Below are 84,817 nucleotides of genomic sequence, written 5' to 3'. Positions count from 1 at the left end.
TTAAGAGAGAATATGAACAGTTAAGATTTAGTTGCTGAATTACGGAAGTAGAGATATACGAGCTGAAGAGCCCGGTGCGAGAAATCCGCACGCCGGGATCTGCGCCAGGGGCGTTGGGTGACTGATGGCTCTATGGTGACGGTGTCATAGCAAATATGAGCAAGGAATTAGGGTTAATTAATAAGGAGTTAAAGATGAATATATTATTTGTGTTTTTAGTAGGATATATATTATGTGGAATTATTTATGGATTAGTTTTGAGAATTTCAAAAGGTGAAATACCGGATATTTGGAGAATATATATTGAGAAAGGATTAATTATTGTTGGATATATAATAGTATTAATTTATTTGATAGAAAAAGCAGAAACAATGATAGACGTGGTGCTAGTAGTAGTGTATTTCAATGTAACCGGTATAATTTTGTGGGGTGGAGAGAAGTACTCTAGAAATAACGCTTTATTATCATTTGTTTTCTATATTATATGTTATCCAGTAATGGTAATAGCTATGATGATGATAAACAAACATATATTAGAACCAGTAAGTTATTTGTTTATTGTTCTTATGGCAATTTCTAATTTTAAAATAGCATGGAGTAGAGAAGATTTTAATAACCTTAAAAAAGCAAATGTTATCGGAATTCTCTTAGTAATAGGTATTTGTTGGTTATTATCAGAACCATATGCAGGATTAAGTAAACAAGAACATAGAGTAATTAGCTATATTATTAATGAAAAAGGTAATAAGAGAAATGATATTGATGAAATAGGTAGACTCACAAATTTAAATGGAGAAGAATTAGAGAAAGTATATATACGAGTAAAAGGAAAATTTTATATATATCATTATATCAATGAAGAGATAGTTGAAATCGAATCTTATGATTAATATGAGATATTACAATGACTCATAACACAGTAGTTCCCTACATAAACTTTTGTCATCGATTTTGCTGAGTGAGGAATAAATCTTCTGTGAGCAAAATCAATCCCAAACCTGTTAGGACGTTAGATAAAATTGTCAACTCATTTCGGGGTATTCTATAGAGTCTTTTGAATATATGTTTGTAGGTATGTACAATAGTTATTTAAAATCCAATTATAAGATGATAGTAATAATAAAATAAAAGAATTAGGGGGGAAGAACTATGTTTGTTGTGGGTTCTATAATTTTTATTGTTGTAGTATTTATTTCAATATTATTTAGTACAAGTGTTAGGTGCTTTGTTGATTTATCAACGCTTTTAATGATAATTGGATTTAATATTTCAGTGGTAATTGGAACAAGAAGTTTTGGAGATTTGATGTATGCTTTTAAAGTTATAATAAAAGGAAGTGGAAAGCAGGATAATGATAAATTTAAAAAAGGAATTAGTATTTTGAATTTATTATATAAAGTAACTATAGCGGCAGGATTTTTAGGGTCTATTATAGGATTAATGATAATGATGAGAACTCTTGATAGCCCATCAACAATAGGGCCTTATGGATCAGTGATGCTATTATCTATTTTATATAGTTTTATTATTGCATTTTTCTTTATTCTTCCCGCTAAATATATATTGGAGAAACAAAAAATTGATGAATAAATTTAATATTTATTAAATTTAATATTTGTTGATACACAATAAAAATCAGGGTATATTTTAAAATTCAATTCAATCGTGGATAAAAAATAGTACTATATGAATCAAATGTTAAACACTATAGCTTGGATAGACCGTTTGAGGTGAGTTGATAACTACATCTAACAATATGTTTTCGCAAGAGTGCGGGAGGGTCAAGGACAAGATGTATTCCTTAAAGGTCAGCTACGAAGAAAGCCGCACCACATCTGTTTACTGGGTGTAAGCACCGCCGAGAGGTATTCCTTAAGGGTCCAGCTCAAGGACGTTGTAAACACAAACCGCTATATAAAATATTATTTCATCTTATTATGAAATACACAGAAGATCTTTGTGAGTAAATAAACATTAGTGGTATAATATAGATATTAAAAAAATAGGTGGTGATGTCTATGAAATGGCAAGATGTAAGAAAAGCATATCCTAATCAATTCGTTAAAATTGAAATTTTAAAATCACATATAGAAGATGATAAACAGATAATTGAAGATGTAGCTGTAATTGATATCATAGATGAGAAAGAGGCCACAAAAGAACTTTTGACTTCAAAGGGAAATATGCTTGTATATCATACTTCAAAACCGAATTTATTAGTAAAGATTAGAAATAGAATTGGTTTAAGGAGATCGTGATAAATGAAATTAGAATATAGGAATGGATTATTGTTTACTAATATAGAGATTATTGTAAACGATAATAGAAAAATCATAGACAACATAGTAGTAGACACAGGAGCAGCACAAACAGTAATTTCTCAAGAATGTGTAGATGATATAGGAATCAGATTTACAGGAAAAGAAGAAATAGTTACTACTTATGGAATTGGTGGAGAAGAGCATGCTTTTGTAAAAGAAGTTGATGAAATAGTTATAGGAGATTTCAAATTAAAGAATTATAATATAGACTTTGCTGGTTTTATTTATGACGATATAAATGGTTTATTGGGATTAGACATATTAATGGACGGAGGATTTATAATTGACTTAAAAGACTTGACTACCAAGAAGAAATAATGGTAGCCATTTTTTTGTTTTAAAAAAGGTTAGGAAATAATACTTTACATAACAATAACTTGCGGATTGGTGCGTGAAATAAGTTTCTAGGGCAAGCACAGCACACGCCTTCACCGGGAGCAAGCTCCGCTAATGAGGGATTCCTTACAGGCGCGTCGGCAAGGCGAAACGCTATAAAAAATTTCCTGCAAAGACCGCGCGTATGTTTAGCCCCGTAAATCGTGTAGGGCTTGATTACCTACATACTATGATATACATATATTGAGGCATACAAGGAGAAATCCAGACACAGACTACGATGGAATCTAAGGTAAGTAGACAAAGAGCTATCAAAGCAGATGATGACGTATTTAACGTTGCAGAAGTCAATACAAAGGAATGGGAAAGGCGAGATTTTGGAAGATCCGTCGGGGTCAGAGAACGCGGTATGTATAAAAAGTAATTTCATGAACTTGGGTTGAATATTGGTGTAGTAATAACAGGGTATACAAAAGGAAAATTAAGACCAAGAAATACTGCTATAGTTATTGATAAAATAGGGGATATTCTTATTAAATATAGTAAAGTACATACTTGTGATTTTACAGATGAAAGAATGTTAGAAGGCAGTTTTCACATATTTCGGAGACTGTTTAAAGGGTTTTAGAAACTTTTGGGAGATGATATTCTTTGAAGAGGTTATGTATTATGTTGCTATTATTATTTATTTTTACTGGCTGTACAGATAAGGAAGAATTAAATAAGAATCAAGCTAATGTAAGTCCAAGTAGTTTTATTGAAGGGAATAAAGAAAGTATCAATATGAAATACGAGTTATGTAAACAAGATAATTATGAAATTATAAGATTCAGTGCAGATAAAAAGAAATATAAACCTAAATTTTTAAAAGGTGGATCTGGGGATCACCAATATATAGATTATGATGAGATAAATATACCAATAGGTAAATCTAGAGTTGGAGGGCCGGTAGTAGATTTACCTGAGGATATTGAGTACCCAGAGGATATGTATTTCGCAGCACAATTTAACCTTCAAGAGTTTAGTAAATACGATAAAAATGATCTATTGCCAGATACAGGATTTCTTTATATCTTTGTAGATGATTCATTAGAAGGAAAAGTAGTATATTCAAATTGTGATATTAACCAATTAAGAAGAGTTATAAAAGAACATAGTGGACAATTTTCGGAGGGGTGTTTAATAGAACATTTTGATATGGATATAGAAAATATCAAAGATAAGTATGATGAAGAGTGGGCTAGAGATGGTGAAGAGTTAGGATGGAATTGTTTTGAAGGCTTTGATAAATCCAAATTTTTTGGGTTGTATAATAATTGTCAACTTGGCGAGGCAGAAATGCTTGAAATTATAAATGGAACAAAAGTGCTGCTTGTTCAAATAGGAGAGAATTTTACAGGGGAAGGTATACTTAGTGTTCTAATAGAGGAAGAAGATCTGAATAAAAAGGAATTTGAAAACTGTGTTGTAGAATGGAGTCAATCTTAATAGTGATAATTGGGAATGCGTGTCAACCATCTTCTAACAATATGGTTGACTTAAAGGTACCCTAAGCCATGTTTTTTGATTAAGTCAATTGCATCACATCCATTCACTGGGAGCAAAGCTCCACCAAGGATATGGGGGGAGAGGGCTCAATTTATGGGTGTCACAAACATGGGCGTTATATAAAATACATACCAAGATACAGTATTAATTTAGTTGTATAGAAAGAAGTGATCCTATGGTTTTAATAAGTCAGAATTCATCTTATGCTACAAGAAATAATAATTCTATTTATTATATAGAGCGTGAATGGAATAATATTGATAAATATTTCAAGCTAAGTAATAAAGTTAAACAGGAAATAGATTCTGATAGCTTTTATAGAGAAATATATGGAATAGGCTATAAAAAAGTTTTGGCAAAGTTTGGATTTAAACCATTGAGTGTTGACTATGATGCAAAAGGTAATATATATGTATGTTTTTTTCAAGAGAGCTTAGTATATAAACTTAACAAGGAAGGTAATATACTTAAAATCTATGAGGAAATGGGTAAAATTGATACTATTTATGATATTGCAATAGAAGGTGAAATGATCTGGTGCGTTTATCCAACATCCCATACCATTAAGAAATTTGCTTTACAAGATGGCAGCTTACTTAAGACTATATCTGAAGGTAATATAGGTGATGAATTTGGCAGTATATTTACATATCCAGAGGATATAACAATAAAAGATAACTATCTTTATGTGTCAGATATGGGAAATAAAAGAATATGTTCAGTTAACCTAATCACAAATGAAGTGAAAGAGTACCTTAAATTAAAATCAAATGTATTTGGATTTGAGAAAACAGATGATATGGAATGTATTTGGTTAGGAAATGGCTGTAATATGTATTTAATAGATGGTTTATAGGGGCGTGTACTTCGTATAAAAATGGATTAGCAGACATCTCTTCACTGGGAGCTAAGCTCCACTAAGGAGAATTTCTATTGGGATGGGCTTAGAGATATCAATAAGCCCAAACGTTAGAAGAAACTTGATCACATTTTTTTATTATATTGGGGTGACCTTGTAGGATATAATTCTTAATATTTATTGGAGTTGAAGGAGTAAGATCATATGAGTAATTATAGGAATAATGAAGTAATTTCAACAGGTAGTTGGATAGTGTTACTAATTTTATTAGCAATACCGAAGAATTATTATGAAAATCATCTTTAACATAACAAACTAACTTATAAATAATACCTTGACACAATATGTTTATCTGATTTATAATATATGAAAACTCTAAATTGTATTGCTAAGAAGAGGAAGAGTAGCTATAATGATGATCACAGTGAGTTAGGGATGGTGGAAGCCTGACATCTTAGTTTTAGTGAAGACACCTCAGAGCATGTTATCGAAGGTTTAAAGATAGCACGTATACAGGCGTTAACTGTTTTTATAAGTGGGTTTAACCAATTAGGGTGGCACCGCGGGAATACAAACTCTCGTCCCTATGATTATTAATCATAGGAACGAGAGTTATTTTAGTTTGACCATAAAATTTTGGACTTGAAACTTGGAACCTGTAACTTTTAACTAACTAAAGAGGAGGTAATAAAATGCTTACTAAAGCTCCAAGAGGGACTAAGGATGTTTTACCATCAAATGTTTATAAATGGGATTATGTAGAAAAGATGTTTAGTGATATTTGTGAAAGATTCGGATATAAGGCAATAAGAACCCCTATATTTGAACATACTGAGCTATTTAAAAGGGGCGTTGGAGAAACAACGGATATAGTTCAAAAAGAGATGTATACCTTTACCGATAATGGGGGAAGGGACATTACATTAAAGCCCGAGGGGACATCCCCTGTTGTAAGGGCATTTGTAGAAAATAAATTATATGCAGATAGTCAACCGACTAAGCTTTTTTACATAACCCCTTGCTTTAGGTACGAAAGACCCCAGGCAGGTAGATTAAGAGCGTTTCATCAATTTGGTGTAGAGGTTTTCGGTGCTGATAAGCCGTCTGTAGATGCTGAGGTAATAAGTATAGCAATGACATTTTTTGAAAAATTAGGACTTAATGATCTAGAGCTAAGAATAAATAGTATAGGCTGTACTGAGTGTAGAAAGAAATATAATGAGGCCCTAAGAGAATTCTTAAAACAAAAGCTAGATACTTTATGTAAGACCTGTGTAGATAGATATGAAAGAAATCCTATGAGAATTATAGATTGTAAAAAAGAAGACTGTCAAAATGAGCTTAAGGATGTTCCGCTGATTCTTGATCATATATGCGATGATTGTAGGGACCATTTTGAAAAGCTTCAAAAATATCTTAATATAATGGGATTACAGTTTGAGATAGATCCAAGAATAGTAAGGGGACTGGATTATTATAATAGAACGGCCTTCGAAATAATATCAAAGAAAATTGGTTCCCAAAGTACAGTATGTGGTGGAGGAAGATACGATGGATTAGTAGAAGAAGTCGGTGGACCTTCTACACCTGGAGTTGGATTTGGATTAGGTATTGAAAGATTACTTCTTACTTTAGAGAACAATAATATAGAGATACCAAGGCCAAAGGGACTTGATGTTTTCATAGTTACAATGGGAGATAGAGCCTATGAAAAGGCAGTTGAAATATCATATAATCTAAGGGATAATATGATTTCAGCGGATATTGACCACTTGAGCAGAAGCATGAAGGCTCAGTTTAAGTATTCTGATAAAGTAAATAGCTCATATACAATTGTTATTGGCGATAATGAATTGGATAATAATGTAGTATCCCTAAAGAATATGAATACTGGAGAGCAGGAAGAGGTTAGCTTGGATACTATAATAGATGAAATTATAAAAAGAGTGAAATAGGAGGTAGTATTATGGCTGAATTATTACGTGGAATGAAGAGAACCCATATGTGTGGAGTATTAGGGACTGAAGATATAGGCAAAGAAGTAATTTTAATGGGATGGATTCAAAGAAGAAGAAATTTAGGTGGATTAGTATTTGTTGACTTAAGAGACAGAGATGGATTAGTACAGATAGTTTTCGATAACGATGTATCTGAAGAAGCCTTTAATAAAGCGGAAGGTATTAGAGGAGAATTTGTTATAGCTGTTAGAGGTAAAGTAAGAAAGAGACAGTCTATAAACCCAGACCTAAAAACAGGAGAAATAGAAGTTTTTGCTGAGGAGCTTAAGATTTTGTCTGAAGCAGAAATTCCACCTATCCATGTAAATGATGAAGATGATGCGGGAGAAAGATTAAGGTTAAAGTACAGATACCTAGATTTAAGAAAACCAAAAATGCAAAATCTTCTGAGAACTAGGAGTAAGATTGCTTCTACTATTAGATCCTTCCTTGATGAAAATGGATTTTTAGATTTAGAGACACCTGTACTTACAAAGCCTACTCCTGAGGGAGCAAGGGACTATCTAGTGCCTTCTAGGGTGAATCCCGGTAAATTTTATGCTTTGCCCCAATCACCTCAAATATTCAAACAGCTTTTGATGGTATCTGGCTTTGACAAGTACTATCAGATAGTAAAATGTTTTAGGGATGAAGATTTGAGAGCCGATAGACAACCGGAATTCACACAGGTAGACATTGAGATGTCCTTTGTAGATGAAGAGGATGTAATTTCTATCAATGAAAAGCTAGTAAAGAAATTATTTAAAGAAATTAAGGGAATGGATATAAGTACTCCATTCATGAGAATGACGTATAAAGAGGCTATGGAAAGATATGGAAGCGACAAGCCAGATTTACGCTTTGGATATGAACTTAAAAACCTAAATGAAACCGTTAAAGAATGCGGATTTGGTGTTTTTGCAAACACAGTAAAGGATGGTAATGATGTAAAGGCTATTAATATCAATGGTGGCGCTGAAAAGTTCAGTAAAAAGGGTATGAAGAATCTTGAGAAATTTGCTAAAACCTATGGGGCTAAGGGGCTTGCATGGATGAAATTAACGGATGAAGGTGTGGATTCTCCCATAGCAAAATTCCTTAGTGAGGAAGATATAAAGGCTATATCAGATAAGATGGAGGCTAAAGAAGGAGATTTGATACTATTTGTTGCGGATAAACCTTCTGTTGTATATGCGACTCTTGGTGCTTTAAGATGTGAAATTGCTAGGAAGCTTGAAGTAATAGATGAATCAGATTATAAGATATTATGGGTTACAGAGTTTCCTTTATTTGAGTATGACGAAGAGGATAACCGATATTATGCTAAACACCATCCATTCACTTCACCTGCCGACGATGATTTGGATATAATTGAGACTAAGCCTGATGAGGCAAGAGCTAAAGCCTATGATTTAGTTATAAACGGATCAGAAATTGGTGGGGGAAGCATAAGAATCCATGATTCAAGCCTTCAGCAAAGAATGTTTAAGGCCCTAGGATTTACCGATGAAGAAGCCCACGAGAAATTTGGTTTCTTAATAGATGCCTTTAAATATGGTACTCCTCCCCACGGTGGAATTGCATACGGTCTTGATAGACTTACTATGACGCTAACAAATACAGAGAATATTAGAGACGTAATAGCATTTCCTAAGACTCAAGATGCAAAATGCCTTTTAACGGAAGCACCATCTATTGCCGATGAGACACAATTAGAAGAACTTAAAATTAAATTGATTGAAGAGTAAAAATTTCCCCATATTTATAGGATTTTATGGTAACCTATAAATATGGGGTTTACCATAGAAAATAGTAAGAAAAGATTTTAATTCTGAAATTTATTCTATTAGGGTCAGACTAAGCAAACTCTGGGCTGGAGAAGCCACATGTATTTTCTGCTTTCAAGCAAGCTTACTAAGAATCTAGAGGCTATTTCAGTTTCTAAGTTTTGTGGTTTAATATCTATTTTGACTTAAAAGAATGATCTATGAACTTGGAATATGGAACTTGTAACTTGGAACTACCCTAAAGAATGACCTATAAGGAAAAAGAGGTGATGTAATGAACTCGTATTCCCATGAAAAAGAAGCTTTATTAAAGAGACTAAAGAGGGTTGAAGGACAGGTAAAGGGAATTCAAAAGATGATAGAAGAAGATAGGTACTGTAACGATATCTTGATTCAAATAGCCGCAGTTAGATCGGCAATAAATAAAGTGGGTGGCTTGATTTTAGAAAATCATCTTAAGGGTTGTATAAAGACTTCCCTAGCCAATAATCCTGAAGAAGAAGTGATAGATGAATTAATTAATACAATGGTTAAATTTATAAAATAATTTTTGGAGGACATTATGAAAAGAGAAGGGAAAGTAATAGGTGTAAATAAAGAAAATGCAACTGTTAAGCTAATGAGACATGCTGCATGTGGAGATTGTGGTGCCTGCCACATGGGTGAAGAGAAAATGAACATGCAGATAGAAGCCATAAATACAGCAGGAGCTGATATAGGAGATAAAGTAGTCGTTGATATGGAAACCCAAGATGTACTTACAGCTGCGTTTATAGCATATGGTATGCCCCTAATTATGTTGGTTATTGGTATAGCTGGAGGGAAATTTATATTTGAGATGATGAAGATTCAAAAAAACATAGAACTGCTTTCATTTGGTATGGGTTTAGTACTCATGGGCATCACATTTTTTAGAATTAGAAAAAATGAAAATAAGTTTAAGGAAAGCAAAAAATATATATCTAAAATAATTGATATCATTGAATAAAGGAAAATACATTGGAGTGATTATCTTTGAAAAGAAAATTATTTCAGTATATAGTGCAAAATATTTTGCCCCATATCGAAGAGGGTATTCATGTAATAGACGAAAATGGAAAAACAATAATATATAATGGAGCTATGGCTGATATCGAAGGATTAGAAGCAAGTCAGGTAATAGGGAATCACCTCCTTAAGGTGTTTCCAAGCCTTAATGAAGATACCAGTACACTATTGAAGGCTCTGAGTACCGGTAGAACATTAAAGGAATATAAGCAAAGCTATTTAAACCTAAAGGGTAAAAAAATCTCTACAATCAATACAACTCTTCCAATTATTGAAGGGGAAAAGATTATTGGTGCAATAGAAATAGCTAAAAATATTACTAAGGTAAGTCATCTTTCTGAACAAATTATCAAGCTTCGGCAAAGGCTTATTGAGCCAGATGAAGGACAGAACAAGATTAAAAGCTTTTATACCTTTGATAATATTATTGGAAAGGATAAGGAGTTACTTAAGGCCATTGGCTTTGCAAAAAGGGCCTGTAAAACTACCTCAAGTGTATTGATATATGGGGAAACGGGAACTGGAAAAGAGTTATTTGCCCAAAGTATACACTATGGAAGTGGAAGAAGGGACAAGCCCTTTATTGCACAAAATTGTGCTGCACTGCCAGAAACCCTACTTGAGGGAATTCTTTTTGGAACTAGCAAGGGGGGCTTTACGGGAGCTATAGATAGACCTGGGTTATTTGAGCAAGCAAACGGAGGAACGCTGTTTTTGGATGAGACTAATTCAATGAGTCTGCCCCTACAGGCAAAGCTCCTAAGGGTTCTTCAAGAGAGCTATATTAGAAGAGTGGGTGGAACCAAGGACATACCCGTGGATGTAAGGATAATTGCTGCCATAAATGAAGACCCTATAAGGGCCATTGAGCGAAACCATATTAGAAAAGACCTGTACTATAGAATAAATGTAATAAGTGTAAAAATACCGCCATTGAATAAAAGAAAAGAAGATATACCAGTACTTATAGATCATTTCATTAGGTATTATAATGAGAAGTTAAATAAGGATGTGTGGATGATATCCGAGGATTTGCTTGAATTTTTTTTGAATTACTCTTGGCCTGGAAATGTTAGGGAATTACAAAATTTTATTGAGTCAGCCATGAACATGGTTATGGATGAGCATGTAATAAAGAAGGAACATATCCCATCCTATGTTGAAGAATTAATGTTGCAAAATTCATCTCTAAATATGGAGGATGAACATAGTAATAGGGTTAAGGATATAAGCAATCTTAATGATTATCTGGAAGATGTAGAAAAAAATATAATCCAGAGCTATCTAAATAAAAATAAATATAATATTACTAGGGCCGCCAAGGCACTTGGAATATCTAGACAAAATTTACAGTACAAGATAAAGAAATTTGGACTAGAACCATAGGGCAAAATATTTTGCAGAACATGCAAAGTATTTTGCTCTTATTTTTTTAGAAAAGATTATAAAGCAAAGGATTTTTATAATAATATTATAAATATTCAGAAAAACCGATGATGAGCTTATAATTATACAAAAATTTTTAAAAAATCATATTCTAATTTGGCATAATAATTGCTAATAATAAAAGTGTGGAAAACTTATATACGATGTAATAAATCCATTATATTTTGTTCCAAAAATTTTTAAAAAATTAGTGTGTTTTTGTGGATACATTGTATAAAGAAAAATTCGGAGGTGCATTTAAATGGAAAATGTTAAAGTGGTAATCTGGGGATTTGGTGCAATGGGTAGCGGAATGGCTAGAATGTTGCTTAATAAAAAAGGCGTAGAAATCGTTGGCATATGTGATAGAAACAAAGCTAGAGTTGGGAAGGATATGTATGAGTATTTAGGTGTAGAAAGAGGGGATAGAAAGCCTGTTATAATCAATTCAAATATCGAAGAAGTAGTAACTAAAGGATGTTGTGATGTTTGCTTGACTGCAACTGACTCCTTTACTAAAAAGGCTTTTCCTAGATTAAAATATTGTCTAGAGCAAAAAGTGAATGTTATTTCAACAGCTGAAGAAATGGCCTATCCACAGGCTCAAGAACCTGAATTAGCTGCTGAGTTAGATAGAATAGCCAAGGAAAATGGAGTGACTATATTAGGTACGGGAATCAATCCGGGACTAATAATGGATTTACTGGTTATTTGCTTGACAGGTTGTATGACTGATGTAGAACATATTGAAGCTAAAAGAGTAAATAGCTTATCCCCATTTGGCCATACTGTTATGGAAGAGCAAGGTGTGGGGATGAAGGTTGATGAGTTCAATAGACGCTGTGAAGATGGAACTATGGCAGGTCACGTTGGATTTTCTGAGTCCGTACAGATGATTGGAGATGCAATTGGTTGGAGGGTTGAAAAGTTTGAGCAGCAAATGAAGCCCATAGTTACTTCTGTAGATAGAAAGTCACCCCATGGATTTGCAGCTGCTGGAGATGTTGCAGGGGTCAACATGACTGGACAAGGCTATGTAGATGGCGAAGTTAAGATTGATATGATCCATCCTCAACAAATTGAACCAGAGATGGAGGGAACTTTTACTGGAGACTATATCACTATAAAGGGAACTCCAGAGGTAAACATGTCAATTAAACCCGAAGTAGAGGGTGGCCTTGGCACAATAGCAATGTGTGTCAACATGATTCCCCATGTGATAAATGCATCTAAAGGGCTTAAGACGATGATAGACCTACCTGTACCAAGGGCAATAATGGGAGATATGAGAGAGCTTATAGAAAAATAAATGAGAGGTGATAACCATGAAAGCAAAAAAAGGCGATTGGGTCAATATATATAATATAGTCTTGGGGCCTGAGCAAAGAGCCCCTCAAGTTCCTGATGATACTAAGAAAGTACCCCTAGAGACATGGGTAAAGGGATTTATAGAGCATGATGGTGAGATCGGTGATAGGGTAGAAATCAAAACTATGACGGGTAGAAAAGTTACTGGAGAGCTTGTGGAAATTAACCCATCCTATACCCATTCCTTCGGTAATACTGTACCAGAAGTCTTTAAGATAGGCCTTCAATTAAAGGAAATACTATTTGGAGGTGAAGACCATGAATAAGGATATGAGCTATAAGGGAGTTATGTCCCGTAAAAATGAGATAATGAAAAAGGCCGTAGGTATTGATTATGATAGATTTGAAGGTGAAGGAATAGCCTTTGATTATGAAAAAATCATGAGAGAAACGGGATACACCCTTGAGGAAATGAAGCAAATCCAAGGGGCGACTGGGGTAGGAAATACTCCATTATTGGAGCTAAGGAATTTAACTAACCTTGCTAGAAAACTTGCCGGTAAAGGAAAGGGAGCAAGGATATTTATTAAGGACGAAGCAGCCAATCCCTCCGGCAGCTTTAAGGCTAGAAGAGCTGCTAATGCTGTTTATCATGCCAAGAAAAATGGTTATAAAGGTGTTATAGCGGCAACAAGTGGTAATTATGGTGCTGCTGTAGCAAGTCAAGCCGCAATTCATGGCCTTAAGTGTATTATAGTTCAAGAATGCTATGACAGTACAGGGAAAGGGCAGCCAGAAATCATTGAAAAGGCAAGAAAATGTGAGTCCTATGGGGCAGAAGTGGTACAGCTTACAGTTGGGCCAGAGCTATTTTATACTTTTTTGAGGTTGCTTGAGGAAACTGGTTATTTTAATGCCTCACTATATACTCCCTTTGGAATAGCCGGTGTAGAAACCCTAGGATATGAATTATCTATGCAAATGAGGGAGATGGAAGGTAGGGACCCCGATGTGGTAGTTTGTACAAATGCCGGTGGAGGAAATCTAACGGGGACTGCAAGGGGACTTATTAAGGCGGGAGCAGATGCTACCTTAGTGGTTGGGGCCAGTGTAAATCTAAAGGGTTTACATATGGCAAGCGATGAACAGTTCAATAAAAAATCCTTTACTACAGGGCATACGGGCTTTGGCATACCCTTTGCTACATGGCCCGACAGATCAGATGTACCTAGATCAGCTGCTAGACCAATTAGATATATGGATAGATATGTGACAGTTAATCAAGGTGAAGTATTTTATATGACCGAGGCTTTAGCACAGATAGAAGGACTTGAGAGAGGGCCAGCAGGAAATACATCCTTGGCGGCTGCATTTAGCTTGGCCCAGGAATTAGATGAAGATAAAATAATCATTGCCCAAGAAACTGAATATACAGGGGCTGGAAAGCATATTCAGCCTCAATTGTCCTTTGCCAGGGAAAACGGAATAGAAATCAAGTTTGGTGATCCAGGGGAAGAAGTCCCCGGTGATAGTATAATATTCCCAGAGCATCCAAGCTTAATAAAAACGGTGGATTTAGATTTAAATAAAATCAGAAGATCATATATAAAGAATTGTTTGGAAATGAATAATATTAGTGAAGTAAGTGACGAAGACCTAGAGTTTCTAGCTTTGGATACTAAGACAGATATAGGGTTTGTAAAGGAAATTCTTAGAGAACTGAAATACCTATAGGTAGTGGAAAACAAGGAGGAGAAATATGAAAGGGTATATTAAGAGAGAAGATGATTTTACACAGAGGAGAAAGCATCTAGCTAATCTTTCTGATGAAGAATTAAAGCAAAGATTTTGGGAATTGGCAGAAAAGAGTGTGGAGCCATTACTAGAGCTTGCTAGAACACATACTACTCCATCTATAGAGCGTTCGGTACTATTGAGAATGGGTTTTTCAAGCTTGGAAGCAAAGCCCTTAGTTGAAGGGGCCATAGATAGGGGATTAATTAGTAAAGGTGTAGGTCATGTGGTATATAGAATTTCAAAGGAAAAAAGTATCCCTCTTAGACAAGTAGGACTTGAGATGATTGAAGGAAAGCATTGGGACGATGCAGTTGCAATCTTCAAAGGAGGGAATGCATAATGAAAAAGGTAGATATAAATGAAAAAATGGATATAAGAGATATATTAAGTGATTTAGAAAACTACAGACCAAAGAGAAGAGGATGGACTTGGAGAAAAAAAGTTGATGAGCTTAAAGTTGGACCTCACACTTACACTGATTGTTCAGAGCCTTTGGAGAACTCTATTGGTATACCCGCTGCTGTTCGTTACTTCGAGAATTTAGATCCTCAGCCACAGGAAACAATTACTACAGAAATTGCATCGGGAAGATTTGAAGATGATATCAGAAGGATGAGAATGGCTGCATGGCATGGTGCAGATCATATAATGGTTATTAGAACCGCCGGTCAATCCCATTATGATGGGCTTATAGAAGGTTCACCTCAGGGTATAGGAGGTATACCAGTAACAAGAAAACAAGTTAGATCCCAAAGGAAGGCTTTAGACCTTATTGAAGAAGAAGTAGGAAGACCAATAAACTACCATTCATATGTATCCGGTGTAGCTGGGCCCGATATAGCTGTTATGTTCGCAGAAGAAGGCGTTAATGGGGCTCACCAAGATCCTCAGTACAACATTCTTTACAGAAATATTAATATGGTAAGATCATTTGTTGATGCTGCAGAGTCTAAAAGGTTAATGTCCTGGGCAGACATGGCCCAAATAGATGGGGCCCATAATGCAAATGCCACCGCAAGGGATGCTTGGAAGGTTATGCCAGAGCTTATAGTTCAACATGGTATTAACTCGATATTTTCCCATAAGGTTGGTATGAAGAAAGAGAACATTTGTCTTTCAACTGTGCCACCATCAGCCGCTCCAGTACCTTGTACAAAATACGATCTACCATATGCAGTTGCCCTTAGGGATATATTCTCAGAGTATAAGATGAGGGCACAACAAAATACAAAATATATAACTTCATCATCGAGGGAAGCCACTGTAACCCATGTTATGAACATGATGATTTCTAAGCTGACCAGTGCCGATATTCAATCTACAATCACCCCCGATGAAGGAAGAAATGTGCCCTGGCATATGTTCAATATAGAAGCTTGTGATACCGCTAAGCAAACCCTAGTAGGATTAGATGGATTACTTGACATGGTTGAGCTAAGGAAAGATGGATTTTTACCTGAAAAGGTAAGGGAGCTAAAGGAAAGAGCAGTACTTTACTTGGAAGAGCTTCTTGAGGTAGGCGGATACTTTGAAGGGGTAGAAAAAGGATTCTTTGTTGATTCAGGAATGTATCCCGAGAGAAATGGTGATGGTATCGGTAGAAAAATCAACGATGGTATTGGCGTAGGCACAGTGTTTGAAAGAGATCAAGACTATATGGCACCTGTAACTGCTCACTATGGATATAATAATGTAGCTCAATACGATGAAAATGCAATAGATGATCCCGCAAGCTTAATTGGAGGATCAACACTGGAAAAGCCAGAAAAAATAATTTATATAGATGAGCTGGATGAGAACGACAATGTATATACTCGTTTAGATGAATCTGAAAAATATAGGAATTCTAATATGGTTAAGCCGGAAGTAGAGTGGCTTGCCGATGGAACTGTTCAAGTTGAGATATTTCTTCCAACGAGTAAGCGGGTTGCTGAATTTGCAGCAATAGAATTTGCTAAGAAAATGAATCTTGTAGACCCTGAGGTTATTCATACAGAAGTACTACATCCTTCTGAAGGAACTAGAGTACAGGTAAAGGGTAAAGTGGAATTTGATTTAGATATAAGCACATTGGAGATTCCTCCGGAGCCAGAAATAATGAGTGATGAAGAGCTTTGGGAAGAGATTGAGAAAAGACCGCTTAAGGTCGTGGCGGCAACCGTAGGAGAAGATGAACACTCCGTTGGACTTCGTGAAGTGATAGATATAAAGCATGGTGGTATAGAAAAATGGGGCATAGAGGTTGAATATCTAGGAACATCTTGCCCTGTGGAAAAGCTTGTGGATGCTGCCATCGAGCTTAATGCCGATGCTATACTGGCATCTACAATCATAAGCCATGACGATATTCACTATAAAAACATGAGAAGAATACATGAATATGCTGTGGAAAAGGGTATTAGGGATAGGGTTATGATAGCTTGTGGAGGCACGCAGGTTACACCTGAAATAGCGTTACAGCAAGGGATAGATGCGGGATTTGGTAAGACATCTAAGGGCGTACATGTTGCTACATTCTTAGTTAAGAGAAGAAGGGAAATGGAAAAAGATGAAAATTGATGTCTTGGTCGCTGAGATCGGCAGCACAACCACGGTGGTAAATGCATTTAGTGATATAGATACTACCTGTCCCAGATTTCTGGGACAGGGTCAAGCTCCTACATCGGTTGCACAGGGAGACGTAAATATAGGGCTAAACAATGCTATGGACAGCTTGAAACAAAATCTAGGCTTGGGTGAGCTACAATATGATGAGATGCTTGCTACCAGTAGTGCAGCCGGTGGATTAAAGATGACTGTTCATGGCTTAGTTTATGATATGACAGTTAGAGCAGCCAGAGAAGCAGCCCTTGGTGCAGGAGCAAACATACACTTGGTAACTGCAGGCAAGCTAAGAAGATCTGACATTAAAAAGATAAAGAATACAACCCCAAATATAATCTTAGTTGCCGGTGGAGTTGACTATGGTGAAAGGGATACCGCCCTTTATAATGCAGAAATTATTGCAGGCTTAGAGATGGATGTTCCTGTAATCTATGCCGGAAATCTTCAAAATCACGAAGAGGTAAAGGAGATATTTAAGGAGCAGGGTAAATCCCATCTACTATATATTGTGGATAATGTGTATCCTAAGATAGATATGCTAAATGTAGAACCAACAAGAAAAGTTATTCAAGACGCCTTTGAGGAGCATATAATTCATGCACCGGGTATGACTAAAGTCAGAGAGCTTGTAAATGGCCCCATTATACCCACTCCTGGAGCCGTTATGGAGGCATCAAAGCTTTTAAAGGAATACTTAGGAGATTTAGTGACCCTGGATGTTGGGGGGGCTACAACCGATGTTCATTCGGTAACTGAGGGTAGTGAAGAGGTTAATAGAATACTTATCAGCCCTGAACCCGTTGCCAAGAGAACAGTGGAAGGTGATTTAGGGGTATATGTTAATATGAAAAATATTGTTGAAATGATTGGCATAGAAAGATTATCAAAGGGGCTAGGCTTTGATGAGGAAAAGGTTAGAGAGCTTATAGATAATCATAGACCCATACCGGTTACAAATGAAGAAAAAGCATTTGTTGAGAGGCTTACCCTAGAGGCTGTTGTTACCTCGGTTCATCGTCATGCAGGGGGCTTTAGAGATTTATATGGAAGCAGTGGCAAAAAGACATTAGCGGAAGGTAAGGATCTTACAAATGCAAAGTGGATAATTGGTACTGGTGGGGCTTTAACAAGACTACCCAATAGGGTGGATATCATAAAGAAAATTGCACTTAGCAATAAAGGAGATAAGCTACTGCCCAATAGAGAGGCTAAAATATTAATCGACAATGATTATATAATGGCTTCACTGGGGGTATTATCCAAGAGGTATAAGGAAGCCGCATTGTATTTGTTAAAGCAAAGTCTGGGTATAGATTGAATAAAAGCCTATGGAGTGATATGCATGTCTATTTGTCCAAGATTAGAGATCAATATAAAAAAGGTTCAGCACAATACCAAGGTATTAGCTGATAAATTAAAGAAACACCATATTGAAATAGCTGGTGTAACAAAGGTTTTTTGTGGGCTTCCTGAGGTTGTGGAGGCCATGATTGAAGGTGGAGTTAAATATTTAGCTGATTCAAGGATAGAAAATTTAGTTAAGCTAAGGGATAAGCAAGTAAAAAAATGGCTTTTAAGATTACCTATGCAAAGTCAGGTAAGGGAAGTTGTAAAATATGCCGATGTTAGTTTGAATTCTGAGATAACAACCATCAGAAAGCTTTCAGAGGAAGCTGTAAAAGCAAATAGGGTTCATGGAATAATACTAATGGTTGATCTAGGAGATCTGAGGGAAGGACTATGGCAGGATAAAGTAGAGGAAGCAGTTCAAGAAATCCTTAAGCTTGAGGGTGTAAAATTAATAGGAGTGGGGACTAACCTTACTTGTTATGGTGGAGTTATACCCAATAGGGATAATCTAGGAAAGCTTGTTGAAATAGCTGAAAAACTAGAAAAAAGGTTTGATATTAAGCTTAGTATCATATCAGGAGGAAATTCAAGTAGTTTAGATTTATTAGAAAAAAAGGGAGTACCTAAAAGAATTAACAACTTAAGATTAGGAGAAGCAATAGTATTAGGTAGAGAAACAGCCTATGGAAATCCAATCGAAGATACCTACCAGGATGCCTTTCAGCTTATAGCGGAAATAGTTGAGCTTAAAGAAAAACCAAGCTTACCAATAGGTGAGATCGGAATGGATGCCTTTGGAAACAAGCCAATCTTTGAGGACATAGGGATTAGGAAAAGAGCTATTTTAGCAGTGGGTAGACAGGATGTAAATCCCGATAGTATTACTCCAACCGATGATAAAATCAGGATTTTTGGAGCAAGTAGCGATCATCTTATTATAGATGTGACAGATACTGATAGGGATTATAAAGTTGGAGATGAAATAAGCTTCAACATAGAATATGGATCGTTGCTTAGATTAGCTACTTCAGAATACATCTATAAAAAATTAAATAAATAGAATGAAGCAGGATACTGATATCCTGCTTTATTCTATTTATTTATGAAAGTTTTTAAATACCAAAATAGAAATCCTACCAATGATGTAAGACCCATCATCACTAATGCCTTTATCCAAGTCATTAGACTATCAATTTTTTCTATTAAACATTCAAGCTTTTCATTGATTCTTGCTTCATTAAGTTCAAGACTTCTTATTCTATTTTCATGATCATCAATAATTTTTATTATTGACTCATGCTCTTCATGGGACCTTGGCATTTCCACACCTACCTTTTTGAAAGCTTGTATTAATAACCTCCTTTCAACTTATATATATTCAGATTTGATAATTTAGTGCAATTCAATATAAAAATTGAGATATAGAGTGTGGTATAAAGCTCAATTTGTATGTAGTAATTTTCTATGAAGCTTGGAACACTTTTTAAATTATGGAATAGGATATAGTGCAAGAGGACAGGAAGGACAGCTATTTACTGGGCTAGAATGAATGATAGAAATAATTTCTGGTATCTTGCTTCTAGGTACTAAATTTTTTGAAAAGGAGGATTAACAATGACATCGGATTATTGTGATTACAAGGGTAAGGATTGTGTACAATGTAAAAAGCCAGGGCATCCACTACCAAAACCAATATTGATGGAATGTGGACAGGGAAATGGATTCACCTTTGCGGATAATGGTGAAAGTATTTCTTTGACCAGTGCTTGTCAAGCCTGTAGACCTAAGACTTTAGCAAATGTAACAATAGATACAACTTGTTTATGCAAACCAGCAGTAAAAATTGAATTTGCTAGTAATGTTCATTTTGTTCCATTTAGAAGGGGCCAGGACGGAACAATAAAATTTGAATTTGAGTTAGTTAGAAGATGTGACAATGGTTATGAAACATCATTAAATTCTTGGTTGTTTGAAATAACAGACGAAAGGGATAACTTTGCTCAAACATTTAGTTTTATGTATTGCGAATGTAATACTTGTCCTGGATGCTGTGAGTATTTTGTGAGATGTGTCCCAATGGAATTAGATGAATGCAGCTTCTGTGTTACAAACTGTCATATCACAGCATTTGCCCAAGGAAAGGGCTATTATTAAGAATATAGCGTAGCTTAAAATATATATTTTAGAAAAACTTAAGCTCTTTGTTATCAATCAAAGGGCTTAAGTAATACACCTCTTATTTAAAGTAAGCCATTAATCTAAAAGCCCTATATAGAGAACAAATTAGTTAACATAGGAGGTATTTAAAGTGAGTAAAGAGATTTTTGGAATGGAGGTTAGTGAACTTGTCTTTCTCGGAAAAGGAGTAGAAGGAAGGGTGTTTCTTACTCCGAATGGAGATGCTTTAAAGGCATATTCAAAAACCGGATTGTGTAGAAGAGAATACAAAGTTTTGAAGAAACTAGAAGGAAATAAATATTTTCCAAGGATATTAAAATGCAAGGGACGATTTATGCTGAGAGAACACATTAAAGGGATTCCTATTAAGGAGTATATTCAGCAAAATGGGATTTCTAAGAAGCTAGCATTAAACTTAATTGAATTTGCCGAAGAATTTGAAAGACTGGAAATAAGATTAGATGGATTAGGAAGACATGTTTTTATTCAGGCAGATGAAAGCATAAAGGTTGTGGATCCTAGAAGGAAAAGGAACTGTATGTATAAGTCATTATTGATAACCTTGAAAAGGGAGGATGTTTTAGAACAATTCTTAAAGATTTTAGAGGAAGAAAGACCTGATTTGAAAATAAAATGGAGTAAGTTTATTGCACAGTTAGCTAAGTACTATTAATTTGGAACCATGAAATACAGGGAGATTAAAGGTTTAATTAATATATAAAGCTTGTAACAATTTTCTTTTTACTGAATAGCATGTAGTGCAAGTAGAGAGGTGCTGGGAACAGTATAAACTTAATTATGTATTGTTGTCGAAGCTATTTGCTTGTAAAAAAATATGTATTAGGGGGCACAATAATGTCAAGAGATTATTATGAGTGGAGAGAAGATGATTATAGGGAATATGATGGGAAAAGGATTCCCATTAAAAGGGATTGTGTGCAATGTAAAAAGCCAGGTCATCCATTACCAAGACCAATAATCATGGAATGTGGTCAAGGCAATGGATTCACCTTTGCTGATAATGGTGAAAGTATTTCTCTAACCAGTCCAAGTCAAGCTGGCAGACCAAAGACACTTGCAACTGTTACAATAGATACAACATGTTTATGCAAACCAGCAGTAAAAATCGAATTTGCTAGCAATGTTCATTTTGTTCCCTTTAGAAGAGGACATGACGGAACAATTAAATTTGAATTTGAACTAGTTAGAAAATGTAATAATGGCTATGAAACATCATTAAATTCTTGGTTATTTGAAATAACAGACGAAAGAGATAACTTTGCTCAATCCTTCACCTTCGTATACTGTGATTGCAACACATGTCCCGGCTGCTGTGAATATTTTGTAAGATGTGTTCCAATGGAATTGGATGAGTGCAGCTTCTGTGTCACAAATTGCCATATCACAGCATTTGCTCAAGCAACGGGAGATTATTATTAGAAAGATACTATAAATCAAACCTAGCTTTTTAAAGAGAAAAATTATGATATAGCCCTATGATTTATGTCCTAGGGCTATATTTATATAATTAAATAACTTAAACTTAGTTGAGGAAATTGCATAACTCTTACTTGGCAGAATCACATATGCGAATATCATCCTATATTTAATTGCTTAAGATATAAGCATATTTGATGGTATAGCTATTGGGATTTTAGAACTACATGTGTTAGATGGTTTTTATAGAAAGTAATTATGCAATTTGCTCAGTTAATTTTAACTAGCCTTTTTTGTAGAATTATGAGAACAAGGTTTATGACCATTTTTTCTTCAAGTTTTCTAAAAACCCCTTCTTCCAATGGGCCATCCTTTATTATTTTTCGATTTAGGTATTCGTTAACATCAATGATCTTACTTTGTACTAATTCACAGTAGGGTAGGTCGTTATAGTACTCTGTACTTGTTTGATTAAATTCAGAGGTATCCATTGATAGAAGTTCATCCCCTTCAGCATAATCATTTGGTAAGTCTTGTTTTTTAAAATACTCAAACTTTTTTGAAGTTGTGGGAATAATTTTAGCCGGGGGTAGACCATTGAACTTAACAGGGGTAGTACATACAAAGGGAATATCCACAGTACAGTGACGTATATCCCCACATATTTCTTCTGTGGTTGGGCGTCTTTCTATTGTGGAATAGTTTATATTTTTACGAACAAGGCCCTTTATAAATAATGTATTTGTCTCTTGTATCAGTCTGCATTGAGTTATCATAAGTCTTTGTGTAATGTCCTTTATTTCCAAGGCTATTTCTGGGAAATCTATTTTAGCTGAAACATTAAGCTGTACATTTAATTGTGCTAAAACAACGGGTATTTTACCTATTACACCCTTTGTGATTCCATCTATCTCCACGGGTACATTTTTGCAGGATTCAATTATGTTAGAGGATATATCTATACAATCCTGCTTAACAACTATTTCATTTGCCTTTAAAGATTCTTCTACCAAATTGAACACCTCGATTTAGAAATATGAAAATACATCCTATTATACTCTATGAAAGTAATCATATTTGGTGAAGGTTTTTTTGTATATTTGAAATAAGGGACATCTCCAAAATAAAGGAATATACAATTAGTAACTCCGTGAAGTCCATGGGAATATACTAAAGTAAGACTTTGTAAAAGGATGATTATATGACAGAAAAAAAGAGAATTATTGTTGTATTCAACTCAAAAACCCATGCTTTTCGTTTAGAAAGTTTACTTGATGATGAAGGATATCATTCAATTTTGTATAATGCACCTGGATATCTTGCTAAAAGTTGTAGTATGGCTATCAGAATAGACGAAAGGGCATATCAATTTGTACTTGAAAAAATCCGTAAAAGTAAGCTGGATGTTTTCAAGATATATAAATTATGTTATGAAAATAATGAAAAAATATATAGGGTTTTAAAGAAATACTAGGTGGTGCATCATTTTATATTCTTAAATCCTAGGAAGGACATTATTGGATAACTTGTTCCAAATATATTATTGAGATTGAAATTTCTTAGGTCTTGATGATTATTTGAAAGAAAACGATACCTAATGAATATAGAATTTTCACTTTTTGTATCAATCCTTGGATCAGACCAAGTATTGCCACAATCCAGGGAATAGCAACTATATAATTTATCCATTTGTGTCCATACGGACCATAAAGCATCTCCTGTCTTTACAAAGGTGGGAAATGAGCAATTAGCAGGCTCTGAAAGAGAAATTATATCATTGGCAAAGAAATTATTTTCTTTAAGGGAAACCTTAAGATATCTAACAACTAAATTTTGCTTTAAAAATTCTGACCAGGTTATATGATAAATACCTGATTTATCTTTTAAAACATTTAAATAGAGTTTCTGGTTATTTGAATTTGTAAGTTGTATAGGCATTTCCCATGCTTTAAGATTATTAGAAAATTGTCTAATAAAAATTTCTTCTTTGCCATTTACAAGATCGAAATAAAATATATTTGTATATTTATCGTCAATTAAAACTAGGAAGGGATTAATAATAGGAAAAGCTTTAATTGAATATATATGCTTATGAGACCACTTAATACCATCAAAATAATGAAAGGCGATCATCCATTCCCTTTTATGTTTAATTTCATGTAAGTAATAGGCAATAGTAATGGTATTGTTAAATTTTTCTATATAAGGGTACTTTACAGAATATTTATTGATGTCATATTTAAATAATGTATCCAAGTGTATTGAATTATTGTTTGAGAATAAATATAGTATTTCTCCTTTTATATTACTAGCAATACCATATATAAAATCATTATTATCGATCTTTATATCTAATTGGCTATGTTTTAAGTCCTCTATAATGGAAATAGGCTTATCCCAGCCGGTTTTATAAAAAAATTCTCTGTTAAATAGACACCCTTCTTTAACATAGAAATTTAGTATATCACCATTAGACTTTCTGATAATAGTTTGATTTTTATTTAAAAAAGTCATATTTATCACCCTAATAAGTTTTGACTTGAAAAATTATATGATTAGAGTCCCATAATTATTCCTTAAATTCCTATAAAAAATATATTTATTACTTTCAAAATATATAACTCAATTTGTAACAAATAAAATGAGTGATTCATATACTAAAGTAGACATATAGACTATGTTGCTTTATTGATAAGCGATCGATCTTGTTGCAATGTTCGAAGGATGAAATTAAAAAATCAAAAATTTAGTAAGGAGGGTATATTAAGATTATGGGCGAAAGGACATACAATGAATCTGGTATTAGCAATGACAACAGAAGAAATTGCTGTGCCGCCAATACGGGATGTATAACACCTGCAGAATATGATCCAGATATCATAACCAATGAATGTATATTTGTTGAAAAAGTATATGATGCTACTATACTAAGAGATGAAGTAGATAGAGTGTTGGAAGTGCTGGAAATACCCGATTTCCCAATCCCAGGAAGAGATGTTCAGAAATTTCTCAATGTAAGAATAACATGTAACAGCACTGGACTTATAGTAACTGACAGGGTATTGTCCATAAATGGACAACAAACACCTTGTGATCCTACCTTTGTACCAGGGCCTGCAGGAAGACAGATAAACTTAGCATGTATAGATACTTCAGAATGTGATGCAAAGGGTAAAGGCACACCGATAGTAGTAGATCAGAGAATAAGAGTTACAGGTGAAGTAGAAGTCAAAATCAGTGGTACAGTTTTAACTACAAGTGGAGATAGAAAAAGGTTCTCAGTTAGTACTACCATTTCTGATTCAACATTTGATCCTATAAGTCTTAGAAAGTTTGCAAGATTATGTATACCGTCAACAGCTGCGGCTATGAAGCCATCTTTAGCAGTTTTCTGTGGAGTGCTATGTGACTTAATACTTCCATTTGGACTTGATAGTTTAGAAGTTCAAGGTAGAAAACTAGTAATTACTGGGCCTATACTAGTATTCTGTATTACATGTGAAAAGAAAGTTAAAGTTCCTGTACAGCTTTGTGTATTATCCACTGGCTTCTGTGATTATGAAGAGCAAGGTGGATTATGTGTAGAATTCCCTAAGCTGTTCCCAGATCAAGTTAATGTAAAGATAATTGAAGAAGAAGAGGAAGAATAAGAAAGAGAAAAAGGAGGCTGAAGATAATCAGCCTTCTTTTAGGTTGCCTAAAAACCCGAATTTCTTCGTTGTTGCTTCAACCAAGAACCCTTACGTATGTCTGTATACGCTACGGTCTCTCGGTTTCAGCACGCCTCCAACTCCGAATTATTAGGCAGCCTAACATCTTGTTGACTTCGTCAACAATCTGAAAGGAGGCTGAAAATAACCAGCCTTCTTTTATGTTTTATTTAGCTTCTATAAACATTACTGAGATTTTATACATACCATTCTTTTCCTTTTCTATACCTATACCTACATGGGTAAAATGATCAGCTAGGATGGCTCTTTTATGCATATATGAGTGCATAAAGTTATTATGAGCGCTATCAACACTAAATGCCTTTGCTATGTTTTCGCCTGCATTATTATACTTTATACCGGCACTTTTTATCATGGTATAAATACTTCCATAGGTTGGGGAGGTATGGGATAAGTAGTTATTCGCTACCATATCCTTAGCCTTAAGTCTCGCTACAGAGGTCAATTTCTCATCAAGAATAAGTTCTTCAAGCCCATTTTTTCTTCGTTCATTATTAATAAGGGTGAACATTTTTTCCGTTAATGCGTCTGCCTTAAATGAAATATCATCACTTATTGTGGAGGAAGAACTACTATTATCTAGGGATGTACTAGTACTTAAGTTATCACTTTGAGTATTTAAAGAATTAGTTACATCATGGGATTGAGTATCTCTAGAATAATACCTTGTTACAGAGCCCGATGATGAAGTATTATTATTTCTAGAGTAATATCTATTAATCGAATTGCTTGAAGAAGAGTTATATGAATGTGAACCATAGTATGTGGCACCATAGGAGGTTATAGTAATAAAGGATATTAGAGTGGTGGAAAGAATAGCCATAGAAGTAAGTCTCAAAATAGTCTTTTTCATATTCATTTTATCACCTATCTATTATTTTTTTGTACTCATAAATATGATATCAAAAAAATATACAATATTCTACAAAATTTTACATCCAATTTATGGTACAAAACAACAACCCTACTTGATTAATCCAAATAGGGTTAAAAAATCATTCCTTTAATGTAAGATAGTTGGTTATTTTTTTCCATAGGGATTGTTCCTTTTTTTCTGTTTCCCTTGTATCCAAGGGAGTAGATTTTGAGCCATTTTCTTTGAGGGTTGAATGTAAATCATTATTATCATTTATGGTGGGGGTTATATCTTCATCAACTTTGGCATCTAGGGTTACTATATTTGATAATTTATTATTAGTTCTATCTGCTTTTACAACATTATTATGGGATTTGGGGATATCATTGATTCCTAGTATAAATACCCCATTATTTTCTAAGTAGCCAAAGGAAGAAATGGCTTTAGGTGATGTTTTTTTCCTATCTAGATTTATATATTTTAATTCCTTTAGCTTTGATAAAGGATGCTTTGAGATATCAGTCCATGTTTTTCCTAGATCATGGGATAAGATATATGATATAGAGTCTTCAGATATCCAACTTACACATAGCTTTCTATTATATTCTAATATTTTAAAATCATATGTATCTTTACTAGAAGTAATTAAGCTATATTTATTATTTTTATCCGATGAATTGTTATCTATAGAATAATGATAAACTTGCTCAGTATTCATGTCCTTGAAAATAAAATGAATTTTATTACTTGTATCTATTAAAACCTGTAGTAGTTCAGTATTGAGAATACTTAGTTTAATACTTTTTGGTTCAAACCATTTCATTATCTTTTTATTAAATACTAAGGTATTAATAGAGGCAGATTTTCGATTTTGACTTAAATAAAAATAATGTAAATTTTGTTCTGAGTCAAATTCAATAAAGTATTTTGGATTATTAGGTTTATGAAATGTGCCAATATATGATTGAACCCATTCATATTCAGTTTTGTAACCATGCATTATAAAGGATTTATAATTATAGAATTTAATATTAGGAGCTATAAATCTAAAGTTATAGAATATATGAATAATATCATTTATTGTTATGATATTTACTTCGTCAATACCATTTGAATCCCTAGGGAAAGTATGTAGAGTATTCTTATACCATTGATCATCTTTAAATACAAGATAAACCAGCTCACCAGAATGTATAACACATAGAATATGAATCCTTTGATGGTTATCGATACACAAATCATAGGTTTTCACATCATCGATTATTTTTATATCATCTTTAAAAGTATCTTTATTGTTTTGATAGTAAAGGCCGCCATTATATAGATAAAAGCACCATAAATTTTTATCTGAATTATTATCAATGATATAGAAATTATTTTTTCTATCCATACTTATCACCTTCAAAAGTATTATTAGGCACATGAAAAAATAAACAAGTCAGATGGGGAAACAATTTCAAGTATTCTCTAGGCACTTTATCTTAAGTATACCCACTATAGGCAGGGGATGTAGTAATGAGGAAAGGAATTAAAGGAACGAGTAAGATTATCATTTCATTTTGTGAATGTGCCTTAATATATACATATGAATATTTTGATTGGAAAAGAAGTAAAAGATAGGGAGAACGAAATAATTTTGAGAACATAATATGGTATTAAATGCCTTAGGGGGTGGTACTTATTGTGAAGATAAGTGTTATAATTCCTACTTATAATTATGGAGAATTTATATGTGATAGCATTGAGAGTGTGATTAACCAAACCTATAAAGACTTTGAGATCATAGTAGTGGATGACGGTTCAACTGATAATACGCCGGAGGTAGTAAAAAAATATAAGGATAGGGTTTCATATATTTACAAGGAAAACGAAGGTCCATCTTCCGCTAGAAATTATGGTATCAAAAATGCAAAGGGTGAATATTTATGTTTCCTAGATTCAGATGATATTTTTCTTCCAGAAAAACTAGAGCTTCAAGCTAAATATATGGAGGATCATAGGGATGATAATATTGGATTAATATATTCAGATTATTATTGTGTATCTAGGAAACTTAAAATAATCGATTATTATGAAAGTATAGGTTTCTCAAGTCAGATTGAAGCTATAAAATATTTGTTTAATTATAATTACATTAATACATCTACTGTTATGATACCTAAGACTTGTATTGATAGGATTGGGATATTTAATGAAAAATACAGATATCTTGAGGATTATGACCTTTGGCTTAGGTTAGGGTGCAATTATAAATTTTTGTATATAAATGAACCCCTAGTTAAAACCAGAAGTCATTATAAGAATCATAGGAACAAAGTTGGTGATGTGGAGATGATAAACAATGCTAAAAAAATAAAGGAGGATATTAGGAGTCAGTTATCTTTAATGGTTAAAGAGGATTCATGATAATCATTAATGATTTCTTCCATTTTTTTATATAGCTTATTATTACTTTTTCTTATCTCCAAAATTGAGTTTAGAAGGGTAAGCTCTTTATTTTTCACATTTTCCATTTCCTTGTGCAATTTATTAAGTTTCTCTATAAATACATTTAGATCATCAGATTCCTGTGTGCTATGAACCATGGAGCATATATCATTTACAATGGAGCTTTTTTCAATATTGAGACCTATATCATTTAAGTATTTTAAAGATTTTGCATCTGATTTGTCTTGGGTGTCATGATTGATATTGTTAGTATTTGTAGATTTAAATGTTTTGTTTATTTCTGCTTGTATGTCTTCCAGTTTATCTATACCTAATATTTTTTTATTGTTATCCGATAGGTATAGGTAAGTATAAGGAGCTTTGAAGGTGGACATATTCTTGTGATCATTCCTGATAATGGTAATTGGTATTAATGGGCTATTTAGATCTAATTTTGTTGAGGATACTTTTTTCCAATCATCCTTCTCTAGGTTTGTCTCAGTAAAATTATAGCAGCTATTTTGTTTCCAACCAAATTGAATATTCTTACCACTTTGGATCAATACTGGATTCGTTAGATTGGTTATGTTAGAGGGAAGGGTTTTGAAAGCCTTCCATTTCATTTTTTTATATAAATCAATTTTTCCTTTGATAAAGTGTATCCTAATGCTTTTATCTAAAAGTGCAGACCATGCTATATTAATATTATTAGTGGTATCGCATAAAATTAATGTGTTAAATAAATCACTTGTACTTTCAGTAATCTTTTCGGGAAGTCCCCATTTATTGTACTTTACATTGTATAGCCTATAATATAATTTGTATTTATCATTTTCCTTTGTCTTAAATATTATATGTAGATTTCCAGAATTATCAATATCCGATTTAAATATGGGATTGTAATTATCATAATGAAAATCTATCACCTTAGTTATATCACAATTTGTATTTTTAATGGAATAGGAAAAAATACTGTATGCATTTTCATTTCTAGTATCATTGACCAGCAAAAAAATACTTCTGATGTTTTCATTGTTTAAGTTAGAGTAAAATCTCATGGACTTTACTTCATAGAAGCTTTGTATTTTTGTAATGATTTTTTTATCCCATTGTTTCTTATTTTTTGCTAGATAGAGTAATCTTTGATTATCATCGATGCAAACTATATTAATCAGTCCTGACTTATCGATATCAAGGGAAAAGGCTATAATGTCTTTTATTATTACTTTTTTATTTTTTATTACATCAAAACTATTCTCTTCATATAAGCATTTATTAATCAAAAAATAATGATTTAACTTTTTCTCATCGGCGAGATATTGTTTAGTTTGAATGTTTTTCATATAGACACCACCCTAATCTCTATATTATCTATCAACATATTCTATATAACTATTTATATTTCTTTTAACAATTTCTGAATATCTTAAAAGATTGATATCACTAATTTTCCATGTATGTTCCTTTATTGGATCATAATGCCTATGTACTACATAATTATATCTGTCAGTGGAATATATTTTATAGCCCCTTTTCAAGCACATGATTTGAAATAGTGTTTCCGGTTGTATATCATCTTCAAAGCTTATATCTTTGAATATTTTACGTTTAATTACTAGGCTTGAGTCCATCACATAACTGGCATATATATTTTCATTATTAGGGTTAAAAAGTGCTAGGGTATTTCTTTTTTCAAAATATATGAAACATGTGGCTTTTCCAACTACATCACATTTATTATCATCAAATGCATTTATTGATTGACACAAGTAGTTTTTACCATAATAATCATCATCGTCAAAAAAAGCAATGTATTCAAGACTTGTATGATTAATTGCAAAGTTTTTACATGTACCCAATGTTTTGTCCTCATGGCATTGGTATATTCTTACATCCCTATAATTTTCTGATTTTTTCCTCCACTTCTTTAGGTTCATATCATTACTATTTAAGATTATTATTAATTCCGTCTTGTCAAATAACTGTCTGGCGTAATTAGAAAATATAAAATCAATATTTTTACATCGATTTGTACATGTGATTATTGAAACTCCCTTCATATTTCTATAATTCATATAAGTATTTGCCCCTTTTAAAATATAGCTTATTTATATTCTTTATATTAATAATATGCACTAAATAAAAATTAAGAATAGAATAAAAAAGATTGAAAATAGTGGATTAACACTTAGTATTCTAGAAGCATATTATTTATAGTAGAAAAATGGATATAGAGATTCCAGTCAAAACTTTAATTTATATATGGACAAATATGCGATGGTTCTGGGCATTTTGGACTTGTATAAGTTAAAGTCTATACTAAAATCTCTATAGCAGATATGAATCTAAAAATTTGAATTGTTTTTATGGTAGATCATTGCTCCATATTTACACAATTTATGGAATGGGGTTTTATGAATATGAAAGGCATAGTATTAGCAGCAGGATTAGGAACAAGATTATATCCAATTACTAAATCTATATCAAAACAGCTTTTACCAATATATGATAAGCCAATGATATATTACCCATTATCTGTTTTGCTGCTTTCTGGAATAAGGGAAATACTGATTATTTCCAGCCCAAGAGATGTATATAGATTTGAAGCTTTATTAGGAGATGGTAGTCAATTGGGGGTTTCTTTTTCCTATGGAGTTCAAGTGAAACCAAGGGGAATCGCCGATGCATTTATTATAGGTGAAAAATTTATAGGAGAGGATAATGTAGCATTGGTCTTAGGCGATAATATTTTTTTTGGTCATAAGCTTACTGAAATTCTTCAAAAATCTGCTTTATTGGAAGTGGGAGCATTAATATTTGGATATTATGTAAAAAATCCGAAGGAGCTAGGCGTAGTGGAATTCGATAATGAAAATAATGTTATATCCATTGAAGAAAAACCATCAATCCCTAAATCTAACTATGCAGTACCTGGACTATATTTTTATGATAACAATGTGATTGACATTGCTAAAAATGTGAATCCGTCGGCAAGGGGAGAACTTGAAATAACTTCAGTAAATGAAGAATATTTAAGAAGGGGTAAATTAAAGGTACAGTTATTTGAACAAGGTATGGCATGGCTAGACACCGGAACATATGATGGACTTATGGAAGCTGCAAATTTTGTTGAAGTAATCCAAAAAAGACAGGGATACAACATAGGGTGTATTGAAGAAATTGCCTATAGAATGGGATATATGGATAGGGAAAGACTGTTGGAACTATCTAAGCCTCTTTTAAAAACAGATTATGGAAAATATTTGGCTTCCATAGCTAAGGAGTCATAAAAAGAGGAGATTTATAATATAGGGATTGTCTTATCATAACTTTATTGTGCGAGGAGGAAGTGTATGAAAAAAATTCTTGTAACAGGAGGGGCTGGATATATAGGATGTATATTAGTAAGATCGCTATTAGAGAGGGGATATGAAGTAAGAGTTTTAGACAGGCTTTTTTTTGGAAAAAATGCCCTTGAAGATATAGAAAACAAAATAGAATTAGTTAAGGGTGATATAAGGGATATTGGTGGAGAAATATTTAAAGATATAGATACGGTAATGGATTTAGCTGCATTATCAAATGATCCATCGGGAGAATTAAATCCACAAAAGACCCTCGACATAAATTATCTTGGGAGGTCAAGAATCGCACATCTTGCTAAAAAAGAAGGGGTAAAAAGATATATACTTGCTAGTTCCTGTAGTGTGTATGGATTTCAGAAAGAAATCTTAACTGAAGAATCATCAGTAAATCCATTAACTACCTATGCTGAAGCAAATTACTTAGCTGAAAATGCTGTATTGTCCTTAGCTAATACCAATTTTACCGTTACAGCATTAAGACAGGCAACAGTATTTGGGTTTTCCTATAGAATGAGATTTGATCTTGCTGTAAATGGAATGATAGGGGCATATAATCATCTTGGGAAATTAAAAATGCTAAGGGATGGAACACAATGGAGACCATTTATACATGTAAAGGATACAGCTAGAGCCTTTGTAATGGTAATGGAGTCAGATATGGAGAAGATTAATGGAGAGATATTTAATGTAGGGACCAATGATCTAAATGTTCAAATATTGGAATTAGGGAAAAGAGTATGTAGGGGAATTAGTAAATCATTTGAATTTGACTGGTATGGAGATCCCGATAAGAGATCCTATAGGGTGAGTTTTGACAAAATAAAAGATGAATTAGGTTATGAGACTAAATATGAAATTGAAGACGGTGCAAGAGAAATATGGAACGCCATGGAAAAGGGAGTAATAAGCTGGGATGATCCTAAAACCAGGACTGTAAATTGGTATAAGATGCTTATAGAGCGGAATAAACATATAAAAGAAGTTTGTAGAAATGGAGAGATTTTATAATTGATGCTAAGAGGTGTTTATCATGAAAATAGCTTTAATAGGGGCTCAGGGTCAGCTAGGAAGTGACATTATAAGAGCAAATAATGAATTCTGCTATGAAATAATATCTTTAAACCACAGGGATATAGAGATTACTGATTTTGAAAACTCCTATAGTGCCTTAAAAGTAATAAAACCAGAAGTAATAATAAACACAGCCGCTTTTCATAATGTAGAAGTTTGTGAAAAAGAAGTAGAAAGGGCATATAGGGTAAATTCAATAGGGGCAAGAAATTTGGGAGTTATCGCAAATGAACTGAATTCAAAGCTTGTCCATATATCAACGGACTATGTGTTTGATGGTATAAAAAAGGATACTACTACTGGTTATATGGAATTTCATAATCCAAATCCAATAAATATATATGGTAAAAGCAAACTTTTTGGAGAGGAATTGCTAAAGAGCGTAACAAATAAATATTATATTTTAAGGACTGCATGGCTTTATGGAGATGGGGGGAGCAAATCAAAGGGGGGTAATTTTGTAAGGAAAATGCTAGAACTTTCAAAGGGACAACAGGAGCTAAAGGTGGTAGATGATCAGATTGGGACTCCAACAAACACATATTACTTAGCAAAACAGATATTAGAGTTGATAAAGTATCCATATTATGGAACATATCATGCAACTTGTGAGGGTAATGGCACTTGGTATGAATTTGCCCTGGAAATATTTAAGGCTGCTAAAATAAAAATTATAGTTAATCCCGTTGGAACAAAAGAGTTTCAAACAATTGCTCAAAGACCAAAAAATTCTGTTCTTGAAAATCATATGCTAAAGATTCAAGACTTGAATATTATGCCCGATTGGAGAGAAGCTTTAAAAGAATATATGGATAAATTGCTCAATTAAGGGGGGATAAAATGGGCAAGTTTAATTTTATTGAAACGAGAATACCTGATTTGTTTGTGGTTGAGCCAGCTACTTTTGGTGATAGCAGAGGATTTTTTATGGAAAGCTACAATTCAAAGGATTTTATTGAAGCGGGACTTAATATGAAATTTGTGCAAGATAATCATTCAAAATCAGCAAAGGGGGTATTAAGAGGACTTCATTTTCAAAAAAAACATCCACAAGGGAAATTAGTTAGAGTAATAATGGGAAGTGTATACGATGTAGCAGTTGATTTAAGGAAGAATTCACCTACATTTGGATTGTATTATGGGATAATCCTATCTGAAACAAATAAAAAGATGCTTTATGTTCCAGAGGGTTTTGCCCATGGCTTTTTAACATTAGAAGATGGTACAGAATTTCTATACAAGGTTACAGACCACTGGTATCAAGAAGATGAAGGTGGTTTGATTTGGAATGATAATGATATAGGAATTGCTTGGCCCTTTGAAAAATATGGAATTAACAGGGATGGACTGCTTCTTTCTGAGAAGGACAGGGAATGGACGACATTGAGGGAGCTAGATTTTTATTTTAGTTGCTAAATTCTATAAAGTGGGCCTTGCAACGGGAAAGCAATTGTGATTAGAGGTGGAGGTAAATTATTTTATGAGACAATTAGAACCCATAAAAAAGAAAAAGATCGTTATAAAAGTACCTATACCAAATTGGAATGTGGCCCACCAATGGGGGGAATATCACTTTGCTTTAGCCCTTATAAAACAATTTCGCAGGAAAAATTGGAAAGCTTCAATTCAGATTCTACCCAAGTGGAATTCAAAGGAAGATGGAGACTGTGATGTGGTTATGGTATTAAGGGGGAATAGTAGATACATTCCAAGAAAAAATCAATTCAATATTATGTGGAATATATGCCATCCTGATATGGTAACGATTAGTGAATATAATAGATATGATTATGTTTTTGTAGCTTCAAAAATTTGGGCACAATATTTATCTCCCCTTTGTGATGTACAAGTAGAAGCATTATTACAATGTACTGACCCAGAACTTTTTTATTCAAGGGAAAATGTGAGATTTAATCATGAACTACTGTTTGTAGGTAATTCTAGATTTGTATATCGTAAAATAATTAAGGATATTTTGCCAACCCAAAGGGATTTAGCAGTATATGGAGATAATTGGGATTGGTTTATAGATAGGAAATATATCAAAGGAATATATATTTCAAATAAGGATTTAAGTGAAGCCTATTCCTCATGTAAAATATTACTTAATGATCATTGGGAGGATATGAGGGAAAAAGGCTTTTTGTCAAATAGATTATTTGACGGATTTGCATCGGGAGCTTTTATGATTTCTGATAATGTTAATGGAAGTGAAGAAGTATTTGGTGATGCACTAATTACCTATGAAACTAAAGAAGAGTTAGAGGGCTTGATAGATAAATATTTAGAGGATGGGGTTTCAAGAACAGAAAAGGCTCGTAAGGGATATGAAATAGTAACTAATAATCATACCTTTGAAAGGAGAGTGGAACGGATTATAGAGGTCATTGAAAAAAGAATAGATATGTAGTCATTTAATATACGTAATAACAGATTTAAAAGTATATATATAGATTCTGTAGATGGTAATTATGCAAATTTCAATGCCCAATGACAAAAATATGGGCATTTTAGTTTTTTAGCACATTAAGTCAATGTAGACGTATTATGTTACTAGAAAAAGTAGAAGTAATGGGACTCTCCATAAAGGCTGGCAAGATTAGAAGAGTCGGTGAACATTAAATTATAAAAAGGTTTGTTGATCTGGAGGGAAAATCATGAATAGATTCAACTTGGAAATGGGAAACGAAGATAAATTAAATAAAAAGGAAAATATGAATAAAAGAAAAAATGATAAATATAATAGAATTCTCATAAAAAACAAACAAATTTTAGATGATACACTACCCTCTAATCCACCTATGGTTTCAATTGTAATCCTAAATAGAAATGGAGCCATGTTTTTAAATGATTTCTTTAATAGTTTTAAAGAAAATACCATTTATAAGAACTATGAAATCATAATTGTAGATAATGGGTCTACGGATAAATCAATTTCCATATTAAGAAGTGAGTCAAATATATTACCCCTACAAATTATTAGGAATAAGGAAAATAAAAATTTTTCACAGGGATGTAACCAGGGGGCAAAGCATGCAAAGGGAGATTATATCCTATTAATTAATAATGATACACAGCCTACCTATGGATGGTTAAATGAAATGGTGAAATGTGCTTTAAGGACATCTAAAGCAGGGGCTATCTGTCCTAAAATACTTTATCCCAATAATAATAAGAAAAATAAAGCTCTTTTGGTTCAGCAGATAGGAATGACCTTTAAAAAAGACGGTAAGCTTTTTAAACCTCAGTTTGTAGGCGATGGTTACAAACCATATGATGATAGGGTAAACAAAGAGGAAGGAAGACTCGCGGTTAGTGCAGCCGTGCTGCTAGTAAAAAAACATATATATTTTGAGGTTGGAGGATTAGATGAGAATTATAACTATGGATATGAAGATGTGGATTTTTCATTGGAGCTAAGCAAAAGAGGTTATGTGAACATGTACTGTCCAACAGCATTGATTTTCCATCATCTATGGGGAACACAGAAAAAAGTGGATTGGGATGTAATATTAAAAAGGCGAGAAAAAAATATTAAGATTTTTCATAATAAATGGGCTAAATGGCTAAAGGAGAATATAAATATAGAGAGTTTAGGGTGAATCCTAATTTATGCATGTCAAAATACTCGACATTTATAAGAGTTTTTGACGTGTATAAATTGAAGTTTTAACTGGAGTCTCTATGCCTGAAAATAGAAATTAAATATACTGATTAAAAGGATTGTTATATTTAATATGGGGAGGTAGGTCATATATTAGCATATATAAGACGCAGAACGGAAGATATGATGTACCGGAAGTATCAACTGTTCTATTAAATTGGAATCGTATGCATCTATTAAAAAAGACTATTCATTCATATATAGACACGATTTCCGTTCCCTTTGAGTTAATAATTATAGATAATGGATCAACTGATGGATCTAAGGGGATCATCAAAAAGCTTTGTAAAAATAACCCTAATTGCAATTCTATTTTTTTACCAGGGAATAGGGGAGGAAGAGCGTTAAATCTTGGGCTAAAGATGGCAAAGGCTAAATTATTGCATGTTTCTGAAAATGATCTTACCTATAAATCTGGATGGGACCAAAAAATGTTGAGAGCTTTTAGAAAAATTCCTAAATTAGGTCAGCTATCCTTATTTGCACCATTCAAGAAAGAGAATACAACTAAGGTGGTAGAAGGGGACTGTGTAATCTATATTATGAATAGTAATGTGGGTACAAGTTCTATGTTTCGGCGAGAGATATGGGACAAAGGAATTAGATGGGACAATATAGGCTCAGGATATAAATTTCCTAATGATTATGCTTTTTCTAAAGCTGTAAAGGAAGTAGGATATCTTGTTGCTAGACCCGATGAGACTGTAGTAATAAATCACGGTCATCAAATAGATGAATATAAAAGGAATATTTCTTACTACATTGAAAACTACAGGTCTAAGCCCTGGCTAGGAATTCAGTGTCTGAGGAATCGTCTTCAAAGGGCAGGTTATAAACTAGTGAAAAATAATTCTACACAATCTGGATATGATATTGTTCCCATTAAAAAAAACAAATGATAAATATCACTAATTGAGTAAACTATGATAGGCTTTTACAAAAAAGTGAGGCAAAGTTCCTTTGCCTCACACCCATAATTATTGGAGGTGCTTTATGGAAGATGGTACCTTAAACGCTGTGATTTGTTGTGTTGGAGAAAATAGATCAGACTATTTTATGAAATTACAAAATCTTTTTTTAAGCATTGATAAGTTTGGTGGAGAAGTTAATAGATTTGGGAAAGTTGTTTTTTTTATGGAAGACCCAAAGGAAGAATATAAAAGAAAACTTCATAAAATGGATGTAAGTATTATTAGTAGTACTCCTATAAATCCCAGATATCCTCATAACAATAAGGTGCGTATGCTGGAAATGGATTTAGGATACGATTATTATGTCTTGCTAGACCATGATACCATAGTGTGTAAAAATTTCATGAATTTTTTGAAAAAGAAGGAATTTAGGGCTAAGCCAGTGGATTGGGCTGGGCCAAGTATGGAGTTTTGGAGAAAAATATTTAGAAGATTTAATCTTGAATTACCTTCTATAAGATATACTACAACATCCGATGCAAAAAAAATAATTCCATATTTTAATAGTGGAGTATTACTTGTACCAAGGGGATATCGTAAAAAGCTCTATGACGAATGGACATATTATATACAGGAGCTGATTTCCTTCAAAGAGAAATTAAATAATTATATATTTTTTATTGATCAGATAGCACTAACACTGGCTTTGCAGAAAGCTAATGTCCAAGTTAATCCATTACCCATTGAAATGAATTTTCACATACACATACCGGTGAATAGTAAGCTTTGTCCCAAAAAAGTTGATCCATACATTATTCATTATCATAACTGCATTGATGAATTTGGTAATTTAACTTCTTGTACATATCCATGGGTTCAGAAGAGGATAGAGGAATTCAATAAATTACTGACATAAATAAGTTTGAGGACAAGTAAAATATTAAGGCATATAGAAGAAAATAAATAATCAATAGATACATTATACAATGAAGGGGTGAAAAAGTGGAACAACAAGAAATAAAAACAGTGGTAATCTTAGGAATGCATAGAAGTGGTACTTCTATGGTGACTGGAATTTTAAGTAAGCTCGGCGTTGATGTAGGGAAAAGATTGCTTTATCCAAATGCAGCAAATCCCTTAGGCTACTTTGAAGATGTTGATTTTTTTGAATTGAATAAGCAAATTCTAAGGGCAGCTGGTGGTAGTTGGAAAGCACCACCAGATATAAAAGACATTTTGGCTCAAAGGGATGAGTTTAGCAGACCAATCCGTAATTTAATTAAAAGAAAAGAATCGAAGCTTTGGGGATGGAAGGATCCAAGAACCAGCTTAACTATAGAATTATATTTACCGTTTCTAACCAATGCCCATTTCATTGTGTGCCATCGTGATTCAAAGGAAGTAGCTAGATCACTTGCACAAAGGGAGAATTGGAAAATTCAAAGGGGTATCAGATTAAAAAAAGCTTATGATGAGAGAATTAATAGTTTTTTTGAAAAGTGCAATAGACTGAATAGGTTTGATATTAATTATGAAAATATAATATCAAATTCTGAAGAAGCAATTGATGATATCATCGGATTTCTTGGTATTGAAGTTGATAACGATAAATATGAAAAAACTCTTAAAATGATTTTAACTCCAAAGGATATACAAAAGTTAAGGAATAAAACTAAAAAACAATTAAAATCCGACTATAATTTATATTGGGGAAATGATTCATAGTATTTTAAGGAATAAAACCATTCCTAAGAATGTGGGAATGGTTTTATATATATATAATTATTCCAGTTGGGATTCTATCAACTTGTTTTTGAGGAAGCGTCTTGATATTTTTATTATTTAGATTGAGACGATCTATGATACTTTTATTTGGTATCAGATGTTTCTCACCTCCATGTACAAGATATATTTCAGGTTTTTCTCCCTTAATTAATTTTGAACTTTTTAATACCTTAGGAGAGATTAATCTCTTTTTTTCCAACAATATATTACTGCTCCTTTGATGAATTTTACGTCGTTCATCATCATTAATTGGTGATCCTTCAACAAAATGAGTTATAGTTACGGGACAATATACCACTCTAAATCCCAAAAGTCTAGCCCGAAAGGTATAGTCTGTTTCTTCTGCATACATAAAATATTGTTCGTCAAAGTAGCCAATAATAGGGATATTCTCTCTTTTGATTAATAGACAGGCTCCCCACACTGTTACACAATCACAAATTTTATTAAATTTATTGGGTGAATTTTTTTGCCCAAAGCCTCGGTTTATTCGCCTCCCATTCTTTTCTAAAATTCCCCCATGAACAATGCGACCTTTTTCATTAATTTGTTTAGTACCCACAACTGCTATTTTCTTATCGCTTTCTACACAATGGACAATTTTTGTTAGCCAGTTTGGAGAAACTAGTGTATCGGGATTTAAAAAAAGAATATATTTACCTTTACCCTTTTTAATACCTTGATTCCAGGCTTTAGAAACTCCTAAGTTTTTTTTGTTATAGACAAGGGTCATATCTTTTTTCCTTAATCTATTAAGATATTTCTTACTTTCATCTTGACTGTTATTGTCAATAATAATTAAGCGGTAGGAAAATTTAGTATGTTTTTCAATGCTTTTAATACAATTTTTCAACATAGGTTGTGTGTTGTAATTTAATAGTATGATATCGACGCTGGTCTCCACTTTTATCTCTCACTTTCTATAAAATAATATTACATATACTACTATCTATGGGAAAATCGATTTTAGAGCTGTTGCAACTGTTTATCTAATAGTATATTGGCGAATTGATAGAGTTTCATATCTTTTTGGTTCTTGTTTCTTATTATTTTGATGACATCCTTAGGTATTTCTTCTACAGTTGGTCTATTCTGTGTTACTTTTCTTTTTTTATAGTTATCAATTTTCCAGTCTAGCTTCTTACCCATAACATATAGAGTTTCTTCGTACCGCTTAGTGATTCCAACTACAGAAAAATATTTTTTCAAATTGTTTTTAGCTTCCTGTAAGTCGGCATCCTTTTTTCCTGCTAACATGTGGGTCTGTTTATTAAGTGTTTGATGGTCAAATCTTTTATTAGTTACGAATTCATAAAGGGTGATATTTTTAACTATGTTATGCAGTTTATGGGGTTTTGATCTTCGTATATAGTAAAAAGCGGATATTACTCGTTCAATGGGATCCCTGAGTATAGTGATATAAGTATGTTTGTCCTGGGGCAAAAGCCTATGGATACCAAAACTAAAATGGCCTCTTATAACCTCTAGTCTTTTTGTGTCATCTTTTTTAAGGTATTGTGAAAGAGGAATTTTTAATTGTGCTATGTCATAGTAGTCCTTATATTGTTTTTCTATGATTGAGCATAGGGTAGTGCCTCCAGTTTTAGGTATGTGAACAAATATAATAACGTTATCCGTGGCTCTTTCTTTATTTGAAATGGCTAGCATGAAAAACCTCCTATGATTGTCTCTTTTTTTTTCAATATATACTATTCAATGTCCAATTTTTATGTGCAAATTTTTTGTGATTCTGTAAAGTGTGTATAGTGACACCGGTATTATGATACTGTCAGTGTCTTTTTCTTTTGCAGTATATAGTATGAAGACAATAGTATTTATGTGTTGATGGGCAGATTAAGACTATTATCTTAGAAAATAACATAATTAAAGGTGATGAATACAATAATATAGGGAAAAAAGGGGGAGGAATATGTATCATTTAGATAGACTAGAATCTAAAAGCATTTATATTTTGAGGGAAGCCTATAGTGAATTCACAAATCTATGTATGTTATGGTCAATTGGAAAGGACAGTACAGTATTATTATGGCTTGCTAGAAAGGCCTTTTTTGGGCATGTACCCTTTCCACTTATCCATATAGATACAAACTATAAAATTCCAGAAATGATTGAACATAGAGATAAATTAGCTATGGAATGGAAATTAGATATGATATATGGACAGAATAGGGATGCATTAGAAAAAAAACAGACATTTCCCGATGGTAATGCAACGAGAATAGAGTGCTGCAAAAACTTGAAAACTGAAGCTCTAGTTAACACACTTAATGGTAAATGGCCCAGATATAGAATTAATCACGAAACAGGGAGATATGAAGAGGATAGAAATACAACGCCTTTTAAGGGTGTAATCGTTGGAATAAGAGCTGATGAGGAGGGGAGCCGCTCAAAGGAAAGATATTTTTCACCAAGGGATAAAAAAAGCAGCTGGGATATAGGAGATCAGCCTCCTGAGTTTTGGAATCAGTTTAATACTGATTTTGCACCTGGGACCCATGTTAGAATACATCCCCTATTGGACTGGACGGAATTAGATATATGGGAATATATAAAAAGAGAAAATATACCTATGGTATCATTATATTTTGATCAAGGTGATGGTAAAAGATATAGGTCCTTAGGATGTTATCCTTGTACAAAACCAATAGAGTCAAATGCTAAGAATGTTGATGAGATAATAGAAGAATTAAAAACAGGAAAGTTTTCAAATATAGCGGAAAGAGCAGGAAGGGAGCAGGATAAGGAAGATGGTGGAGGACTAGAGGAGTTGAGAACAGGTGGATATATGTAAGGGAAAAATCAAGGAATCTCAAGATCATAGAGAAGATATGAATATAGTGATAGTTGGGCATGTAGACCATGGAAAAAGTACAATTATTGGCAGACTTTTGGCGGATACAGATTCATTACCAGAAGGTAAGCTTGAGCAGGTAAAAGAAATGTGCAGAAGGAATTCCAAACCCTTTGAATATGCATTTCTATTAGATGCACTAAAGGACGAACAAGCTCAAGGCATAACCATAGATACGGCTAGATGTTTTTTTAAGACAATAAAAAGGAATTATCTAATATTGGATTCGCCGGGGCATATAGAATTCTTAAAAAATATGATAACCGGTGCCTCTAGGGCAGAAGCAGCTTTATTAGTTATAGATGCAGATGAAGGGATAAAGGAAAATTCACGAAGACATGGATATATGCTATCTATGCTTGGGATTAAGCAGGTATCCGTCTTAATAAATAAGATGGATTTAGTGAAATATGATGAAGAAGTGTATAAAAATATTGTTAAGGAGCTTAATAACTTTTTTAAAAAGATAAATATATCTGCAAAATCATTTGTACCGGTGAGTGGAATGAAGGGAGATAATGTAGTAAGTTTCTCCAAAGAAATGAACTGGTATGATGGTGAAACGGTTTTAGAAACCCTGGATAGCTTTAGAAAAGAAAAAAAGCATGAAGATCGACCATTTAGGATGCCTGTACAGGCAGTGTACAAATTTACAAAGGATGGGGATTCAAGGAGAATTGTATCTGGGACTGTGACGTCGGGGAAATTGAGCGTAGGCGATGAAGTAATATTTTATCCATCTGGGAAAAAAAGTAGAGTGAAATCCATAGAAGGATTTAATAAGGAGAAGCAATTAAGTGTAGCTACTGGATATGCTACAGGATTCACCCTGGAACAACAGATATATATAACAAGAGGGGAAATAGCCACGTGCTTAAATCAGTACAAACCAAGTGTTACAAGTAGAATAAAAGTAAATTTGTTTTGGCTTGGCAAATTTCCTATGGCAAAGGATAAGAAGTATATATTAAAACTAGGAACTACTAAGGTAGATGTGAGTTTAGAAAAAATAAATATGATAATAGATGCATCCAACTTAGAAAAACAAAAAAAAGATATAGTGGAAAAACATGATGTGGCAGAATGCATACTCAAACTAGATAAAGCAATAGCCTTTGATCTTACCCATGTAATACAAGAAACAAGTAGATTTGTGATAGTAGATAACTATCAAATCACCGGTGGAGGAATTATTGGGACAGCATTAGAGGATGAACAAACATGGATAAGAGAAAAGATATTTATTAGGGATAATAAATGGGAAAAAAGCTGGATAACTAAAGAAATAAGGGCTGAAAAATATAATCAAAAACCAATCATGATATTGATAACCGGTGAAAAGGATGCACAAAAAAAGAAAATAGGTAAGGCATTGGAAAAAAAATTGGTGGACGATGGGAAAATTGCTTATTTTTTAGGTATAGGAAATGTGCTGTATGGAGTTGATGCAGATATTAAGTCCCAGGTAAAGGATAACAAAGAAGAGTGTTTAAGAAGATTGGCAGAGGTAGCAAATATTATGCTTGATGCCGGTGTGATATTAATAGTAACGGCAACAGAGCTATTCCAAAATGATCTAGATATCGTAAAAACTACTATAAACTCGGATAAAATAGAGACTATTTGGATAGGTGAAAATGTAACAACAGATATTAAATATGACCTACTTATTCCATCCCATGATTCAATAGAAAAAGTGGTAGCCAAAATAAAGGTGATTTTACAAGAGGAAGGGATAATATTTAAGCCGTGGTAATAGTAAATTATTAACTATAGATAAACATCATTAAGACTTAAAATATATTTCCGAGAAAATAATGAACGGTTCTACATTTTTTCTTTGAAATATACTAAACCTTGAAGTTGTTTATTTTTAATAAGGGTGAGTGTATTCAAGTGAGTGATAGATATGTAAAAAAAAGTACCAATATAGTATGGAGTAGGGGAAAAGTAACCTACAAAGACCGATGTCATAGGCTTGGGCAAAAGGGCTTAGTAGTTTGGTTTACAGGTTTATCAGGAGCAGGGAAATCCACTATAGCAATAGAAGTGGAAAAAGAATTGATGAAACTTGGAAGAGTAGTCTATAGGCTGGATGGAGACAATATAAGGCATGGATTATGTTCAAATCTGGGCTTTTCAGTAGAAGATAGAAATGAAAATGTGAGAAGAATAGCTGAAGCAGCGGCGTTATTCAAAGATTCTGGATTAATAATCTTGGTATCATGTATATCACCTATTAAAGAAATGAGAGAGTTTGCAAGACAAAAAGTCAATAATGGAGACTTCATAGAAGTATATGTAAAAGCAGATATAGAAACCTGTATAAAACGGGATACTAAGGGACTATATAAAAGGGCTCAAGAAGGAGAAATTATAGACTTTACGGGTATATCCTCTGCCTATGAAGAAGGGGAAAGTGTAGATTTGATAATTGATACGGATATATTAACTGTAAAAGAATCCGTTGCAAAGGTATTAGATTTTATTGTAAAAGAGGTATGTATTTCATGTCAATAAAGAAAAAACTGTTAAAGACTTTAACTTGGAGAATAACGGCCTCTTTAACAACTCTTTTTATAGTTTATATAGTAAGTGGTGAAATAAAAACTGCAGGAATAGTTACTTTACTGGAAGGGACTATAAAAATGATTATCTATTATTTCCATGAAACAATTTGGGAAAAAATACAATTATTTAAAAAAGATAACAAGGATAATTCTTCTTTAAAATAAAAGGGTCAAGTGAAATATTTCCAGAAAATTTTAAAACTATATATAGTAAATAATTTTTGTAGTAAGTAATTATGCAATTTGTTCAGATATAAAAAATTAGAGAAAGGGGGCAAGTTAATGCAGCTTTCTTTAGACTCCAAAGTCAAAAAACATAATAAAAAAGCAAACAAAAAGAAAGTAAATAATAGAAAAGTGAATAAAATAAAGGATAATAATAGACTAAAAGTAGCTTTTTTGATATTAGCCCATAAAAATCCTTCTCAAATAGTTACCTTTATAAATGCGTTAGATTGTGAGAACACTACTTTTTTTATTCATATCAACAAGGAAAGCCATATTATAGATCATAGTTTGTTACAAAATATAAATAAGAAAGATAATGTTTTCTTTATAGAGAAAAGACAAAAAGTAACTAAGGGAGGATATAGCATGGTGGCTGCCACCTTGCTTTTACTTAAGGAGTGTCTTAAAAAAGATAAATATGATTATATAAGCTTGCATAGTGGCCAGGATTTACCAATTAAAAATAAATATGAAATTTTAGATTTTTTAAAGAAAAATAGGGGTAAAGAATTTCTTCGATTCACTAAAGTGCCAAGAAAAGGTTGGGGAATTGGGGATGGATTACACAGAATTGAATATTATTGGTTCATTGATGAATTTGGATTTGATAGGTCATATAAGCTATACGAAAAACAAAAGGAATTAAACATAAAAAGAAAATATTTTGAAGATATTCAACTCTATGGAGGTTCATTATGGAACACAATAACAGGAGAATGTGCCCAGTTTATCATTGATTATGTTAGTAAAAACAAAAGCTTTTGCGATTATTATAAATATACCCTATATCCCGATGAAGAAATTTTCCATACAATTATTTTAAATTCCCATTTTAAGGATAGAGTAATAAATAATAATCTAAGGTATATAGACTGGCGTTCTGGGCCACAAAAACCTAGAATACTAACAAAAAACGACTATAAGAAATTAATCATTAGTGATAAGCTATTTGCTAGGAAATTTGATATTAATGTGGATAATAAAATTATCCAAAAGATCACAAATAGAATTATGGGAAATTAATATAGGGAGTACTCAAAACTTTAACTTATACATGGACAAATATGGGATGGTTATGGGCATTTTGGACTTATATGAGTTAAAGTCTATGCTAAAATCCCTATACATGTTATGTATATAAAAAGCATTAAGATGTATATATATCTTTTTATTAAAGAGAGTCCAAATTATTTGGGCGCTCCTTTTTGCATGTATTAATATTTGAGCAAATTGCATAATTACCTTCTACAAAAACTATCTACCATATGTAGTCTAAAATTCTTCAAAGCCATACCATATGTATTATGCAATTCTGCCAAGTAAGAGTTATGCAATTTTCTCATTTGATTTTTCATGTGGCAAAAGAGTTAAGTTAAACGTAGTATGAAGTAGGAAATTGGAAATTCTAATAATAAAAGCCATTACAAATAAATTTGATTATAGAGCAAATTGCATAATTACCTTCTACAAAAACTATCTACCATATGTAGTTCTAAAATCCCAATAGCTATACCATCAAATATGCTTATATCTTAAGCAATTAAATATAGGATGATATTCGCATATTAGGTTTAGCCAAGTAAGAGTTATGCAATTCCTCTATAGATTTTTTTGTTTTTAATTCATAAAAATTTTCTTTAAATACTTCTAACATAAATGAGGGATATCTATGAAACTGGTTATTTTAGCAGGTGGTTATGGAACAAGGCTTGGTGAAAGGACTGCGTTTATTCCAAAACCTATGATTAAAATAGGAGAAAAACCAATAATTTGGCATATAATGAAAATCTATTCTTCATATGGAATTAAAGATTTCATAATCTGTTTAGGTTATAAAGGTGATGTAATAAAGGATTATTTTTTACATTATAAATCAAAAAACAATGACTTTACCGTCGATCTTAAGGATTTAAGTATCACATTTCACAATGAGCATGATGAAAAAGATTGGAAGGTTACTTTAGTAGATACTGGACTAAATACCCTAAAAGGCGGAAGATTGAAAAGAATAGAAAACCATCTGGATGATGATATAAATTTATTAACCTATGGTGATGGTATTGCAGATATAAATATAAAGGATGTCATGGGTTTTCATGAAAAATCAGGTAAAACAGTCACTATTACAGGGGTTCATCCCCCGGCTAGGTTTGGAGAACTAATTGCTGATGGGGATATTTTGACATCTTTTAAAGAAAAATCACAAACATCGCAGGGGCTTATTAATGGTGGATTTATGGTGTTTAACAAAGAACTTCTAGATTATTTATCCCATGATGAAGATTGTGATTTAGAAAGTGGTATATTTGAAAATTTAGCACTGCAAGGGGAAATTGCTATATATAAGCATGAGGGATTATGGGCGTGCATGGATCACGAAAGGGATGTTAAATATTTAAATGATTTGTGGAAGGGAAATAAGGCATTTTGGAAGATTTGGTAAGATAGAAGATCAAATAATAAAATCTAAGAAAATCAATTTAGAAAGATTTTGATTAGATTGAGGTGATAAATTGAAAATATTGATAACCGGTAATTTAGGATATATAGGGCCTGTGGTGGTTAGACAGCTAAGGACTTGTTTTCCAGAAGCCACAATCATTGGGTATGATATTGGTTTTTTTGCTACGAATTTAATTAATACTAACTATTTGCCAGAGTGTGCAGTCGATATTCAATATTTTGGTGATGTAAGAAATTTCCCCGAGGAAGTGCTTAATGGAGTAGATGCTATAGTTGCTTTAGCTGCAATATCAAATGATCCAATGGGAAATAAATTTGAAGAAGTTACTATGGAGATAAACTATAAATCAAATATTGAATTGGCCAATAAAGCGAAAAAAATGGGCGTAAAAAGATTTGTTTTTGCATCTAGTTGTAGTGTATATGGGAGCGCAGAGGATGGATTTAGAACTGAAAAATCCAAGGTTAATCCCCTTACCACCTATGCAAAGTCAAAATTATACACTGAAGAAGCCCTTAGAAATATGGCCGAGGATAATTTTATAATAACATGTCTTAGATTTGCTACTGCTTGTGGGATAAGTGAGAGACTAAGGCTAGACCTAGTATTAAATGATTTTGTAGCTGGAGCTATAACATCGAAAACAATTAGAATATTAAGTGATGGAACCCCTAATAGACCATTAATAAATGTTAAAGATATGGCAAAAGCAATAGAATGGGCGATCACAAGAAAGCCTGAACAGGGGGGAAACCATCTAGTTATTAATACAGGGTCAAATGAGTGGAACTATCAAATTAAGGAGCTAGCATTTGCCGTAGGTAAAATAGTGAGTGATACACAAATTGAAATCAATAAAAATGCTCGGGCGGATAAAAGATCATATAAAGTAAGTTTTGACTTGTTTAAAAAGTTAGCTCCAAAATATCAACCATGCTATGACCTTATTTCCACCGTAAAGGACTTGAAAAATGGTCTTGAAGAAGCAAATTTCAATATAAAAAATTACAGAAAATCAAATTTTATTAGGTTGAAAACTTTAGAAAAGCTAGTAGCAAATAAATTATTAGATAAGGAATTGAGATGGACTTTTAGGAGCTGGGATAAATGAAAGCACTAATTACTGGGGCAACTGGCTATATTGGTTCTAATTTAGCAAGACGTTTAGTAGATGAGGATTGGGATGTTCACATAATAGTAAGGTCAAATTCAAATTTATATCTTATAAATGATATTTTAAATAAAATCAGTATCCATATACATGATGGGACAACTGAGGGAATGATTGATATATGTAAAAAAGCTGACCCAAAAATAGTTTTTCATTTAGCTGCATCATGCATACCCAAACATGAACCGAAGGATATATGCTCACTGTTTAGTAGTAATATTTTATTTGGGACTCAGTTATTAGAGGGAATGTCTAAAAACAATATTAGGTATTTAATAAATACAGGGACATCTTGGCAGCATTATAAGAATAATGAATATAATCCAATGTGCTTATATGCCGCCACCAAGCAGGGGTTTGAAGATATTTTAGAATATTATATTCAAGGAGAAGGTTTGAGAGCCATTACATTAAAACTCTTTGACACCTATGGGCCAAACGATCCTAGAAGTAAAATAATTAATCTACTTAAAGATGTCTCTATAAGTGGAACAGAATTATCCATGTCTCCCGGTGAACAATATATTGATTTGGTCTATATAGATGACGTTATTGAGGCCTTTTCTCAAGCTGCAATAGCAATAAGAAGTAATTTTTATATGAAACATGAATGCTATGCAGTTTCATCGGGTAAGCCAATGAAATTAAGGGATTTAGTCAAAATATTTGAAAAAGTGTACGGCAATAGATTAAAGATAACTTGGGGAGGAAGAGCTTACAGGAAAAGGGAAGTAATGATTCCTTGGAATACTGGGAAATTATTAGTTGGATGGATACCTAAAGTGAGTATAGAAGAAGGAATATATATAATATTAAAAAATAAAAAAGATAAATGTGAGGCGAGAATTGAATAATGAAAATAGTGACTACTAAAATTGATGGCGTTGTCATGATTAAAAATAGGGTGTTTAATGATAACCGAGGAATTTTTTGTAAAACATATAACAAAGATATTTTTGAGAAATATAACCTATGTACTGAATTTAAGGAAAGCTATTATTCAATTTCTAGAAAAAATGTAATTAGAGGTATGCATTTTCAATTGCCACCATTTGACCATGATAAATTAGTATGTGTTCCCAAGGGAAAAATATTGGATGTTATATTAGATTTAAGGAAAAAATCAAGAACATTTGGACAGTATATAAGTGCAGAATTATCGGAATACAATAGATTTAGTATATATATACCTAGGGGATGTGCCCACGGTTTTAAATCCTATGAAGACAATACCATATTAATAAATAGTACTACAACAGTATATAATCCAGAGTATGATACAGGTATTAGGTGGGATTCCTTTGGTATGGATTGGAAAATAAAGAATCCAATTATTTCAGATAAAGATAATAGTTTGCAATATTTTTCAGAGTTTGAAAATCCTTTTTGATAAAGGGGATGAAAGAAAAACAGAGGGGGGATAGTATTGGTTGAAAAAGTCATCCTGGGAGCAGGTATAGCGGGGATTTCAGCAGCCTATCATGCTAATAAATATGGATATAAGACAACCATATATGAGGCTAGGGATAGCTGGGGTGGATTACTAGATAACTTCTTCATTGATAGATTTAGATTTGATACTACTGTCCATCTATCCTTTGCCAAAGATAAATATGTCAGATCTATTTTTGATCAAACAGATTATTACGAATATATCCCTGTTCCATATAATTATGAAAATGGAGTATGGTTAAAGCATCCAGTACAAAATAATCTATACCCCATATCAGCAAGTGAAAAAGTAGAAGCAATAAAGGGTTTTATAGAAAGACCCAATCTAGATAAAGTCTCAAATTATTATGAATGGCTGCTTCGGCAATATGGAGGCTATATAGCAGATCGATATCCAGTTAAGTATACACAAAAATATTGGACTGTGCATCCTAAAGAATTAAGTGTTGATTGGGTTGGCATAAGAATGTATCGACCTAATATAGATGAAGTATTAATTGGTGCCTTGACTGATGAAACACCTAATTTGTATTATGCAAAGGAAATGCGTTATCCTCAAAAAGGTGGATTTAAAGCTTTTCTTAATCCCATGGTTGATTTTTGTGATATAAAAACTAAAAAAAGGGCAATCAGAATAAATCCAAAACATAAATATGTAGAATTTGCTGATGGTGAAAAGGTTTATTATGAAACTTTAATAAGCAGCATTCCTTTACCTAATTTAGTTAGCATGATAGATGAAGTCCCTTTAAATATCATTGAAGCTGCAAAAGAATTATGGGCAACTTCAGTTGCTATAGTGTCTATAGGCTTTAACAGACCTGATGTAGCAAAACATCTTTGGTTCTATATATATGATGAATCTATTTTGGCATCAAGGGTGTATTCTCCGAATTTAAAATCGCCGGACAATGTTCCAGATGATTGCAGTTCATTACAGTTTGAAATATATTTTTCTAAACATCGGCCTTTAAAAATACAATGTAATAATTTAATTGAACATATTGCTAATTCAATAGAGAAAATGGATTTAGCTAGTAAAAATGATATTATTGTGACTGATTGTCGCATTGTCCCCTTTGGGAATGTAGTATTTGATCATGGCATGATTTCGAGAAGAGAAGCGGTGAAAAAATTCTTAAAGACAATTAATATTCATACTATAGGGCGTTTTGGTGAATGGGCTTATTTATGGAGTGATCAAAGCTTATTAAGTGGTAAAAGAGTAATTGATGGTCTATTTAATAAAGGGGTTAAATAATGAAGAACATTTAGAAAAGTTATATAGATGTTCCAGTTAAACAGTTAATTTATACCCATCAAAAATCCCTAGAAACATCGGATATTTTGAGATGTATAAATTAAGTTTAACTTGGGATATCTATATTTATAGATCAACCAAAATATAATAAAAATATACAAAAAAGTAATTACCCCAGGATGTAATTACTTTTTTGCATTTGGAAAAATATGTTAAAGGCGTATAGAACCCCATCCAGATTCTTTTTCTGACTTTTTTGGGGTAGCTTTATTTTTATTGTTTTGGCTCCTATTATTTTGTTTGTTTTTATTTATATTTCTCTTTTTCTTGTTTTCCTTATTGGCATTTTCCTTTTTTCTATTTTCATTCTTTTTTTTGCTTTTATTACTACAATCTGTATTATTTTTTACAGCAATATAGTCGGTATAGTCGGTTATGTTTCTAGCAACAATTCTATAATCTTCTAAAAAGTCTTCCCTATCTATTTTGAAGTCAGAATCATGGGTTATATGCTTCACATAATTACATCTACCTGTAGAATATATTTTAAATCCATAATTCAAACAATAAATTTGAAATTTATTTTCAGCAAAGCTTGTATTGGGAAAAATTAATTTATCAAGTAACTTTTTCTTGAATACCATGGTTGAATTAACTACTCCAGGTGAATATTCATTTTCATAGCTATAATTACGATTATTTACAGCTAAAAATTTTCTTTCTTCGAAGTATACATATGTTTTTAATTTACCCACTATATCACAATCAATTTTCTCAAAAGTCCCCATGGCTTCATTTAAGTAATCAGAAGCATAAAAATCCTCATCAAAAAAAGCTATATAATCAAAATTAATATGATTGAATGCAAAATTTTTACATTCTCCACTATTTAATTTTTGATTAAGTTTAAAAACCCTAATGTGATTATATTGTTCTGCTCTTTTTTGATATTTCTCAAAATCCATATCGCTACTATTTAGTATAATAATTAATTCCCTTTTTTTATAATTTTGTTTCAAGTAATTGTCAAATGTTTTGTCAATACTATTTGGACGATTAATAATAGAGATAACAGAAACCCCTGAGTTAACAAGCATATCTTTTTTTGTATCAATATTTTGTATATTATCTTCAATAGAGTTCGATTTCAAATTATTTCCCCCTTGTACAGAGAGTTCCAAGTAAATCCTAATTTATACATATGGAAATATAGGATGTTTCTATGGAGTTTTGATATGTATAAATTAAAGTTTTGACCGGAATCTCTATATTAATATAAATAATTAATTATTGTCCTTAGTATATTAATATGATTGATTGTAGATTATAGTGTGAATTATTTACCCTTTTCTAAGTTAGTAAATAGGGTATATTCTTTGCCAAACTAAGTTCATAGCTTGATAGACGAACCTATAGAGTATATTGACATATTATAGGTAGTGAAGAGAGGGTACCAAATATATGGGGTGATGTTTTTTGTATCTTGTAGTTGGATGTGGCTTAAGTGGTGTTGTAATAGCGGAAAGAATAGCAAGTATATTAAAAGAAAAAGTACTTATAATAGATAGGCGTAATCATATTGGAGGGAATGTATATGATTATCAAGACAAAAATGGAATTTTAATTCATAAGTATGGACCCCATACCTTCCACACAAATAATAGGAAATTAAAGAAATATCTAAGTAATTTTACGGATTGGCATATTTATTTTCATAAAGTTAAAGCAAAGGTAGATGGATTAGAAATTCCGATTCCATTTAACCTTAATTCATTATATAAAGTTTTTTCAAAGTCCTATGCCGCTAAACTAGAAAATAAATTAATTGAAGTATATGGAATGAATGCTAAAATAGCTATTTTAGATTTATTAAATGATGAAAATGTAGATATAAAAAATCTATCCCAATATATATATGAAAAAATATTTTTGGGTTATACAAAAAAACAATGGGGTGTTTTACCCGAGGAATTAGATAAAGCCGTTACTTCTAGGGTGCCTATATATATAAGCAGGGACAATAGATATTTTCAAGATAAATATCAAGCTGTACCTAAAAAAGGATATACAGAAATGATTAAAAACATGATTTCTAATCCCTTAATAGAAATACAATTAAATACTGATTTTAGGGAGGTCAGTAAATTTACAAAATATAAAAAAATATTTTATACAGGGTCAATTGATGAATACTTCGATTATAATTTTGGAGAACTACCCTATAGAAGTTTAAGGTTTGATTTCAAGACATTTAACCAAGAATACTTTCAATCAGCTTGTCAAATCAATTATCCCCTTAGTCGGGATTTTACTAGAATTACTGAGTATAAGTACTTCTTAAATCAAGCTACAAAAAAAACAACAGTATCCTTTGAATATCCACAAGAATATATTTATAGAAAAAATGAACCATTTTATCCAATTCCTAAAATGGAAAATAAAAATATTTATGAAAAATATGTTGATTTATCAAAAAAGGAAAAGAAAACAATTTTTCTGGGGCGGTTAGGAGAATACAAATATTATAATATGGATCAAGTTGTTGAAAATGCAATTAACATTTTTAGGGGGATAGTTTGATGGGGAAAAAAGTATGTATAGTGACACCGGATTTGGTAGGGCCCATAAAAAATGGTGGAGTGGGAACTTATGCCTATTACTTAGCTTTAGAGCTTACAAAAAATAATTATATCACTACAATTCTTTTTACTGGGCCTTGTTTTAACCATAATAATAAATATTGGACTAAATACTATGAGAAATTAAACATAGAGTACTTGCATATTAATGAACTTCAGAAGCCCGAATATGATATGAATAATGATTGGTTTCTTGTAAAATCATATGTTATTTATGAGTATTTAAAAAAGAAGGATTATGATTTTGTCCACTTTCAGGAGTGGAAAGCAAATGGGTTTCACACTATACAAGGGAAAAAAAATCATGATAATTTTCAAAATACACAACTAACTGTAACAATGCATTCATCTACCCAATGGATAAATCAAGGAATGCATTGGTGGAATAATAGACCTACTTCCGATACAAAACTAGAATGGTGCGAAAGATATTGCTGTAAAAATTGTGACTTGTTGATTAGTCCTTCAAAGCATATGTTTGATTGGGCGAAAGTAAATGGTTGGGAATTAAATGAAAATAGAAGCATAATCCCCTACTGCTTCCAAAATCATCTTAGAACCAGTTTAGATAAAAATTTAGACTTAAAACACTTAATATTTTTTGGCAGACTAGAAACAAGAAAGGGTTTAGAAATCTTCTGTGATTCTGTAGTATATCTGAAAGAAGTGCAACCTAATTTATTTAGTGAAATATCATTTATTGGGAAAAATCATGAATGTAATGGAATACCATCCAACCAATTTATAGGGGATAAATTCAAAAATATTGAAATAAATTACAATATATATTCAAATTTTAACTCCTTTGAAGCCATACAATACTTAAAGGAGCAAAATGGTATAGCTGTAATCCCTTCAAAGCTAGATAACTATCCATTCACAGTAATTGAATGTATAGAAAACAAGATATCCTTTATTGCATCCAATGTGGGAGGCATACCAGAGATGGTTAATAAAGATATTCTATTTGAACCCACTGTAGATTCTTTGTCAAATAAGTTATTAGATTTAGATAAAGTATTTGATGAGAAAATCATTCATAGGTACTCAAAGGAAAAGGCGAGCCAATATTGGTTAGAATTACACAGAAAAAATAAGGAATTAGTAAAAGATCATATAAAAGAAAAACTTTTACATGATAACCCCTTAGTTTCGATTTGTATCCCATATTATAATTATGGTCAATATCTTCCACAATTATTAAAGTCAATTTCAATGAATACCTATAAAAACCATGAGGTTATTGTTGTGGATGATGGAAGTACTGAGGAAGAATCCATAGAGGTTTTTGCAAATATGAGAAATACTTATGATAAACCCAACTGGACTTTTTTGCACAAAGAAAATGGTGGAATAGGAAATACAAGGAATTTTGCAGCTGAAAATGCAAAGGGAGATTATATTATTTTTATGGATGCAGATAACATTGCATTTTCAAACATGATTTACGATTTTATATATGGTATTTATAAATCCAAAGCAGATTGCTTAACATGTCATTATAATGTATTTAAGAAATATGATATAGAAAATAATAATCCTAGAGTTGAGTATAGAAATATGCCTATAGGAGCGGCTCTGGAATCAGGTATTTTACAAAATGTTTTTGGGGATGCCAACTTCATAATTAGAAAGAAAGTATTTTTTCAAATAGGAGGCTTTACAGAAGAAAGAACAACATCCTGGGAAGACTATGACTTTCTAATAAGATTAAATCTCTTAGGTTATAAGCAGGATGTAATACCCGAATCTCTTTTTTGGTATAGATTAACGGAGGATGGCTTTAGTCGAAATACAAACCTATACGATAATCAGCAGCGAGTTCTTAAAGCATACCATGACAACTCACCGAATTATGTTAGATTTTTACTAAATTCTTTAATACTACCTTTACACTATAAATATAAGGAAAGTCATAGGAAATAAATGTAGAGAGTTCCAAGTAAATCTTAATTTATACATAGACAAATATACGATGCTTCTGGGGATTTTTGATGTGTATAAGTTAAAATCTACTTTAAACCCTCTATACGATATTTCTCACAAAATACCTACAAGTGCGTAATATGAACTAGAAAAAATTCTAATATAAGGTTGGGTGGGTAAAAATGAGAGTATCAATTATTGGAACCGGTTATGTAGGTTTAGTAACTGGTGCTTGTTTTGCTGATGTGGGAAACAACGTAATATGCGTTGATAATAATATAAACAAAATCGCTGATCTTAGAAAAGGTATTTTACCTATATATGAACCGGGGCTTGAAGCATTGGTTAATAAAAATTATGAAAGTGGCAACTTAATATTTACAGTAGAAATAAGAGAGGCTTTAGTTCACAGTAATATATGTTTTATTGCTGTTGGAACACCCATGGATGAAGATGGAAGTGCTGACTTACGGTATGTACTATCCGTTGCCAAGACTATTGGAGAAAATATGCAGCATCATATGTATATTGTGGATAAGTCAACTGTTCCCGTAGGTACTGCCGATATGGTAAGAAAAACTATTCAAGATGAGCTTAATAAAAGAAGATGTGATCTCACCTTTGATGTAATATCAAATCCAGAATTTTTAAAGGAGGGTACAGCAATAGAGGATTTTATGAAACCAGATAGAGTAGTTGTTGGAACGGATAATGAGGATTCAAAGGAAGCCATGAGAAGGTTGTACAGTCCTATTGTCAACAATAATAATAACTTTATTTCTATGGATATAAGGAGTGCAGAAATGACAAAATATGCTGCGAATTCAATGCTTGCCACTAAAATCTCATTCATAAATGAAATAGCTAATATATGTGAAAAAGTAGGAGCAGATGTAAATAAAGTACGTATAGGGATTGGAAGTGATAATAGAATTGGTTACAGTTTTATTAATCCTGGATGTGGATATGGAGGTAGTTGTTTTCCAAAGGATGTAAAGGCCCTAATAAAAACCGCAAAGGAAATAGAGTATAAACCTAAGATCATTCAAGCTGTAGAAGACGTAAATAATGCACAAAAGAAAGTATTAGTCGAGAAAGTGACACGAAGATTTGGAGAAGATTTATCGGGAAAAACCTTTGCTGTATGGGGGCTATCCTTTAAACCGGAAACCGATGATATGAGGGAAGCCAGTTCCTTAACAATTATAAACGAATTAACAAAAAAAGGAGCGAAGATCAAGGCTTATGATCCCGAGGCCACAAAAAATGCAAAAAATTACTTTTTGAAGGATAATACTAGTGTTGAATATGTTAGTAATAAGTATTCCGCCTTAATTGAATCAGATGCACTCATATTGATAACAGAATGGAAGGAGTTCAAAAACCCAAACTTCCATGAAATATCAAAGCTACTTAAAGAAAAGATAATCTTTGATGGAAGAAATCAATATGGTGATGAATACTTAAAGGATATGGAATTTGAATATTATCAGATAGGTGTTGCAAAATGAAAAAGAAAATTTTAGTGACAGGGGGAGCCGGGTTTTTAGGTTCACATTTATGTGAGAGGATTCTGAATGATGGAAATAAAGTGTTGTGTGTAGATAATTTATTTACTGGTACCAGAGATAATATTAAACATTTACTAGAAAATAAAGATTTTGAATTTATAAAGCACGATATAATTTATCCCCTATATCTAGAGGTGGATGAAATATATAATCTTGCTTGTCCAGCAAGTCCACCCTACTATCAAATAGACCCCATTCAAACTATTAAGACGAATGTTATTGGATCAATGAATATGCTAGAGCTTGGGAGGAAGCTTGGTATTAAAATTCTCCAAGCCAGTACAAGTGAAGTTTATGGGGATCCAGAAATCCATCCTCAGCCTGAAAATTATAGAGGATGTGTTAATCCAATTGGCCCAAGAGCTTGTTATGATGAGGGTAAAAGATGTGCTGAAACCCTATTTTTTGATTATTACAGGCAGTATAATTTAAAAATAAAGGTCATTAGAATATTTAATACCTATGGGCCTAGAATGAATCCAAATGATGGCAGGGTAGTTTCAAATTTTATCGTTCAAGCACTACAGGGCAAGGACATTACTGTCTATGGCGATGGAAGTCAGACCAGGAGTTTTTGTTATGTTGATAATTTGATTGATGGAATAATAAAAACAATGAATTCAATGGAATATATTATTGGCCCTGTTAATTTAGGTAATCCAGAGGAATATACTATTTTAGAGCTTGCACATAAAATAATTGATTTAACCAAATCTAAATCTGGAATTGTGTATAAACCATTACCTCAAGATGATCCAATAAGAAGGCAACCTGATATTAGATTAGCAAAAACAGAGTTGCAATGGAGGCCTACAACTAAACTAGATGAAGGGCTTAAAAAAACTATAATGTACTTTGATGAATTATTGAAGGTGAGGCAAGGATGATCCTCATAGTGGGTGGTGCTGGATATATAGGAAGTCACGTAAATAAGGAGCTAAATAAAAGGGGATATAAAACTGTAGTTTTCGATAATCTAATATATGGTCATAAAGAGTTTGTTAAATGGGGAGAGTTTGTTCTAGGTGATCTAAATAATAAAGAGCATATAAGACTAGTTTTTGAAAAATATCCAATTGATGCAGTGATGCACTTTGCAGCCTTTGCATATGTGGGAGAATCTGTAATCCATCCTGAAAAATATTATATAAATAATGTATTAAACACTTTAAATTTACTAAGTATCATGAAAGAGTATAATGTCAATAAATTTATTTTTTCATCCACATGTGCAACATATGGTATACCAGAAGAACTACCAATAACTGAGAATCATACCCAAAATCCAATAAATCCCTATGGACAAAGTAAACTAATGATAGAAAGAATAATAAATGACTATGATAAAGCATATGGTTTTAAATATATAACCCTACGCTATTTTAATGCTGCGGGAGCAGATATAGATGTAGAGATAGGAGAACTGCATAATCCGGAAACCCATTTAATTCCACTTGTTTTGGACGTTGCGATGGGGAAAAGGGAAAATATAAAAATATACGGAACGGATTATAATACATCTGACGGTACATGTATTAGGGACTATATTCATGTATTGGATTTAGCAGATGCACATATTTTAAGCTTGGAATATCTTCTTAAAGGAGGAAAATCAGATATTTTCAACCTAGGAAATGGAAAGGGGTATTCTGTTAAAGAGGTTATTCAAGCCGCCAGAAAAATTACCTGTAGAGATATTAAGGTCGTAGAAACTACTAGAAGAATTGGTGATGCAGATGTTCTAATAGGGAGTTCAAAAAAAGCTGAAAATGTTCTTTGGTGGAAGCCAAAATTTTTTGATGTGGATACTATTATTAGAACTGCATGGAATTGGCACCAAAAAATAAATTGTAGCAAAATATAAGTCGATCTGTAAAAATGTACGTACATTTTGGAGGATAATTTTATGGGGAAAAAAATATGTATCGTTACATCTGATATAAAACAATCTAAAAAAAATAGTGAGTTCAGTAATCATGTTTATTCTCTATGCAAAGAACTTGCTAAAGCCAATTATGATATGACAATTTTATATATTGGGAACCAAAACAAGATGAAAAATATATATCAGTCAAAATATCATAAAGTACCAAATATAAAATTTGTTTACCTTGATGAATTAGAACAACCAAATTATTATTTATATAAAGAATGGTTCATTGTAAGAGCCAATATTATATATAAATATTTAAAAAAGAAAAGCTTTGATTATATTCATTTTAAAGATTTACAAGCTAATGCACTTCATACTATTCAAGCTAAAAGAAATAGTAAAGAGTTTGAAAATACATTTATAACCGTGACCATGCATTCCCCTACCCAATGGTTAAATGAAGGAATGGTAAAAAGGAATGAGTGGGACTTTTCTAATTCTATGCTTGAATGGTGTGAAAGATATTGCTGTGAAAATTGTGACTTGCTCATTAGTCCTAGTGATTACATGTTTAATTGGGCAATAAAAAGGGGATGGCATCTTTCAAAAAATAGAATGGTTATTCCTTATTGTATTGAAAGTGAAAAAGGAACAAGGGGAAAATGGTTAAAGTTACACGATCAAAATATTAAATATAGTGACATAAAAGTAATAAATAAAATAGAGAATGAGGAAATACAGGTATCTATTTGTATCGCATATTACAACTATGGGAAATACTTACCCCAACTCCTAAAGTCAATATCAAAGAGCAAATATAAAAATTATCAAGTTATAGTAGTAAACGATGGAAGCACAGAAGAAGAATCAAATAGAGTATTTGGTGAAATGAAAAAAGTATACAATAAATGCAATTGGCATTTTATAGAAAAAGAAAATGGTGGAACAGGAGAAGCTAGAAATTTTGGGGCTAAATATTCCAGTGGTGAGTATATAATTTTTATGGATGCAGATAATATTGCAACTCCAAATATGATAAAAGATTTTCTATATGGTATATGCAAATCAAAAGCTGATTGTTTGACTTGTCATTTAAATGCATTTATGGGAGATGAAACAGTTCATGGTGGGACAAAAATTGCCTATAAATATATGCCAATTGGACCAGCTCTTGAAGTAGGGTTTATACAAAATATCTTTGGAGATGCAAACTTTATTGTCAAAAGGGATGTGTTTTTCCATATAGGAGGTTTTATCGAGGATAGAAATGCTACCTGGGAAGATTGGGTTTTTTTAGTTAGACTTAATTTGCTTGGATATAAGCAAGAAGTATTACCAGAACCACTTTTTTGGTATAGGCACCATAATGAGAGCTTTTCTAGAAATTCAAACTACTTTAAAAACCTAGATAATGTAATTAAGGAATATCGCAATAATAACTCATTTTTTGTTGGGAATTTGATTACTTCATTGGCAATACCCTTTAGTAATAAATATAATGAAATACTTAATGATAATCATTTGAAAAGAAACAGAATAAAAAAACTTATGAAGTAAATATAAGCTGAGGAAATTGCATAACTCTCACTTGACCAAGTTCCGTATGGACATATCATCCTTGATGTAATCACTTAATCTATATGGTTTTTTAAGAAAGAAATTATGCAATCTGCTCAGTCATAAGAGACTCTCTTAGGTTCTAAGAAGTAAATTTATAATCTTCATATAATGTATAGATTTAAGTGGGAAATTTATTTTATATCCTTTGCTTTAGAATAAAAACCACTAATTTCTATTTGTTTGCTTAATAGTTTATTGGCAAATTTATAAAGCTTTATATCTTTTTGATTTTTATTCTCAATGATTTCTATAATTTCATTTGAAATTTTATTTAATGGGGGTTTGTTTTTGGTAATATTTTGGTTTTGGTATTTATCAATTTTCCAACCATATTTCTTTTCAATAATAAATAAAGATTCAGAGAAACGTTCAGTGATACCAACTACAGAAAAATATTTTTTTAAGTTATCTTTAGCAATTTTCAGATTTCCATCCTTAATTCCTGATATTAAATGGGTTTGCATATTTAGGGTTTGATGATTAAAGAATTCATCTGTTACAAACTCATATAATGACATGTTTTTTACAATATGATGTAGATTGTCTTTGTCACAATCTCTCATATAATAGTATGCAGAAATTACTCTTTCAACTGGATTTCTAAGGAATGTAATATAGGTATATTTTTTTTGTGGTATATGTTTGTGAATACCGAATATAATATGACCCGTTAAAACTTCAATTTTCTCTATCCCTATTTCATGAAGGTATTTCAACAAACTATTTGTGTCTTCAGGGGCACTCCACCAAAATGGCGTTTTTATATCATATTTATTTCCATATTGTTTATTAATAATTGAATGGAGTGTACATCCTGCGGTTTTTGGTATATGAAGAAAAATAATAACATTATCAGTTTCTTTTTCTCTATTTAAAATCATATATATTCTCCTATCCATAGAGATTTTATGGTAAATCTTAATTTATACATAGCAGAATACCCGATGTTTCTGGGAAGCTTCGATATGTATAAATTGAAGCTTTGACTGGAATCTCTCTATATATTTTTTTTCAATATATAGTATGATGACAAAATACTTTTGTGTCCTAAAATGACTTAACTATATATTTTAAATAGTAGATATAATCTATAGAATGATATATTTAAAAGGCCTATTATGCAAGCTTCTCAATTTCGTAAAACTTTATTTTAAATTTTAAAAGTAAATTATGGGGTAGTAAAGGGGATATTTTGTATGAAAAAAAAAGTATGTATAGTGACGGCAGAAATTGTGGGACCACATAAAAATGGAGGGGTAGGTACCCATGCTTATCATTTAGCCCAAGTATTAGTAGAAAATAACTATGAAACAACGGTTTTATATACGGGGGTCTGTGAGAATAAGAGTAATGAATATTGGATTGAATACTTTAGGAAAATAAATGTCGAGTATGTACAGCTAGATAGATCACTGAATAAGGATTTTAAGGTTTATAGCGGAAATTGGTTTATGGAAAGATCACAGTTTGTATATGAGTTTTTAGTAAAAAATAATTATGACTATATCCACTTTCAAGAAATATTGGCCAATGGGTTTAAAACTATATATTCCAAAAAAAACAATAATGAATTTCAGAATACTTTAATAACTGTAACTATGCATGGCTCAATTGAATGGGTGAAGCAGGCTATGAAATGGGTTAATAGTGGCCCAGTTTTCCATCCAAAACATGAATCGTGTGAAAGATATTGTTGTGAAAATTGTGATCTTTTGATAAGCCCATCTAACTATATGTTTAAATGGGCCATGGAAAATGGTTGGAAACTTGCCGATAATAGAATGGTAATTCCATATTGCTTTAATAATTTACTTAAAACAAATGTGGATAAAAATATAGATTTAGAACATCTAATATTTTATGGAAGATTAGAAACTAGGAAAGGGTTAGAAATCTTTTGCAAGGGGATACTTAAAGTAATACAAAACCACAAGCATTTAATTAATAAGGTATCCTTTGTTGGTAAAAAAGGAATTATGAATGATATAAGTGGTGATAATTATATTAAAAGCATACTAGAAGGAAAAGATATATATTATCATATTTATGATGACTTTGATTCCTTTGAAGCAATAGAATATTTAAAACAACAAAATGGTGTAGTTGTGATACCTTCATTAATGGAAAATTATCCTTATACAATAATCGAAAGTATAGAAAATAATATAGCCTTTATTGCTTCAGATGTAGGTGGTATTCCCGAATTAGTTGATGAATCCATTCTATTTAAGCCCAATCCAGAATGCCTAAAGGATAAAATATTGTATCTAAATGAAGTTTCCTTTGAAAAGGTTAAACACAAGTACTCAAACAAATATGCAAAAGAAAAGTGGTTAAAGATACACACATAAAATATAAAGAGAGTGTAATATTTACATTTACACTCTCAGGCTGTTGACAAATCCGAATTTCTTCGTTGTTGCTTCAACCAAGAACCCTTACGTATGTCTGTATACGCTACGGCCTCTCGGTTTCAGCACGCCTCGAACTTCGAATTTCTCAACAGCCTAACATCTTGTTGACTTTGTCAACAATCTGAGAGTGTAATATTTACATTTACACTCTCTTTATTATTTCAGGTCATTATATGGAGAGAAATCTGACCCCAGATTAAGGAGATCCATAGGTCTAAGCTTTTATTGTATTTTTTAAAAATTATGAACTGAAGATTTGAGCATAGACTTGAACATTAATTCTTGAGATTGGGATATTGACAATTTAGAGGTTCTCTTTTTAGGCAAAAGAAGCGCTAATGAGAAGCCTCCCCACATTTCTTTATAGAAATTCTCTATTTGATGAAAAGTACCATGGACAAAGTCCACCTCTACAAAATGCACATAGGGGGATTTATTCCAATTTGCTTCCAATATTCCAGACCTACAATTTGGGTGAAAGCTATCATGCATCAGAATATATAAAGGTTTTTTTGGCTTGTATTCAAGAATATTCTCAATATCTTTTTTGACACCAGGCTTACTATGATCACCATCTATTAATACAAATTCTAAGGCTTTAATACTCTTATTAAGCTCTTTAATTATTTTAGGTAAAGATTTTTTAGAATTTCCAGTTATAAATTCAACATTATCGTAATCTAATTTACTAATATAATTATGATCAAGGTCAAATGAATAAACTTTTTGTGAAAAATCAGATATTGGCCTTAGGCTCCCACCATGGGATGTTCCAATTTCAATAGATATTTCAGAGTTAATATTATTCAAAATATATAGCATTGCAGCTTTTTCTCCGGGCTCCATCTGCCAATTACTATTTATATATTTTTTGTTAAAAAAATATTGTTCAAATTCCATGTTTTTTCTTGCCTCCTAAGAATTAGTTTACAAATAAATATTTTGATAGTAAAAACTAAGATTTACCCTAAACTCTCTATAGTATATTCATCTTAAAATTATATGTGAAATCTAGAATTATGTATTTATATTTGAGTATTATCAAATTATTAAGTACTCGAGCAAATTGCATAATTACCTTCTACAAAAACTATCTACCATATGTAGCCTAAAATTCTTCAAAGCCATACCATCAAATATGCTTATATCTTAAGCAATTAAATCAAGGATGATATTCGCATATTAGGTTTAGCCAAGTAAGAGTTATGCAATTTCCTCACTCATCTATAACATGGTGATTCTATAGAGTGTGTATTTAATTTATAGAATTCACTTAAACCCTATTTAATTCATATTATATAGCAGAAAATGATTACTAAGACAAAGATAAATTTTTAAAACTATTAAATTATAGTCTTATAATCCCCAGGAGGAATAGAATAATGAAAAAAAAAGTGTGCTTAGTGACAAGCGAAATCATTGGGCCCCATAAAAATGGAGGTATAGGAGCCCATGCATATTATTTAGCTCAAGTACTAGCAGAGAAAAATTATGAAGTGACTGTTCTTTATACAGGTGTTTGCGAGAATAAAACCAGCTCATATTGGATTGAATATTTTAAGAAAATCCATATTAGATATATACAGCTGGACGAACTTGTAAAGCAAAATTTTGCAATATATGAAGGACGTTGGTTTATAGATAGGTCTCAGTTTGTATATGAGTTTTTGCAAAAGAATGATTTCGATTACATCCACTTTCAAGAAATGTTAGCAAATGGTTTCAAAACTATACGGGCAAAAAAATTATTCAACGAATTCAGTAATACTTTACTAACTGTGACTATGCATTCATCAATTGAATGGATAAAACAAGCTATGAATTGGGTAAAAAGTGGACCGATTTTTGATCCAAAACTTGAATGGTGTGAAAGATATTGTTGTGAGAACTGTGACATCTTAATAAGTCCATCAAAATATATGATTGATTGGGCTATAGATAATGGGTGGAAGTTAGCAGATAATAGAAAAGTGATACCCTATTGTTTTGAAGAGTCGGTTAAGATTGCTGTTAATAGAGATATAGATTTAAAACACTTAATTTTTTTTGGAAGGTTGGAAACTAGAAAAGGATTGGAAATATTTTGTGATGCAGTGTTACAAGCTAGGCATAAATACCCGGACTTAATAGACAAAGTATCCTTTTTGGGTAAGATATGGTTTATAAATGATACAAAGGGCGATCAATATATAATTAATAAATTAGGAAAAAAGGGAATAAATTATGAAATATTTTCAGACTTTAGTTCTTTTGATGCATTAGAATATCTAAAACAGCAAAATGGAGTTGCTGTAATGCCTTCTTTGATGGAAAATTTTCCTTATACAGTGATTGAAAGCATAGAAAACAATATATTTTTTATTGCTTCAACTGCGGGGGGAATCCCAGAATTAGCTAATGATGATATCTTATTTGAACCGAATGTAAATGCTCTCATTGATAAAATAATTCATTTGGATGATATATTTAATAATAAAATTATCCATAAGTACTCAAAGGAAAAGGCGAAAAAAAAGTGGCTGGAATTGCATAACTAAAGAAATGGATTCATTATAGGAGGGAAATATCAATATGAAAAATGAAGTATGTATAGTATCTCCAGAAATAATAGGTCCCCATAAAAACGGAGGAATAGGAACCCAAACCTATTATTTAGCACAGGTTTTGGGGGAGAGTGATTATAAAACAACAGTTTTATTTACTGGAGTATGTGAGAATAAAAATGCCTCATATTGGTATGAATATTTTAGAAAATTAAATATAGAATATGTTCAAATAGATAATTTGAAAAAAAATAATTTATCAATATATGGTGAAAATTGGTTTGAAGATAGATCGAAATTAGTATATAGTTTTTTGAAAAAGAGGAACTTCGATTATATTCATTTTCAAGATTGGGAAGCCAATGGTTTTCATACTATACAAGCAAAATATAGATCTAATGAGTTCGATAATACATTAATTACTGTAACAATGCATTCATCAATGGAATGGGTGAAACAGGCTATGAATTGGGTTGATGGGGGACCTGTTATTGATCCAAAACTCGAATGGTGTGAAAGATATTGTTGTAAATATTGCGATCTTTTGATTAGTCCATCGCAATACATGTTTAAATGGGCAATAGAAAATGGCTGGGAACTTGCAGAAAATAAAAAAGTCATCTCCAATTGTTTTGAGAAGCTAATAAAAATCACATCAAATGAGAATAGAGACCTAAAGCACTTAATATTCTTCGGGAGATTAGAGACTAGAAAGGGTCTAGAATTGTTATGTGATGCAATATTAGAGGTCATTCAAGATCATCCCAAATCCATAAAGAGAGTATCCTTTGTGGGGAAAAATGGTGTTGTAAATGATGTAAGTGGCGATAGGTATATAAGTAATAAATTTAGGGGGAAAGGGTTAAATTATAATATATACTCAGACTTTGATTCCTTTCAAGCCTTGGAATATTTAAAACAACAAAATGGCGTTATTATAATGCCTTCTTTAATGGAGAATTATCCATATACGGTGGTGGAAAGTATTGAAAATGATATGCTTTTTATTGCTTCAAATGTGGGAGGTATTCCAGAGCTAGTAGATGAAAATGTTTTGTTTGAGGTTAATGTTAAGTCCCTTGTAGATAAAATTTTACATCTAGAGGAGATTTTTAATAGGAAAATTAATCATAAGTATTCAAAGGTAATTGCTAGGGAAGGATGGTTAGCAATACACAGATAAAAGATGTTTACGTAAATTTCATATAACCAAGAAAAGAAAGGGAAACGGAGTATAAGAGATTCTTATACTCCGATAATATTTTTTGGCCCATAATATCCTTTACATAATTTCATTAAAAATAAAAGCAAGGGAATGTTGACAAATTTACTTGGGTATAATATACTTAGAATGAATTCCAACCAAATCACTTGGGATTATGGAGGGAGTGGGATAATGAAACTTTCAACAAAGGGTAGATACGGTTTAAAAGCGATGTTTGAGTTAGCCTTAAGTTACGGAGAGGGCCCAACACCTTTAAATAATATAGCTCAAAAACAAAATCTATCATTGCATTATCTAGAGCAGCTTTTTGCTACTTTAAGGAAAGCTGGCTTAGTTAAAAGTATCAGAGGCGCTCAAGGCGGATATATTTTAGCGGATAAGCCTGAAAATATTACCGTTGGTAATGTACTCAGAACCTTAGAAGGGCCTATTGCTCCTTCGGATTGTGTTATTGAGGATGAGGAGAGTGAATGCTCTAGATTAGGACATTGTGTTACAAGAACTATTTGGGGAAGAATCAAAGATAGCATAGATGAAGTAATTGACTCCATAACCTTACAGGATATGGTGGATGATCATAAAAAACTTAATAATTCAGATTCACTTATGTATTATATTTAACTGAGAAACTTGCATAATTGACATTACTAATACATTTTGTATTGAAAAATTCTTTAAATGTATTATGCAATTTCTTCAACTATTATCGAGGTGGTGAGCTTATGAAAAAAAATATTTATTTAGATTACGCAGCTACAACTCCTATGAAGAAGGAAGTCATAGATGAGATGATGCCTTACTTTAGTGAACAATATGGAAATCCTTCCAGTATACATTCATTTGGTAGACAAGCTAAAAAGGCTCTTGATGTATCAAGGGATAGAATTGCCAAAGCCATAGGAGCTACATCTAAGGAGATATATTTTACTGGTGGAGGTTCAGAAGCAGATAACTGGGCTATAAAAGGAGTTGCCTTTGCCAATAAACACAAGGGGAATCATATAATAACTTCTAAAATAGAACATCATGCCGTATTACATGTATGTCAGTACCTTGAGAAGCATGGATTTGAGGTGACCTACCTCGATGTAGATGAGTATGGAATGATAAATTTAGACCAGCTTAAGGAAGCTATTACAGATAAAACAATACTTATATCTATAATGTATGTAAACAATGAAATTGGAACAATTCAGCCTATTAAGGAAATAGGGGAGATAGCTAGGGAGAGGGGAGTATATTTTCACACTGATGCTGTACAGGCACTTGGAAATGTACCAATAGATGTTAAGGAGCTTAATATAGACCTTATGAACTTTTCTTCCCATAAAATATATGGGCCAAAGGGCATTGGCGGTATGTATGTGAGAAAAGGTGTTAGGATTGATCCTTTGATTCACGGGGGGGCACAGGAAAAAAGGAAAAGGGCTGGAACGGAAAATATCCCAGGGATAGTTGGATTTGGAAAGGCAGCAGAAATTGCCGTAGAAAATCTTGATTCCCACGTAGCTCATATAAAAAAGCTTAGAGACAAACTGATTAAGGATATTAGGGAAAATATAGATTATGTAAGATTGAATGGACATCCAACTGAAAGACACCCGGGAAATGTTAACTTTTGTTTTGAATTTATCGAAGGGGAATCCCTACTACTTAGCTTAGATATGGTTGGTATTGCAGGGTCAAGTGGGTCAGCCTGCACATCTGGATCATTAGACCCATCCCATGTTCTTATGGCCATAGGGCTTACCCATGAAATAGCCCACGGATCTTTAAGACTTACAATTGGTGATTTGACTAAGGAAGAAGATATTGACTATGTTGTAGAAAATTTAGTAAAAATTGTTGATAGATTGAGACAGATGTCTCCATTATATGAAAAGGTAAAGGGAGGACAATAATAATGTATTCAGAAAAAGTAATGGATCATTTTATGAATCCTAGAAATGTCGGTGAAATTGAAAATGCCGATGGAGTTGGTCAAGTAGGAAACGCAAAATGCGGAGATATAATGAAGATATATCTAAAGGTTGATGAAGGTATTATAACCGATGTGAAATTTAAAACCTTTGGATGTGGTTCAGCTATAGCTACATCAAGTATATCTACTGAAATGATAATTGGTAAAAGTATAGAAGAGGCCGTTAATTTAACGAATAAGGCTGTGGTAGAAGCCCTAGATGGTCTGCCAAAGCCAAAAATTCATTGTTCAGTTCTTGCTGAGCAAGCGGTTAAGGCTGCATTATATGATTATGCACAGAAAAACAATATTGTGATACCGGGTTTAGAGAATTATGTACCTGTAGAAGATGTACATGACCATGATGATCACGACGAAGATGACGAAGAGTAGCTGTTGAGCCTGGGTTATATCCTAGGCTTAATTTTTTAGATGATCATAAAAAATACAGGGTAAATCCTATATAGTAGGTGAAAAAATGAATGGGTTAGATAGGAACAAGGTTGTAATAGGTATGAGTGGAGGAGTAGATAGTTCTGTTGCCGCCTATATATTAAAAAAGCAGGGATACGAAGTCATCGGAGTTACAATGAAGGTTTGGCAGGATGAAGATGAGAATGATCATGGAAATGAAAATGAGGATGGTTGTTGTGGTCTATCTGCGGTAGAGGATGCTAGACGGGTTGCCAATAAGCTTGATATTCCCTTTTATGTTATGAACTTCAAATCGATTTTTAAAGAAACTGTTATTGATAATTTTATAGATGAATATATGAATGGTAGAACACCTAATCCCTGTATCGTATGTAATAAGCGGGTGAAATTTGGAGAACTCTTAAAGAAAGCCCATTCTCTAGGGGCTTATTATGTAGCTACAGGACACTATGCCAAAATAGAAAAAGATGAAAAGACTGATAGATATTTGATTAAAAAGTCATCAGCCAAGGCAAAGGATCAAACTTATATGTTTTATAATCTTTCTCAAGAACAAATTAGCCATATACTTATGCCCCTTGGGGAATATGCTTCAAAGGAAGATATAAGGGAAATCGCAAAGGAATTAGGGCTTGATATAGCAAATAAGCCCGATAGTCAAGAAATTTGTTTTATACCTGACAACGATTATGGTAAGTTTATTTTAGAAAAAAATGACAAAAACATTATTCCAGGTGATTTTGTGGATACCGAAGGTAATGTCTTAGGAAAACATAAAGGTATTATTCATTATACTATTGGACAAAGAAAGGGTCTAGGGATTTCCTTTGGAAAGCCAGTTTATGTAGTGGATATCAGACCTGATAAAAATCAAGTTGTTCTAGGGGATAATGAAGATGTTTTTAATGACAAGCTCATCGCAAGGGATGTAAACTTTATACCCTTTAAAAAACTGGAATCACCAGTAAAGGTGAAAGCCAAAATAAGGTATTCAGCAAGACCGGCGGATGCAATTATTTATCCTTTAGAAGAAGAGAGGATAAAGGTTGAATTTGAAAAGCCCCAAAGAGCCATCACACCTGGACAGGCCATAGTTTTCTATGACGATGATATACTTGTGGGTGGGGGAATAATAGTAAAGACTGAAGAATAAACAGCTTAAGATAATAAACAATAGGATAGTGTCTGGAAATGAAGAATTCCATTTGTTTTGAAACACATGGGGCTGAATTAAAGGGATTGTCCCTTGGCACAGCCCCAATATTTATGATGGGGAAAAAGAAATATATTTGCTATTAGATATTCTAAGTGCCATTTAGTTTTATACAGATTATATAATTGATTCATATACTCTGACATGTTCTTTTATAAACCTTTCTGGATTATATTCCTTTATGTCCAACAATCTATTTTTAAAGCAATTGTTATGTTTTTTATCCATGGTTTCTATTAAAGCATTTTTCAATCCATAAAAATCATTATTATTTATATAAGCTAGACCATGACCAGGAACTTCTTTGAAAGAAGAGGAATGGCTGCAAATAACAGGAGTATTACAAGCAAGGGATTCCAGTGAAGAGATAGGGAATCCTTCGTAATCAGAAATGTTTATTGTACATAAAGCACCATTGTAAAAATATGGCATATCCCTATATTCTACGGAACCTGTAAATATAACCTTGTCATCGATATTCAGATTTTGTGCATATTCTTTAAGCTCTAAATAATAGGGCCTTCTCTTACCACTATAATTACCTACTATGACTAGGTTTATATTACTATAGTATCCTAATATTTCCTTAAAAGCCCTTAATAATAGCATCAAATGTTTTCTAATATGTATACTTCCAGAGAAAAGTAAAAAATCTTGTTCAATCATATATCTGCTTTTCAAAATGGCCTTGCAGCGTGGTTCATTTAAAGGTCTAAACATATGTGAAATACAGGGATATATAACATGGATTTTTTTTTCATCTATATTGAAATAGTTGATTAGTTCATCCTTTATAAATTTAGATACGACAATTATTTTATGGGAGTTTTCTAAAGCCCTTGGTACTACATTTAGAAATTTAGCCGAAAATTTTTTGTCTGCAAATTGAGGGTAGGTGATTGGTAAAAGTGTATCTATAGTTAATACATATTTACAGACTTTATTCTGAGGTATACTAAATCCATTATTAAGGGAATGATATATATTTATTCCGTTAGTGGTAATGTATTTTTCTAATAAGCTATAATCATTTTCCCTTCTATTTAAGTCAATTTGAATCAAGTCGATTTTTTTATTTCTAAAGGGATTAGAAGTAATTGCCTTATTAGAAATCACCCTATACTGTGATTGTGGATATAAAGTAGAAAGTTCATTTAATAATTCAAAGGTGTAGGTATATAGACCAGTGTTTTTAAAATGGCTAAGACCTATACCATCGAAGCATATTTTCATGGAATATCACCTCACAGAATTTCTTCATCTATATCTATTAAGCTATTAGAAGGTTGGGATTCATAATGTTCCTCGGATATAGAAATCTCATCTAGCCTATTATTCACATAAATTTCATGGGATAATATTTTTTTTTCTTTGTTCATGGGTAGGTTCGATAAAGGACTGCTATTATTATAATTCCTGTTATATATAACATCAATAAGGTATATAAAATGACCATATATAGTTTTTCGATCCAATAAGTTAAAATATGCATCGATAATATGGACTTTTATATTTGAAGTGCAATAATTTCCCTTGGGCAATTCTGTAAATGCGTTAAATGGTATATCTAGGTCTAGGATAGATGCATTTTGCGAATCCGTATTTTTAGTAAATAATATCTTAAACTTTTTGATTCCATCTAAAACCATAATTCTTCCAATAGGAGTGGATATAAGCCTTTGGGAAATTACATCGATATCTATTGAGATTTCATATATATTCTTAATTTCCTGTTCAGAATTTGGAATGTTGATGTACTCAATATCTGAGTAGATGATCATATGACCATTATCATTCTTTTCTAAATTTTCTTCCGGTGTTATTCCTTCAATGTTGATAAAATTTCTTATTATACCCAATAAAGCCACCTCCCCACTAATTTATTTATATTATTACTTGGACAACTTTATTAATACTTTTTCTAGTAAGCTATGGAGAGTTTGGGGCAAATCTTTAACTTATACTATGAAAACCCTATATTTGTAATAATAAAACCTTTGAAACATATAATGTAATGATAAAAAAATAATCTTTGACAATATAAAAATAGAGGGGGATGTTAATGGGACATAGATTGATAAGCTTTGATTTTGTTCCCGATAAGAACGAACAAATTGAAGCTGTTATAAAGGTTCCACAGGAACCTAGAAGTGTGATTCATGGTATTGTAAAAAATCATAAGAACCAGGTTGTAAAGGATGCAGTTGTAAAATTATTTAAGGCAAAGGGTTGTGATCCATGTGATTTAGAGCCTATAACTCATGCCTTCACTGATGAATGCGGACAATTTCTATTTGGACCACTACCACCAAAACAAAAGTATGTCATTAAAGTTTGGATAGGTGATGTGAAAATTCGTCAAATTATAATTAGACCTGACAAATGTGAAGGATGTAACGATGAAAAGAATGTACATGATTGCAATTGTGAAAGTGATTTTGAAGAAGATGAGATATAGGGATATCCATAGATTAAGATTTTAAATCTTTGGCCAAATTATAGATATTCATAAAACAAAAATTTGTTTTTAGAGAATCCTAAATTGTTAAAGGGGCTCTCTAAATTTTTATATAAATAATTTACATGTTACAATACTTTCCTGGGATAATCATGGGAATAGGGGCTATGGAGGATTTTATATGACTAGTATTATAAAGAATGCAATACAGTATACGGGGTTATCAAATAAAGAAGATTTTTGTTTAATAAAGGAAAGCTTTAATCATATATTTATACAGGAAGACCTAATAGTACTGTATCCTAAACCCAATATTAAGAAAGTGATTAAAGTCATGACCGATATAAGTATAACCGATGAAAGGGTAATCTCAACAGCTGTAGGGACTTCCCTTGAAGGGCAAGTATTGACAGGTAAAAAAATAATAATTGAAGGAGAACTAGTCGAGCAAATTGAATATGCATGTGACGATATAAAACAATCAATTTATACGGCATGCTTTAAAATCCCTTTCTGCAGCTATATTGTAGTGCCTAATAATGTTACCCAGAATAGTGTTATTGAGATAAGAGCTTATATTGAGGATATATTTATTCAGAAAATTGATGAAAGAAAATTATTTTTGAATGGAATTTTGCTACTAGAAGCGGTGGTAAAGGAATAATTATTTGCAAGGTATTAAAATGAAGTTTGCATGGATAGATTTAGGAGGAAGGGCAATGGAGTATCAATATAATAAAATGCTTGAAATAATGGGGACTTCAATAGAGGATATGTCTAATCTAAAAAATTTTAAACAGATTCAAGTTCAAGGGATATCAAGATTGATAGACAAAAAAACTGATATTGGATTTCTTCTACGGGTTAATGCTATGGTAAAAATAAATGAAAAAAGATTAATAAATTCACCTAAATCCATTTCTTTAGGAGGCCAGAGATTAACTGGGAAAATATTAGTTGTCGATGGAGAGGTTATTCATACTATTGAGTATGTGGACTGTGATACTTGTCAGGCAGTTCATTCAGCTAATCTTGGTCTGCATTTCTCTACTTATATAGTTTTAGATAGTACATTTGAAACGGAATCCAGGGTAGATATAGTGGCTTATAATGAAGACATATTTATAAAACAGATAAATAAACGAAAAATTTATTTTAGTGATATGATTCTATTAAATGTTGTCAATTTAGATTCCATTTAGCTTGATTACTATATAAAAAATGATTTTAACAGTGGGGGATATGGTAATGGGTAAGGCCTCTATCAAAAAAAATGGTATATCAAAATTTAATAAAGAGAAGATAAAATATTTTTCTCAAATCGGCTTCAGGGAAATAATAACCCTATGTGATAATATGCCAGATATTCAACAGATAATTTCAGTTATAGCTGATCCTCAGATACTATCTATGAAGATAATTGAGACTATGGAGGGGAAGTCACAAGAAGGGCAATACATATCGGGATGTAAGCTTATTGCTGAAATTGAATTAAAACAAAAAATTCTTTATTCCACTGACTCCACGACGCAGAGCATCCATGTTATAGAAAACACATTTATACAGAGTGCTTATATAGTAGTACCTAAATCCATAAAGGGAACAGATATAAAATGGCTCTTAAAGGAAAATCGTTATTATTGTAAGCTTTACATAGAGGATATAGTGATAAAGAAAATTAATGAAAGGAATATATTTACAAATGTATTTTCACTTCTACTAGGAACTTTTAGACCAACATTTGAAATTTGCTATTCAAATGTTAATTCCAACCAAAAGAGTGATGTTTTCATCTGCTATGATAATGGTATAAATCCAACAAATTTGACCATAAAGGAAAAGGACAAAAACATATGTCCAAAATGGTCTCCCACAGGAAATGAAATTTCATATTTAGCTAAGGAAGAAGGAAAATTTTCATTATATATTTATAATTTGAATTCCCAGAGAACTAGAAAAATTACTGAGCATAATAGGCATGGGGGTATAACCAGTTATTGCTGGAATAATAAAGGGGATAAAATATATCTTACAGGCAATATTAGAAACACTAAAGACATTTTTTCAATAAATATAAAGAACTTAAGCTCTAAGCAATTGACATTTGGAGACGACCTTGTGAAAAGCTATAATCCAAAATGTTCCTATGATGGGGAAAAAATAGGTTATCTCAAAATCCATTATAATACAAAAAATTTATATATGATGGATAGCTTGGGAGCATATTCTCAACAAATCACAAATTGTGGTCATATAAAGGATTTCAATTGGAGTAAAGAAAATGATATAGTTTACATCCATGATAACCATTTAGGAAAACCATGTATATGTGTTATCAATATAAAAAATCTTGATGAAAAGCATGTGGCAGTCCCAAATAATATCTTTAATTTGAAAAAATTAAAGTTCTCGCCAATGGGTAAATACATAACATATATTGCTAACAATTGTTCAACGGAAGACATATATTTACATCATGTTAATAAGAATAAAACCTTTAATCTGACAAAAAATATTAGCAATATCTCAATTAGTGATTATGATTGGGGGGTGAATGAAGAGACAATATTTTATGGGGCTAATAATTCAGGATATTATAACATATATGGTTTAGATTTAAATACTAATCATACCATGCAAATTACTAGTTTAGATGCTTCCTATATACAAGTGGAATATAGACCAAGAATTATTTGATCCCATCCATAGGGACTTTCATGGAAGAAAATTAATAAAAAGAAAAGAGAATGACTTCAAGAATTTAGTAAGAAAACTATCTGAAGGATTTGTGAAAAATTCGTAGAACTGACAGGACGTCAGTTCTTAGGCCATGAGGCATGGACGCTGAACGGGAGCGTTACAAAGCTTGAAGATAAAGTTTTCTCTAAATTCTTGTCGGGTTGAACGTTTTTTTATTAATTTTCAAAATCCCACATCTATAGATATTCCAGTTAAACAGTTAATTCATACACATCAAAAATCCCTAGAGACATTGGATATTTTGATATGTATAAATTAAGTTTAACTTTAGGAAATCTATATAGATGATTTTTATAGAAAGTAATTATGCAATTTGATTAATTATCTAGAGCTTTATTAAGAAATTGACATGTGTATGAATATTGTTTATAAAAATCTTGATAGCATATGATGCTGTTATTGCATATGCCTTCAAGCAATTTTTGACAGATGTTCCTATCAAGTATCACTCTCCCATATCTTATTAATTGTAAATTAATAATGTCGTCATAACTATGGGATTTATTATTCCAATTCTTTATATATTGTATTAGATTTTCATCTAAAATCATTTCATATCTTAAAAAATATATTAGGCTCCTTAGTATACATAGTGTTGGCAAGGGATTCTTATCTAGTATTATCATTAATTTTTTATCCTTTATTCCCTTTAAAAAAACATTGGAGTACATTAAATTACAGTCCCTCTTATTATATATAATCGAGTTTATATTGAAAAAAACCGTATATGGTATATTTTTAAACTCCGGGTCCAAATTTGAATTTTTAAAACCCCATGTATTCTTAATATTCCATAGATCAACCTGCAGTGATTTGATGTTCAGACTATAACCATGAAATATATTTTTGTATTTTATATATTTTGAGAAACTCCTTTCTATAGCTTTCAAATCTACATCTGTTATTATATCTATATCCTTTGGGGTTTTGTCCATTAAATAATCCCTCAAAGCACCACCAAAATAGTATACATTACCCTTGTTTTCAAGTAATAAAATCAAATTATAAAATTCTTCATAGGAATTATATAAGTAATCGATATTCCTATTTAAAACATGTATTATATCGTTATTAACCATTTTATTCTCCACTTATGGATATTAATTTTAGAAAAGTATCATTTTTTTCCAAATACTTTATTACATCATCTAATTTTGAAATTATTTCATCTGTTTTTTCTGTATGATTTTTGAGCATCTCTATGTTTTTATCGAAGCTTTTGTATAGATTTAAAAGGAGGTCAAGAAAATAACTCAGCCATGTACCTAAATCATGCTTACCTTGATACCATCCCTTATGGGAGCTGATCAATGCTTTTACATAATTGTAACGGGTTTTATAAATATAGCTATCAAAATTTAGATGTTTAGTGTTCTCAAATCCATTTTTGTATAGAAGTAGCCTCAAGAGTAATCGAGCCATTCTTCCATTACCATCAATAAATGGATGAATATGCATAAAGTCAAAAATAAATGCTGCTATCAATATTAATTCCTCCATATTTCCCTTCATAGAATAATCATTGTAGCAGGAACAAAGATTGACAATATATTCTTCAATATGGGTTGGTGGAACGCAATACCATACAATATCCAATTTGTTTTCCCTTTGATGGCCGGCTATGGTATTATCAACTGTTCTCCAGCAACCTTTTTTTTGATTTGGAGCATTAAAGTAATCATTTAGAATTCTGTGGATTTTTAAGATGGTATCAGGACACAGCTCGAGGCTTTTATAATGTTCTCTTATAAATTTTAGACTATTCCTATATCCTAGAATTTCTCCCGAGGTAACAAGCTTGTTATTAAAATAAAATGAAATAATAGGGGCTATATGGTTATTGGGCCATAATCTATCCAATACTTGGGGGCCCCTTCTAAAGCTTTGAATTATCATAAGTTCTTCCATGATCCTATAGGGGCATGGAAAATATTGTTTTATGTATTTATGTTCTAATTCTATGTTTTGAATCTCCATTATTTTATGTAAAGTATTATTATCTATAATTATATTTTCTAAGGTGGATTTTCTGAATGACATCATAATAATATCCTCGTTATTGTTTTTTATATAGCAAAAGGTGTGGGGTGTCAGATGCTTTCTGAAATAAAGCATAATCAAAGCTAAGCTTTAAAGTATCTTGCAGTTTTATTCCCCTTCTGTGGTCATAATAATCTATCCAATCTGGCTTTGAATTTGGGATTATACGAATTTCTCCGCTGTCAACCCCTTGATTATATATGTCCGCATTGTAATCGCCAGTTGATAGATTAATTAATATACAATCCACATTAAATCTTGCGGCTTTATGGATATTATCTAATAAATCATAACAATTAAAGATATCAAAGCGAAGCATTTTATAAGACACTCTGTTACCATTGAAGTAGTTTCTTTTAATATCTAGTTTTTCACTACCCCTTAATCGAATTGGGGTGTCTACAGATGAGTCTATTACTAGGTCAATATCCTTAGGTTTTTTATTGAAAAAGGCAATATCCTTTATGCAACCACCGATAAGATATAAATCACCATATTCCATGCATTCCTTGAATAAGTTTTTTACTGTGGCATCATTTTGGATATCCCTAATATACTCCAAGACCCTGTCACAATGGGTTTTTGAAAAATAGAAATTTCCCATAAGATATATCTTCCTTTAACTTAGATTTAAGATTTTTGAAAGTATTCGATCATGTATAAAGCATGATCGAATACTCATAATTTTAATTTATATAATTAACAGTTATCATCTATTTCGGTGGGAGCATTTACAATGGCAACAATTGCCAGTGTAATATTTTTAAATAATGATCTTGGGCCACATTGTGATACAAATCCATTTTCAATAACAGCTTCTAATTGTACAGCGCTATTTGGATCATAGTTTTCAGGTAATACTATATAAGTACAGAAAGGAACATTAAAATGGGCTGCATGTATGGGTTGATCCGGTAAATCAGCAATATATTCAACCTTTTGTTTTAATATACCCTTTACAAATAGCTTTGTACCAGTAAGAATTTTTCCGTCGGGACCGGTGCCAGAAGGAGTATTAACTAAGCTTGAGCAAAGGCCATCTACCTCTAAGGAAACATTTGTGATGCTTTCAATATTTGGTTTTGCATCTGGGATTGTTAGATTTTCTTCTATTTCAAATTGTTGGAAGGGTACTTCACCATCAAACCCAGGGACTTCCTTAGCTATACCGCTTATTTGAATCATGTCCTTGAAATTACAATCGAAGCTATCTGAATCCATGCCGCATGAGGAACAACAGGGTGCGGGAGTACAGCAGGGTTCAAATTTAGGTATAGTGGTATTAAATTGATTGAGATTTACATTTAATAATATGGTTATATTTTTAAAGATACATCTTCTATTAATCTGTCTTACAAATATATCTAGGACAAATGGAGTTACAGTAACAAAGCCCTGTTCGATGGCATCTATCCAAGTGGTAATTCCCGGTGGAAATAAACCGGCCCTAGTAGTGAATGAATTTGATGGTAAAGCAATAAATGCACTAAAATTCTTTTCAGTGTGTATTGCATGGACACTTTGTTCCGGTTCATCGGCTACATATTGGATTTTTTGCTTTAAAACCCCTTCTATAGCTAGTTTGCTTCCAGAATTAGAAAATGGTTGCTGATCTTGCCTATCAAAGGGGACTACAAAGCCTTCAAAGTTTCCAGGAGTAACAGCATACATATGACTTATCTTTTCTATACATACTTCTACCGATACCGAAAGCAGCTGTTCTATATCAAGCTTTTGGGGTGGAACTTTTACAATTTCCTCAACAGTAATTTGGTTTAGAGCAACTATATCATCTTCATTGGGAAGAGTGTCAGCTATACCGCAGAGTTTAATTAAATCTTTAACTATACATGCCATATTTTTCACCTCCTACTATTCAAGTTAATGTTTGTATTCCAGTTGCATTGATCAAAATTAATTCACATTTAAACATTCTTCTGCAGTCGATCTGTTCAATGCATATATTCTCTATGAATGGGGTTACAGTAATAGTACTTGTTGGATCAAAGTCCGATGGTAAAGCCAGTATTGTACTAAATGGTTTAACAAAATGTGCCGAATGAAGACTTTGAGTTGGATCATCGGCGACATAGGTTATCACTTCACAAATTGCTCCTTCGACAGTCAGAACCCATCCTGTAGTTAAAAAGCCTGGAACAGAGGAGCCAAAAGGACCAGCAGAGTTGCTTACATTCTTAACTGCATTTGTACTAACTATTTTTACATTTGATGAAACCCTTGTGATTTGTTCTATATTAGGCTTTTGCTTTGGTATTATTAAAATTTCTTCATTAACAAATTCTGAAAAATTAGTTACCGTATCTGGAAGATTATTAGCAACACCAACATATTCAATTAAATTATTAGAAGGGCACGCAGACATTTTTTTCCTCCTTCATTACATTATTTAGGTTAGTTCAGAATACTAAAATCCCTATATAGAGAGTTTAAGGCAAATCTTAATTTATATATAGCAAAATATCCGATATTTCTGGGGAGTTTTGATATTTATAAATTAAAGTTTTGACCGCAATCTCTATAGTAGATGCCATGTTTTAAAAAAGGTTGCTTAAGACAGTAGACCTTTTTCAATTTATATTATTCTCTGATTCAAATATTGTTACATAAATGGTTCCAAGGCTTTATATTTGAATTCTATTAAAGAAAAATAGAAATTATTCTTAATTATAGGGATTTAGGTATTGGCATAACCAAGAAATAATCACTTCTGTTTTATCAATACATAAAATAGTATTGATAAGGGACAGAAAAGGAAGGTGGGTGGTGGAATGATTATGGTTGGAGAGCATAATAGATATGAATGCTATGGTAGATATGAGATTACTAAAAGGGACAGCGAATTTATAATTGGTAATGTATCAAAGGATATTGAACTCAGTGAAGATATAGAAGCAAATGAAATAAGGGCTGATATTGAAGTGCAGAGGGGAAAAAATGTAAGACTCTGGGGACTAGTAAAGGATTGCAATAAAGAACCAGTACCCTTTGCTATGGTAAAGCTAGCAAGGGAGATGAAAAAGGATTCAAAAGTGTTTTTAAAAACCATTGCTCAAAGTATATGTGATCATATAGGTTTTTTTCAATTTGATATTTGTGTTACCAATGGAGACATTCCATTAGTTGTAATTATTTTTGTAGATAAAAACAAAGATGGTTCAGAATCCTATGATTATGGAGAAGAATATAATTTGTGTCTAAAGAATTCAGAAAAGATAATATGGCTAAAGCACTAGCTTAAAACAAAAGATATTTTTAGGGTTGTCACTTTTGTAACAAGTTGTCATACTATATTATTGGAAAAGCAGAAGATCAAAGTAAAAGTTTGATTGGCTTTCCAAAAATAAAAAAAGGAGTGTAGTTTTAATGGCAAATTATAGTGAAATAAGGTGCGATATTGAATGTCCTCCAGTTAATGATACATGTGAATCCGTAGTGGGTAATGTTACAAAGGCTATAGAAATAGATAAGAACACCAAGGTATGTGAAATAAGGGCAGATTTAGAAGTGAAAAAAATTAGAACAATTAGATTGTGGGGACAGGTTAGAGACTGTGATGGTGATCCAGTAAAATGTGCATTGGTTAAGCTAGTGAAGCTAAGCAAGGGCGATTGTAAAGGTAAGGAATATGAAGGGGTAGCCCATGGTGTTACAGATTGTATGGGATTTTATCAATTTGATATTTGCGTACCAAAATCAGGGAAACCTAGTAGGTTTAGGGTCATCGTCAGCAAGCAAGCTGTGGGAACTGAAATAAAAATAAAAAAAGCCGCTTGTGACCCATGCAATGGAGACTCCTGTGATTGTGTTAAATGTTAAATCATTATATTAATATTTGTATGCCACCTATTTTATATAGGTGGTTCATCTTGTAGACAAAGTCTACAAGATGTCAGGCTGCCTAAAAATCTGAAGTTTTATGCACGCTAAAACCCAGAGTATGAAGTATATATAGATATATGTAAGGGTTCTAGATTTCAGCAACAACCAAGAAATTCGGATTCTTAGGCAGCTTGGAACACTTATTTTATATGGGTGGTCTTATTTAAAGAAGAAAGTGGAAAAGATAAGGAGGTCTTTATGAAGGATAGTAAAAATGGGGCAATTTGCTGCATTGGTGAAAACAAGCCCGAATATTTTATCAAATTAAGAAATCTATTTTTAAGTATCGATAGACAAAATGGAGAGATTTCTAAATTAGACCGGTTAGCTTTTTTTATGGCCAAACCCAAGGAAGAATATAAAAGGGAGCTTGAGAAATTAGGAGTCAAAATCATCAACAGTACACCTGTACATCCCAAATTTCCACATAATAATAAAGTACGTATGCTAGAAAGGGATTTAGGATATGATTGGTATATATTACTTGATCATGATACCATTGTATGCAGGAATTTTACAAGATTTTTAGATGACGGAGGATTTAAAGCGAGCCTAGTAGGTTTTAAAGGGCCTCCCCTAGAATTCTGGGAAAAAATTTATAGAAAATTCAATTTAGAAATCCCTTCTATACAGTATATATCAAGATATGATAGAAAAAAAATACTGCCCTATTTTAACAGTGGCGTATTAATTGTACCAGGTTATTATCGTAAAGTCCTATATGATACATGGATCTACCATATACATGAATTAATTTCTATTAATGAACAACTAGATAAGTTTGCCTTCTTTATTGATCAAATAGCACTGGCATTGGCATTGCAAAAAACAAAGATGAAAGTTACTATACTACCTATTGAAATGAATTTTTCTATTGTAACACCTATAAATAATAGTTATTTTCATAAAAAGTTAAATCCATATATTATTCATTATCATAATCATATTAATAAAAAAGGTTATTTAAATTTAAAGGTATGTAAACATCCAGGAGCAAAGAAAGGAATAAAGGAATTTAATAAACTACTCCAAGTATATAAGGGTGACGATCCCGAGCCCTTTGCTATATTAAAATTTTAGGATAATGGATATATATAAACTCTTTTTCTTGATTATCTGGGAGGTATTTGATGAAAAATAATATAATCAAAGGACCAATTGTCATTGGTGGTGTTGGTGGAAGTGGTACAAGGATTGTTGCCGAACTAATAAAAGAAATTGGTTTTTATTTAGGCTGTGACTTAAATCATGCAAATGACAACCTGTTATTTACCTTTTTATTTAAAAGACCAAGATGGTATCTATCTAACTGTAATAATTGGGGAGAAATAAAGAAGGGATTGACAGTATTTGAAGGGATAATGACAACAAGATTTGATTCATCCATAAAAGACATGGATTTTATAAATCGGATTATGATAAAAGACTTTTATTCTGATAACAAAAACAAAGCATGGGTAGATAAAAGACTGTCTAATATTCCAAAATATAAAGAGATTGATTTAAACCAATATTTAGGATGGGGATTTAAAGAACCCAACTCCCATATATACCTAGAGAATTTAAGCAAATATTTTAAGGAAATGAAGTATATACATGTAATTAGGCATGGATTAGATATGGCGTTTAGTGAAAATCAATATCAGCTTCATAATTGGGGAAGCTTATTTGGAATAAACATACCAAATGATGGGGCAAGATTGCCGAAGGCTTCATTAAATTATTGGATAAAATCTAATAAAGAAGCAATCAGAAAAGGAAGAGAACTTCTAGGGAATAACTTTATCTTGTTAAAATTTGATGAATTATATTTAGAACCTAAGAAGCAAATAGATAGAATGATTGACTTTTTAGAAGTAAAAAAACCCATTGTTAGAAAAAAATTTCTATATACTTTACCTCAAAAGCCTAGAACGTCAGGAAGATATAGGAAAAATGATTTAAGCATATTTACAGAAAATCAAATTAATGAAGTGATAAATTTAGGTTTTACTGTGGAGGGATTAAATAGATAATGAAAAGAGCAAATATAAAATAATATCTTTATTATTAGGGCTATAAATAATGTACTTTTTGGTGCATTATTTTTTTGCCTATAAGAGAAAATAATAATATTAGCAAATTGCATAATTACTTTCTATAAAAACCATCTACTACATGCAGTTTAAAAATCTTCAAAGCTATACCATCAAATATGCTTATATCTTAAGCAATTAAATATAGGATGATATTCGCATATGCAATTGTGCCAAGTAAGAGTTATGCAATTTCCTCATATCTAAAACATACTTTTAAACTTTAAAAATGATTTCAGAGATGCTTAAAAGAATGGCTTAAGTACTTGCAACCTGGCACGTGGAACTTGTAACTAAAAAGACTGGTCCATAAGAAAAAAGCGTGGTGATAAAATGTTAAAAG

At 32.1% G+C, this 84,817-nt stretch carries 85 protein-coding genes and 1 other annotated feature (1 of these 86 only partly in view); of the genes, 66 read left to right on the top strand and 19 right to left on the bottom strand.

The window, feature by feature from the left end:
* Nucleotides 1–155 precede the first annotated feature (155 nt).
* The 19 genes from N4A68_14295 to orr all read left to right on the top strand — a co-directional run bounded on the left by N4A68_14295 (nt 156) and on the right by orr (nt 19,439).
* A complete protein-coding gene (locus N4A68_14295) occupies nt 156–890 on the top strand; it encodes a hypothetical protein (protein MCT4565469.1) in 735 nt (244 codons plus the stop codon).
* A gap of 259 nt (nt 891–1,149) precedes the next feature.
* Entirely contained in the window at nt 1,150–1,590 is a 441-nt protein-coding gene (locus tag N4A68_14290) for a MotA/TolQ/ExbB proton channel family protein (protein MCT4565468.1), read from the top strand.
* Nucleotides 1,591–2,018: 428 nt separating this feature from the next.
* Nucleotides 2,019–2,258 (top strand): hypothetical protein, encoded by a 240-nt coding sequence (locus N4A68_14285; GenBank protein MCT4565467.1) that lies wholly within the window; start codon nt 2,019–2,021, stop codon nt 2,256–2,258.
* A 3-nt stretch (nt 2,259–2,261) separates the two neighbouring features.
* The gene (locus N4A68_14280) at nt 2,262–2,639 is read left to right on the top strand and encodes a retroviral-like aspartic protease family protein (GenBank protein MCT4565466.1); all 378 of its coding nucleotides are present in this window, start codon (nt 2,262–2,264) and stop codon (nt 2,637–2,639) included.
* 298 nt (nt 2,640–2,937) lie between these two features.
* Entirely contained in the window at nt 2,938–3,081 is a 144-nt protein-coding gene (locus tag N4A68_14275; GenBank protein ID MCT4565465.1) for a hypothetical protein, read from the top strand.
* 245 nt (nt 3,082–3,326) lie between these two features.
* Nucleotides 3,327–4,145 (top strand): YwqG family protein, encoded by an 819-nt coding sequence (locus tag N4A68_14270; GenBank protein ID MCT4565464.1) that lies wholly within the window; start codon nt 3,327–3,329, stop codon nt 4,143–4,145.
* A gap of 235 nt (nt 4,146–4,380) precedes the next feature.
* Nucleotides 4,381–5,061 carry a hypothetical protein gene (locus N4A68_14265; protein MCT4565463.1) on the top strand — a complete coding sequence of 227 codons (681 nt, stop codon included), beginning with the start codon at nt 4,381–4,383 and terminating at the stop codon, nt 5,059–5,061.
* Nucleotides 5,062–5,445: 384 nt separating this feature from the next.
* Nucleotides 5,446–5,653 (top strand) — a binding site (T-box leader).
* A 103-nt stretch (nt 5,654–5,756) separates the two neighbouring features.
* Nucleotides 5,757–7,019: a histidine--tRNA ligase gene (hisS, locus tag N4A68_14260; protein MCT4565462.1), complete on the top strand. Its 1,263-nt coding sequence runs from the start codon at nt 5,757–5,759 to the stop codon at nt 7,017–7,019.
* A gap of 11 nt (nt 7,020–7,030) precedes the next feature.
* Nucleotides 7,031–8,809: an aspartate--tRNA ligase gene (gene aspS / locus N4A68_14255; GenBank protein MCT4565461.1), complete on the top strand. Its 1,779-nt coding sequence runs from the start codon at nt 7,031–7,033 to the stop codon at nt 8,807–8,809.
* 313 nt (nt 8,810–9,122) lie between these two features.
* Nucleotides 9,123–9,395 carry a metal-sensitive transcriptional regulator gene (locus N4A68_14250; GenBank protein MCT4565460.1) on the top strand — a complete coding sequence of 91 codons (273 nt, stop codon included), beginning with the start codon at nt 9,123–9,125 and terminating at the stop codon, nt 9,393–9,395.
* Nucleotides 9,396–9,410: 15 nt separating this feature from the next.
* A complete protein-coding gene (locus N4A68_14245; protein MCT4565459.1) occupies nt 9,411–9,836 on the top strand; it encodes a SoxR reducing system RseC family protein in 426 nt (141 codons plus the stop codon).
* 26 nt (nt 9,837–9,862) lie between these two features.
* Nucleotides 9,863–11,281 carry a sigma 54-interacting transcriptional regulator gene (locus N4A68_14240; protein ID MCT4565458.1) on the top strand — a complete coding sequence of 473 codons (1,419 nt, stop codon included), beginning with the start codon at nt 9,863–9,865 and terminating at the stop codon, nt 11,279–11,281.
* A 301-nt stretch (nt 11,282–11,582) separates the two neighbouring features.
* Nucleotides 11,583–12,629: a 2,4-diaminopentanoate dehydrogenase gene (ord, locus tag N4A68_14235; GenBank protein MCT4565457.1), complete on the top strand. Its 1,047-nt coding sequence runs from the start codon at nt 11,583–11,585 to the stop codon at nt 12,627–12,629.
* A 16-nt stretch (nt 12,630–12,645) separates the two neighbouring features.
* A complete protein-coding gene (gene ortA, locus N4A68_14230; protein ID MCT4565456.1) occupies nt 12,646–12,954 on the top strand; it encodes a 2-amino-4-oxopentanoate thiolase subunit OrtA in 309 nt (102 codons plus the stop codon).
* Entirely contained in the window at nt 12,947–14,362 is a 1,416-nt protein-coding gene (gene ortB / locus N4A68_14225) for a 2-amino-4-oxopentanoate thiolase subunit OrtB (protein MCT4565455.1), read from the top strand. Before ortA ends, ortB begins: the two co-directional genes overlap by 8 nt.
* 25 nt (nt 14,363–14,387) lie before the next feature.
* Nucleotides 14,388–14,765, top strand: a complete 378-nt coding sequence (locus tag N4A68_14220; GenBank protein MCT4565454.1) for an ornithine aminomutase subunit alpha — start codon at nt 14,388–14,390, stop codon at nt 14,763–14,765.
* Nucleotides 14,765–16,984: a D-ornithine 4,5-aminomutase subunit OraE gene (gene oraE / locus N4A68_14215; GenBank protein MCT4565453.1), complete on the top strand. Its 2,220-nt coding sequence runs from the start codon at nt 14,765–14,767 to the stop codon at nt 16,982–16,984. The genes N4A68_14220 and oraE overlap by 1 nt, the downstream gene beginning before the upstream one ends.
* The gene (locus tag N4A68_14210) at nt 16,974–18,347 is read left to right on the top strand and encodes a GlmL-related ornithine degradation protein (GenBank protein ID MCT4565452.1); all 1,374 of its coding nucleotides are present in this window, start codon (nt 16,974–16,976) and stop codon (nt 18,345–18,347) included. Before oraE ends, N4A68_14210 begins: the two co-directional genes overlap by 11 nt.
* Before the next feature lie 24 nt (nt 18,348–18,371).
* On the top strand, nt 18,372–19,439 hold the full coding sequence (orr, locus tag N4A68_14205) for an ornithine racemase Orr (GenBank protein ID MCT4565451.1): 1,068 nt from the start codon (nt 18,372–18,374) through the stop codon (nt 19,437–19,439).
* Between the two features lie 32 nt (nt 19,440–19,471).
* Here the strand turns inward: orr and N4A68_14200 are convergent, their stop codons facing one another.
* The gene (locus N4A68_14200; GenBank protein ID MCT4565450.1) at nt 19,472–19,699 is read right to left on the bottom strand and encodes a hypothetical protein; all 228 of its coding nucleotides are present in this window, start codon (nt 19,697–19,699) and stop codon (nt 19,472–19,474) included.
* A 294-nt stretch (nt 19,700–19,993) separates the two neighbouring features.
* Between N4A68_14200 and N4A68_14195 the strand changes: the two genes are divergently transcribed.
* From N4A68_14195 to N4A68_14185, 3 genes are all read left to right on the top strand, one after another.
* Nucleotides 19,994–20,533, top strand: coding sequence for a DUF4489 domain-containing protein (locus tag N4A68_14195; protein MCT4565449.1), 540 nt, complete (start codon nt 19,994–19,996; stop codon nt 20,531–20,533).
* Nucleotides 20,534–20,687: 154 nt separating this feature from the next.
* Complete coding sequence (locus tag N4A68_14190; protein MCT4565448.1) at nt 20,688–21,230, top strand: serine/threonine protein kinase; 543 nt, start codon at nt 20,688–20,690, stop codon at nt 21,228–21,230.
* Nucleotides 21,231–21,412: 182 nt separating this feature from the next.
* The gene (locus N4A68_14185; GenBank protein MCT4565447.1) at nt 21,413–21,997 is read left to right on the top strand and encodes a DUF4489 domain-containing protein; all 585 of its coding nucleotides are present in this window, start codon (nt 21,413–21,415) and stop codon (nt 21,995–21,997) included.
* 266 nt (nt 21,998–22,263) lie between these two features.
* Here N4A68_14185 and N4A68_14180 read toward each other — a convergent pair whose 3' ends face one another.
* Nucleotides 22,264–23,007, bottom strand: coding sequence for a hypothetical protein (locus N4A68_14180; GenBank protein MCT4565446.1), 744 nt, complete (start codon nt 23,005–23,007; stop codon nt 22,264–22,266).
* Nucleotides 23,008–23,195: 188 nt separating this feature from the next.
* On the opposite strand from N4A68_14180, the gene N4A68_14175 reads away from it, so the two are divergent.
* Nucleotides 23,196–23,468 (top strand): DUF3343 domain-containing protein, encoded by a 273-nt coding sequence (locus tag N4A68_14175; GenBank protein MCT4565445.1) that lies wholly within the window; start codon nt 23,196–23,198, stop codon nt 23,466–23,468.
* A gap of 8 nt (nt 23,469–23,476) precedes the next feature.
* Here the strand turns inward: N4A68_14175 and N4A68_14170 are convergent, their stop codons facing one another.
* Entirely contained in the window at nt 23,477–24,508 is a 1,032-nt protein-coding gene (locus tag N4A68_14170; GenBank protein MCT4565444.1) for a hypothetical protein, read from the bottom strand.
* A gap of 257 nt (nt 24,509–24,765) precedes the next feature.
* Here N4A68_14170 and N4A68_14165 point away from each other — a divergent pair, with 257 nt between their 5' ends.
* Nucleotides 24,766–25,644 (top strand): hypothetical protein, encoded by an 879-nt coding sequence (locus N4A68_14165; GenBank protein MCT4565443.1) that lies wholly within the window; start codon nt 24,766–24,768, stop codon nt 25,642–25,644.
* A 226-nt stretch (nt 25,645–25,870) separates the two neighbouring features.
* Here the strand turns inward: N4A68_14165 and N4A68_14160 are convergent, their stop codons facing one another.
* Together N4A68_14160 and N4A68_14155 are read right to left on the bottom strand one after the other, a co-directional pair.
* The gene (locus N4A68_14160; protein MCT4565442.1) at nt 25,871–26,578 is read right to left on the bottom strand and encodes a CAP domain-containing protein; all 708 of its coding nucleotides are present in this window, start codon (nt 26,576–26,578) and stop codon (nt 25,871–25,873) included.
* Nucleotides 26,579–26,720: 142 nt separating this feature from the next.
* On the bottom strand, nt 26,721–27,971 hold the full coding sequence (locus N4A68_14155; GenBank protein ID MCT4565441.1) for a hypothetical protein: 1,251 nt from the start codon (nt 27,969–27,971) through the stop codon (nt 26,721–26,723).
* 293 nt (nt 27,972–28,264) lie between these two features.
* Here N4A68_14155 and N4A68_14150 point away from each other — a divergent pair, with 293 nt between their 5' ends.
* Complete coding sequence (locus N4A68_14150) at nt 28,265–28,987, top strand: glycosyltransferase (protein MCT4565440.1); 723 nt, start codon at nt 28,265–28,267, stop codon at nt 28,985–28,987.
* On the opposite strand, the gene N4A68_14145 is transcribed toward N4A68_14150, so the two are convergent.
* A complete protein-coding gene (locus N4A68_14145; GenBank protein MCT4565439.1) occupies nt 28,954–30,351 on the bottom strand; it encodes a hypothetical protein in 1,398 nt (465 codons plus the stop codon). The two genes, N4A68_14150 and N4A68_14145, sit on opposite strands and share 34 nt — an antisense overlap.
* A gap of 24 nt (nt 30,352–30,375) precedes the next feature.
* On the bottom strand, nt 30,376–31,083 hold the full coding sequence (locus tag N4A68_14140) for a glycosyltransferase family 2 protein (protein MCT4565438.1): 708 nt from the start codon (nt 31,081–31,083) through the stop codon (nt 30,376–30,378).
* A gap of 345 nt (nt 31,084–31,428) precedes the next feature.
* Here N4A68_14140 and rfbA point away from each other — a divergent pair, with 345 nt between their 5' ends.
* The 9 genes from rfbA (at nt 31,429) to N4A68_14095 (ending at nt 39,744) form a co-directional block, all read left to right on the top strand.
* The gene (rfbA, locus tag N4A68_14135; GenBank protein MCT4565437.1) at nt 31,429–32,298 is read left to right on the top strand and encodes a glucose-1-phosphate thymidylyltransferase RfbA; all 870 of its coding nucleotides are present in this window, start codon (nt 31,429–31,431) and stop codon (nt 32,296–32,298) included.
* A gap of 63 nt (nt 32,299–32,361) precedes the next feature.
* A complete protein-coding gene (locus tag N4A68_14130; protein MCT4565436.1) occupies nt 32,362–33,381 on the top strand; it encodes an SDR family oxidoreductase in 1,020 nt (339 codons plus the stop codon).
* Between the two features lie 22 nt (nt 33,382–33,403).
* Nucleotides 33,404–34,273, top strand: a complete 870-nt coding sequence (gene rfbD, locus N4A68_14125; protein MCT4565435.1) for a dTDP-4-dehydrorhamnose reductase — start codon at nt 33,404–33,406, stop codon at nt 34,271–34,273.
* A gap of 11 nt (nt 34,274–34,284) precedes the next feature.
* Nucleotides 34,285–34,860, top strand: coding sequence for a dTDP-4-dehydrorhamnose 3,5-epimerase (gene rfbC, locus N4A68_14120; GenBank protein MCT4565434.1), 576 nt, complete (start codon nt 34,285–34,287; stop codon nt 34,858–34,860).
* A 64-nt stretch (nt 34,861–34,924) separates the two neighbouring features.
* A complete protein-coding gene (locus tag N4A68_14115) occupies nt 34,925–35,854 on the top strand; it encodes a glycosyltransferase (GenBank protein ID MCT4565433.1) in 930 nt (309 codons plus the stop codon).
* Nucleotides 35,855–36,101: 247 nt separating this feature from the next.
* Complete coding sequence (locus tag N4A68_14110) at nt 36,102–37,046, top strand: glycosyltransferase family 2 protein (GenBank protein ID MCT4565432.1); 945 nt, start codon at nt 36,102–36,104, stop codon at nt 37,044–37,046.
* Between the two features lie 229 nt (nt 37,047–37,275).
* Entirely contained in the window at nt 37,276–38,007 is a 732-nt protein-coding gene (locus N4A68_14105; GenBank protein MCT4565431.1) for a glycosyltransferase, read from the top strand.
* 94 nt (nt 38,008–38,101) lie between these two features.
* Nucleotides 38,102–38,935 carry a hypothetical protein gene (locus N4A68_14100; protein ID MCT4565430.1) on the top strand — a complete coding sequence of 278 codons (834 nt, stop codon included), beginning with the start codon at nt 38,102–38,104 and terminating at the stop codon, nt 38,933–38,935.
* An 86-nt stretch (nt 38,936–39,021) separates the two neighbouring features.
* Nucleotides 39,022–39,744, top strand: coding sequence for a sulfotransferase (locus N4A68_14095; GenBank protein ID MCT4565429.1), 723 nt, complete (start codon nt 39,022–39,024; stop codon nt 39,742–39,744).
* A 43-nt stretch (nt 39,745–39,787) separates the two neighbouring features.
* Here the strand turns inward: N4A68_14095 and N4A68_14090 are convergent, their stop codons facing one another.
* Entirely contained in the window at nt 39,788–40,708 is a 921-nt protein-coding gene (locus tag N4A68_14090; protein MCT4565428.1) for a glycosyltransferase family 2 protein, read from the bottom strand.
* Between the two features lie 62 nt (nt 40,709–40,770).
* Nucleotides 40,771–41,472: a sulfotransferase family protein gene (locus N4A68_14085; GenBank protein ID MCT4565427.1), complete on the bottom strand. Its 702-nt coding sequence runs from the start codon at nt 41,470–41,472 to the stop codon at nt 40,771–40,773.
* A 262-nt stretch (nt 41,473–41,734) separates the two neighbouring features.
* On the opposite strand from N4A68_14085, the gene N4A68_14080 reads away from it, so the two are divergent.
* The 10 genes from N4A68_14080 (at nt 41,735) to N4A68_14035 (ending at nt 51,822) form a co-directional block, all read left to right on the top strand.
* Nucleotides 41,735–42,616 (top strand): sulfate adenylyltransferase subunit 2, encoded by an 882-nt coding sequence (locus N4A68_14080; GenBank protein MCT4565426.1) that lies wholly within the window; start codon nt 41,735–41,737, stop codon nt 42,614–42,616.
* On the top strand, nt 42,603–44,432 hold the full coding sequence (locus N4A68_14075) for a GTP-binding protein (protein MCT4565425.1): 1,830 nt from the start codon (nt 42,603–42,605) through the stop codon (nt 44,430–44,432). Before N4A68_14080 ends, N4A68_14075 begins: the two co-directional genes overlap by 14 nt.
* A gap of 140 nt (nt 44,433–44,572) precedes the next feature.
* Complete coding sequence (gene cysC / locus N4A68_14070) at nt 44,573–45,196, top strand: adenylyl-sulfate kinase (GenBank protein MCT4565424.1); 624 nt, start codon at nt 44,573–44,575, stop codon at nt 45,194–45,196.
* Nucleotides 45,187–45,411: a DUF2061 domain-containing protein gene (locus N4A68_14065; GenBank protein ID MCT4565423.1), complete on the top strand. Its 225-nt coding sequence runs from the start codon at nt 45,187–45,189 to the stop codon at nt 45,409–45,411. Before cysC ends, N4A68_14065 begins: the two co-directional genes overlap by 10 nt.
* Before the next feature lie 117 nt (nt 45,412–45,528).
* Nucleotides 45,529–46,497 (top strand): beta-1,6-N-acetylglucosaminyltransferase, encoded by a 969-nt coding sequence (locus N4A68_14060; protein MCT4565422.1) that lies wholly within the window; start codon nt 45,529–45,531, stop codon nt 46,495–46,497.
* A gap of 646 nt (nt 46,498–47,143) precedes the next feature.
* Nucleotides 47,144–47,917: a glucose-1-phosphate cytidylyltransferase gene (rfbF, locus tag N4A68_14055; protein ID MCT4565421.1), complete on the top strand. Its 774-nt coding sequence runs from the start codon at nt 47,144–47,146 to the stop codon at nt 47,915–47,917.
* A gap of 70 nt (nt 47,918–47,987) precedes the next feature.
* A complete protein-coding gene (locus N4A68_14050; protein ID MCT4565420.1) occupies nt 47,988–49,049 on the top strand; it encodes an SDR family oxidoreductase in 1,062 nt (353 codons plus the stop codon).
* The gene (locus tag N4A68_14045) at nt 49,046–49,963 is read left to right on the top strand and encodes an NAD(P)-dependent oxidoreductase (GenBank protein ID MCT4565419.1); all 918 of its coding nucleotides are present in this window, start codon (nt 49,046–49,048) and stop codon (nt 49,961–49,963) included. The genes N4A68_14050 and N4A68_14045 overlap by 4 nt, the downstream gene beginning before the upstream one ends.
* Nucleotides 49,963–50,499: a dTDP-4-dehydrorhamnose 3,5-epimerase gene (rfbC, locus tag N4A68_14040; GenBank protein ID MCT4565418.1), complete on the top strand. Its 537-nt coding sequence runs from the start codon at nt 49,963–49,965 to the stop codon at nt 50,497–50,499. Before N4A68_14045 ends, rfbC (N4A68_14040) begins: the two co-directional genes overlap by 1 nt.
* Nucleotides 50,500–50,535: 36 nt before the next feature.
* Complete coding sequence (locus N4A68_14035; GenBank protein MCT4565417.1) at nt 50,536–51,822, top strand: NAD(P)-binding protein; 1,287 nt, start codon at nt 50,536–50,538, stop codon at nt 51,820–51,822.
* A 212-nt stretch (nt 51,823–52,034) separates the two neighbouring features.
* Here N4A68_14035 and N4A68_14030 read toward each other — a convergent pair whose 3' ends face one another.
* A complete protein-coding gene (locus N4A68_14030) occupies nt 52,035–52,973 on the bottom strand; it encodes a glycosyltransferase family 2 protein (GenBank protein ID MCT4565416.1) in 939 nt (312 codons plus the stop codon).
* Nucleotides 52,974–53,298: 325 nt separating this feature from the next.
* On the opposite strand from N4A68_14030, the gene glf reads away from it, so the two are divergent.
* The 6 genes from glf to N4A68_14000 all read left to right on the top strand — a co-directional run bounded on the left by glf (nt 53,299) and on the right by N4A68_14000 (nt 61,388).
* On the top strand, nt 53,299–54,402 hold the full coding sequence (gene glf / locus N4A68_14025; protein MCT4565415.1) for a UDP-galactopyranose mutase: 1,104 nt from the start codon (nt 53,299–53,301) through the stop codon (nt 54,400–54,402).
* Nucleotides 54,402–56,387: a glycosyltransferase gene (locus tag N4A68_14020; protein MCT4565414.1), complete on the top strand. Its 1,986-nt coding sequence runs from the start codon at nt 54,402–54,404 to the stop codon at nt 56,385–56,387. The genes glf and N4A68_14020 overlap by 1 nt, the downstream gene beginning before the upstream one ends.
* Nucleotides 56,388–56,569: 182 nt before the next feature.
* The gene (locus N4A68_14015) at nt 56,570–57,898 is read left to right on the top strand and encodes a UDP-glucose/GDP-mannose dehydrogenase family protein (protein ID MCT4565413.1); all 1,329 of its coding nucleotides are present in this window, start codon (nt 56,570–56,572) and stop codon (nt 57,896–57,898) included.
* Nucleotides 57,895–58,845: an SDR family oxidoreductase gene (locus N4A68_14010; protein ID MCT4565412.1), complete on the top strand. Its 951-nt coding sequence runs from the start codon at nt 57,895–57,897 to the stop codon at nt 58,843–58,845. The genes N4A68_14015 and N4A68_14010 overlap by 4 nt, the downstream gene beginning before the upstream one ends.
* Nucleotides 58,842–59,822, top strand: a complete 981-nt coding sequence (gene galE / locus N4A68_14005) for a UDP-glucose 4-epimerase GalE (GenBank protein MCT4565411.1) — start codon at nt 58,842–58,844, stop codon at nt 59,820–59,822. Before N4A68_14010 ends, galE begins: the two co-directional genes overlap by 4 nt.
* 42 nt (nt 59,823–59,864) lie before the next feature.
* On the top strand, nt 59,865–61,388 hold the full coding sequence (locus N4A68_14000) for a glycosyltransferase (GenBank protein MCT4565410.1): 1,524 nt from the start codon (nt 59,865–59,867) through the stop codon (nt 61,386–61,388).
* 194 nt (nt 61,389–61,582) lie between these two features.
* Here N4A68_14000 and N4A68_13995 read toward each other — a convergent pair whose 3' ends face one another.
* Complete coding sequence (locus N4A68_13995; GenBank protein ID MCT4565409.1) at nt 61,583–62,332, bottom strand: sulfotransferase family protein; 750 nt, start codon at nt 62,330–62,332, stop codon at nt 61,583–61,585.
* Between the two features lie 315 nt (nt 62,333–62,647).
* Here N4A68_13995 and N4A68_13990 point away from each other — a divergent pair, with 315 nt between their 5' ends.
* Complete coding sequence (locus N4A68_13990) at nt 62,648–63,802, top strand: glycosyltransferase family 4 protein (GenBank protein ID MCT4565408.1); 1,155 nt, start codon at nt 62,648–62,650, stop codon at nt 63,800–63,802.
* Nucleotides 63,803–64,099: 297 nt separating this feature from the next.
* On the opposite strand, the gene N4A68_13985 is transcribed toward N4A68_13990, so the two are convergent.
* Nucleotides 64,100–64,765, bottom strand: coding sequence for a class I SAM-dependent methyltransferase (locus tag N4A68_13985; GenBank protein ID MCT4565407.1), 666 nt, complete (start codon nt 64,763–64,765; stop codon nt 64,100–64,102).
* 482 nt (nt 64,766–65,247) lie between these two features.
* Between N4A68_13985 and N4A68_13980 the strand changes: the two genes are divergently transcribed.
* From N4A68_13980 to mnmA, 6 genes are all read left to right on the top strand, one after another.
* Nucleotides 65,248–66,402, top strand: a complete 1,155-nt coding sequence (locus tag N4A68_13980; GenBank protein MCT4565406.1) for a glycosyltransferase family 4 protein — start codon at nt 65,248–65,250, stop codon at nt 66,400–66,402.
* A gap of 34 nt (nt 66,403–66,436) precedes the next feature.
* Entirely contained in the window at nt 66,437–67,591 is a 1,155-nt protein-coding gene (locus N4A68_13975; GenBank protein MCT4565405.1) for a glycosyltransferase family 4 protein, read from the top strand.
* Between the two features lie 213 nt (nt 67,592–67,804).
* Nucleotides 67,805–68,254, top strand: coding sequence for an Rrf2 family transcriptional regulator (locus N4A68_13970; protein ID MCT4565404.1), 450 nt, complete (start codon nt 67,805–67,807; stop codon nt 68,252–68,254).
* A gap of 101 nt (nt 68,255–68,355) precedes the next feature.
* Nucleotides 68,356–69,534, top strand: coding sequence for a cysteine desulfurase NifS (gene nifS / locus N4A68_13965; protein ID MCT4565403.1), 1,179 nt, complete (start codon nt 68,356–68,358; stop codon nt 69,532–69,534).
* 2 nt (nt 69,535–69,536) lie between these two features.
* Nucleotides 69,537–69,986, top strand: coding sequence for a Fe-S cluster assembly scaffold protein NifU (gene nifU, locus N4A68_13960; protein ID MCT4565402.1), 450 nt, complete (start codon nt 69,537–69,539; stop codon nt 69,984–69,986).
* Between the two features lie 85 nt (nt 69,987–70,071).
* Nucleotides 70,072–71,181 (top strand): tRNA 2-thiouridine(34) synthase MnmA, encoded by a 1,110-nt coding sequence (gene mnmA, locus N4A68_13955; GenBank protein MCT4565401.1) that lies wholly within the window; start codon nt 70,072–70,074, stop codon nt 71,179–71,181.
* Between the two features lie 177 nt (nt 71,182–71,358).
* Here the strand turns inward: mnmA and N4A68_13950 are convergent, their stop codons facing one another.
* Nucleotides 71,359–72,474: a glycosyltransferase family 4 protein gene (locus N4A68_13950; protein MCT4565400.1), complete on the bottom strand. Its 1,116-nt coding sequence runs from the start codon at nt 72,472–72,474 to the stop codon at nt 71,359–71,361.
* Nucleotides 72,475–72,485: 11 nt separating this feature from the next.
* Entirely contained in the window at nt 72,486–73,100 is a 615-nt protein-coding gene (locus N4A68_13945; GenBank protein ID MCT4565399.1) for a hypothetical protein, read from the bottom strand.
* A gap of 203 nt (nt 73,101–73,303) precedes the next feature.
* Between N4A68_13945 and N4A68_13940 the strand changes: the two genes are divergently transcribed.
* From N4A68_13940 to N4A68_13925, 4 genes are all read left to right on the top strand, one after another.
* Nucleotides 73,304–73,699: a carboxypeptidase-like regulatory domain-containing protein gene (locus N4A68_13940; GenBank protein ID MCT4565398.1), complete on the top strand. Its 396-nt coding sequence runs from the start codon at nt 73,304–73,306 to the stop codon at nt 73,697–73,699.
* A 181-nt stretch (nt 73,700–73,880) separates the two neighbouring features.
* The gene (locus N4A68_13935) at nt 73,881–74,363 is read left to right on the top strand and encodes a DUF3794 domain-containing protein (GenBank protein ID MCT4565397.1); all 483 of its coding nucleotides are present in this window, start codon (nt 73,881–73,883) and stop codon (nt 74,361–74,363) included.
* Between the two features lie 55 nt (nt 74,364–74,418).
* Nucleotides 74,419–74,901: a hypothetical protein gene (locus N4A68_13930; protein MCT4565396.1), complete on the top strand. Its 483-nt coding sequence runs from the start codon at nt 74,419–74,421 to the stop codon at nt 74,899–74,901.
* Between the two features lie 46 nt (nt 74,902–74,947).
* The gene (locus N4A68_13925) at nt 74,948–76,396 is read left to right on the top strand and encodes a hypothetical protein (GenBank protein ID MCT4565395.1); all 1,449 of its coding nucleotides are present in this window, start codon (nt 74,948–74,950) and stop codon (nt 76,394–76,396) included.
* Nucleotides 76,397–76,776: 380 nt separating this feature from the next.
* Here the strand turns inward: N4A68_13925 and N4A68_13920 are convergent, their stop codons facing one another.
* From N4A68_13920 to N4A68_13900, 5 genes are all read right to left on the bottom strand, one after another.
* Complete coding sequence (locus N4A68_13920; GenBank protein ID MCT4565394.1) at nt 76,777–77,538, bottom strand: hypothetical protein; 762 nt, start codon at nt 77,536–77,538, stop codon at nt 76,777–76,779.
* Between the two features lies 1 nt (nt 77,539).
* Entirely contained in the window at nt 77,540–78,502 is a 963-nt protein-coding gene (locus N4A68_13915; GenBank protein ID MCT4565393.1) for a Fic family protein, read from the bottom strand.
* Between the two features lie 13 nt (nt 78,503–78,515).
* Entirely contained in the window at nt 78,516–79,103 is a 588-nt protein-coding gene (locus N4A68_13910; GenBank protein MCT4565392.1) for a hypothetical protein, read from the bottom strand.
* Nucleotides 79,104–79,198: 95 nt separating this feature from the next.
* Complete coding sequence (locus N4A68_13905; GenBank protein MCT4565391.1) at nt 79,199–80,356, bottom strand: DUF3794 domain-containing protein; 1,158 nt, start codon at nt 80,354–80,356, stop codon at nt 79,199–79,201.
* A 19-nt stretch (nt 80,357–80,375) separates the two neighbouring features.
* A complete protein-coding gene (locus N4A68_13900; protein MCT4565390.1) occupies nt 80,376–80,882 on the bottom strand; it encodes a DUF3794 domain-containing protein in 507 nt (168 codons plus the stop codon).
* A 406-nt stretch (nt 80,883–81,288) separates the two neighbouring features.
* On the opposite strand from N4A68_13900, the gene N4A68_13895 reads away from it, so the two are divergent.
* The 5 genes from N4A68_13895 to N4A68_13875 all read left to right on the top strand — a co-directional run.
* Entirely contained in the window at nt 81,289–81,753 is a 465-nt protein-coding gene (locus N4A68_13895; GenBank protein MCT4565389.1) for a hypothetical protein, read from the top strand.
* Between the two features lie 130 nt (nt 81,754–81,883).
* Nucleotides 81,884–82,336 (top strand): hypothetical protein, encoded by a 453-nt coding sequence (locus N4A68_13890; GenBank protein MCT4565388.1) that lies wholly within the window; start codon nt 81,884–81,886, stop codon nt 82,334–82,336.
* Nucleotides 82,337–82,597: 261 nt separating this feature from the next.
* Complete coding sequence (locus N4A68_13885; protein ID MCT4565387.1) at nt 82,598–83,479, top strand: hypothetical protein; 882 nt, start codon at nt 82,598–82,600, stop codon at nt 83,477–83,479.
* Nucleotides 83,480–83,529: 50 nt separating this feature from the next.
* The gene (locus N4A68_13880; GenBank protein MCT4565386.1) at nt 83,530–84,414 is read left to right on the top strand and encodes a sulfotransferase; all 885 of its coding nucleotides are present in this window, start codon (nt 83,530–83,532) and stop codon (nt 84,412–84,414) included.
* A 393-nt stretch (nt 84,415–84,807) separates the two neighbouring features.
* Nucleotides 84,808–84,817 carry the beginning of a PRC-barrel domain-containing protein gene (locus tag N4A68_13875; GenBank protein MCT4565385.1) on the top strand. 530 nt of this gene lie beyond the right edge of the window, so the window shows 10 of its 540 coding nt (coding positions 1–10); it begins with the start codon at nt 84,808–84,810; its stop codon lies off the right edge, out of view.

The organism is Maledivibacter sp., assembly GCA_025210375.1.
Classification (GTDB): Bacteria; Bacillota; Clostridia; order Peptostreptococcales; family Caminicellaceae; genus JAOASB01.
The sequence above is the reverse complement of the archived record's forward strand: the minus strand, read 5'-3'. Positions and strand labels throughout refer to the sequence as shown.

Excerpts from the sequence above, each read along its gene's own strand:
- N4A68_14105 (MCT4565431.1), top strand. The coding sequence starts at position 37,276 with ATGCATCTATTAAAAAAGACTATTCATTCATATATAGACACGATTTCC.
- N4A68_13985 (MCT4565407.1), bottom strand. The coding sequence starts at position 64,765 with ATGGAATTTGAACAATATTTTTTTAACAAAAAATATATAAATAGTAAT.
- nifS (MCT4565403.1), top strand. The coding sequence starts at position 68,356 with ATGAAAAAAAATATTTATTTAGATTACGCAGCTACAACTCCTATGAAG.
- N4A68_14295 (MCT4565469.1), top strand. The coding sequence starts at position 156 with ATGAGCAAGGAATTAGGGTTAATTAATAAGGAGTTAAAGATGAATATA.
- ortB (MCT4565455.1), top strand. The coding sequence starts at position 12,947 with ATGAATAAGGATATGAGCTATAAGGGAGTTATGTCCCGTAAAAATGAG.
- N4A68_14060 (MCT4565422.1), top strand. The coding sequence starts at position 45,529 with ATGCAGCTTTCTTTAGACTCCAAAGTCAAAAAACATAATAAAAAAGCA.
- N4A68_14015 (MCT4565413.1), top strand. The coding sequence starts at position 56,570 with ATGAGAGTATCAATTATTGGAACCGGTTATGTAGGTTTAGTAACTGGT.
- N4A68_14210 (MCT4565452.1), top strand. The coding sequence starts at position 16,974 with ATGAAAATTGATGTCTTGGTCGCTGAGATCGGCAGCACAACCACGGTG.
- N4A68_14285 (MCT4565467.1), top strand. The coding sequence starts at position 2,019 with ATGAAATGGCAAGATGTAAGAAAAGCATATCCTAATCAATTCGTTAAA.
- N4A68_13980 (MCT4565406.1), top strand. The coding sequence starts at position 65,248 with ATGAAAAAAAAAGTGTGCTTAGTGACAAGCGAAATCATTGGGCCCCAT.
- N4A68_14275 (MCT4565465.1), top strand. The coding sequence starts at position 2,938 with ATGGAATCTAAGGTAAGTAGACAAAGAGCTATCAAAGCAGATGATGAC.
- N4A68_14000 (MCT4565410.1), top strand. The coding sequence starts at position 59,865 with ATGGGGAAAAAAATATGTATCGTTACATCTGATATAAAACAATCTAAA.
- ortA (MCT4565456.1), top strand. The coding sequence starts at position 12,646 with ATGAAAGCAAAAAAAGGCGATTGGGTCAATATATATAATATAGTCTTG.
- N4A68_14200 (MCT4565450.1), bottom strand. The coding sequence starts at position 19,699 with ATGCCAAGGTCCCATGAAGAGCATGAGTCAATAATAAAAATTATTGAT.
- rfbF (MCT4565421.1), top strand. The coding sequence starts at position 47,144 with ATGAAACTGGTTATTTTAGCAGGTGGTTATGGAACAAGGCTTGGTGAA.
- N4A68_14010 (MCT4565412.1), top strand. The coding sequence starts at position 57,895 with ATGAAAAAGAAAATTTTAGTGACAGGGGGAGCCGGGTTTTTAGGTTCA.
- N4A68_13910 (MCT4565392.1), bottom strand. The coding sequence starts at position 79,103 with ATGGGAAATTTCTATTTTTCAAAAACCCATTGTGACAGGGTCTTGGAG.
- N4A68_14165 (MCT4565443.1), top strand. The coding sequence starts at position 24,766 with ATGGGCGAAAGGACATACAATGAATCTGGTATTAGCAATGACAACAGA.
- mnmA (MCT4565401.1), top strand. The coding sequence starts at position 70,072 with ATGAATGGGTTAGATAGGAACAAGGTTGTAATAGGTATGAGTGGAGGA.
- N4A68_13905 (MCT4565391.1), bottom strand. The coding sequence starts at position 80,356 with ATGGCATGTATAGTTAAAGATTTAATTAAACTCTGCGGTATAGCTGAC.
- rfbD (MCT4565435.1), top strand. The coding sequence starts at position 33,404 with ATGAAAATAGCTTTAATAGGGGCTCAGGGTCAGCTAGGAAGTGACATT.
- N4A68_13880 (MCT4565386.1), top strand. The coding sequence starts at position 83,530 with ATGAAAAATAATATAATCAAAGGACCAATTGTCATTGGTGGTGTTGGT.
- ord (MCT4565457.1), top strand. The coding sequence starts at position 11,583 with ATGGAAAATGTTAAAGTGGTAATCTGGGGATTTGGTGCAATGGGTAGC.
- N4A68_14085 (MCT4565427.1), bottom strand. The coding sequence starts at position 41,472 with ATGCTAGCCATTTCAAATAAAGAAAGAGCCACGGATAACGTTATTATA.
- N4A68_14170 (MCT4565444.1), bottom strand. The coding sequence starts at position 24,508 with ATGACTTTTTTAAATAAAAATCAAACTATTATCAGAAAGTCTAATGGT.
- N4A68_13975 (MCT4565405.1), top strand. The coding sequence starts at position 66,437 with ATGAAAAATGAAGTATGTATAGTATCTCCAGAAATAATAGGTCCCCAT.
- hisS (MCT4565462.1), top strand. The coding sequence starts at position 5,757 with ATGCTTACTAAAGCTCCAAGAGGGACTAAGGATGTTTTACCATCAAAT.
- N4A68_14145 (MCT4565439.1), bottom strand. The coding sequence starts at position 30,351 with ATGAAAAACATTCAAACTAAACAATATCTCGCCGATGAGAAAAAGTTA.
- nifU (MCT4565402.1), top strand. The coding sequence starts at position 69,537 with ATGTATTCAGAAAAAGTAATGGATCATTTTATGAATCCTAGAAATGTC.
- N4A68_13885 (MCT4565387.1), top strand. The coding sequence starts at position 82,598 with ATGAAGGATAGTAAAAATGGGGCAATTTGCTGCATTGGTGAAAACAAG.
- N4A68_14160 (MCT4565442.1), bottom strand. The coding sequence starts at position 26,578 with ATGAAAAAGACTATTTTGAGACTTACTTCTATGGCTATTCTTTCCACC.
- N4A68_14065 (MCT4565423.1), top strand. The coding sequence starts at position 45,187 with ATGTCAATAAAGAAAAAACTGTTAAAGACTTTAACTTGGAGAATAACG.
- orr (MCT4565451.1), top strand. The coding sequence starts at position 18,372 with ATGTCTATTTGTCCAAGATTAGAGATCAATATAAAAAAGGTTCAGCAC.
- N4A68_14115 (MCT4565433.1), top strand. The coding sequence starts at position 34,925 with ATGAGACAATTAGAACCCATAAAAAAGAAAAAGATCGTTATAAAAGTA.
- N4A68_14245 (MCT4565459.1), top strand. The coding sequence starts at position 9,411 with ATGAAAAGAGAAGGGAAAGTAATAGGTGTAAATAAAGAAAATGCAACT.
- rfbC (MCT4565434.1), top strand. The coding sequence starts at position 34,285 with ATGGGCAAGTTTAATTTTATTGAAACGAGAATACCTGATTTGTTTGTG.
- N4A68_13890 (MCT4565388.1), top strand. The coding sequence starts at position 81,884 with ATGGCAAATTATAGTGAAATAAGGTGCGATATTGAATGTCCTCCAGTT.
- N4A68_13935 (MCT4565397.1), top strand. The coding sequence starts at position 73,881 with ATGACTAGTATTATAAAGAATGCAATACAGTATACGGGGTTATCAAAT.
- N4A68_14270 (MCT4565464.1), top strand. The coding sequence starts at position 3,327 with ATGTTGCTATTATTATTTATTTTTACTGGCTGTACAGATAAGGAAGAA.
- N4A68_13920 (MCT4565394.1), bottom strand. The coding sequence starts at position 77,538 with ATGGTTAATAACGATATAATACATGTTTTAAATAGGAATATCGATTAC.
- N4A68_13940 (MCT4565398.1), top strand. The coding sequence starts at position 73,304 with ATGGGACATAGATTGATAAGCTTTGATTTTGTTCCCGATAAGAACGAA.
- N4A68_13925 (MCT4565395.1), top strand. The coding sequence starts at position 74,948 with ATGGGTAAGGCCTCTATCAAAAAAAATGGTATATCAAAATTTAATAAA.
- N4A68_14265 (MCT4565463.1), top strand. The coding sequence starts at position 4,381 with ATGGTTTTAATAAGTCAGAATTCATCTTATGCTACAAGAAATAATAAT.
- rfbC (MCT4565418.1), top strand. The coding sequence starts at position 49,963 with ATGAAAATAGTGACTACTAAAATTGATGGCGTTGTCATGATTAAAAAT.
- N4A68_14280 (MCT4565466.1), top strand. The coding sequence starts at position 2,262 with ATGAAATTAGAATATAGGAATGGATTATTGTTTACTAATATAGAGATT.
- N4A68_13900 (MCT4565390.1), bottom strand. The coding sequence starts at position 80,882 with ATGTCTGCGTGCCCTTCTAATAATTTAATTGAATATGTTGGTGTTGCT.
- N4A68_13930 (MCT4565396.1), top strand. The coding sequence starts at position 74,419 with ATGGAGTATCAATATAATAAAATGCTTGAAATAATGGGGACTTCAATA.
- N4A68_13970 (MCT4565404.1), top strand. The coding sequence starts at position 67,805 with ATGAAACTTTCAACAAAGGGTAGATACGGTTTAAAAGCGATGTTTGAG.
- N4A68_14290 (MCT4565468.1), top strand. The coding sequence starts at position 1,150 with ATGTTTGTTGTGGGTTCTATAATTTTTATTGTTGTAGTATTTATTTCA.
- N4A68_13990 (MCT4565408.1), top strand. The coding sequence starts at position 62,648 with ATGAAAAAAAAAGTATGTATAGTGACGGCAGAAATTGTGGGACCACAT.
- N4A68_14100 (MCT4565430.1), top strand. The coding sequence starts at position 38,102 with ATGGAAGATGGTACCTTAAACGCTGTGATTTGTTGTGTTGGAGAAAAT.
- N4A68_14155 (MCT4565441.1), bottom strand. The coding sequence starts at position 27,971 with ATGGATAGAAAAAATAATTTCTATATCATTGATAATAATTCAGATAAA.
- N4A68_14175 (MCT4565445.1), top strand. The coding sequence starts at position 23,196 with ATGACAGAAAAAAAGAGAATTATTGTTGTATTCAACTCAAAAACCCAT.
- N4A68_14080 (MCT4565426.1), top strand. The coding sequence starts at position 41,735 with ATGTATCATTTAGATAGACTAGAATCTAAAAGCATTTATATTTTGAGG.
- N4A68_14020 (MCT4565414.1), top strand. The coding sequence starts at position 54,402 with ATGGGGAAAAAAGTATGTATAGTGACACCGGATTTGGTAGGGCCCATA.
- oraE (MCT4565453.1), top strand. The coding sequence starts at position 14,765 with ATGAAAAAGGTAGATATAAATGAAAAAATGGATATAAGAGATATATTA.
- N4A68_13915 (MCT4565393.1), bottom strand. The coding sequence starts at position 78,502 with ATGATGTCATTCAGAAAATCCACCTTAGAAAATATAATTATAGATAAT.
- N4A68_13950 (MCT4565400.1), bottom strand. The coding sequence starts at position 72,474 with ATGAAAATATGCTTCGATGGTATAGGTCTTAGCCATTTTAAAAACACT.
- aspS (MCT4565461.1), top strand. The coding sequence starts at position 7,031 with ATGGCTGAATTATTACGTGGAATGAAGAGAACCCATATGTGTGGAGTA.
- N4A68_14250 (MCT4565460.1), top strand. The coding sequence starts at position 9,123 with ATGAACTCGTATTCCCATGAAAAAGAAGCTTTATTAAAGAGACTAAAG.
- N4A68_14130 (MCT4565436.1), top strand. The coding sequence starts at position 32,362 with ATGAAAAAAATTCTTGTAACAGGAGGGGCTGGATATATAGGATGTATA.
- N4A68_14140 (MCT4565438.1), bottom strand. The coding sequence starts at position 31,083 with ATGAATTATAGAAATATGAAGGGAGTTTCAATAATCACATGTACAAAT.
- N4A68_14110 (MCT4565432.1), top strand. The coding sequence starts at position 36,102 with ATGAATAGATTCAACTTGGAAATGGGAAACGAAGATAAATTAAATAAA.
- N4A68_13895 (MCT4565389.1), top strand. The coding sequence starts at position 81,289 with ATGATTATGGTTGGAGAGCATAATAGATATGAATGCTATGGTAGATAT.
- N4A68_14220 (MCT4565454.1), top strand. The coding sequence starts at position 14,388 with ATGAAAGGGTATATTAAGAGAGAAGATGATTTTACACAGAGGAGAAAG.
- rfbA (MCT4565437.1), top strand. The coding sequence starts at position 31,429 with ATGAAAGGCATAGTATTAGCAGCAGGATTAGGAACAAGATTATATCCA.
- N4A68_13995 (MCT4565409.1), bottom strand. The coding sequence starts at position 62,332 with ATGATTTTAAATAGAGAAAAAGAAACTGATAATGTTATTATTTTTCTT.
- galE (MCT4565411.1), top strand. The coding sequence starts at position 58,842 with ATGATCCTCATAGTGGGTGGTGCTGGATATATAGGAAGTCACGTAAAT.
- N4A68_14185 (MCT4565447.1), top strand. The coding sequence starts at position 21,413 with ATGTCAAGAGATTATTATGAGTGGAGAGAAGATGATTATAGGGAATAT.
- N4A68_14045 (MCT4565419.1), top strand. The coding sequence starts at position 49,046 with ATGAAAGCACTAATTACTGGGGCAACTGGCTATATTGGTTCTAATTTA.
- N4A68_14195 (MCT4565449.1), top strand. The coding sequence starts at position 19,994 with ATGACATCGGATTATTGTGATTACAAGGGTAAGGATTGTGTACAATGT.